This window comes from Variovorax sp. WS11, assembly GCF_010499245.1.
Lineage (GTDB): Bacteria > Pseudomonadota > Gammaproteobacteria > Burkholderiales > Burkholderiaceae_C > Variovorax.
In genome coordinates this window covers 619,715-731,749 of the sequence record NZ_JAAGOW010000005.1, presented here as the reverse complement: position 1 = coordinate 731,749, position 112,035 = coordinate 619,715, and the positions used below count along the sequence as shown (strand labels likewise).

Annotated in this window: 108 protein-coding genes and 2 pseudogenes (2 of these 110 only partly in view); 51 read left to right on the top strand and 59 right to left on the bottom strand. The window is 67.4% G+C overall.

Going from position 1 to position 112,035, the window contains the following annotated elements:
* The 4 genes from GXN78_RS38040 to GXN78_RS38025 form a co-directional block, all read right to left on the bottom strand.
* On the bottom strand, positions 1-116 hold the 5' portion of the coding sequence (locus GXN78_RS38040) for a transporter substrate-binding domain-containing protein (RefSeq protein WP_164256293.1). The gene continues 718 nt to the left of window position 1, outside the view; the window shows 116 of its 834 coding nt (coding positions 1-116); its start codon is at positions 114-116; its stop codon lies beyond the left edge, outside the window.
* 53 nt (positions 117-169) lie between these two features.
* Positions 170-820 (bottom strand): amino acid ABC transporter permease, encoded by a 651-nt coding sequence (locus GXN78_RS38035; RefSeq protein WP_106555429.1) that lies wholly within the window; start codon positions 818-820, stop codon positions 170-172.
* 9 nt (positions 821-829) lie between these two features.
* Positions 830-1,498, bottom strand: coding sequence for an amino acid ABC transporter permease (locus GXN78_RS38030; protein WP_106555428.1), 669 nt, complete (start codon positions 1,496-1,498; stop codon positions 830-832).
* A 97-nt stretch (positions 1,499-1,595) separates the two neighbouring features.
* Positions 1,596-2,645: a Gfo/Idh/MocA family oxidoreductase gene (locus GXN78_RS38025; protein ID WP_106555427.1), complete on the bottom strand. Its 1,050-nt coding sequence runs from the start codon at positions 2,643-2,645 to the stop codon at positions 1,596-1,598.
* A 121-nt stretch (positions 2,646-2,766) separates the two neighbouring features.
* On the opposite strand from GXN78_RS38025, the gene GXN78_RS38020 reads away from it, so the two are divergent.
* Positions 2,767-3,681, top strand: a complete 915-nt coding sequence (locus GXN78_RS38020) for a LysR substrate-binding domain-containing protein (RefSeq protein ID WP_106555426.1) — start codon at positions 2,767-2,769, stop codon at positions 3,679-3,681.
* A gap of 51 nt (positions 3,682-3,732) precedes the next feature.
* Here the strand turns inward: GXN78_RS38020 and GXN78_RS38015 are convergent, their stop codons facing one another.
* From GXN78_RS38015 to GXN78_RS38005, 3 genes are all read right to left on the bottom strand, one after another.
* Entirely contained in the window at positions 3,733-4,437 is a 705-nt protein-coding gene (locus GXN78_RS38015; protein WP_106555425.1) for an SDR family oxidoreductase, read from the bottom strand.
* 77 nt (positions 4,438-4,514) lie between these two features.
* Complete coding sequence (locus GXN78_RS38010) at positions 4,515-5,516, bottom strand: NADP-dependent oxidoreductase (protein WP_106555424.1); 1,002 nt, start codon at positions 5,514-5,516, stop codon at positions 4,515-4,517.
* 130 nt (positions 5,517-5,646) lie between these two features.
* Entirely contained in the window at positions 5,647-6,246 is a 600-nt protein-coding gene (locus GXN78_RS38005; protein WP_106555423.1) for a TetR/AcrR family transcriptional regulator, read from the bottom strand.
* A 160-nt stretch (positions 6,247-6,406) separates the two neighbouring features.
* Between GXN78_RS38005 and GXN78_RS38000 the strand changes: the two genes are divergently transcribed.
* The 7 genes from GXN78_RS38000 to GXN78_RS37970 are packed head-to-tail and all read left to right on the top strand — an operon-like array spanning position 6,407 to position 13,365.
* The gene (locus GXN78_RS38000; RefSeq protein ID WP_106555422.1) at positions 6,407-7,726 is read left to right on the top strand and encodes a Rieske 2Fe-2S domain-containing protein; all 1,320 of its coding nucleotides are present in this window, start codon (positions 6,407-6,409) and stop codon (positions 7,724-7,726) included.
* A 10-nt stretch (positions 7,727-7,736) separates the two neighbouring features.
* The gene (locus tag GXN78_RS37995; protein WP_106555421.1) at positions 7,737-8,696 is read left to right on the top strand and encodes a PDR/VanB family oxidoreductase; all 960 of its coding nucleotides are present in this window, start codon (positions 7,737-7,739) and stop codon (positions 8,694-8,696) included.
* Positions 8,697-8,713: 17 nt separating this feature from the next.
* Positions 8,714-9,427, top strand: a complete 714-nt coding sequence (locus tag GXN78_RS37990; RefSeq protein ID WP_106555420.1) for a FadR/GntR family transcriptional regulator — start codon at positions 8,714-8,716, stop codon at positions 9,425-9,427.
* A 33-nt stretch (positions 9,428-9,460) separates the two neighbouring features.
* Positions 9,461-10,435: a tripartite tricarboxylate transporter substrate binding protein gene (locus tag GXN78_RS37985; protein WP_106555419.1), complete on the top strand. Its 975-nt coding sequence runs from the start codon at positions 9,461-9,463 to the stop codon at positions 10,433-10,435.
* A 7-nt stretch (positions 10,436-10,442) separates the two neighbouring features.
* Complete coding sequence (locus GXN78_RS37980) at positions 10,443-11,732, top strand: CoA transferase (RefSeq protein ID WP_106555418.1); 1,290 nt, start codon at positions 10,443-10,445, stop codon at positions 11,730-11,732.
* Positions 11,732-12,910: an acetyl-CoA acetyltransferase gene (locus GXN78_RS37975; RefSeq protein WP_106555417.1), complete on the top strand. Its 1,179-nt coding sequence runs from the start codon at positions 11,732-11,734 to the stop codon at positions 12,908-12,910. Before GXN78_RS37980 ends, GXN78_RS37975 begins: the two co-directional genes overlap by 1 nt.
* On the top strand, positions 12,907-13,365 hold the full coding sequence (locus tag GXN78_RS37970) for an OB-fold domain-containing protein (RefSeq protein WP_106555416.1): 459 nt from the start codon (positions 12,907-12,909) through the stop codon (positions 13,363-13,365). Before GXN78_RS37975 ends, GXN78_RS37970 begins: the two co-directional genes overlap by 4 nt.
* Here the strand turns inward: GXN78_RS37970 and GXN78_RS37965 are convergent.
* A complete protein-coding gene (locus GXN78_RS37965) occupies positions 13,362-14,471 on the bottom strand; it encodes a CaiB/BaiF CoA-transferase family protein (RefSeq protein ID WP_106555485.1) in 1,110 nt (369 codons plus the stop codon). The genes GXN78_RS37970 and GXN78_RS37965 overlap by 4 nt on opposite strands.
* A gap of 29 nt (positions 14,472-14,500) precedes the next feature.
* On the bottom strand, positions 14,501-15,835 hold the full coding sequence (locus GXN78_RS37960) for a PLP-dependent aminotransferase family protein (protein WP_106555415.1): 1,335 nt from the start codon (positions 15,833-15,835) through the stop codon (positions 14,501-14,503).
* Between the two features lie 92 nt (positions 15,836-15,927).
* Between GXN78_RS37960 and GXN78_RS37955 the strand changes: the two genes are divergently transcribed.
* The gene (locus tag GXN78_RS37955; protein WP_106555414.1) at positions 15,928-16,545 is read left to right on the top strand and encodes a DJ-1/PfpI family protein; all 618 of its coding nucleotides are present in this window, start codon (positions 15,928-15,930) and stop codon (positions 16,543-16,545) included.
* 42 nt (positions 16,546-16,587) lie between these two features.
* Positions 16,588-17,376, top strand: coding sequence for a class I SAM-dependent methyltransferase (locus GXN78_RS37950; protein WP_106555413.1), 789 nt, complete (start codon positions 16,588-16,590; stop codon positions 17,374-17,376).
* 17 nt (positions 17,377-17,393) lie between these two features.
* Here GXN78_RS37950 and GXN78_RS37945 read toward each other — a convergent pair whose 3' ends face one another.
* Both GXN78_RS37945 and GXN78_RS37940 read right to left on the bottom strand, forming a co-directional pair.
* Entirely contained in the window at positions 17,394-18,719 is a 1,326-nt protein-coding gene (locus tag GXN78_RS37945) for an NAD(P)/FAD-dependent oxidoreductase (protein ID WP_239143073.1), read from the bottom strand.
* Between the two features lie 62 nt (positions 18,720-18,781).
* On the bottom strand, positions 18,782-19,735 hold the full coding sequence (locus GXN78_RS37940) for a GlxA family transcriptional regulator (RefSeq protein ID WP_106555411.1): 954 nt from the start codon (positions 19,733-19,735) through the stop codon (positions 18,782-18,784).
* 107 nt (positions 19,736-19,842) lie between these two features.
* Here GXN78_RS37940 and GXN78_RS37935 point away from each other — a divergent pair, with 107 nt between their 5' ends.
* Positions 19,843-20,838 carry an SLAC1 anion channel family protein gene (locus tag GXN78_RS37935; RefSeq protein ID WP_106555410.1) on the top strand — a complete coding sequence of 332 codons (996 nt, stop codon included), beginning with the start codon at positions 19,843-19,845 and terminating at the stop codon, positions 20,836-20,838.
* Here the strand turns inward: GXN78_RS37935 and norR are convergent.
* On the bottom strand, positions 20,831-22,417 hold the full coding sequence (norR, locus tag GXN78_RS37930; protein ID WP_106555409.1) for a nitric oxide reductase transcriptional regulator NorR: 1,587 nt from the start codon (positions 22,415-22,417) through the stop codon (positions 20,831-20,833). The genes GXN78_RS37935 and norR overlap by 8 nt on opposite strands.
* Positions 22,418-22,567: 150 nt before the next feature.
* Between norR and hmpA the strand changes: the two genes are divergently transcribed.
* The 3 genes from hmpA (at position 22,568) to GXN78_RS37915 (ending at position 27,533) form a co-directional block, all read left to right on the top strand.
* Positions 22,568-23,755, top strand: a complete 1,188-nt coding sequence (hmpA, locus tag GXN78_RS37925) for an NO-inducible flavohemoprotein (RefSeq protein ID WP_106555408.1) — start codon at positions 22,568-22,570, stop codon at positions 23,753-23,755.
* A gap of 317 nt (positions 23,756-24,072) precedes the next feature.
* Positions 24,073-26,793 (top strand): PAS domain-containing protein, encoded by a 2,721-nt coding sequence (locus tag GXN78_RS37920; protein WP_239143072.1) that lies wholly within the window; start codon positions 24,073-24,075, stop codon positions 26,791-26,793.
* On the top strand, positions 26,790-27,533 hold the full coding sequence (locus tag GXN78_RS37915) for an EAL domain-containing protein (protein ID WP_106555407.1): 744 nt from the start codon (positions 26,790-26,792) through the stop codon (positions 27,531-27,533). Before GXN78_RS37920 ends, GXN78_RS37915 begins: the two co-directional genes overlap by 4 nt.
* Positions 27,534-27,587: 54 nt before the next feature.
* Here GXN78_RS37915 and GXN78_RS37910 read toward each other — a convergent pair whose 3' ends face one another.
* Together GXN78_RS37910 and GXN78_RS37905 are read right to left on the bottom strand one after the other, a co-directional pair.
* Positions 27,588-28,388, bottom strand: a complete 801-nt coding sequence (locus GXN78_RS37910; RefSeq protein ID WP_164256291.1) for a thioredoxin family protein — start codon at positions 28,386-28,388, stop codon at positions 27,588-27,590.
* Between the two features lie 210 nt (positions 28,389-28,598).
* Positions 28,599-29,963 carry a replication initiation protein gene (locus GXN78_RS37905; protein WP_164256289.1) on the bottom strand — a complete coding sequence of 455 codons (1,365 nt, stop codon included), beginning with the start codon at positions 29,961-29,963 and terminating at the stop codon, positions 28,599-28,601.
* 624 nt (positions 29,964-30,587) lie between these two features.
* Between GXN78_RS37905 and GXN78_RS37900 the strand changes: the two genes are divergently transcribed.
* On the top strand, positions 30,588-31,784 hold the full coding sequence (locus tag GXN78_RS37900) for an AAA family ATPase (RefSeq protein WP_239143071.1): 1,197 nt from the start codon (positions 30,588-30,590) through the stop codon (positions 31,782-31,784).
* Between the two features lie 46 nt (positions 31,785-31,830).
* Positions 31,831-32,841, top strand: a complete 1,011-nt coding sequence (locus tag GXN78_RS37895; RefSeq protein WP_164256287.1) for a ParB/RepB/Spo0J family partition protein — start codon at positions 31,831-31,833, stop codon at positions 32,839-32,841.
* 192 nt (positions 32,842-33,033) lie between these two features.
* On the opposite strand, the gene GXN78_RS37890 is transcribed toward GXN78_RS37895, so the two are convergent.
* Both GXN78_RS37890 and GXN78_RS41745 read right to left on the bottom strand, forming a co-directional pair.
* Positions 33,034-33,840 (bottom strand): hypothetical protein, encoded by an 807-nt coding sequence (locus GXN78_RS37890; RefSeq protein ID WP_106555403.1) that lies wholly within the window; start codon positions 33,838-33,840, stop codon positions 33,034-33,036.
* A gap of 391 nt (positions 33,841-34,231) precedes the next feature.
* Positions 34,232-34,381: pseudogene (locus GXN78_RS41745) on the bottom strand (DUF1275 domain-containing protein); the annotation flags it as partial.
* A gap of 47 nt (positions 34,382-34,428) precedes the next feature.
* On the opposite strand from GXN78_RS41745, the gene GXN78_RS42100 reads away from it, so the two are divergent.
* Positions 34,429-34,557, top strand: a complete 129-nt coding sequence (locus GXN78_RS42100) for a hypothetical protein (RefSeq protein ID WP_275407628.1) — start codon at positions 34,429-34,431, stop codon at positions 34,555-34,557.
* Positions 34,558-34,690: 133 nt separating this feature from the next.
* On the opposite strand, the gene GXN78_RS37880 is transcribed toward GXN78_RS42100, so the two are convergent.
* The 10 genes from GXN78_RS37880 to GXN78_RS37835 form a co-directional block, all read right to left on the bottom strand.
* The gene (locus GXN78_RS37880) at positions 34,691-34,900 is read right to left on the bottom strand and encodes a hypothetical protein (protein WP_106555402.1); all 210 of its coding nucleotides are present in this window, start codon (positions 34,898-34,900) and stop codon (positions 34,691-34,693) included.
* Between the two features lie 351 nt (positions 34,901-35,251).
* Positions 35,252-37,942 (bottom strand): bifunctional acetate--CoA ligase family protein/GNAT family N-acetyltransferase, encoded by a 2,691-nt coding sequence (locus GXN78_RS37875; RefSeq protein ID WP_106555401.1) that lies wholly within the window; start codon positions 37,940-37,942, stop codon positions 35,252-35,254.
* Between the two features lie 4 nt (positions 37,943-37,946).
* Complete coding sequence (locus tag GXN78_RS37870) at positions 37,947-38,873, bottom strand: histone deacetylase family protein (RefSeq protein ID WP_106555400.1); 927 nt, start codon at positions 38,871-38,873, stop codon at positions 37,947-37,949.
* Between the two features lie 209 nt (positions 38,874-39,082).
* Positions 39,083-41,254, bottom strand: a complete 2,172-nt coding sequence (locus tag GXN78_RS37865; RefSeq protein WP_106555399.1) for an exonuclease domain-containing protein — start codon at positions 41,252-41,254, stop codon at positions 39,083-39,085.
* Positions 41,251-41,619, bottom strand: coding sequence for a response regulator (locus GXN78_RS37860; protein ID WP_106555398.1), 369 nt, complete (start codon positions 41,617-41,619; stop codon positions 41,251-41,253). The genes GXN78_RS37865 and GXN78_RS37860 overlap by 4 nt, the downstream gene beginning before the upstream one ends.
* Complete coding sequence (locus GXN78_RS37855; protein ID WP_106555397.1) at positions 41,616-44,372, bottom strand: sensor histidine kinase; 2,757 nt, start codon at positions 44,370-44,372, stop codon at positions 41,616-41,618. The genes GXN78_RS37860 and GXN78_RS37855 overlap by 4 nt, the downstream gene beginning before the upstream one ends.
* A gap of 1 nt (position 44,373) precedes the next feature.
* A complete protein-coding gene (locus GXN78_RS37850; protein WP_106555396.1) occupies positions 44,374-44,574 on the bottom strand; it encodes a hypothetical protein in 201 nt (66 codons plus the stop codon).
* 15 nt (positions 44,575-44,589) lie between these two features.
* On the bottom strand, positions 44,590-45,672 hold the full coding sequence (locus tag GXN78_RS37845) for a DUF294 nucleotidyltransferase-like domain-containing protein (protein ID WP_106555395.1): 1,083 nt from the start codon (positions 45,670-45,672) through the stop codon (positions 44,590-44,592).
* A 12-nt stretch (positions 45,673-45,684) separates the two neighbouring features.
* On the bottom strand, positions 45,685-47,403 hold the full coding sequence (locus GXN78_RS37840) for a cation acetate symporter (protein WP_106555482.1): 1,719 nt from the start codon (positions 47,401-47,403) through the stop codon (positions 45,685-45,687).
* A 5-nt stretch (positions 47,404-47,408) separates the two neighbouring features.
* Entirely contained in the window at positions 47,409-47,717 is a 309-nt protein-coding gene (locus GXN78_RS37835; RefSeq protein ID WP_106555394.1) for a DUF485 domain-containing protein, read from the bottom strand.
* Positions 47,718-47,944: 227 nt separating this feature from the next.
* Between GXN78_RS37835 and GXN78_RS37830 the strand changes: the two genes are divergently transcribed.
* Entirely contained in the window at positions 47,945-48,421 is a 477-nt protein-coding gene (locus GXN78_RS37830; RefSeq protein WP_106555393.1) for a hemerythrin, read from the top strand.
* 61 nt (positions 48,422-48,482) lie between these two features.
* Here the strand turns inward: GXN78_RS37830 and GXN78_RS37825 are convergent, their stop codons facing one another.
* The 11 genes and pseudogenes from GXN78_RS37825 to GXN78_RS37775 form a co-directional block, all read right to left on the bottom strand.
* Positions 48,483-48,623, bottom strand: coding sequence for a hypothetical protein (locus GXN78_RS37825; protein ID WP_164256285.1), 141 nt, complete (start codon positions 48,621-48,623; stop codon positions 48,483-48,485).
* Between the two features lie 73 nt (positions 48,624-48,696).
* Positions 48,697-49,893, bottom strand: a complete 1,197-nt coding sequence (locus GXN78_RS37820) for an NnrS family protein (RefSeq protein WP_106555392.1) — start codon at positions 49,891-49,893, stop codon at positions 48,697-48,699.
* Entirely contained in the window at positions 49,893-51,050 is a 1,158-nt protein-coding gene (locus tag GXN78_RS37815) for a hypothetical protein (protein WP_106555391.1), read from the bottom strand. The genes GXN78_RS37820 and GXN78_RS37815 overlap by 1 nt, the downstream gene beginning before the upstream one ends.
* A complete protein-coding gene (locus GXN78_RS37810) occupies positions 51,044-51,367 on the bottom strand; it encodes a metal-sulfur cluster assembly factor (RefSeq protein WP_106555390.1) in 324 nt (107 codons plus the stop codon). The genes GXN78_RS37815 and GXN78_RS37810 overlap by 7 nt, the downstream gene beginning before the upstream one ends.
* Positions 51,364-51,834: an Rrf2 family transcriptional regulator gene (locus GXN78_RS37805; RefSeq protein ID WP_106555389.1), complete on the bottom strand. Its 471-nt coding sequence runs from the start codon at positions 51,832-51,834 to the stop codon at positions 51,364-51,366. Before GXN78_RS37805 ends, GXN78_RS37810 begins: the two co-directional genes overlap by 4 nt.
* 22 nt (positions 51,835-51,856) lie before the next feature.
* A pseudogene (locus GXN78_RS37800) lies at positions 51,857-52,150 on the bottom strand (nitric-oxide reductase large subunit); the annotation flags it as partial.
* A 32-nt stretch (positions 52,151-52,182) separates the two neighbouring features.
* Positions 52,183-52,494 carry a DUF2249 domain-containing protein gene (locus GXN78_RS37795; protein ID WP_106555388.1) on the bottom strand — a complete coding sequence of 104 codons (312 nt, stop codon included), beginning with the start codon at positions 52,492-52,494 and terminating at the stop codon, positions 52,183-52,185.
* Positions 52,495-52,617: 123 nt separating this feature from the next.
* Positions 52,618-53,169, bottom strand: a complete 552-nt coding sequence (locus GXN78_RS37790) for a hemerythrin domain-containing protein (protein ID WP_239143070.1) — start codon at positions 53,167-53,169, stop codon at positions 52,618-52,620.
* A gap of 55 nt (positions 53,170-53,224) precedes the next feature.
* Positions 53,225-53,863, bottom strand: a complete 639-nt coding sequence (locus tag GXN78_RS37785) for a nitroreductase (RefSeq protein WP_106555387.1) — start codon at positions 53,861-53,863, stop codon at positions 53,225-53,227.
* A gap of 65 nt (positions 53,864-53,928) precedes the next feature.
* Positions 53,929-55,347, bottom strand: a complete 1,419-nt coding sequence (hemN, locus tag GXN78_RS37780) for an oxygen-independent coproporphyrinogen III oxidase (RefSeq protein ID WP_106555480.1) — start codon at positions 55,345-55,347, stop codon at positions 53,929-53,931.
* Positions 55,348-55,442: 95 nt separating this feature from the next.
* Entirely contained in the window at positions 55,443-55,886 is a 444-nt protein-coding gene (locus GXN78_RS37775) for a universal stress protein (protein ID WP_106555386.1), read from the bottom strand.
* A 127-nt stretch (positions 55,887-56,013) separates the two neighbouring features.
* Here GXN78_RS37775 and GXN78_RS37770 point away from each other — a divergent pair, with 127 nt between their 5' ends.
* The 13 genes from GXN78_RS37770 (at position 56,014) to GXN78_RS37710 (ending at position 73,389) form a co-directional block, all read left to right on the top strand.
* Complete coding sequence (locus GXN78_RS37770; protein ID WP_106555385.1) at positions 56,014-57,936, top strand: type IV pili methyl-accepting chemotaxis transducer N-terminal domain-containing protein; 1,923 nt, start codon at positions 56,014-56,016, stop codon at positions 57,934-57,936.
* A 17-nt stretch (positions 57,937-57,953) separates the two neighbouring features.
* On the top strand, positions 57,954-58,637 hold the full coding sequence (locus tag GXN78_RS37765; protein WP_106555479.1) for a response regulator transcription factor: 684 nt from the start codon (positions 57,954-57,956) through the stop codon (positions 58,635-58,637).
* 163 nt (positions 58,638-58,800) lie between these two features.
* A complete protein-coding gene (locus GXN78_RS37760) occupies positions 58,801-60,090 on the top strand; it encodes a nitrate/nitrite transporter (protein WP_106555384.1) in 1,290 nt (429 codons plus the stop codon).
* Complete coding sequence (locus GXN78_RS37755; RefSeq protein ID WP_106555383.1) at positions 60,087-61,739, top strand: MFS transporter; 1,653 nt, start codon at positions 60,087-60,089, stop codon at positions 61,737-61,739. Before GXN78_RS37760 ends, GXN78_RS37755 begins: the two co-directional genes overlap by 4 nt.
* A 26-nt stretch (positions 61,740-61,765) precedes the next feature.
* On the top strand, positions 61,766-65,584 hold the full coding sequence (locus tag GXN78_RS37750) for a nitrate reductase subunit alpha (protein ID WP_106555382.1): 3,819 nt from the start codon (positions 61,766-61,768) through the stop codon (positions 65,582-65,584).
* A complete protein-coding gene (gene narH / locus GXN78_RS37745; protein WP_106555381.1) occupies positions 65,581-67,113 on the top strand; it encodes a nitrate reductase subunit beta in 1,533 nt (510 codons plus the stop codon). The genes GXN78_RS37750 and narH overlap by 4 nt, the downstream gene beginning before the upstream one ends.
* A gap of 2 nt (positions 67,114-67,115) precedes the next feature.
* Complete coding sequence (gene narJ / locus GXN78_RS37740; protein WP_219910058.1) at positions 67,116-67,811, top strand: nitrate reductase molybdenum cofactor assembly chaperone; 696 nt, start codon at positions 67,116-67,118, stop codon at positions 67,809-67,811.
* Entirely contained in the window at positions 67,808-68,539 is a 732-nt protein-coding gene (gene narI, locus GXN78_RS37735) for a respiratory nitrate reductase subunit gamma (RefSeq protein ID WP_106555380.1), read from the top strand. Before narJ ends, narI begins: the two co-directional genes overlap by 4 nt.
* Positions 68,540-68,557: 18 nt before the next feature.
* On the top strand, positions 68,558-69,385 hold the full coding sequence (locus GXN78_RS37730) for a peptidylprolyl isomerase (RefSeq protein WP_106555379.1): 828 nt from the start codon (positions 68,558-68,560) through the stop codon (positions 69,383-69,385).
* A 19-nt stretch (positions 69,386-69,404) separates the two neighbouring features.
* On the top strand, positions 69,405-70,127 hold the full coding sequence (locus tag GXN78_RS37725; protein ID WP_106555378.1) for a carbonic anhydrase: 723 nt from the start codon (positions 69,405-69,407) through the stop codon (positions 70,125-70,127).
* 132 nt (positions 70,128-70,259) lie between these two features.
* A complete protein-coding gene (locus tag GXN78_RS37720) occupies positions 70,260-71,654 on the top strand; it encodes a HipA domain-containing protein (protein WP_146162989.1) in 1,395 nt (464 codons plus the stop codon).
* Entirely contained in the window at positions 71,647-71,994 is a 348-nt protein-coding gene (locus GXN78_RS37715) for a helix-turn-helix transcriptional regulator (protein WP_239143069.1), read from the top strand. Before GXN78_RS37720 ends, GXN78_RS37715 begins: the two co-directional genes overlap by 8 nt.
* 186 nt (positions 71,995-72,180) lie before the next feature.
* Positions 72,181-73,389 carry a nitronate monooxygenase family protein gene (locus tag GXN78_RS37710; RefSeq protein ID WP_106555477.1) on the top strand — a complete coding sequence of 403 codons (1,209 nt, stop codon included), beginning with the start codon at positions 72,181-72,183 and terminating at the stop codon, positions 73,387-73,389.
* A 26-nt stretch (positions 73,390-73,415) separates the two neighbouring features.
* On the opposite strand, the gene GXN78_RS37705 is transcribed toward GXN78_RS37710, so the two are convergent.
* From GXN78_RS37705 to GXN78_RS37695, 3 genes are read right to left on the bottom strand one after another with little or no spacing between them, the layout of a single operon-like run.
* Positions 73,416-73,820 carry a ribonucleotide reductase subunit alpha gene (locus tag GXN78_RS37705; protein ID WP_106555375.1) on the bottom strand — a complete coding sequence of 135 codons (405 nt, stop codon included), beginning with the start codon at positions 73,818-73,820 and terminating at the stop codon, positions 73,416-73,418.
* Positions 73,817-74,209, bottom strand: a complete 393-nt coding sequence (locus tag GXN78_RS37700; protein WP_146162988.1) for a hypothetical protein — start codon at positions 74,207-74,209, stop codon at positions 73,817-73,819. The genes GXN78_RS37705 and GXN78_RS37700 overlap by 4 nt, the downstream gene beginning before the upstream one ends.
* Positions 74,210-74,224: 15 nt before the next feature.
* On the bottom strand, positions 74,225-74,599 hold the full coding sequence (locus GXN78_RS37695; RefSeq protein WP_106555476.1) for a group III truncated hemoglobin: 375 nt from the start codon (positions 74,597-74,599) through the stop codon (positions 74,225-74,227).
* 383 nt (positions 74,600-74,982) lie between these two features.
* On the opposite strand from GXN78_RS37695, the gene GXN78_RS37690 reads away from it, so the two are divergent.
* Together GXN78_RS37690 and GXN78_RS37685 are read left to right on the top strand one after the other, a co-directional pair.
* Entirely contained in the window at positions 74,983-76,764 is a 1,782-nt protein-coding gene (locus GXN78_RS37690) for a PQQ-dependent methanol/ethanol family dehydrogenase (RefSeq protein WP_106555373.1), read from the top strand.
* Between the two features lie 36 nt (positions 76,765-76,800).
* Positions 76,801-77,121 carry a high-potential iron-sulfur protein gene (locus GXN78_RS37685; protein ID WP_106555372.1) on the top strand — a complete coding sequence of 107 codons (321 nt, stop codon included), beginning with the start codon at positions 76,801-76,803 and terminating at the stop codon, positions 77,119-77,121.
* 188 nt (positions 77,122-77,309) lie between these two features.
* Here the strand turns inward: GXN78_RS37685 and pqqE are convergent, their stop codons facing one another.
* The 5 genes from pqqE to GXN78_RS37655 all read right to left on the bottom strand — a co-directional run bounded on the left by pqqE (position 77,310) and on the right by GXN78_RS37655 (position 83,087).
* The gene (gene pqqE / locus GXN78_RS37680) at positions 77,310-78,500 is read right to left on the bottom strand and encodes a pyrroloquinoline quinone biosynthesis protein PqqE (RefSeq protein WP_106555371.1); all 1,191 of its coding nucleotides are present in this window, start codon (positions 78,498-78,500) and stop codon (positions 77,310-77,312) included.
* A gap of 8 nt (positions 78,501-78,508) precedes the next feature.
* A complete protein-coding gene (pqqD, locus tag GXN78_RS37675) occupies positions 78,509-78,772 on the bottom strand; it encodes a pyrroloquinoline quinone biosynthesis peptide chaperone PqqD (RefSeq protein WP_106555370.1) in 264 nt (87 codons plus the stop codon).
* A complete protein-coding gene (gene pqqC, locus GXN78_RS37670) occupies positions 78,769-79,491 on the bottom strand; it encodes a pyrroloquinoline-quinone synthase PqqC (RefSeq protein ID WP_106555475.1) in 723 nt (240 codons plus the stop codon). The genes pqqD and pqqC overlap by 4 nt, the downstream gene beginning before the upstream one ends.
* 62 nt (positions 79,492-79,553) lie before the next feature.
* Positions 79,554-80,486, bottom strand: coding sequence for a pyrroloquinoline quinone biosynthesis protein PqqB (gene pqqB, locus GXN78_RS37665; RefSeq protein ID WP_106555369.1), 933 nt, complete (start codon positions 80,484-80,486; stop codon positions 79,554-79,556).
* Positions 80,487-80,972: 486 nt separating this feature from the next.
* Positions 80,973-83,087, bottom strand: a complete 2,115-nt coding sequence (locus tag GXN78_RS37655; protein WP_106555368.1) for a sigma-54-dependent Fis family transcriptional regulator — start codon at positions 83,085-83,087, stop codon at positions 80,973-80,975.
* A 393-nt stretch (positions 83,088-83,480) separates the two neighbouring features.
* On the opposite strand from GXN78_RS37655, the gene pedF reads away from it, so the two are divergent.
* Both pedF and GXN78_RS37645 read left to right on the top strand, forming a co-directional pair.
* Positions 83,481-83,891 (top strand): cytochrome c-550 PedF, encoded by a 411-nt coding sequence (pedF, locus tag GXN78_RS37650; protein WP_239143149.1) that lies wholly within the window; start codon positions 83,481-83,483, stop codon positions 83,889-83,891.
* Between the two features lie 12 nt (positions 83,892-83,903).
* Positions 83,904-84,758 carry a transporter substrate-binding domain-containing protein gene (locus GXN78_RS37645; protein ID WP_106555366.1) on the top strand — a complete coding sequence of 285 codons (855 nt, stop codon included), beginning with the start codon at positions 83,904-83,906 and terminating at the stop codon, positions 84,756-84,758.
* A 30-nt stretch (positions 84,759-84,788) separates the two neighbouring features.
* On the opposite strand, the gene GXN78_RS37640 is transcribed toward GXN78_RS37645, so the two are convergent.
* Complete coding sequence (locus GXN78_RS37640; RefSeq protein ID WP_106555365.1) at positions 84,789-85,691, bottom strand: LysR family transcriptional regulator; 903 nt, start codon at positions 85,689-85,691, stop codon at positions 84,789-84,791.
* 72 nt (positions 85,692-85,763) lie between these two features.
* Between GXN78_RS37640 and GXN78_RS37635 the strand changes: the two genes are divergently transcribed.
* Positions 85,764-86,306 carry a hypothetical protein gene (locus tag GXN78_RS37635; RefSeq protein ID WP_106555364.1) on the top strand — a complete coding sequence of 181 codons (543 nt, stop codon included), beginning with the start codon at positions 85,764-85,766 and terminating at the stop codon, positions 86,304-86,306.
* Here GXN78_RS37635 and GXN78_RS37630 read toward each other — a convergent pair.
* Both GXN78_RS37630 and adh read right to left on the bottom strand, forming a co-directional pair.
* On the bottom strand, positions 86,303-86,710 hold the full coding sequence (locus tag GXN78_RS37630; RefSeq protein WP_106555363.1) for a DUF779 domain-containing protein: 408 nt from the start codon (positions 86,708-86,710) through the stop codon (positions 86,303-86,305). The two genes, GXN78_RS37635 and GXN78_RS37630, sit on opposite strands and share 4 nt — an antisense overlap.
* Before the next feature lie 11 nt (positions 86,711-86,721).
* Complete coding sequence (gene adh, locus GXN78_RS37625; RefSeq protein WP_106555362.1) at positions 86,722-88,242, bottom strand: aldehyde dehydrogenase; 1,521 nt, start codon at positions 88,240-88,242, stop codon at positions 86,722-86,724.
* 387 nt (positions 88,243-88,629) lie between these two features.
* Here adh and acs point away from each other — a divergent pair, with 387 nt between their 5' ends.
* The gene (gene acs / locus GXN78_RS37620) at positions 88,630-90,606 is read left to right on the top strand and encodes an acetate--CoA ligase (protein ID WP_106555361.1); all 1,977 of its coding nucleotides are present in this window, start codon (positions 88,630-88,632) and stop codon (positions 90,604-90,606) included.
* A gap of 62 nt (positions 90,607-90,668) precedes the next feature.
* Here the strand turns inward: acs and GXN78_RS37615 are convergent, their stop codons facing one another.
* A complete protein-coding gene (locus GXN78_RS37615; RefSeq protein WP_106555360.1) occupies positions 90,669-90,848 on the bottom strand; it encodes a hypothetical protein in 180 nt (59 codons plus the stop codon).
* A 43-nt stretch (positions 90,849-90,891) separates the two neighbouring features.
* A complete protein-coding gene (locus tag GXN78_RS37610; RefSeq protein WP_106555359.1) occupies positions 90,892-91,335 on the bottom strand; it encodes a universal stress protein in 444 nt (147 codons plus the stop codon).
* A gap of 103 nt (positions 91,336-91,438) precedes the next feature.
* On the opposite strand from GXN78_RS37610, the gene GXN78_RS37605 reads away from it, so the two are divergent.
* From GXN78_RS37605 to GXN78_RS37565, 9 genes are all read left to right on the top strand, one after another.
* Positions 91,439-93,769, top strand: a complete 2,331-nt coding sequence (locus GXN78_RS37605; RefSeq protein ID WP_106555358.1) for a cation-translocating P-type ATPase — start codon at positions 91,439-91,441, stop codon at positions 93,767-93,769.
* Complete coding sequence (ccoS, locus tag GXN78_RS37600; RefSeq protein ID WP_106555357.1) at positions 93,769-93,906, top strand: cbb3-type cytochrome oxidase assembly protein CcoS; 138 nt, start codon at positions 93,769-93,771, stop codon at positions 93,904-93,906. Before GXN78_RS37605 ends, ccoS begins: the two co-directional genes overlap by 1 nt.
* A gap of 65 nt (positions 93,907-93,971) precedes the next feature.
* Positions 93,972-95,411, top strand: a complete 1,440-nt coding sequence (gene ccoN, locus GXN78_RS37595; protein ID WP_106555356.1) for a cytochrome-c oxidase, cbb3-type subunit I — start codon at positions 93,972-93,974, stop codon at positions 95,409-95,411.
* Between the two features lie 10 nt (positions 95,412-95,421).
* Positions 95,422-96,048 carry a cytochrome-c oxidase, cbb3-type subunit II gene (gene ccoO, locus GXN78_RS37590; RefSeq protein WP_106555355.1) on the top strand — a complete coding sequence of 209 codons (627 nt, stop codon included), beginning with the start codon at positions 95,422-95,424 and terminating at the stop codon, positions 96,046-96,048.
* An 11-nt stretch (positions 96,049-96,059) separates the two neighbouring features.
* Entirely contained in the window at positions 96,060-96,197 is a 138-nt protein-coding gene (locus GXN78_RS37585) for a cbb3-type cytochrome c oxidase subunit 3 (RefSeq protein WP_106555474.1), read from the top strand.
* A gap of 9 nt (positions 96,198-96,206) precedes the next feature.
* Positions 96,207-97,121: a cytochrome-c oxidase, cbb3-type subunit III gene (gene ccoP / locus GXN78_RS37580; protein WP_106555354.1), complete on the top strand. Its 915-nt coding sequence runs from the start codon at positions 96,207-96,209 to the stop codon at positions 97,119-97,121.
* A 49-nt stretch (positions 97,122-97,170) separates the two neighbouring features.
* Positions 97,171-98,568, top strand: a complete 1,398-nt coding sequence (ccoG, locus tag GXN78_RS37575; protein WP_239143148.1) for a cytochrome c oxidase accessory protein CcoG — start codon at positions 97,171-97,173, stop codon at positions 98,566-98,568.
* A gap of 17 nt (positions 98,569-98,585) precedes the next feature.
* A complete protein-coding gene (locus tag GXN78_RS37570) occupies positions 98,586-98,861 on the top strand; it encodes a FixH family protein (RefSeq protein WP_181360498.1) in 276 nt (91 codons plus the stop codon).
* Between the two features lie 5 nt (positions 98,862-98,866).
* Complete coding sequence (locus GXN78_RS37565) at positions 98,867-99,112, top strand: hypothetical protein (RefSeq protein WP_106555352.1); 246 nt, start codon at positions 98,867-98,869, stop codon at positions 99,110-99,112.
* On the opposite strand, the gene fnr is transcribed toward GXN78_RS37565, so the two are convergent.
* A complete protein-coding gene (gene fnr / locus GXN78_RS37560) occupies positions 99,093-99,809 on the bottom strand; it encodes a fumarate/nitrate reduction transcriptional regulator Fnr (protein ID WP_106555351.1) in 717 nt (238 codons plus the stop codon). The genes GXN78_RS37565 and fnr overlap by 20 nt on opposite strands.
* A 123-nt stretch (positions 99,810-99,932) precedes the next feature.
* Between fnr and hemN (GXN78_RS37555) the strand changes: the two genes are divergently transcribed.
* Together hemN (GXN78_RS37555) and GXN78_RS37550 are read left to right on the top strand one after the other, a co-directional pair.
* Entirely contained in the window at positions 99,933-101,351 is a 1,419-nt protein-coding gene (hemN, locus tag GXN78_RS37555) for an oxygen-independent coproporphyrinogen III oxidase (RefSeq protein ID WP_106555350.1), read from the top strand.
* A 2-nt stretch (positions 101,352-101,353) separates the two neighbouring features.
* Positions 101,354-102,067, top strand: coding sequence for a sulfite exporter TauE/SafE family protein (locus tag GXN78_RS37550; RefSeq protein ID WP_106555349.1), 714 nt, complete (start codon positions 101,354-101,356; stop codon positions 102,065-102,067).
* Between the two features lie 80 nt (positions 102,068-102,147).
* On the opposite strand, the gene GXN78_RS37545 is transcribed toward GXN78_RS37550, so the two are convergent.
* The 4 genes from GXN78_RS37545 to GXN78_RS37530 all read right to left on the bottom strand — a co-directional run bounded on the left by GXN78_RS37545 (position 102,148) and on the right by GXN78_RS37530 (position 105,745).
* The gene (locus GXN78_RS37545) at positions 102,148-103,587 is read right to left on the bottom strand and encodes a trypsin-like peptidase domain-containing protein (protein ID WP_239143140.1); all 1,440 of its coding nucleotides are present in this window, start codon (positions 103,585-103,587) and stop codon (positions 102,148-102,150) included.
* Between the two features lie 13 nt (positions 103,588-103,600).
* Complete coding sequence (locus GXN78_RS37540) at positions 103,601-103,876, bottom strand: universal stress protein (protein WP_239143139.1); 276 nt, start codon at positions 103,874-103,876, stop codon at positions 103,601-103,603.
* Positions 103,877-103,962: 86 nt separating this feature from the next.
* Positions 103,963-105,444 (bottom strand): phenylacetate--CoA ligase family protein, encoded by a 1,482-nt coding sequence (locus tag GXN78_RS37535; protein ID WP_106555347.1) that lies wholly within the window; start codon positions 105,442-105,444, stop codon positions 103,963-103,965.
* 28 nt (positions 105,445-105,472) lie between these two features.
* Positions 105,473-105,745, bottom strand: coding sequence for a DUF883 family protein (locus GXN78_RS37530; RefSeq protein ID WP_106555346.1), 273 nt, complete (start codon positions 105,743-105,745; stop codon positions 105,473-105,475).
* Between the two features lie 319 nt (positions 105,746-106,064).
* Between GXN78_RS37530 and GXN78_RS37525 the strand changes: the two genes are divergently transcribed.
* Positions 106,065-106,313, top strand: coding sequence for a BON domain-containing protein (locus GXN78_RS37525; protein WP_106555345.1), 249 nt, complete (start codon positions 106,065-106,067; stop codon positions 106,311-106,313).
* A 37-nt stretch (positions 106,314-106,350) separates the two neighbouring features.
* Here GXN78_RS37525 and GXN78_RS37520 read toward each other — a convergent pair whose 3' ends face one another.
* From GXN78_RS37520 to GXN78_RS37510, 3 genes are all read right to left on the bottom strand, one after another.
* A complete protein-coding gene (locus GXN78_RS37520) occupies positions 106,351-106,737 on the bottom strand; it encodes a carboxymuconolactone decarboxylase family protein (protein ID WP_106555344.1) in 387 nt (128 codons plus the stop codon).
* Between the two features lie 395 nt (positions 106,738-107,132).
* Entirely contained in the window at positions 107,133-107,786 is a 654-nt protein-coding gene (locus tag GXN78_RS37515; RefSeq protein ID WP_106555343.1) for a BON domain-containing protein, read from the bottom strand.
* Positions 107,787-108,083: 297 nt separating this feature from the next.
* Positions 108,084-108,512 (bottom strand): Hsp20/alpha crystallin family protein, encoded by a 429-nt coding sequence (locus tag GXN78_RS37510; protein ID WP_106555342.1) that lies wholly within the window; start codon positions 108,510-108,512, stop codon positions 108,084-108,086.
* Positions 108,513-108,703: 191 nt separating this feature from the next.
* Here GXN78_RS37510 and GXN78_RS37505 point away from each other — a divergent pair, with 191 nt between their 5' ends.
* Together GXN78_RS37505 and GXN78_RS37500 are read left to right on the top strand one after the other, a co-directional pair.
* Complete coding sequence (locus tag GXN78_RS37505; protein ID WP_106555341.1) at positions 108,704-110,056, top strand: MBL fold metallo-hydrolase; 1,353 nt, start codon at positions 108,704-108,706, stop codon at positions 110,054-110,056.
* 14 nt (positions 110,057-110,070) lie between these two features.
* Positions 110,071-111,576, top strand: a complete 1,506-nt coding sequence (locus GXN78_RS37500; protein WP_106555471.1) for a thymidine phosphorylase family protein — start codon at positions 110,071-110,073, stop codon at positions 111,574-111,576.
* Positions 111,577-111,640: 64 nt separating this feature from the next.
* On the opposite strand, the gene GXN78_RS37495 is transcribed toward GXN78_RS37500, so the two are convergent.
* Positions 111,641-112,035: the 3' portion of a flavodoxin gene (locus GXN78_RS37495; protein WP_239143138.1), read on the bottom strand. 46 nt of this gene lie beyond the right edge of the window; 395 of the gene's 441 nt are visible here — the last part of the coding sequence; the start codon falls outside the window, past its right edge; the stop codon is at positions 111,641-111,643.

Sequence of the window (112,035 nt, the reverse complement as noted above, 5' to 3'; positions counted from 1 at the left end):
ACCTTCAGCACGCCGGACTTCTTGATCTCGGCCACTTTCTGCGCCTGCGCAAGGCCGGTCATCGCGAGCGCCAGCGACAGCGCGATCGCGGCGCGGCGGGTGAATTGTCGAATCATAGTGTGAGCTCCTCGGGTGGATGCGGAAGTCCGCGGGTCTTTGTGGGAATGGGTCAGTTGCCGATGGCGAAGCGCTTCTCCAGCCGGGCGCTGTAGCGCGACAGGGGGAAGCAGATCGCGAAGTAGCACAGCGCGACCAGGCCGAAGGCCAGCAGCGGCTTGTAGGTGATGCTGGAGACGAGCTGGCCCGAGCGGGAGAGCTCGACGAAACCGATGACGGCCGCGAGCGAGGTGCCCTTGATCAGCTGCACCAGGAAGCCCACCGTCGGCGCGAAGGACATCCGCAGCGCCTGCGGCAGCACGACGTGGCGCATGCGGCTCCAGTAGGTCAGCCCGAGCGCGTCGGCCGCTTCCGACTGCCCGCGCGGAACGGCCTGGATGCCGCCGCGCCAGATCTCGCCGAGGAAGGCGCCGGCATGCAGCGTCAGCCCCACGGCCGCCGCGATCCAGACATTGACCTTCAGCCCGAACACCGGCAGGCCGTAGAACACCAGGAACAGCTGCAGCAGCATCGGCGTGCCCTGGAAGAAGTCGATGAACACGCCGGCCGCCAGGCGCAGCGCCTTCACCGGCGCGGTGCGCGCGAGCGCCACGCCGAGCCCGGCCAGCCCGCCGCCGAGGAAGGCGATGCCGGAGAGCAGCAGCGTGGCCCAGAGGCCGCTCGCAATGACCCAGAATTCCGTCAGCGTGAAGTCGCGAATCATGGCCGTCGCTCACTTGGTGGGATAGGAGAAGTACAGGCGATCGATCGCCTTGAAGACCGTCGAGAAGATCGTGGACATCGCCAGGTAGAGCAGCGCCGCGACGATGTAGACCTCGAAGCTGCGGAAGGTGGCCGAGTCGACGTTCTGCGCGATCGAGGTCAGCTCCTCGGCGGAGATCGACGAGACGATGCTGGTGGTGAGCAGCAGCATCACGAACTGCCCGGCCAGCGCAGGGTAGACCGTGCGCAGCGCGGGCTTGAAGACGACGTGGCGAAAGGTCTGGAAAGGGCTCAGGCCGAGCGCGGCACCGGCCTCGAACTGGCCGCGCGGGACCGACTCGATGCCGGTGCGGATGATCTCCGCCGAGAAGGCCCCCAGGTTCAGGCTCAGCGCCAGCACCGCCGCCGTGTTCGGCGTGAGGCTGACGCCGAGCGACGGCAACCCGAAGAAGATGAACAGCACCTGGACCAGGAAGGGCGTGTTCCGGATGAGCTCGATGTAGCTCTCGGCCGACCAGCGCAGCGGCGCGATCGAGGCGCGCTTGGCGAGCACCGTCACCAGGCCGATGGCCAGGCCGATCGCGACCGCGATGGCCGAGAGCCGCAGCGTCAGCCAGCAGCCCTGCGCGAACTGTTCCCAGTGCGGCAGCAGCACGGCGAAGTCGAATCTGTAGTTCATGGTGTGCTCTTGTCTCGTTGAGCGGTTCTTCTTCGATCGCGACGGGCCCCGTGTTCGAGCGCCGCGCGCCGGGCCCGGCGCGCGCGGCGGTGCGCCCCTAGCGGGGCAGCAGCACCTGGCTTCCCGTGGCCGCCGCCTGCGTCACCGCCAGGGTCGCTTCCAGCGTGCGCAAGCCGTCCAACGCCGAGCAGACCGGTTCTTCCCGGCCTTCGACGAGGGCGGCGAAGTGGCGCATCTGCTCGCTGTACGGGCTGGCGGTGTGCACGGCGGTGCGCTCCATCGTCAGCGGGTCGTGCCAGCCCTCGGCGGCGCCCTGATCCTGCCGATAGCGCCAGACCTCGAGGCGCGGCAGCGTCAGCGAGCCTTCCGTGCCCGAATAGAAGTGCGCGTTGATATCCTGGCGCGGAAAGCGCTCCGCCTCGCCGGCGCTCAGGTCCCAGTTCCACGGCGCGGCCGTCGTGTCCGAGACCGTGACGGTGCCGAGCGCGCCGTTGCAAAAGCGCAGCAGCACCGCGGCGGTGTCCTCGACGTCGAAGCCGCGCACTGCATTCGAGGCCAGCGCCTGCACGCCCTCGATCTCGCCATACAGGTGGCGCATCAGGTCGATGTCGTGGATCAGGTTGATCAGGATCGGGCCGCCGCCCTGCTGGCGGCGCCAGGCCACGTCGAAGTAGTCGCGCGGCTTGAGCCAGGTGCACAGCACCGTCGCGCTGACCGGCCGGCCGAGCGTGCCGGCGCCGACGATCGCCTTGGCCTTGCGCATGATCGGGTTGTGGCGGCGCTGATGCCCCACCAGCACCGGCAGGCCCGTGGCACGCGAGGCCTCGCAGATGCGCCGCCCATCCTCCAGCGTGTCGGCGATCGGCTTCTCGACCAGCACCGCGGCGCCCTGCTCGAGGCAGTCGATCGTGATCTGCGCGTGCGTCACGTTGGGCGTCGCGACCACGACGGCCCTGGGTTTCACCTGCGCGAGCAGGCTCTGGTAGTCGGGGAAGCAGGGAACGCCGGCCGCAGCTGCGAGCTCGGCGGCCGCCGGCGTCGGATCGGCGATTCCGACCAGCTCGACGTCGGGGCTCTGCAACGCGCAGTCGATGTGGGTCCTGCCGATCAGACCGGCGCCGATGACGGCAATGCGGAGTTTGCTCATGGGTCCTTTGCGGGTGTTGGGTGCAACTGAGGCGGAGTCTAGTAACAACAGCTGGATATACAATCCGCATCCAGTTGACTCGGAATCAACGAATCGTTGATAAACGAAGGGTGGACAGCCCGTGGACCTGAAAGACCTGGCGGTGTTCTGCGAGGTGGCGCGCCGCTCCGGCTTCGCCGCGGCCTCGCTCGAGATCGGCACCACGCCGGCGCACATCAGCAAGCGCATCGCGATCCTCGAGTCGCAGCTGGGCGTGCGCCTCTTCCATCGCACCACCCGCCGGGTGGTGATCACCGAGGACGGTGAACGTGCCTACCAGTGGGCGCAGCGAATCCTCGACGACGCGAACGCGATGTCAGAGGCGTTCAGCAGTGCCAAGAAGGAGCCTGCCGGACCGCTGCGGATCGCGACCAGCCAGCGGCTGGGCCGCGAGCACGTAGCGCCGATCCTCTCCGAGCTGGGCAAGCGCCATCCGCGCATCGAGGTCTGGCTCGAACTGCTGGACCGGCGCGTGGACCTGATCGCCGAGAACTTCGACCTCGACATCCGCATCGGCGATCCGACCCAGCCGCAGCTCATCGCCCAGCGCATGGTCGAGAGCCGGCGCATCCTCTGCGCCTCGCCCGACTACCTGGCGCAGCGCGGCCACCCCCGCTCGGTGGCCGAGCTGGCGGAACACGAGTGCCTGCTGTACCGCGAGCGCGACCAGCCGTTCGGGATCTGGCGGCTGACGGGACCGAAGGGCATCGAGTCCGTCAAGGTGACCAGCAGGTTCAGTTCGAACCACAGCGACGTGGTGCGGGGATGGAGCCTCGACGGCAAGGGCATCTGCCTGCTGTCGGTCTGGGACATCGCGCAGCCGCTGCTCGAGGGCCGGGCGGTGCGGGTGCTGCCCTCCCACCACGAGCCGGCGGACATCTGGGCCATGACCAGCAGCCGGTCCGCGGGTTCGGCGAAGGTCCGGGTCTGCGTGGAGTTCCTGAAGAAGCAGCTCGTGCACGGGCCGCATGCGCTGAACACGCGCGCGTCGAGGTAGTCGCCACTGCCGGTTGGTCGCATCCGCTGGCAATCCGGTCCGGTTTGGATATCAGGACGCCTGCGGCAGGTAGCTGGGCCTCGGCGCCGTCATTCCGCGCTTGACCTGCAGGGTGATTTCATCGGCCAGCACCTCGTCGAGGCCCGACTCGAGTCCGTCGAGCGCACGCTTGACGATCTCCTCAGGGCTCGACTTCGGGACATCGAACCCGCGCGTGAGATCGGTATCGACATAGGCCATGTGCAGCGCCAGTACCTGCGTCTTCTGCGCCGCCAGTTCGTTGCGCAAGGCATTGGTGAGCGACCAGGCGGCGGACTTGCTCGCCGAGTAGGCTGCCAACTCGCCGCCGTTCATCCACGAGGCGACCGACAGGACGTTGAGCAATGCGCCGCCGCCGTTGGCCTTGAGAATCGGCGCGAACGCCTTGCTCATGCGCAACACGGCGAAGAAGTTGGTCTCGAAGATGCGCCGTGCGACGTCTTCGCTATCGGCTGCGAGAAAGCCCCCTGGCTGGGCGATGCCGGCGTTGTTGATCAGCAGCGACACGTCCGACGCCAGCGCCGCGGCGGTGGCCACGTCTTCCGGTTGGGTGACGTCGAGTCGCAGCGCCTGAACGCCGGATTGGGTGACGGTCGCCGGGTCGCGGGCACCCACATAGACCTTGCGGGCACCGCGGTCGAGCAGCTCGCGTGCGAACGCCAGGCCGATGCCGCGATTGGCACCCGTCACGAGGGCAACAGCATTTTCAATCTTCATGGGAATCTCCAAAAGAGAGGAACAAACAGATTCAGCTGCCGGCTTTCGGGTCTTTCAGCAGCACCGAGCGAGCAAGCTCACTTGAGCTTGATGACGACCTTGCCCTTTGCGCGGCCTGCTTCGACATAGGCCAGGGCTTCATTGGTGGAGTCGAACGGGAACACCCGGTCCATCACCGGGCGGATGACGCCGGCATCGAAGAGCCGGGTGATCTCGCGCAGTTGGCTGCCGTCCGCCCTCATGAAGAGAAACGAGAAGCCGACGCCGCGGCTCTTTGCCTTGCGCCTGATTCCAGAGCTCAGCAGCCGCATGACCAGTTTCACGAACCCGGGCGCCCGGATTTCCTTGCCGAACTCGGGATCGGGCGGTCCGGAGATGGTGATGAGCTTCCCGCCGCGCTTGAGCACGCGGAGGGATTTTTCGAGCGTCTTGCCGTCCTGGCTGTTCAGGACCACGTCGTAGTCGCGCAGGACATCCTCGAAGTCCTGCGTTTGGTAGTCGATGACGACGTCTGCGCCGAGACTCTTCACGAGCGCGACATTGGTCGTGCTCGTCGTCGTGGCAACGGTTGCGCCCAGATGCTTGGCCAACTGGATGGCAAAGGCGCCTACACCGCCGGAGCCCGCCTGAATGAAGACCTTCTGCCCCTTCTTCAGATCGGCCTTCGCGATCAGTGCCTGCCAGGCCGTCAAGGCCACAAGGGGAATGGACGCAGCTTCTTCCATCGTGAGGCCCTGGGGCTTGAGCGCCACGGACGCTTCCTTGACGGGGACGAATTCAGCGAAGGTGCCGATTCGATGGTCATCCGCCCGCGCATAGACCTGATCGCCCAGCTTGAACTGCTGCACGCGTGGTCCAACCTTGACCACGACGCCTGCCACATCGTGGCCCAGGACGAGAGGCAGGCGATAGGGCAGGATGAGCTTGAACTCTCCGTCTCGAATCTTGGCGTCCAGCAGGTTCACGCCAGCCGCATGGACCTGGACCAGGACTTCGTCATCGCGCAGTTCCGGGGTCGGCATATCTGCCGGCCGCAGCGCACCCTTCTTGCCGTATCGCTCGAGAACAAATGCCTTCACGGTTCTTCCTTATTCCTGGCGCAGCCAGGTTTGCGAACGACCGCTGACGTCGTCAGAGGATCCATATTCATCTCGCATGATGTTCATCATATTTTTGGTCGAACGAGAAGCGTCGTTTTTGGGTGTGGATTCAGGCTGGAGGCAGGTGCTTCAGTGCGGCCTGGCACAGGCTGTCCGACAGTGCGGGCTCGTCGACCGCACGAGCCAACAGCAATGTGCCCACCATCGTGGCAACGGTCACAAGGGCTCGTTCGTGGGCACCGGGCTGCCCCCAGTCAGGCGACTGGCGGGCGACAAGATCGACCATTTCCTTGATGTGCCGGGTGGTCACCCGGCGCACCTCGGGTGCCTGGCGCGGCGTCTCCGAGCCCAGGGCGGCCAGTGGGCATCCCATTTCGACCTGCTCCAGGTGCTCCCGCGAGAGATAGGTGCGAAGCATGGATGCCAAGGCCTGCCCGGAGGGGACGCTGGCAACAACGTCTGCCGCTGCAGCGGCAGACTCGGCGCACGCCCGATTCGCTGCTTCCGCCAACATGGCCTCGCGCGACTCGAAGTGGGCGTAGAAGGCGCCATGGGTCAGGCCGGCCTCCTTCATGATGTCGGCGACGCCGGTGCCGCCGTAGCCGCTGCGACGGATCGCCCGAGCGGCTGCGGACACGATGCGCTCGTGCGAGGCTTCCTTGGCTGCCGTTCTGATTTTGTGCTTTTCCATTCGCATGATGTGCATCATACAACGTTTGGCAAAGCACGTACAGCGACGCCTTGGGAGATGCCGTCAGGCGGCACGCTGGCGTTGACAAGCGGCCGGCTTTGCCTACAATTGGTCCAACCATTGATGTCCAACCAATCTGGTAGGACCAATCAACCAAAGCACAGGACCGACGAAACCCATGCTCTCCCACGAAGACAACGAAACCCTGGTCCGCATCGGCCCCGGCACCCCCATGGGCCAGCTGATGCGTCTCTACTGGATTCCTTTCCTCCCCTCGAAGGACCTCGAGGCCGACGGCCAGCCGCAGCGCGTGCGCCTGCTGGGCGAAGACCTCATCGCCTTCCGCGACAGCGAGGGCCGCATCGGCCTGGTGGACCATGCCTGCCCGCACCGCGGCGCGCCGCTGGTCTTCGGCCGCAACGAGGACTGCGGCCTGCGCTGCATCTACCACGGCTGGAAGTTCGGCACCGACGGTCGCGTGGTCGACATGCCGGCAGAGCCCGCCGACAGCCGGCTCAAGGACAAGGTGCGCATCAAGCACTACCGCTGCGAGGAGCGCAACGGCATCGTCTGGGCCTGGATGGGCGCCGATGCCGACAGCGCCCCGCCGCTGCCCCACATGGAATGGAACCTCGTGCCCGAGGACAACGTGCACGTCAGCTTCCGCGTGCAGGAGTGCAACTGGCTGCAGGCCATCGAAGGCGAGATCGACTCCGCCCACGCACCGATCCTGCACGGCCGCATCGACAAGCAGGGCGCCATCAGCGACTGGACCGCCAAGAAAGACCTGCGCCCCACCTTCGAATGCAAGCGCCAGGACTTCGGCATGAGCATCGCCTCGCGCCGCGTGCTAGATGCAGAGAACTGCTACTGGCGCGTCAACCAGTTCCTGCTGCCCTTCTACACCCTGGTACCGCCGCAGTCGCAGTACCCCGAACTGAGCGGCCATGCCTGGGTGCCGATGGACGACGAGCACACGCTGTGCATCATGTTCTCGTACACGCCGGCGTCGAAGCTCTACGACAAGAGCCGCCAGCTCTTCGAGCAGGGGCATGCCGGGCGCGAGACCGGGCACCCGAGCGTGAGCGCCTACGCGCCGCGCCCCGCAAGCGAGCCCTTCGCGAAGTACTGGACCCGTTTCAACCTGCAGAGCGCCTTTCTCTTCAACTACGACGCGCAGACCAAGACCTGGTTCTCCGGCCTGCCGGGCCTGTGGGTGCAGGACGCCGCCTGCCAGTCCGGCGTGGCGCCGATCTACGATCGCTCGAAGGAGCACCTGGGCATCAGCGACACCGGCATCGCGATGACACGGCGCCTGCTGCTCGAATCGGTGCGCAACCTCGACCAGCGCCAGCAAAAGCCGGTGCGCCATGACGACCCCGAGCTCTTCATGGTGCGCGCCGTCTCGCTCACGCTGCCGACCGGCGCGGCATGGAACGAAGCCGGCCGCGGGCCCATGACGGCGCGGCTCGGCGCCGACTTCGGCTACACGCCCTGAGCAGGTCTCCATGAGCCACGCGCCCCTGATCGAGGTCCGCCTGCGCAACATCCGCCTGGAAGCGGAAGGCATCGCCTCCTACGAGTTCGTGCCGGTCAACGGCACGCCGCTGCCAGCCTTTACCGCCGGCGCGCACATCGACCTGCACCTGCCGCGCGAGATGGTGCGCAGCTACTCGCTGGTCAATGCGCCGTCGGATGCCGGCCGCTACGTGATCGCCGTGCAGCGCGATGCGCAAGGCCGCGGCGGCTCGGCCTGGATGCACGAGGCGCCGCGCGTGGGCGACCGCTTCCGCATCAGCGCGCCCAGCAACGACTTCGCGCTGGCCGAGGATGCGCGCCGCTCCGTCTTCATCGCCGGAGGTATCGGCATCACGCCGGTGATGTCGATGATGCGCAGGCTCGATGCGCTGGGCCGCGACTGGAAGCTCCACTACGCCAGCCGCACGCCGGAACAGACCGCCTTCATCGACGAGCTGCGCTCCCTGCAGCGCCATGACGACCAGGTCGCGTTCTGCGTCGGCGCCACGCGCGAGGCGCGCCTTTCCATCCGCGCCATCGTCGAGGCTGCGCCGCGCGATGCGCATCTCTACTGCTGCGGCCCGGCCCGCATGATCGAGGACTTCCTCGACGCCTGCGCCGCGCGGCCGGCGGCCCAGGTCCACTTCGAGCGCTTCTCCGCCAGCAGCGAAGCGGCGACCGAAGGCGGCTTCGAGGTGGTGCTCAAGAAGAGCGGCCAGCGCTTCGAGATCGCGCCCGGCAAGACCATCCTCGACACCCTGCTCGACCATCAGGTCGACGTCCAGTACTCCTGCTCGGCCGGCGTCTGCGGCACCTGCCGCACCGGCGTGATCGACGGGCAGCCCGACCATCGCGACGACTACCTCACCGACGAGGAGAAGCGCGAGAACCGCTCCATCATGGTCTGCTGCTCGGGCGCGCGCTCGAAGACCCTGGTGCTGGACCTCTGAGCCCGAGGACGCCCGCGATGACCGAGGCCCTGGCCCCCACCCGCGAGACCGCCGGCAGCACCGTCGTCGCCGGCATCCTCGCCTACCTGCAGGACCGCCGCCTGCAGCCCGGCGATCGCCTGCCCTCCGAGCGCGACCTGGCCGAGCGCCTGGGCGTGGGCCGCAACGCCGTGCGCGAAGCGCTGGCCACGCTGGTCACGCTGCGGGTGGTCGAGTCGCGTCCCAACTCCGGCATCTACCTGCGCCACGTCGCACGCGAGAGCAGCTTCGAGGCGCTGGTGATGCTCACCGACCTGGGCGGCACGCCCACGCCGACCGAGGTGGCCGAGACCATGGAGGTGCGCGGCCACCTGGAGCAGCTCGCCGCCGGGCTGGCCTGCCAGCGCCGCACCGACGCCGACCTGGCCCGCATCGAGGACGTTTTGCGCCATACCGACGCGCTGCTCGTGCGCGGCGCCAACATCGCCCAGGCCGACACCGACTTCCACATCGCGCTGGTCGACGCCACCCACAACTCGGTGCTGGTGCGCGTGCTCAACGCCTTCTACCGCTTCACTGCACGCCGGCGCGAGCGCATGTTCGAGGACGCCGCCCAGGCCCACGCCTCGGTGCGCGAGCACCACCGCCTGCTCGAACACTTGCGCGCTCGCGATGCCGCCAAGGCGCAGCTGCTGATCCTGCGCCACATGGATCGCGCGCGCAGCTACTGGTCGAGCGTGCTCGGCGACTGACGACCCCATTCCAACGACATCCAGGAGACCCCGATGAAAACCTCCACCCTCACCCGCCGCAGCGTGATGGCCGCGGCCGCCGCGCTGGCGCTGGGCGCGCCGGCCTGGGCGCAGCAGCCCTATCCCAGCAAGCCCATCCGCATCATCGTGCCCTACGCGGCCGGCGGCAGCACCGACCAGCTCGCGCGCGCCATCCAGCAGCCCATGAGCGAGGCGCTGGGCCAGCCCGTGATCGTCGAGAACAAGGCCGGCGCCGGCGGCACCATCGGCACCGACTACGTCGCCAAGTCCGCGCCCGACGGCTACACGCTGGTGTTCGGCAACACCGGACCGAATGCGGTGGTGCAGCTGATGCGCAAGGTGCCCTACGACGGGCTCAAGGACCTGCGGCCGATCTCCACCGTGGCCTTCACGCCCATGATCCTTGCGGTGCCCACCGACAGCCCGGCGAACAACCTCAAGGAATTCCTGGCCTATGCGAAGAAGCAAGGCAGTGCGCTCAACTTCGGCTCGGTCGGCAACGGGTCGCTGTCGCACCTGACCGGCGAATACTTCAACGAGCTCGCGGGCATCCGCATGCAGCATGTGCCCTACAACGGCGGCGCGCCGATGATGACGGCCTTCGTCGGCGGCCAGATCCAGTCCTCCTTCGTCACCGGGCTGGACGGCGCCACGCTGCTGGCCTCGGGCAAGGTGCGCTACCTCGCGGTGGGCACGCCCAAGCGCACCGATGCGGTTCCGGGCCTGCCGGCCATCGCCGAGGACGTGCCCGGCTTCAGGAGCGTGGCCTGGTTCGGCGTGCTCGCGCCGAAGGGCATTCCCGATGACGTGGCGGCCCGGCTGCATGCGGCCGTGGTCGCCGCGGTCGAGCGGCCCGAAGTGCGCAAGATGTTCGCCGATCGCAAGATCGAGGCGAAGAGCAGCACGCCCGCGGAGCTGGAGAAGATCATCCAGGACGAGATCGCGCAGTGGGGACCCGTCGTGCGCAAATACAAGATCGAGATGTAGGACACCCATGCTTGAGAACCTCGAAAACGACTTCCCCGAACACCAGCCGCGCCCCGCGGGCGCACCGCAGGCGCTGGCCGGGATCCGCGTGGTCGACTTCACGCATTTCATCGCGGGGCCCTTCGCGACCATGATCCTGGCCGACATGGGCGCCGACGTGATCAAGGTCGAGACCCCGGGCCGCGGCGACGACTTTCGCCAATACCCGCCGGTGCATCCCGATCTCGCGCAGGGTGCGCCCTTCCTCTGGGCCAACCGCAACAAACGCAGCATCGCGCTGGATCTGAAGTCGCCCGAAGGCCTGGCGGTGGCGCGCGAGCTGGTCGCCACGGCCGACGTGGTGACCGAGAACTTCTCCACCGGCGTGATGGAACGCTTCGGCCTGGACTACGACAGCTGCCGCAAGTTGAATCCGAAGCTGATCTACTGCTCGGTCTCGGCCTACGGGCGCGAGGGCGCCTTCGCCGATCGCCTGGGCTTCGATCCGATCGCGCAGGCCGAGAGCGGCTTCGTCTCGATGAACGGCTATGCCGACCGCGAGGGCGTGCGGGCGCTGTCGCCGGTGATGGACATCAGCACCGCGATGATGGCCTGCAACGCCATCCTCGGCGCGCTGGTGGCGCGCGAGCGCAGCGGCCAGGGGCAGGCGATCGAGGTGGCGCTGTTCGACAACGCGCTGCTGATGACCGGCTACGCCACGCTGCAGCATGTGTTCTCCGGCCAGGAGCCGCAGCGCCACGGCAACACCAGTCCGGACACCTGCCCTTCCGGCGTCTTCCAGGCGAGCGACTGCGCCTTCTACATCAACAGCGGCAACAACAAGATCTTCCAGCGCCTGATGGCGCAGGTGATCGAGCGGCCCGACCTGGCCGAGGCGCCGCAGTACGCGACCGGCGCCGCCCGTTCGCAGCGCCGCGAGGAGCTCTTCGCGATCCTCGGCGAGGCCTTCGCGCAGCAGCCCTGGTCGCACTGGCAGGCCCGCATGCGCGCGGCCGGCGTGCCCTCCGGGCAGCTGCGCAGCGTGGGCGAGGCCATGCGCTCGCCCGAGGCGCGCGAGCGCCGGCTGGTCACGCGCATCCCGCATCCGACGGTGGGCTGGGTGCCCAACATGGCCCTGCCGATCCGCTATTCGCGCACGCCGGTGGCCGATCCGGTCGCAGCGCCCACGGTCGGACAGCACACGGCCGAGGTGCTGCGCGAGACGCTCGGCTACGACGCGGCGCGCATCGCGCGGCTGGCCGAGGCCGGGGCCTTCGGCGGCGTCCCGCATGCGGCGCACGAGACCGCGATCTCCTGATGGCACGCACGCTGCGCGCCCGGGTGGCGGTGGTGGGCATCGGCGAGACCGCCTACCACCGCCACGGGCGCTCGCCCGATGCCGAGTTCAAGCTGGCGCTGAAGGCCGTGCTCGCGGCCTGCGCCGATGCCGGGCTGGACCCGCGCGCGATCGACGGCTTCGCCTCGTACAGCAACGACCGCAACGAGGCCTCGCGCCTGGCCGCGGCGCTGGGCATTCGCGAGCTGCGCTCGGCCACCATGCAATGGGGCGGCGGTGGCGGCGGCTGCTGCGCGGCCGTGGCCAACGGCGCCGCCGCGATCACGGCCGGCCTGGCGGACTGCGTGGTGGTGTTCCGCGCGCTGGCCCAGGGCGAGCACGGGCGCTTCGGCCAGGCCGCCGACAGCGGCACCGTCTCCGGCGAGATGGCCTATCAGATGCCCTACGGCGTGCTCGCGCCGCCGCAGAAGTTCGCGCTGCGCGTCACGCGCTACCTGCACGAGCACGGCATCGGACGCAAGGCCCTGCGCGCCATCGCCATGGCCTCCTACCACCACGCGCAGGCCAATCCGCGCGCCGTGATGCACGGCAAGCCGCTGGATGCCGCCACCTACGACGCCTCGCGCTGGATCGTCGAGCCCTTCCGGCTCTACGACTGCTGCATGGAGAACGACGGCGCGGCGGCCCTCGTGCTGGTCGATGCGGAGCGCGCGAAGGACTTCCCGCACAAGCCCGTGTACCTGCTCGGCGCCGCAGCCGGCTCGGGCTTTCGCACCGGCGCCCAGCCGCAAAACGCGCCGGACTACGCGAGCGCGAGCTACAAGACGCTCGCGCCGCATCTCTACCGCATGGCCGGTGTCGGCCCGCAGGACGTGGGCAGCGTGCAGAGCTACGAGAACTTCACCGGCGGCGTACTGATGGCGCTGGCCGAGCATGGCTTCTTCGCACCCGGGGAGGCCGATGATTTTCTTCGGCTCGAGAACCTGCTCGCGCCCTCGGGGCGGCTGCCGCTCAACACCAGCGGCGGCAACCTCGCCGAGTGCTACATGCACGGCTTCGAGCTGGTGCTGGAGGCGGTGCGCCAGGTGCGCGGCAGCTCGACCAGCCAGGCGGCGCGCAACGACGTCGCGCTGGTGATCGGCGGGCCGATGGTCACGCCCGCCAGCGACCTGCTGCTCGGTTCGGAGGCGGTGCTGTGAGCGAATCCTCGTCCACCTGTCTGCCGCCCGGTCTGCCGGCGCCGGTGCCCGAGCCCGATGGGCTGTCCGCACCCTACTGGCAAGGCCTGCGCGAAGGCCGGTTGCTCGTCCAGCGCTGCGCGCAATGCGGCACCTGGCAGTTCGGTCCCGAATGGATCTGCCACCGCTGCCACGCCTTCGATCCGCCCTGGCAGCCGGTTGCGCCGCGCGGGCGCATCTACAGCTGGGAACGGGTGTGGCACCCCTCGCATCGCGCCTTGCAAAACCACGGCCCCTACCTGGTGGTGCTGGTCGAACTGCCCGAGGCCGGTGGCGTGCGCATGCTCGGCAATCTTCTGGGCGATCCGATGCAGGGCGTGGCGATCGGCGCGCAAGTCGAGGGGGTGTTCGAGCCGCATGAGGACGCCGCGCCGCCCTATGCACTGCTGCAGTGGCGGCGCATCCAGCCGGGCTAGGACGCCCAGCCCGCGATCACGTCCGCGATCCCCATCGCCGACGCCGGCGCCGGTCCTTGCACTGCCGACGGCGTGCGCGAGAAGCGCGGTGCGGGGGCCGGCTGCCTGACGCCCCCCACATCGACGAAGGCATCGCGCGCCGCGTTGTGCGGATGCGCAGCAGCCTCGCCGAGCGCGAGCACGGGGGCGAGGCAGGCATCGCTGCCTTCGAGCGCCGCGGCCCATGCGTCGCGCTCGCGCATGCGAAAGATGCGCGCGAACTCGGCACGCAGCGCGGGCCAGCGCGCGCGGTCATTCTGCGCATCGCGCAGCGCCGGCGCGACGCCGATGCGCTCGCAGAGCTCGGCGAAGAACGCGGGCTCGATGGCGCCGATGCAGACATGCTTGGCATCCGCCGTCTCGTAGACGGCATACCACGGCGCGCCGCCGTCGAGCATGTTGCTGCCGCGCGCCTCCACGAACTGGCCGCGCCGCGCACTGGCGACGAAATGGCTCATCAGCGAGATCGCACCGTCGCCGATGGCGGCATCCACCACCTGCCCGCGGCCCGACCGCTCGGCCTCGCGCAGCGCCGCGAGAAGGCCCACGACGAGATACAGGCTGCCGCCGCCGTAGTCGCCCACCAGGTTGAGCGGCGGCACCGGCGGCCCGCCCGCCGGGCCGATGGCATGCAGCGCGCCGGACAGCGCGATGTAGTTGATGTCGTGCCCCGCCGCTTGCGCCAGCGGCCCTTGTTGCCCCCAGCCGGTCATGCGGCCATAGACCAGCTTCGGATTGCGCGCCGCGACCTCTTCCGGCCCCAGGCCGAGCCGCTCCATCACGCCCGGGCGGAAGCCTTCGACCAGCGCATCGGCCTTCTCCAGCAGCTGCATCACCTGCTCGCGCGCCGCGGCCTGCTTGAGGTCGGCCAGCACCACCGTGCGGCCGCGGCCCGTGACGTTCGCCGGATCGCCGAGCGGCTTGCCGGGCCGGTCGACGGCGACCACGTCGGCCCCCATGTCCGACAGCAGCATGCAGGCGAAGGGGCCGGGCCCGAGCCCGGCGAATTCGACGACGCGCAGGCCGCTCAGCGGGCCAGTTGGTTTAATGGTTGATCCAATGGACATGATGCCGCGATCATAGCGCCTGGACGAGCTCAACACGCCTGGTCATCGATCACGCGCTTGACCTTCTCCAACGCGTCGCGGAGCGCGTCCAACTCGACGGACCCGAGCGCCAGGCGCAGCGCGTGCGGCACCTGGGCGCCCGTTGCGAAGGGCTCGGCGGTCGACACCGAAATGCGCTCGGTCTTGAGTGCCATCGCGACCTTGTCGGCACGAAGCTCTTCCGCCAAGGGAAGCCACATGAAATAGGAGGCCGGATGGCGGACCGTTCGAAGTCCGGCGAGCACTTCAGCCGCGATCGATTGCCGAGTCATCGCGTCCTGACGCTTTTGCGCTTCGAGGCGTCCGACGATGCCTTCGTCCAGCCAGGCACAGGCGATCGCCGTCATCACGGCAGGCGTGTTCCAGGTCGTCGCCCGGATGGCGCGTTCGATCTTCGGCATCCAGGCCGCCGGCGCCGCGACGAAGCCGACGCGCAGGCCGGTCGCCACGCTCTTGGAGAGCCCCGAGACGTAGACGGTCGCTTCCGGTGCCAGCGCTGCCAGGGGATCGGGAGGATCCGGCGCGAGGAAGGCGTAGGCCGCATCCTCGATGATGAGCAAGCCGTGCCGGCGCGCGATCGCCACCAGCTGCCGCCGCCGGCTCGCACCCATCACCCATCCCAGCGGGTTGTGCAGCGTCGGCATGGTGTACACGGCGCGCACGCGTCGACGCTTGCACAGGGCCTCCAGCGCATCCAGGTCCGGACCCTGGCCAGCCGCCGGGATGGCTGCCAGTTCCAGGCGATTCGCCTCGGCGACGACCTTGAATCCGGGGTAGGTCAAGGCGTCGACGGCAACCACATCGCCCGGATTCAGAAGCGCCATTGCCGTTGTCGCCAGCCCATGCTGCGCGCCGCTCACGATGGCCACCTGGTCCGGACTCAGCTTCAGGCCCCGGCTCGCGAGGTGTCGTGCCACGGTCGCCCGCTCATGCGGTCGTCCGCCGTGCGGCTGATAGCGCAGAAGAGCGTCCAGGTCGCCGGAGGCGGCCAGCTGGCGCAGCGCCGATCGCAGCAAAGCCGCCTGGCCGGGAAGCGAGGGGTAGTTGAAGTTCAGATCCACCATGCCGGCGGCAGCCAGCTGCTGGTCGATGCCCAGACTGCGCGGCAGCAAGGCTTCCCGCACGAAGGTGCCACGGCCGGTCTCGCCGCTGACAAGGCCCATGGCCTCGAGCTCTGAATAGACGCGGGTCGCGGTGACCAGCGCCAGGCCTTCCTTGGCGGCAAGCTTGCGATGCGTGGGCAGGCGGGTGCCCGGCGCCAGGCGGCCCTCGCGAATCTGGGCAGCCAGCGCGTCGACCAGTGTCTTGTATCGGGCTTCGGCCATCGGGCAATGTATCCATGACAATTATTTGATTGTATGGAGTGCATTGCCTACGATGCCTCATCGCCACGGGTTTTTCGCCGAGAGACATCACCATGCACATCGCCATCCTCACCTTCGAAGGCTTCAACGATCTCGACTCGCTGGTCGCGCTCGGCATCCTCAACCGCGTCAAGAGGCCGGACTGGCGGGTGTCGATCGCCAGCCCCACGGCGCGTGTCCGGTCGATGAACGGCGTGGTGCTCGAAGCCCAGGCAAGCCTGCGCGAGGCCAGTGCGGCCGATGCGGTCATCGTCGGCAGCGGCAGGCAGACGCGGGAGGTGGTTGCCGACGCCGGCTTGATGGCGCAGCTGCAGCTCGACCCCGCCCGGCAATTGCTGGGCGCGCAGTGCTCCGGCACGCTCGTGCTTGCCAAGCTGGGCCTGCTGGGCGATGTGCCCGCCTGCACGGATCTGACCACGAAGCCTTGGGTCGAGGAGGCCGGCGTCGATGTGCTGAACCAGCCCTTCGTCGCCCACGGCAATGTGGCCACCGCGGGCGGCTGCCTCGCGTCACAGTACCTGGCCGCGTGGGTGATTGCCCGCCTGGAGGGCATCGAGGCGGCAAAGAGCGCGATGCACTACGTCGCGCCAGTGGGAGAGAAGGACGACTACGTCGCACGGGCGATGCGAAACATCACGCCGTTCCTCGAAGGGGTCCTTGCGAAGGCATGACGCCTGCGTGACCGCTGTCCAGGGGCGTGCCTATGATGGCGGATGAACACCGCCCCAGAATCCGATCTTGCCGCCGGTCCCGTGCAGTCGCCCCACGCACCGTTGCCGGCGTACTACCGGGACGAAGCCGAGCATCAGCGCTTCCTGCGGCGCATCTTCGACGAGACGGCCAGCGACTATGACCGCATCGAGCGCGTCCTGGCCCTGGGCACCGGGTCCAGGTACCGGCGCATGGCGCTGCAGCGCGCGGGGCTGCGACCGGGCGACAAGGTCGTCGACGTCGGCATCGGGACCGGCCTGGTGGCACGCGAGGCATGCGCCCTGATCGGCGCGGCAGGAAGCCTCGTCGGCGTCGACCCGAGTCCCGGCATGCTCGACCAGGTCGCCCTGCGCGGGGTGCAGCTGAAGGTCGGGCGGGCGGAGCAACTGCCCTGCGAGGACGGCGAGGCCGACTTCCTCAGCATGGGTTACGCGCTCAGGCACGTGTCCGATCTCGGCCGGTCCTTCGCCGAATTCCACCGGGCGCTGCGCCCGGGCGGACGTGTGCTCATCCTGGAGATCAGCCGTCCCGAGGGCCGCATCGGCAACGCGCTGCTCAAGGCGTACATGCGCACGCTCGTTCCCGTCATCGCACGCGTCGTCGCGCGCCGGCGCAGCACGTCCGAACTGTGGCGCTACTACTGGGACACCATCGAAGCCTGCGTCGCGCCGGCCCAGATCATCGCGGCCCTGCAGGCGGCCGGCTTCGAGGCAGTGGAGCGGCACACGGAACTGGGGATCTTCTCCGAGTACAGCGCCGTCAAGCCTGGGACTTCAAAACCGCAAAGCTAGCGGGCCGGGTGCGGGCCTCAATCCGCCTTCAGGATCGTCTCTCCGCGCAGTGCGCCGATGTCGCGAATGTTGAAGCGATGGCGCTTCCACCCGGCATAGGTGCGGCGCCAGTTGAGCATGGAGACGAAGTAGTAGACCACCTTGAACATCAGCAACGAGCGGCGGTAGGCGCGCCCGTGGTGGATGTCGGCGGCCAGCAGGGACATCAGGCCCTGCTTCACCTTGAAGATGTTCTGCGGGTGCATGAACATGTCCCGGATCGTCGGATTGGTGACTCGGTAGATGAACCACGAATAGTCGCGCGGCCCTACGCGCATGCGCTTCTCCAGCGCCGCGCGCGCCACCGGCAGCTGCTCCGGACGGTCGAGCGCGGTTCGCACCAGCTCTGCGCCGTCGAAGGCGCTCTGCATCGCCAGGTAGACGCCGGAAGAGAACATCGGATCGATGAAGGTGAAGGCATCGCCCACCATCAGGTAGCGCTCGCCGGTCGCGTGCGTGCTGGAGTATGAGAAGTTGCCGGTCGCGTGCACCTTGTCGTCGACCAGCGTCGCGTCCTTCAGGCGGTCGCGCAGCTCCGGGCACAGGGCGATGGTGTCGAAGAAATAGTCCTTGAGCGGCTTGTCGCGCGCCTTCAGGTAGTAGGCCCAGCAGACGGCGCCGACGCTGGTGGTGCCGTCGGCCAGCGGGATGAACCAGAACCAGCCGTGCTCGAACCAGCAGATGCTGATGTTGCCCTCGCGCTTGCCCTGCAGCCGCCGGGTATTGCGGAAGTGCCCGAAGAGTGCGGTGCTGTTGTGGTCCGGGTTCTTCTTCTTGCACTTCAGCTTGTTGGCCAGGACCGTGTCGCGGCCGCTGGCATCGACGACGAAGCGCGCGCGCCACGTGCGGCTGGCGCCGTCGTCGAGCAGCGCCTGGACCGTGGCGCCCGATTCGTCGAAATCGACCTCGCGCACCTTCGCGCCTTCGATGGCCAGCGCGCCCGCCTTGGCGGCATTGCGGAACAGCAACTCGTCGAGCTCGGAACGGCGCACCTGCCAGGCCGAGTCCTTGGAGGGGTCCCAGCCTTCGGCGAAGTCGACGTAGCTGCAGTAGTCGAGGTCCGGCGGCACGAACTCGATGCCGAACTTCGGCATGCCGATCTTCTGGACCTGCTCCCGCACGCCGAGCTTGTCGAACAGCTCGACGTTGCCGGGCAGCAGCGATTCGCCGATGTGGAAGCGCGGGTGATGTTCCTTCTCGAGCAGAACCACGTGTCGCCCTTCGCGCGCCAGGAGGGCGGCGATGGTCGAGCCGGCCGGTCCTCCGCCGACGACGAGCACATCGCAATTCTGGATTTCCTGCATGGGGTGACTTCTCCTTGGGAATGGCGCACTGTCGAGGTCCGCATTGTGCTGCCGCGGCATCGTCATCTCGCGAAGCGGCTTCGGTATTCCACGAGGCTCACACCCAGACGCCGGCCGAACGCTCGCCGAAAGCCGTCCACGTTCGCATAGCCCACCGCATCGGCCAGCCGCTTGGCCGGGAGGTCCGACTCCTCGGCCAGGCGGCGGGCGGCGTCGATCCTGGCGTTCTCGACAAACTCCGCGGGCGTCGTGCCGGTCTCGCTGCGGAAGATCCGCGCGAAGGTCCTCTCGCTCATGCCTGCGCGCGAAGCCAGCGCGGGCACGGACAGATCGTCCTTCAGGTTCGCAAGCACATGGTCCTGGACCGCGCGCACGCTGGAACGCTCTGAGGTCTGCGCTGCCAGGTGGGCGCTGAACTGGCTCTGGCCGCCGGGGCGCTTGAGGAACATCACCAGCTCGCGCGCCACGCGCAGTGCGAGTTCGCGGCCGTGATCTTCTTCCACCATCGCGAGGGCAAGGTCCATGCCGGCCGTCACGCCGGCGGAGGTGAAGAGCTTGCCGTCCTTCACATAGATGGCGTCCGCCTCGACGCAGGCCTGGGGGTAGGCCGCCGCAAGGCGGGCCGTGGAGTTCCAGTGGGTCGCCACCCGCTTGCCGTCGAGCAGCCCGCTGGCCGCCAGCACGAAGGCGCCGGTGCAGACCGAGCCATAGCGTCGCACGGCGCGAGACTGGCGCCGCAGCCATTCCTGCAACGGCGCATCGGTCGTCATGTCGTCGAGGTTGGGACTGCCCGCGACGAGCAAGGTGTCGATGCGCCCGCGCTGCGTGGCGATGGTCGCGTCGACGGCAAGACGCAGCCCGCTGCTGCTCTTGAGCATACCTTCTTCGGTGCCGATCACCTGCACCTGGTAGGCCCGCGGCTTCCCGAGTTGGCGCGACGCCTCGTTGAAGACATCGGCAGGTCCGGCGACATCGAGCAGCTGGACGCGCGGAAAAGCGAGGATGGCGATGCGCATGGCGGACAAGGCCCGATGATTGGCAGGAAACGCCGTGCGGTGGCGCGGACGACAGCGGAAGTTTGGCAGAAACTAACCGTACATTCAAATTCTGCCAAGGACCCGCCATGCAAGGCCCGTCGACGACTCCGCCCTTCCCGGCTTTCTACCCGTCCAGTGAAGCTTCCATACGCCACCTGCCCGTCAACCTGTTTGCCTCGGTCATGGGCCTCTCGGGGCTGGCCCTGGCCTGGCGGCTGGCCCACGACAGCCTCGGCGCGCCCGCCTTTGTCGGCGAGGCCATCGGTGCCTTCGCGTGGGGCGTCTTCATGCTCGTCTCGCTGGGCTATCTGGCGAAGCTCGCGAAGCATCCGCAGGCCGTTCATGCGGAGTTCCATCACCCGGTGGCGGGCAACTTCTTCGGCACCATCGTGATCTCGATTCTCCTGCTGTCCGCCGTCGCCGAGCCGTACAGCGCGCCCGCCGCCCGCGCAGTCTGGACGGTGGGGGTGCTGGCGACCTTCGCGCTCAGCTTCGTCGTCGTCTCTCGCCTGCTCAAGGGCCAGGTGGACGCGTCCCACGCCGTGCCGGCCTGGCTGATTCCGGGCGTGGCCACGCTCGACATCGCCGTGACCGGCGGGCACATGCCCATGGCCTGGGCCGCGGAACTCAACCTGCTTGCCGGTGCCGTCGGCGCGGTGCTTGCGCTGGTGCTCTTTGCGATGATCGTCAGCCGGCTGGTGCACCAGGACCCGCTGGCGCCCGGCATGACGCCGTCGCTGATGATCCTGGTAGCGCCCTTCGCCGTGGGCTTCCTCGCGTACAGCAATATCGTGGGCGGCATCGACCGCTTCGGCGCGCTGCTCTTCTACTTTGCGCTCTTCATGTTCGCGGTGGTCGCGCCCAAGGTGTTCCGTCCGAGCGTCAAGTTCTCTCCGGCCTGGTGGGCGATCGGCTTCCCGATGGCTGCCCTGGTCAACGCGGCGCTGAAGTACGCGGCGTTCCGCGCGAGCGGGCCGCTCTGGGCGCTCGCCACGGTTCTGCTGGGCACGCTGAGCCTGGCGATGGCGGTTCTCACGGTGCGCACCGTGCGGATCGCGCTCAACGGGAAGCTCTTCACCTGAGCTCGGGACTTGCCTGGGTATCGGACTCCAGCCCGAGGCGCTTCGCCAGACGCGCCAGGTTGGCGCGATCCATGCCCAGGGCGCGGGCCGCCGCAGAGCGGTTGAAGCCGTGCCGGGCGAGCGCATCCGAGACGAGCTGGCGCTCGAGCCGGGCCACGGCATCGCGAAGGCTCAGGCCTTCGCTCGGGAGAGGCGTCGCGCCCTCCCCTTCCTGTACCGACGGCTCGGCGCGGCGGCCCGGCAGGTCCAGATCTTCCGCCATCAGGCTGAGGATGCGCGGCCGCTGCGGCTGGCGGCCGAGCGCCTTCAGCACGCTGCGGCCGATCAGGTGCTCCAGCTCGCGCACATTGCCGGGCCAGTCGTACGCCAGCAACGCAGCCTGCGCGCCGGCGTCGAGTCGCAATCCGCCAAGCCCGAGCCGCGACCGGTTCTCCTCGAGGAAGAAGCCCGCGAGCAACAGCACGTCGCGGCCGCGTTCGCGCAGCGGTGGCACCTGGAGCGGATAGACGCTCAGGCGGTGGTAGAAGTCCGCGCGCAGCCGCCCTGCCCGCACCTCGTCGGCCAGATTGCGGTTGCTGGCCGCGATCAGGCGCACGTCGACGCGGTGCTCGCGGTCGGAGCCGAGGCGCTGCAGTTGCCCGCTCTGCAGCACGCGCAGCAGCTTGGCCTGCACCGGCAGCGCGAGCTCACCGACCTCGTCGAGGAAGAGCGTGCCGCCGTCGGCCAGCTCGAATTTCCCCGGCCGCTCGCTGAGCGCGCCGGTGAAGGCGCCTTTGACATGGCCGAAGAGCTCGCTCTCCACCAGGGTCTCGGGCAGCGCCGCGCAGTTGAGGCTGATCATCGGGCGCGCCGAACGCGGCGACCCGGCATGCAGCGCCTCGGCCACCAACTCCTTGCCCACGCCGGTTTCGCCCTGGATCAGCACCGGCAGCTCGCTGTGGGCGACGAGCTCGATCTCCTTCTGCAACTTCCGCATGGCGGTGCTGCGGCCCGACAGCTTGCGTGCGTGCGGCGCAGCGGCGAGACGGTATCCCTCGGCGCGCAGGCTCTCGCGCTCCACGCGCGAGTGCAGCTGCTCGATGCGCGCCGCCACGCTGACCGTGGCGGCGGCCAGGCTGCCGAAGGACTGCAGCATCGCGAGGTCCAGGCTCGAGAAGCGGTCGGACGCGAGATCGTCCAGGGTCAGGAGGCCCCAGGGTTTGTCGTCCAGACGGATCGCGCAGCCGACGCAGTCGTGTACCGGCAGGTGACCCCGGTGCCCTTCGACCAGGCCGTCGTAGGGGTCGGGCAAGGGGCTGTCGGCCGGAAAGCGCAGCGGCCCTTCCGACTCCAGCAGCGCGGCGAAGCGCGGATGCTCCCCGACACGGAAGCGCCGCCCCAGCGTATCGGCGCTCAGCCCATCCACCGCCAGCGGCAACAGCCAGCCGTCCTCCAGGCGCAGCAGCGCCACGGCGTCGCAGGGCAGCAGCACGCGCAGCGCCTGGAGCAGGCGGCGGTAGCGCTCGGCGCTGGGCAGCTCGCGGGCGATGTCGGCGACCAGCGGAATGATCGCCTGGAGCAGCGGATGGGTCGTTGTCATTCTGACTTCATGCATGTCAAATCGACTCGACTCTAACCGTGTCGAAAAGACACGGTCGGCCGCTAAGTCTTTGATTTGCACCAGGTGCCCTGCTGGAACGCAGATTGCAAAGAGAGAGGCAACCTCTTCGTCATTCCCCCAGGAGTTCCCATGCTGACCGCACATCAAAAGTCGATCGTCTCCGCCACCGTGCCGCTGCTCGAGAGCGGCGGCGAGGCGCTCACCACGCACTTCTACGGCATCCTGCTCGGCGAGCATCCCGAAGTCCGGCCGCTCTTCAATCAGGCCCATCAGGCCAGCGGCGATCAGCCGCGCGCGCTGGCCAACGGCGTGCTGATGTACGCGAAGCACATCGACCGGCTCGAGGCGCTGGGCCCGCTGGCGCAGCAGATCGTCAACAAGCACGTCGCGCTGCAGGTGCAGCCGGAGCACTACCCGATCGTGGGCGCGTGCCTGCTGCGCGCGATCCGCGAGGTACTCGGCGCGGAGATCGCGACCGACGAAGTGATCGAGGCCTGGGCCGCCGCCTACGGCCAGCTCGCCGACATGCTGATCGGTGCCGAGCGGCAGGTCTACGACAGCCATGCCGCTGCCCCCGGCGGCTGGCGCGGCGGGCGTGCCTTCAAGGTGGTGCGCAAGGAGGCCGAAAGCGAGGAGATCAGCTCCTTCTACTTCGCACCCGTCGATGGCCAGCCCGTGATCGACTTCCAAGCCGGCCAGTACATCGGCATCCGGCTGGTCTTCGACGGCCAGGACATCCGGCGCAACTACTCGCTCTCGGCAGCGCCGAACGGCAAGACCTACCGCATCAGCGTCAAGCGCGAACAGGGCGGCGTCGCCTCGAACCATCTGCACGACCGGGTGCATGAAGACGGCGTGGTCGAGCTCTTCCCGCCCTCCGGCGCGTTCACGCTGGAACACAGCGAACGGCCACTGGTGCTGATCAGCGGCGGCGTCGGCATCACGCCGACCCTGGCGATGCTCGATGCAGCGCTGAACAGCTCGCGCGTGGTGCACTTCATCCACTGCGCGCGCAACCGCGGTGTCCATGCCTTCCGCCACACCATCGAGGCGCTGGCGCGCAAGCATCCGCAGTTCAAGCGCTTCTACTGCTACGAGGAGGCCCCCGATGGCACCGGGGAGGCGCCGCATGCGGTCGGCCGCCTGGATGTGCAGACGCTCGCGCGCTGGCTGCCCGCCGGCACCACCGACATCGACGCCTACTTCCTGGGCCCCAAGCCCTTCATGCAGCATGTGAAGTCGGCGCTGCGCACCCTCGGCGTGCCGGAGCCGCAGCTGCGCTACGAGTTCTTCGGTCCGGCGTCCGCGCTGGAGTGAAGCGGCCGCAAGCACGGCCGCTCGTGACGAGCAAGTGCATGTTCCGGGCTTGCCCGAGTGCAGCCGGGACTTCCTTGCCGAGCTGAGCAGCGAGCCATAGCGCCCGGATCACCGAAGGCGCGAGTACTTTGGTAATCGTTCGAGCATGGGCACTTCGCGATTGCGTCGCCGTCGTCGCAATTTCGTCACGCAGGGGCCGTTTCCGGCCACGCGCCCCGTAGGCCCGAAGACCTGCGTTCAGTATGCTCGCAGGCTCGATGCGTGTTCCAGCTCTTCGCCTCCCTCGCCTGGGCCTTCGCGCCCGGTTGTCGATAGGCATGGTCGCGGTCGTCCTCGCGATCACGCTGGGCGTCACCACCACTGCGCTCTACTTCGTGAAGCGCAACATGCAGGCGGCCATCGCCAACGAGGAGTTCGAGCGGATCTCCGCCATCGCCGAGGCGGTGGACCAGAAGTTCCTGAGCCGACGCACCTTGCTCCAGACCTTCGGCGACAGCGTGGAGGCGCATCACCTGGCGAACACCGCGCTGCTGCAGGACTTCATCGTCCAGCACAAGTCCCTGAAGGATGCTTTCGCCAACGTCGCCTTCGTCGACCTGAACGGCAATATCGTGGCCGGCCTGGGTGGCGCGCTGCAGCGCGGCAAGATCAACATCAAGGACCGCGAGTACTTCCAGCAGACGATCGCCCGCAAGGCGGGCGTCATTTCCCAGCCCTACCGCAATCGCCTCAACGGCATGGCGCAGGTGGCCATGACCGAGCCGGTGCTCGACACGCATGGCGACGTTCTCTACGTCATCTCCGGCGCCATCAACCTCAGCGAGCACAACTTTCTTGGCGAACTCGCCAACGTCAAGTTCGGCAAGAGCGGCTACATGTTCATCACGAACACGGAGGGCGTCGTCATCGACGATCCGGACAAATCCCGGATCCTCCAGCGTGCGGACGCCAAGGGAGGGCGCAACCCCGCGGCCGAGCTCGCCGTGACCGGATTCGAGGGCGCGATCGAAGCGAAGGATCGCACCGGCGTGCCGGGTCTCTACGCTTTCAAGCGCATCAGCCAGACCAACTGGGTGCTGGGCTGCATCTACCCGCGCGGCGAGGCCTTTGCCCAGATCGAGCAGATCGAACGCTACACATGGGCCGGCGCCCTGCTCCTCACGGTGCTGGTGGGCGGCCTCGCCTTCCTGGTCATGCGCACTCAGCTCGCGCCGTTGACACGGCTGCACGAGCACATGCAGGTCTCGCGCACCGTCTCGAGCTACCTTCCCATGACGGAGCTGCCGCCCGCGGACGAGATCGGCGATCTCTCGCGCACCTTCGATTCGCTGATGCTGGAGCGGCAGACGGCTCAGGAGCGGCTGAAAGCGAGCGAAAAGTTCCTGCGCGACGTGACGGACAACCTGCCAGCCGTGGTCGCCTACTTCGACCGCGATCAGCGCTGCCTCTTCGGCAACAAGGCGGGCCTCGCCATGCGAGGACGGACGCAGGCCGACATCGGCACCATGACGATGAAGGAGTCGCTGCCGGATGCGGTCTACGAGCAGCTCGTGCCCCAGGTTGCCAAGGTGCTGGCGGGCACGCCGACGCGCTGCGAAGGCACCTACGACCGCAACGGCAAGGAAGGCTTCTTCGAGTGCCATCTGGTCCCCGACATCCGCGACGGCGGGCAGACGGTCGGCTACTACGTGATGACCTTCGACATCACGCGCCAGAAGGTGGCCGAGCGCGAGCGGGCCGCCGGCGAGGCCCGCATCCGCACCATCACCGACAACCTTCCGGCTTTGGTGTCGCATGTGGACGCCTCCTTGCGCTACACCTTCGTCAACGCCCACGTGCGTGCGCTGCACGAGAACGCCGAACTGGTAGGCCGGCTCATGGCCGATGTGCGCGGCATCGAGGATTTCCGGATGGTCGAGCCCTATGTGCAGCGCGTGCTCGCCGGAGAATCGGTGACCTTCGAGAAGACCGGCTACAGCACGCGCGGGACCAGCGAGAACTGGTATCAGTCCCACTACATCCCCGACACCGATGCGGATGGTGTGGTGCGGGGCTTCTATGCGATGACTTTCGATGTGACCGAACGCAAGCGCGCCGAGATCCGCAGCGCCGAGAGCGAGCAGCGCCTGCGCGGGCTGACGGACAACGTGCCGGCGCTGCTGACCGAGCTCGATCGCGACGAACGGGTGGTCTTCTGCAACGGCCGCTATGAGAGCTGGCTCGGCATCCCGCCGGCTTCGATCATCAATCGGCCCATCCGCGAGGCCGTCGGCGAGGCGCACTACGAGATGCGCAAGCCGCTGCTGGCGCGCGCATTCGCCGGCGAGGTGGTGTCCTTCGAACAGACCGCCAAGCTGCTGGTCGGCGAGCGAACCCTGCAGACCACCTACCTGCCACAGCGGAACGCGGCGGGCGAGGTCGTCGGGCTGTACGTCCTGGCCAACGACGTCAGCGACCTCAAGCAGAAGCAGATGCAGCTGGACACGCTTGCGCGCGAAGATGCGCTCACCGGCTTGCCGAACCGCCGGTCGTTCGAGGAGCGCGTGCGCGAAGCCTTGGCCAGGACCCGGCGATCCGGCGTCCCGATCTGCCTCATGTTCCTGGACATCGACTACTTCAAGTCGATCAACGATTCGCTGGGCCATGCGGCGGGCGATGCGGTGCTCAAGGAGTTCGGCCGCCGCCTCAAGGAAAGCGTGCGCGAGACGGACATGGCGGCGCGCTACGCCGGCGACGAGTTCGTGATCCTTCTCGAAGGCATTGCCGGCGCCCACGAAGCGCAGCGGGTGGCCGACAAGGTGCTGACGGCGATGCGCCCCGCCTTCGTCCTCTCGACCCGCAGCTTGCAGGTGACGACTAGCATCGGCATCGCGCTCTCGGAAGAAGACGACGAGGATTTCGCATCCTTGATGGCAACCGCCGACTCGGCGCTGTACGCCGCCAAGAAGGACGGAAGGAACCGCTTCATGATGGCGGCCTCGAGGTCCGTCATCCAGCACGGCTCGGCGTGGCCGCGCAAGGAATCCCTGGCCCGATGAAACCCCAAAACGCCATCGACGCTCCCATGCCTGCCATCGGCCCGGCGTTCACGATCGCGTTCCAGCCGATCGTGGACCTCGAGTCGCGTGAGGTGTTCGCGCACGAGGCGCTCGTTCGTGGCGCCCGCGGGGAAGGCGCACTCGCGGTGCTCGGCAAGGTGCAGGCGCCCCATCGCTTCGCCTTCCACGAGGCATGCCGCGTGAAGGCGATCGAGATGGCCTCGATGCTCGGCATGCAATCCCGGCTCAGCCTCAATGTCGACCCGAACGACGTTGCAGGCCCGGCGCAGTGCTTCCACACTGCCATCCGCGCGGCCGAGCAGGCGCACTTTCCGGTCGATCGCCTGATGTTCGAACTCACCGAAGGCGAACCCGTCGCCGACCTGCCCGCGCTGGCCACGAGCTTCCATGCTTTCGAAGACTTCGGCTTCACCTCCGCCATCGACGACTTCGGCGCCGCCTATGCAGGTTTCGAGCTGCTGGCCGCTTTCCAGCCCGACATCGTCAAGCTCGACATGAGCTTCGTTCGGGACGTCCATCGCAGCGCCGTGCGCTTCGCGATCGTGAAGGGCATCGTGGCGATCTGCGACGAGCTGCGGATCCGGGTAGTCGCAGAAGGCGTTGAACGCCCGGAAGAGGTCGACACGCTTCGCGGGGTCGGCGTGCGCCTGTTCCAGGGCTTTTTGTTCGCGGCGCCCGGCATCGCCATGCTGCCGGCGGTGGCTTGGGACGCAGCCTGACCCTCTCCAGTGGCCGGGCAGCGCGCCCGAAGAATCCGCGCGAGCAGGCCCGGCTTACGGCTTCGTGCCCGGGTCCTGGTTCCGGAACGCCGCCTCACCGGCGTCCGATACCTCGACCCACTTCTTGTCGGGCGCTGCGTCTGCGCCGTAGTTGTCGTGCCAGTTCCACCACTTGTAGGTCGGCGTCTGAGGATAGCCCTCGGGCGAGTCTTCCCAGACCTCTTGCCGGCCGAGCGGCGTGATGTCGAGGTAGTTCCAGGTGCCCCCCATCTGCTCGTCGCCGCGGTTGTTGGTGAAGTAGGTGCGGAACACGCGGTCCCCGTCGCGGTAGAACACGTTCGTGCCGTGCCACTCGTCCACGCCGAAGTCGGCGTCAAAGCGATCGGTGAGGCTGAACCACGGGATCTCCCAGCCCATTCGCGCCTTCAGCCGCGTGATGTCCGGCTGAGGCGCACGCGAGACGAAGACGAGGGTGGTGTCGCGGGCGTTCAGGTGGGCGACGTGGGCGACCTGGTCGGCGACCATGGAGCAGCCGCGGCAGGCATGATCGGGCCAGCCGAACACGCCCGGCTCGAAGAAGGCGCGATAGACGATCAACTGACGCCGACCGTCGAACAGGTCCAGCAGGCTGGCCTTTCCCGCGGGCCCCTCGAAGGCATAGGCCCTCTCCACGGCCATCCATGGCATGCGCCGACGCTCGGCGGCCAAGGCGTCGCGGGCGCGGGTCTGGGCCTTTTCCTTCACGAGCAGTTGCTCGTGGGCCGCTTTCCACTCCTGCGGCGACACGACCGATGGTGTGTGCATGGCGGTCTGCCCGCCTTTTTTGCGTCCGCTTTCTGTTGACTTGGTAGTCATGACTGAATCTCCTGGTTGGGCGAATTCGCGGCTCTTCCGCTGCTCATCGCTGGTTGGCCTAGAGACAGTCTGGCACCGCAGATCGAACGCTGGGAGTAACAAGTTTGGCGCTATTCCGCTAAGCAGGGTCATACCCGCGCCACGGCTCAGTGCCAACCAAGTGAGCAGTAACTCTCACGCGCAGCGTTAGCTCGCGCGACAGTGAGATCCTCAGGGGGCGTCGAACAGCTGGCGATCCACTTTCCAGTCCGGACCGTAGGTGGCATCGGCATAGGCGTAAACGACGGCGGAGCCCAGCAGCCCGTGGAGCACATCGCCCTGGGCGGCGCGCCGGCTGATGACGGCGTTCAACGCCCCTTTCCGGGCCAGGTCCTGCAGCGCCTGGTCGACCCAGCGCTTCAGCTGTACAGGACTCAGGGCTGCGACCTCCTGCTTCATTGCCTGGATCTGCTCCCGCAAATAGCTGGAGCCCTCCATGCTCGCCGCAGGACCGGCGGTCCGGGGGGCTGGCGGGGCGGGCGTTGCATCGGGCGCGCTGGTCGGCTCCGGGGGACTCTCCTGCACCGGCGTCTCGTTGCGCAGCAGCGAGCGCAGATAGGAAAAGGCGTTGTCGATCGTGCGCAGCGTCTTGTTGGCCGCTCTGCGCTCGAGCACGTCGATCTGGCTGCGCACGCGCTCGTCGCCAAACTCCTTGAGAAGGCCTTCCAGCTTGATCTCGCGGATGCCGAGCGTTTCGGCGCGCAGCACCAGCGTGGCGTCCACGGGCTCGCCCGAAGCCGGCCGCGCCGGGGCGGCCTGCCGCTTCTTGCGCACCGCAAACTGCACTTCGGTGATCACCCTGCCCTGCTTGTGCTCGATAAGATCGATGTCGAGGTCGGTTTCGGCGTTGATCTCGGCGACCGCGTCCTTCACGCGCTCGTTCTTGAACTTTCGCCACTCGCGCCGCTCGGCGCCCGGCCCGTTGCTCAAGGCATCGACCCACCAGGCCACGGGCTTGCGGCTGGTGACGCCGCTGGGATTCTCCCGGTAGCGCGCACAGATCTCGTAGAGCGCGACCGCCGTATAGGAGCCCAGCTTCGCCAGTACGTCGAGGTCGATGCGCGCCCACCGCTGCGGCTCGCGCAAGGCGGCCATGATCGTCGGCGGATAGGACCAGCTCACCCAGTTCTCGCCGCGACGCAGCTCGAGCGCCACTTCCGAGAGCATCGAGAAGCCGCGCCACTTGACGCCATCGCCTGGCGCGGTCGATTCCCAGTCGACCTCCAGGCTGCGCATCTCGATTAGGTATTTCTTCGCCGCGGTGCGCTCGCTGCCGCTCGAGCCGGTGGTCCGGAGGATGGCGGCGAGCGGAGCCTCGAACATGAAGTCGGCCGCGGGCATGCCAGGCAGGGCGACGAGCCGCGTTTGCGCGATCTGCAGCAGAGCGCTGTAGATACGCCGGCCGGTCAGGGTGACGCGTGCCGAACGAGGCATCATGACGATCATCTCGTGCGGCTTCCTGAGCTCCAGCACGTCGTCGACGGGGTGGCTCGCGCTCGGCTTTTCGAGGGTGACTTCGGTGCTCCGTTGGCTCATCTTGGGCACTGATGTTATGTCCAACATGCTTTGGACACAAGCACCCCCTGGCGCGCTCGGACCGTGCCGATCAAAACCTGGACACTTTGCCCGCCGGTAATGCCATCGCGCCCGATTAAAAGCTGGACATCTGGGCGCAGCGCGGGTTCCTGCCGAACGGCTTGGGCGATTAAAAGCCGGACATTCGGTCCTCCCGACCCTCCGCCTGCGGTCCGGGCGATGCGTCGGAACCCGATTAAACCCTGGACAAAGGCCGGCAGACCGCACGAAAGCGCTGATCCGGCGCTGTGGATAAGCGCTCGGGGCGCTCCGAGCGAAGGCTGGACAGGATCCGATGAAAGCATGGACGGATCCGATTCAGGGCTGGACGCAAGCGATTAAAAGCTGGACGCCAGTGATCGGTATTGACATCTAACCTATTGATTTTATTGAAGAAATCAGGATTTCATGCGGGCTTAATCTCTTGAAGGTATTGAAGTTCTTCCTTAATCTCGGAAGATTCTTGAGAAAAAGACCCAAAACCCACCCCACTAGGCTGTCTGCGCACGATGGATCGATGATTCTTCGTTTTTCTGAGGGTGCTAGGCATAATCGCACGACTCACCAACTTTCAAGGCAGATTTCGTGGACATCAAGCAGACCATACGTCGACAGAACCTGGAAGACATCGAGCAGCAAGCGCACAAGATCGCCGGCATGATGGACCGGATCCGCTCGGCCATGCTGGCACCCACCGCCGTGAAGACGGCGCCGACCTTGAAGGCGGTGCAGCTGGCGGACCTGTGCGGCGTGGACAAGTCGAAGATCGCCTATCGCGTGACCCGGGGCGACCTTCCGGCCGGCGAGATCCACGGCAACAGCCGGGAGTGGACGATGGCCGAGGCCCAGCAGTGGGCCAGGGAGTTGCGTGCCGAGCATCTGCGCCCTGCCGGCGCGGCGGGCATCACGATCACCGTGGCCAACTTCAAGGGAGGCGTCGCCAAGACGACGTCGGCAGTCACGCTGGCACAGGGATTGTCCATGCGTGGCCATCGGGTCCTGTTGGTGGACCTGGATCCCCAGGGCTCGGCGACGACGCTGTTCGGCGTGTTGCCGGATGCCGAGGTGGAGACCGAGCACACGGCGATGTCGCTCTTCACCGGTGAGCAGGAAAATCTGAAATACGCGATCCGCCCCACTTACTGGCCGTCCATCGACCTGGTGTGTGCGGCCCCCCTGCTCTACGGCGCCGAGTTTCACTTGCCGGCGCGCCAGGCCCGCGATCCTGGCTTTGAATTCTGGCGCGTGCTCGATCGGGGCCTCGATCTCTCGCGGGAGGACTACGACGTCATCGTGGTCGACACCCCGCCGTCCTTGAGCTACGTGACGATCAATGCGCTGATGGCGGCCGACGGGGTCATCATGCCCCTGCCCCCATCGGCACTGGACTTCGCGAGCTCGGCGCAGTTCTGGGACCTGTTCTCCGACCTGTGCAACCAGCTGGTCCGCAGCCGCGGCAAGGACAAGAGCTTCGAGTTCATCGACGTGCTGCTGTCACGCGTCGAGGCGTCGGACACGGCGAGCTCGGTGGTCCGGCAGTGGGTCCTGGAAGGTTATGGCGACAAGGTGCTGCCGATCGAGATCCCCAAGACGGCGGTGGCGGCGACTGCCAGTGCGGAGTTCGGTACGGTTTACGACCTGCCGCGGGGCTCGGTGAACTCCAAGACCTTCTCCCGCGCACGTGTCGCCTACGACCGGATGTGCGAGCTGATCGAACAGCAGATCGAAGCCGTGTGGGCGCGGCAGGTGGCGGAACGACAAATCCTGGAAACGGCGGTCTGACATGGGTTTGAAAGACAAAGCCTCCAAGATCGACTTCGCATCCATCATGCCGGCGGCGCAGCCGGTGCCCGATGCGGCAAAGCCGAAGACAGCGCCGGGCGCGATGATGGCGTTTGCCAACGACCAGCGTTCCGAGCTGCTGCGCGAGAACGAAGAGTTGCGCATCCGGGCCGCGCAGGTCGGCGAGCTGGAAGGGCGCTTGAGCGAAGTCAGCGCCGAGCTCCGCAGCTGGGATGGGGCCCTGCCGGCGCGATCGATCGACACCGCGGAGATCGCTCGCAGCGAGTTCGCGAACCGGCACGAGTCGGCATTCGTGGGCAAGGCCTTCGAGGACTTCAAGCGCGAGATCCAGGAGGCGGGCCGCAATTCGCAGCCGATCAAGGTGCGCGCGATCGCCAAACCGGGGGAGGGCCCGAAGTACGAGCTGGTCTTCGGTCACCGGCGCTACGAAGCCTGCCGCCAGCTGGGCATCCCGGTCTGGGCGGTCGTCGAGAACCTGGACGACCGCGCGCTCGTGGAGGAGATGGATAGAGAGAACCGGGGCCGCGCTGACCCGTCGCCGTGGGAGCAAGGCATGACGTATTTGCGCGCGCTCGAGAAGGGCGTCTATCCGTCGAACCGCCAAATGGCGGCCGCCCTGGGAGTGGATATCAGCAATCTCGGCAAGGCATTGACGCTGGCGCGCCTGCCCGATGCGGTGATCGCAGCGTTCCCCGCGCCCCAGACGATCCAGCTGGCCTGGGCCACGGAGCTGGGAAAGGCCTTTCAGGACGATGAGGCCGGACTGGTCGGGCGTGCGCAGGCGCTGGCGTCGGAAAAGGGCGTTCATTCTGCCAAGAGCGTATTTGCCCGCCTCGTATCCGCGCCAGGCACAGCCGCGGAGGCGGTGGCACCTGTCCCACAGGCCAGCCATGTCTTGAAGCTTGCCAATCAAAAAGTGGGCGCGCTGAAGTTCGATGTGCTGGGACGCCCGACCCTGAAGCTGTCCATCAAGCTGTCCGACGACCAGCAGCTGACGTTGCTCAAGGCCGTTCAAGGATTCGTCGACGGACTTTAGCCCGCAGCCGTCGCAACAGGAGATGAAGGGGGTAGTTTCAAACTACCCCCTTTTCTTTTGGGGTCAACGCGATCGCGCACACGTCGGGCGGCTTGCAGCTCACCTCGCGAATTCAGGGGTAGTTTGAAACTACCCCCGCCAGGGGCAGCAGACTGGACGGCCTGGCTCGCCAAGCGCAATCCTGGACGCGGATCATGACGTCCCTGGCATTGATCCTCTGGTGCCGTTTCCCGCTTCGATGCGCTGCAGCGCCGTGAGGATCTCGCTCAGCGTGGACTTCATGATGCCCATGTCCCGGTCACGCCGTGCCTCTACCAGCGGATCCAGGCTACCGCCGCCAGGCACCCCGCCGGTCAACGCCTCCTTGGCGCGCGCGACGGCATCGTCGAGACGCGTGATGAGGTTGTTGCGCAGCGCGGAGAAGTGGGCGACTTCTTTTTTCATGGCCGCCATCTCCTGGGTCAGCAAGCCGAGCTGGCGCTCGATTTCGTGCAACGCAAGGGCACTCGGGGTCGGCCGCTCGGCGGCTTCCTCCGACGGCTCCGGGGAAGCCTGAGCCATCGGCGGCGTGGCCTGAGCGAGCGCAACGCGGAGGTGGTCTGCGGTCCGTGCCACCACCAGCTCCACGACGGCGTGAGGATCGGATTCACCGAGAAAAGGCCACAGCTCGTAGACGCGGCCAATGGCCATGGCCGTGCGAAGCGTCAGCCCTGGTCGGCCCGCCCGCCGCGGGCGCTGTAGCAGGGTATGCGCGGCGGAAGGGGAGGGCGCTTCGGCGGCCAATACTTCCTCCTCGGAAGCCACGCAGGATCTGAAGGCACCCGCGGCGCTCCATTTCTTGAGGGAGGACTCCGTCGGCGCCTTGACGCCATGAATCAGGGTCAGGATGCGCGCCAGCTCGGCGAGCGTGCAAATGGGTGGCCACCCGTGGCTGCCCGAAAGAGGTGGGGGCGGGATCGAGAGAGGCTCCCTCGGGCTGTCGCTTGAATACTCATCCATGAACCTGCCTGGCCTTTTGAGAATTTAGTTACTAAATAACTCAATTATCCGCGCAACCTCGACGCGACCGCAACAGTGAGCCGTAAATCGTTGATTTACGTGAAACACTGGCCGCCGTGCTGATAAGGAAAGCGTGCTAAGTGATTGTCGCGAAAAGAGAAAATCTGATGCAGCAAAAGACCGTGAAACACCTCGAGTCGGTCGCCCGTGGTGACCTTCCATGAAAACCCCGCAGGACGCGCCGATCGCCGCCACCCAGTCGCCCGGGGACAGCTCCGAGGAATCGCCGGATGACCGCCGCCTGACTCGGTGCGTCGATTGAGGTGAAAGGCTCACTGAAGAAAACGCCGGGGCACTTGCGCCGGATCGAGCAAAGGCCGACAGGACGGCCTTACTCGTTCCTTCGCGATTGCCTGCCCGAGCGCCCCCGGCGGCGTGCGAGAGTTGCCAGGTTGTCGAATGCCGGGACGATCGCAAACGCCAGCAGTACCAGCGCCAGAGGCACGTAGCCGACCTCCTTGAAGCCGATAGCGCCGAGCAGGCATGTGACAGGTCTACTGCCGGACAGCCAGGAACCCGCCCGCGTTGATGGGCCGTGGGAGCGAATCCGATGTGCCGGCACGCGGACTCCTGGCCCAGGTGATGCTCGACGCCGGCCGACCGGTGCTCGTGGTGCCTTACGACGAGGAGTTCAAGGATGTGGCGGAGAACGCGTGATGGGAGGATACGGGCACTCGCGCCTGCGCGAGATGGTGCTGGGCGGTGTCGCGCGGGAGGTTCTCGCCCACATGACGGTGCTGGTGCTGATCGCCATTGATGTCTGGTTCAGGCGCGTGCGGCGGGCGGACACTCAGTGCAGCCGGCTCGGGTGCACGCTGGGCCACGCGACCTCCCGCCCCATCATCGCGCGGGCATACAGGTAGTTGTTGAGTGCCCGCTCGCTCAAGGCGTCCATGTTCACATGACCCTCCGCGCTGCAAGGGAAGACGAATCCGGGGCGACCGGCGAACAGAGCATCGAAGCGGAGTTCCCAACCAGCGGATGCGTGCGATGCGTTCATGACAGTCTCCTCGTTCGCCCCTGCGCCTGGTGGAATCGGGGCACTGCTAAGGCGCCACCTCAATCTAGGCGCTGCGCCTTGCAGCTCGGTCAACGCCGGGCACCGAAAGGGAACAGTCTGTGAACGCTCCGTGTCATCCTGCGAACGTCCGGATGGTGACGCGTCCTGCACCGCCGGCGGGCCTTCTGCATGGTCCACGCGCCGGCCTGGACGACCCTCGGCACTACGACCTCGGTTCATTGCGTGCGTCGGCGAGTGTCGCGTCCGGGGTGATCTCTCGATCCTGGAGGACCCTGCGGCGCTGGTGCAGATCCAGCATCTGCTTGCACCCGGCGCAGCAGTTGCCGCCGGTCAGAGCGTGTAGGTCACCAACTGGAAGTCGGGGTCTTCGGGGAACGGCTTGACGGCAAAGCCCAGCTTGCGCATGAGCTTGAGCATCCCGGCATTGCCGGCCAGCACGAGGCCTTCGATCGTTTCGAGCTCCTTGTCGCGTGCCACGTCGATGATGCTCTCCATGAGGCGCGTTCCCAGTCCCTTGCCGCTGAAATCGTCGGCGATCACGAGCGAGAACTCGCAGCTGGACTGATCGGGATTGGTGATGTAGCGCGAGACGCCGACGATCCGTTCGGTCTCGGTCACGCCGCCGTCGTCGCCGGCGTGGCGTTCCTTTACCACCGCGACCAATGCCATCTCGCGGTCGTAGTCGATCAGCGTGAAGCGCGACAGCATGGCCGGCGGAAGCTCGTGAAAGTGGGACACGAAGCGGAAATAGCGGCTTTCGGGCGAGAGGTGCTGCACCAGGCCCTGCAGCATTTGCGCGTCGTCGGGATGGACCGGGCGCACGGTATAGGTCCCCCCGCCGCGCAGCGGCCAGTCATGCTGGTAGCGAGCGGGGTAGGGCAGGATCGCAAGATGGTGGTAGCTGGCGGCATAGCCGTTTCCGCCCGCGGCTTGACCACCCACGACGACGCGCGCGTCCACCGCGACCGCACCCGATTCGTCGACGATGATGGGGTTGATGTCCATTTCTCGCAGGCCGGGCAGCTCGCACGCCATCTCGGAGACTCGCAGCAGCACCCGTTCCAGCGCGTCCATGTCCACGGCACCGGCGCCGCGCCAGGCGGCGAGGGTTTCGGCCACGCGGGAGCGCTCGATCAGTTGGCGTGCCAGGAACTGGTTGAGCGGCGGCAGCTCCATCGCCCGATCGTTCATCAGCTCGATCATGGTGCCTCCCGCGCCGAACACGATGATCGGCCCGAACGGATCGTCCGTCACGAGGCCCACGTAGATCTCCCGCCCGCGTCGCGCCTTGGCCATCTTCTGCACGGTGACGCCGTTGATGCGGGCATTCGGGGCCAGGCGGGACACGCGTTCCATCATGTCGTCATAGGTATCGCGCGCGCCGGTGCCGTTCATGATGTTGAGCGCCACACCCTCGACGTCCGATTTGTGGCTGATGTCCGGCGAGTCGATCTTCAGGGCCACCGGAAAGCCCAGTTGCGTCGCGATCATCATGGCCTCATGGGCGCTGCGCGCCAGCATGGTCTTGGTGATCGGGATGTGAAAGCACGACAGCAGCGTCTTCGATTCCATCTCGGTGAGCACGGTGCGCCGCTCTGCCAGCACGCTCTCGATCATGAGCCGGGCGGCCTCCACGTCGGGCTTGGCCAGCGCCGACAGCGGTGGCGGTGTCTGTTGCAACAGCTGCTGATTCTGGTAGAAGGCCGCGATGTTGCCGAAGGCGCCGACGGCGGCCTCCGGCGTTCGAAAACTAGGGATGCCTGCTTCGGCCAGGAGCGCACGTGAGTCACCGACGGTCGCATCGCCCATCCAGCACGTCAGCAGCGGCTTGCTCATGGGTCGAGGCAACGTGGACAGCATGCGCGCGATGTCCGATCCGTCGGCGCCTGCCTTGGGAGAGAAGATCGCAAGCATCCCGTCGACCTGGGGGTCCGATCTGGCCCCCTCGATGGCTGCCTTGTAATGCGATGGCGCTGCCTCTTCGGAGAGATCGACCAGATCCGTCAGCGAGGCGAGCGCGGGCAGCTGCGCTTGCAGTTGCTCGCGCGTCGCGGCCGACAGCTTGCCCAGCTGCAAGCCGATCTCGTTGACCCAGTCCGCGGCCAGCACACCGGGCCCTCCGCCGTTGGTCACGATCGCCAGGCGCTTGCCCACCGGCCGGTAGCGCGACGCCAGGCACTTGGCGGCCGAAAACAGTTCCACGAAGGAGCGGACCCGCACCGCGCCGGCGCGGCGCAGCGCGGCGTCGAAGACATCGTCGCTGCCCACGATCGACGCGCTGTGGGTCTGGGCGGCCTCGTTGCCGGCCGGCCGCCGCCCGGCCTTGAGCACCACGACCGGTTTGGCATTGGATGCGGTCCGCAGCGCGCTCATGAATCGCCGCGCGTTGGTGATGCCCTCGAGGTAGACGATGATGCTGTGCGTGGCTGCATCGTGCGCCAGAAAGTCCAGCACCTGGGCGATGTCCACTGCCGTGTGCGGACCCAGCGACACCACGCTGGAAAAGCCGACGGCATTCTTCTGCGCCCAATCCAGCATCGATGCCGTCAGCGCGCCTGATTGCGAGATCAGCGCCAGCGGACCGGCCTTGGCAAGCGGCCCGGCAATGCTTGCATTCAGCGCGTGCCCGGGTCGCTGAAACCCCAGCGAGTTGGGGCCCAGCAAGTGGATGTTCTCCCGGCGTGCCGTTCTCTTCAGGAGCGATGCAGTCTCGGCATTCAGGCCGTGCGAGATCACCAAGGCGGCGCGACACCCGATTCGGCCCGTGACTTCCAGCGCGGCTGCAATCTCGGGCGCCGGCAGCGCGATGATCGCCAGGTCCACGCGCGTCTGTGCCAACTGGGCCAGTGTGCCGGTGCTGCGCACGTCCAGGAACTGTAGCGATCCGTTGAAGCGCTGCCTCTGCAGCGCGTTGCGCAATGCCTGGGCTTGGGCAGTCGGCCCGTCCGGCGCGTCGGCGGCGCCCGCCAGCACGACGATGGAGCTGGGTGAGAGCAGCGGCGTGAGGTAGTGCTTGTCCATGGGTTCAGTCTGCGCCGATGAGAACCTTGACGTGCGCGGCCACGCTTCGGCCCAGGGCGCCGAGCGCGTAGCCGCCTTCCAGACAGGAGATGACGCGGCCGGCGCAGTGGCCTTGCGCCACGCGCATGATCTCCCGCGTCACCCAGGTGTAGTCGCTCTCTACGAGGCCCAGATTGCCCATGTCGTCCTCTCGATGACCATCGAAGCCTGCCGAAATGTAGATCAGCTGTGGCGCAAATCGATCGAGCGCGGGCAGCCAGTGGCGGGTCACTGCCGCACGGAAGACGTCGCCGCCGGAGCGCGGCGGGAGGGCGACATTGATCATGTTCGCGCGACCGCCGTGTTCGCCGCAGAAGGGGTAGATGCCCGTCTCGAACGTCGAGCACATGAGCACGCGGGGCTCGTCCTGGAAGATGTCCTCGCTGCCGTTGCCGTGGTGCACGTCGAAATCGATCAACGCCACACGTTCCAGTCCATGGGTGTCCAGGGCGTGGCGGATGCCGACGGCAACGTTGTTGAAGAAGCAAAAGCCCATCGCCGTGGCGCGCTCCGCATGATGGCCTGGAGGGCGTACGCTGCAGAACGAATTGCTGGCTTGCCCGGCCAGCACCAGGTCGGTCGCCAGCAGCACGGCCCCTGCGGAGCGCCGCGCCGCCTGCAGCGTGAAGGGATTCATGCAAGTGTCTGGGTCCACGCGCAGCAGGCCGTCCGTGGGGGCGCAATCGATCAGATCCTGGACATAGGAGGGCGCATGTGCCCTGCCGAGCTCGGCAAGGCCCGCCAAGGGCGCATCGTAGGGCGCCATGTAGTCCAGCAAGCCAGTGGTCAGCAACCGATCGTGAATCGCGGCCAGCCGCTCGGGGCACTCGGGGTGGTCGGCTCCCATTTCGTGGCGCGCGCAGTCCGGGTGCGTAATGAACGCGGTCAGCATGGGGTCCTTTCGGTGTGCCGGGTCTTTCCCCGGCGTCCGGTCAAGTCTGACAGAGCCTGATCGCGCGGCCATGACCTGCGTCAATGGAATCCCCGGGATTGTGGGCGGCGCCATGCGTCGATCGTTGCGGATGCTCAGGTGTTCCTTGCGTTGAATCAAGGTGGGCTTTTCTGCGTCCACGCAGGCGAGCGCCTCCTTCGGTTTCCCACTCAGTAGCTCAGGCGCGCATACCAGGTGCGCTGGGCCGCCTCCCGCGCCTGGTCCAGCGTGTGGATGCCCAACGCCGCCAGCAGCGGGATGAGCCGCAGGAACACCTCCGCGGTCAGGAGCGCATCCCCCAGCGCCGTGTGGCGGCCGAGCACCGGAATCCCGAATCGTCCGGCGATGGCCTCCAGCTCGTGCGAAGCCTGCTGCGGGCTGGCCACCGCCGACAGCAGCAGCGTGTCCAGCACCGGCTGCTCGAAGCGCACGCCCGTGGCGGCTTCCTTCATCTGCAGGAAGCGCATGTCGAAGGCGGCGTTGTGGGCCACCAGCACGGTGTCGCTGGCGAAGGCGTGGAAAGCGGGCAGGACCTGCCCGATGCCGGGCTGGCCGGCGACCATCGCGGGCGTGATGCCGTGGATCGGGATGCCCGCCGCGGGGATGCCCCGGCCGGGATCGACCAGTTGCTCGAAGCACTCCTGCCGCAGCACCTTGCCGTTGACGATGCGCGCCGCGCCGATCTGCAGGATCTCGTCGCCCTGCGCGGGGTCGAGACCGGTGGTTTCGGTGTCGAATACGGTGTAGGCCAGGTCGACCAGCCGCCGGTCGCCGAGCTCGCGTGCCTGCACGCCGGTGCGGAACAGGTCAAAGTCGTAGTACTCGGGCCGGCTGTCGCTGCGCAGCATGGTGGAGGCCTCCAACCGCTCCTGCGGCTGGGCCGGCGGCAGCAGGAAGCGGAAGAAGGCCTCCTGCCGCGCGCGCTCGCGCTGGAACCAAAATGCGCCGCCGTGGCGATCGACCACGTCGCGCACCGACAGTGGGCTGGCTTCGTCACCCGCTGACATCGGGCTTGACTCCCAGCCCATCGCCGTCTCGGTGCTGATCGGCGTGCCATACCAGACCAGGTCGAGGTGGGCGCGCTCGCCCTCGCGCCGCAGGCGCAGCTGCACGCGTGCGACGGAGAGTTCCTCCGCCAGGCGCGCCGCCAGCGAGGCCAGTGCCTGCAGCAGCGCATAGCTGTCGACCCGCAGCCACAGGTCGGGGTCGACGTCGGAGGCGCTGGCGCGCACCTGCGAGCGCGACTCGATGTGGCGCAGCGCTGCCTGCACCAAGTCGGCGCCGAGCATCTCCTCGAGCGGCCAGCGCGTCTTCAGGCTTTCGTTGGCGCTCGGCGCGAGCGACTCGATGTGCGCGGTCATCGAGCGCACCTCGTCGCGCACCACGCGCAGGAAACGCTCGCGCACGGGGGCATCCAGGTCGGGCAGTTCCAGCATGTCCACGGCCGCCTGCAGGCTGCCCAGTGACGAGCGGCTGCCTTCGGTGAGCGCGTGCAGGACGTGGTCGCGCTCGGAGTCCCGCTCGAACTCGCGCGTGACGTTGTGCAGCATCAGCACGAAGCCTGACAACTGTGCGGCACTCCCCGGTGCGGCGGACGGGTCGTGCACCGGGGCCATCTGCACGCGCAGCAGCTGGCCGGCGCGGGAGCTGGTGACGAACTGGGCCGCCGGCTGGGCCGCGCCGCGCTGCAGGCGCAGCTGAACGCTCTCCAGCGCGTGGGCGATGAGCTGGCGGTCGAACACGGCGTAGATCGAGCGGCCGAGCCCGACCAGCTCGGCGCCGCCGGTCGGCGAGAGTGCCCGGAACTGCAGCCGCGCGCGCGGGTTGTAGAGCAGGATGCGACCGTCGAGGTTGCACACGATGACGCTCTGCGTCAGCTCGGACATCAGCGCCGCGAGCCGGCTGCGCTCGTGCTCGATGCCGCGTGCGCCCTCCTGGACCTTCGCGTCGATGTCGGCGCGCAGGGCGTCACGCTGCCGTGCGAGCCGTTCGGCCACATCGGCCAGCGCCCGGGCGCCTGCGCCGCATGGCGTCGCAGCGGGCAGGGGCTGCTCCCGCGCGGTGTCGCCGGCAACCAGCAGGGCCTGGGCGGACTCGGCCAGCCGGCGCGGTTGCCTGGCCCAGATGGCATGGGCGCGACGGGCCAGCGCACCGAGCGCGATGGCCAGCACCGCCCAGGCCAGAAGCAGCAGAGCGGCGCGCGGCGCCAGCATCGCGCCCAGTACCTCCCGCTCGACCGGCTCCAGCGTGGCGGCCAGCAGGGCGCCGAGTCCAAGGCCAGCCAGCCCCAGCACCGCACCGGGTGCCAGCGCGGCGGCGACTTCGTCCGCATCGGCCTTCATGGGGACAGCATCCGGCGCACGCGCTCGGCCAGCTCACGGGTCGAGAAGGGCTTCGTCACGTAGGCATCGGCCCCCAGGGCCAGGCCCTTCGCGATATCGGTCTCGCGGCCCTTGGCCGTGAGCATGAGGATTCGCGTGCCGGCGATCGCCTCGTCGGCGCGCACCGCCTGCAGCACCTCGATGCCGGACTTGAGCGGCATCATCACGTCCAGCAGCACCAGGTCGGGCCGCAGGCTGCGGATGGCGTCGAGCGCCTCCTGGCCGTCGCGCGCGATGCTCACATCGTAGCCCTCGCGCTTCATCAGGAACTCGAGCGAGATGACGATGTTGGGTTCGTCGTCCGCGATCAGTACCTTGGCGTTCATGGACTTGTCTCCGGTTGCGCGGTCTCCTGCCGCAGAGGAAGCTCGAAGCCGAAGCATGCGCCGTGGCCCGATGACGGCTCGAGCCACATCCTCCCTCCGAAATGCTCGACGATGCGGCGGCTGATGGGCAGGCCCAGGCCGGTCCCTTGCGGCCGATGCGCGGCATCGCCGCCCTGGCGGAATTTCTCGAAAACCAGGGCCTGCTGTTCGGGCGGCACGCCGGGGCCGTTGTCGCGCACGGTGCAGACGACATGGTCGCCGTCGGCATGCAGGCGCAGCGCCACATGTCCGCTGCCGGGCGGCACGAACTTGACAGCGTTCGACAGCAGGTTGACCAGCACCTGCATCACGCGATCGGGATCGGCCTGCAGCGGCGGCAACGCGTCGGGCAGGTGCAGCGCCACAGTCGCCCCGCGCTCGCGGAACAGCTCCTGCGTGGTTTGCACGGCCTGCCGCGCCAGTGCGCACAGGTCGACCTCCGTGCTGCGCCATTCGGCAGCGCCCGATTCGATCTTCGCCATGTCCAGCACCTGGTTGACCAGCCGCGTCAGGCGTTCGGTCTCGGCAACGACCAAGCCCAGGAAGTGCTGGCGCTGTGCGGGGTTCATGCCCGGGTCGTCGAGCATCAGTTCGGCCAGCGCGCGGATCGAGGTCAGCGGCGTGCGCAGCTCGTGCGTCACCGAGGACATGAAGTCGTCCTTCAACCGGTCGAGGCTCTTGAGCTGCTCGTTGAGCTCGCTCAGCTCGGCGGTCGCTTGCTCCAGTGAAAGAGATTTCTCTTCCAGCGCCTGCGAGTGCGCGCGCAGTGCGGCCGTTTCGCGCGAGGCCTCGTCCAGGATCCGCATCACGTCGTCCAGCCCCAGGGCCTCTTCCTCGACTACCGAGGCGACCATGGCCCGCGCCGAGGCGCTTCCGATCGCGCCGGCAAGCTGGCGTTCGACGAACTGCACCAGCCTCGCATCGGCGGCGATCTGCTGCGACCCGGCCAAGCCGTTGCGCCGCGCGTACTCGTGCAGCAGCTTCTCTGTGGCGTCCACGCCCAGGAAGCGGGCGGCCAGCCGGCGCAGGTCGGTCAGCCTCGCGGTCCCGCGCCAGAACACCGGACCGGTGTCGGCGGCAGGGTCGGCGCTGCGTTCGAAGACGTCGACAAAGATCAGCGCCTGGCTCGCTTCGCGCGCGGACGGGCGGCCCAGGAGCGAGACGCCGAAGTAGAGCATGCTGTTGACCAGCAGGCTCCAGAACAGCGCGTGCGTCAGGTTGTCCAGGCCCGCGAGGCCCAGCAACTGCTCCGGCCGCAGCCAGGCGATGCCGAACGGCCCCTCGGCAATGAAGCGGGCGGGGATCCAGCCCGACTTGGCGATCGACGGCAGCATCAGCGTCCAGGCCCACAGCAAGAAGCCAGCGCCCAGGCCGGCCAGCGCGCCGTGGCGCGTGCCGCCTTTCCAGTACATGCCGGCCAGCATCGGCGGCGCGAACTGCGCGACGGCGGCAAAGCTGATCAGGCCGATGCTCACCAGCGCATAGTCTTCGCCGGCGATGCGGTAGTAGAGGTAGCCCAGCAGCAGGAGCGCCATGATCACCGTCCGGCGCACGCCCAGCAGCACGCCGCTCACGTCGCGCGCGCCGAGCAGGCCGGCCCGCAGCAGCAGCGGCATCACGAGATCGTTGCAGACCATGGTGGAGACCGCGATGGCCTCGACGATCACCATCCCGGTGGCCGCGGAGAGCCCGCCGATGAATGCGGCGAGCGCCAGCCCCGGCTGGCCGGCTGCCAGCGGCAGCGAGAGCACGAAGGTCTCGGCGTTCTCGCGCCCGCCCTGGAAGTGCAGAAGGCCGCCCAGCGCGATCGGCAGCACGAACAGGTTGATCAGCAGCAGGTACAGGGGGAACGCCCAGGTGGCGCGCCGCAGGTGGCGCTCGTCGACGTTCTCCACCACCATCATCTGGAACTGCCGCGGCAGGAAGAGCACTGAGAGCATCGCGAGCAGCGTCAGCGCGAACCATTGGCCGCCCGCGAAGCCGCCGCTGGCGCCGCTTCCGAGACCCAGCAGCGGCGCGAGCTCGGGCCGGGCCGCGGCGCGGCCGAACAGGTCGGCGGGCCCGTCGAACAGGCCCCAGGTGACGAAGGCACCGACCGCCAAGAAGGCCAGCAGCTTGACCAGCGATTCGAACGCGATCGCCGCGACCATGCCCTCGTGGCGCTCGGTGGTGTCGAGATGGCGTGCTCCGAAGGCCACCGTGAAGCCGGCCAGCACCAGTGCGATGTACAGCGTGCTGTCGCGCCACCAGGCTAGCGGTTGCGCGGGTGCATCGGCGAGCAGCGCATAGGCGCTCGCGATCGCCTTGAGCTGCAAGGCCACGTAGGGCAGGATGCCCACCACCGCGATCAGCGTGACCAGCATGGCCAGCAGCGGGCTCTTGCCATGCCGGCTGGCGATGAAGTCGGCGATGGAAGTGATGCGCTGGCTGCGCGCAATACGGACCATCTTGCGCAGCACCGTCCAGGCCATCAGCATCGCGAGCGTCGGGCCGAGGTAGATCGGCAGGAACCACAGCCCGGCCGAGGCGGCCCGGCCGATGCTGCCGAAATAGGTCCAGGCCGTACAGTAGACGCCCATCGACAGGGTGTAGACCCAGGGGCTGCCGATCAGCGAGCGCCCCTCGCGCGCCCTGCGGTCGCCGACATGCGCGATCGCGAACAGCAGCGCGAGGTAGCCGAAGGCTGCGACGATGACGACGGGTGCGGCAGGCATGTCACATGTCGCCGGAGCACTCGGCGACCCATGCGGCGAGCGCGATCAGCACGGCCCAGCCGCCGAAGAGCGCCAGTGGCATCAGCGGAAGCCCCCAGACCATGACCGGGTGGTCCCAGAGCGTAAGCAGCGGCACGTTGAGCAGCAGCCAGCCGAGCGCGAAGAGGCCGAGCAGGCGTTGGGGCTTGGAGCCTTCGGACATGCGTGCTCCCGCGAACTACAAGGCGTCCAGCCGGAAGCGCTGGTGGATCTCGGCGCGAAAGCGCCGCACGATGCCCAGCGCGCTGCGCAGCGTGTCGCGCTCCAGGGTGCCGAGCTCGGACGGTCGCACGAGATTGCCCGGCACATGCCCGGCCTGCTTCCGGCGCAGCTGGCAGCTCAGCTTGAGCGACATCAGGTAGTGCAGCGCGTCGAGGACGTCGCGAGCGAGGCCGGGGTCGATCTGCTGCCGCGTGGCCAGGAGGCGCAGCCGCTCCTGCGTGCCGGTGACGTGCAGACGCTGCTGCAGCGCCAGGGTCCTGACGCCGTGCACGATCGGGAACGTGCCGAGCTTCTTCAGGTCCATCGCCTCGTCGTCATCGCGCGCGATGAGCCGGTGCCACCAGTTCGGATGCGGGTCGAACAGCTCGATCGCGCTGGCGAAGCGCGCGAAGAAGACATCGGTGCGATCGACAACCCGGTCGAGGTGCTCGCGCGCCTGCGCGAGCAGTGCGGCGTTGCCGGCGACCGCCAGGCTGTCGAGGAAGATGGCCAGGTGCATCGGCCCCTCGGGATGCGCGCCGTAGACCCAGTCGCGCAGCATCTCCTTGAAGGCGGCGAGCGGCTGCCGCCAGAGCGGGTTGCTGAGCATGATGCGGCCGGGGCAGGGCGGATAGCCGAGCTCGGCGAGTGCGGCACTGAACTGCGCGGCGACGGTCTCGACGCCGTCGCATGCGAAGCCGTCGCGCAGCAGGAGGGCGTTGTCCTGGTCGGTCTTGAGGATCTGCTCGCCGCGGCCCTCGCTGCCCATGACGACCAGGCAGCTGTTGGCCACCAGCTCCTGCGGTGCCACCATCGACCACAGCCGCGCGAAGAGACGCGCATTGAGATGGCCGACGAGTTTTGCGATGCGCTCGATCTTCAAGCCGTCATCGTGCAGCAGCGCCACCATCGCATCGATGCGCAGGGCCGAGGCCGCCAGGTCGGCGACACTGGCGGCCTCGTCGATCTGCCGCGCGATGGCCTGCGGGTCGTCGCCGGCGAAGCCTGCGAGGCCGAGGGGAGACAGCCCCGGCATGGTCCCGACCTCGCCGCGCCGCATGGTGCGATGGCCTCAGTGGCCGCTGGCGCCGGAAGCTCCGATGCCGGTCTCCGAGCGCACCTGTTGCGCCAGGAATCCTTGCTTGTCGACGTCGGCGCGCTTGCTGCTGTCCAGCAGCGAGAAAATCCAGATGCCGAGGAAGCCGATGGTCATCGAGAACAGGCAGGGTGAGGCATAGGGGAAGAGCGCCGAGCCCTTGGGGTAGCCCAGCGTCGCCTCCCACACGGACGGCGAGACCACCGTCAGCGCCACCGACGAGATCAGCCCCAGGAAGCCGCCGATCACCGCGCCGCGCGTCGTGCAGCCCTTCCACAGCACCGACATGAACAACACCGGGAAGTTCGCCGACGCCGCGATGGCGAAGGCCAGCGACACCATGAACGCGATGTTCTGCTTCTCGAACACGATGCCGAGCAGCACTGCCAGCGCGCCGAGCGCGACCGTGGTGATGCGCGTGACGCGCAACTCCGAGGCACTGTCGGCCTTGCCCTTCTTGACGACGGTCGCATACAGGTCGTGCGAAACCGCCGAGGCACCCGACAGAGTCAGGCCGGCCACGACCGCGAGAATGGTCGCGAAGGCCACCGCCGAGATGAAGCCGAGGAACACGTTGCCGCCCACCGCGTTGGCCAGATGGATCGCCGCCATGTTGCCGCCGCCGATCAGCCCCCCCTTGGCATCGACGAATTGCGCGTTCGTGAGCACGAAGGTGATGGCGCCGAAGCCGATGATGAAGGTCAGCAGGTAGAAGTAGCCGATCCAGCCGGTGGCCCACATCACCGACTTGCGCGCCTCCTTGGCGCTCGGCACGGTGAAGAAGCGCATCAGGATGTGCGGCAGCCCGGCGGTGCCGAACATCAGCGCCATGCCGAAGGAGATGGCCGAGATCGGGTCCTTGACGAAGTTGCCGGGGCCCATGATCGACTGGCCGATGGCCGCCGCCGCCTCCGCGGTCTTGCCGTCCTTCAGCGCCAGGTCGGTCTTGATCTTCACGGCGCCGGCGAACATCGCCTCGGGACTGAAGCCGAAGTGCCACAGCACCGACAGCGCCATGAAGCTGGCGCCGCCCAGCAGCAGGCAGGCCTTGATGATCTGGACCCAGGTGGTGGCGGTCATGCCGCCGAAGAGCACGTAGACCATCATCAGCGAGCCGACGATGACGACCGCGATCCAGTACTCGAGGCCGAACAGCAGCTTGATCAACTGGCCCGCGCCCACCATCTGGGCGATCAGGTAGAACGCCACCACGACCAACGTGCCCGAAGCCGCGAAGATGCGCACCGGCGACTGCTTGAAGCGGAACGCCGCCACGTCGGCGAAGGTGAACTTGCCCAGGTTGCGCAGCCGCTCGGCCATCAGGAAGGTGATGACCGGCCAGCCGACCAGGAAGCCGATGGAGTAGATCAGGCCGTCGTAGCCCGCGGCCATCACGGCCGCCGAGATGCCGAGGAAGGACGCCGCCGACATGTAGTCGCCCGCGATCGCCAGGCCGTTCTGAAAGCCGGTGATGCCGCCGCCGGCGGTGTAGAAGTCGGCCGCCGACTTGGTCTTCGCCGCCGCCCACTTGGTGATGAACAGCGTGCCGACGACGAACATCCCGAACATGCCGATGGCCGTCCAGTTGGTCGCCTGCTTCTGGACCTGGCCGAGATCGGCGCCCGCGGCCCAGGCGGCCGCGGACGCGGCCAGCAGGCTGGCGAGCAGCAACGCCCGGCGTGCGGTGAGGGACAGGTTGTTCACTTGAGTGCCCCTTTCGCCACCGCATCGGACAGCGTGTCGAACTCCGCGTTGGCACGCTTCACGTAGTAGGTCGTGATCGCGATGGTGAAGAGGATCACGCCGAAGCCGATCGGGATGCCCAGCGTCATCACGCCTTCGCCCAGCCGTTGCGCGAGGAAGGGCTTGTTGAAGGCCACCAGCATGATGAAGCCGTAGTACACGATCAGCATCAGCAGGGTGAGGATCCAGCCGAAACGCGTGCGCCTCGCCTTGAGCGCCTGGTATTGGGGATGGTTGGCGATGCGCCGAACCAGATCTTCGTCCATGGGGTCTCCTTCAAGGATGGGGGAATTGCGTCGCCATTGGAAGCTGCAGCGCGGCACGGGCCTTTGCGCTAGCGCAAGGTCTTTGAATGTCGCGTCGCGTGTCGGCCGTGATGGTGAACCTGGTCCTGGTCTTGAACCATCGACCGGATGCCCAATCGTTGAGCCATGTCAAAACAGCGCTCGTCGCGCGTCGATAGCCTTGAGTCACATCATCAAAAGGAGATCACATGGCCGCCTTGAATCGTTCGGAAGCACTGTCGCTCGGCCTGCCGTTCATGGACCAGGCTCGCGAGAAGTTCATCGGCCTCCTCACAAGTGTCGACAACGCCGACAACGCCCGATTGCCCTCGGCCTGGCAGGACCTGGTCCTCTGCGCCGCCGAGAACTTCGCGCGCGAGGATGTCTGGATGCGGGCGACCGGCCATGCGTCGCAAAAGGACCACGAGATTCAGCATCGCGTGGTGCTGGGGGTGATGCGCGAAGGTGCGTTGCAGGCCGGCGAAGGAAAGCTCTTGCAGGTGCGAGAGATGGCGCGTCAGCTCAGGGGCTGGTATGAAAAGCATGTCCAGACCATGGATGCAGCGCTCGCCCTCCATCTGCGCGGCGCTCGCTTCGAACCCGCGAACGTCGCGGCGGGGGTGAAGCCTGCGCCCCCGGTATGGTCCGCGCTGCGTGAAGCGGTGCAGTACGTTTCCTCGGATTGAGCCTCAGATCGGCGCGCCCGGCGGTTGCAATCCACGCGTTGTTCGCGGCGAAATGTCGGCGTCAGTTTGGACGAAGGGATGCCGCCCCGCCGCACCAGGGCAGCCAGCCCTCGTCGGAGCAGAAGACCGAGGCGTGCCAGGAAGCCGCGCGGTTCCGGGCGCCCTCGCTGTCCTCGGCCATGAAGATGCGCAGTCTGGGCATGATGAGGGTGCTCGATGTTCGATGTTCGATGTTCGATGTCGATGGATGGATGGATGGATGGATGTCGGCAGGTTCAGCCGGGCTTGCCGTCCAGGCGGGGTCGCGTCAGCACCGGCCAATAGCGCACCGCATACAGCGCGAAGCCCCATGTCCAGAAGGCGGCGGAAGCAAGCACCGCAACGATCGTTTGCGACGGTGCGAGCAGCGGAACCACAACCCGCACCAGTGCCGCGAGCAGGACCAGCAGGAAGCAGGCGGTGTCGACCTGGTCGGCGCGCAGGACCCGGGCCGTGTGCCCTCGCGCGGTCCGCACCATCATCCCGATGATGAGTCCGCCCGCCGCTCCCACGGTCAGCGCGTGGGTTGCGAGAGAGGGCGACACCCAGCCTTGCGACGCCAGCGCCCGCAACGCAAGATGGACGGGGATCCACGCGTAGGCCAGATGCAGTACCAGGACGAGCGTGTTGTCCAGCGACTTCCACGGCCGCCACAGCAGCCATCGCACCAGCTGCGCCAGCGTCGCGGCGAGGGCGGCAGCGGCCACGGCGACCGAGGGCAGGCCCGACGCGTCGGTCAGCAGCAGCACGATCACGCCGCCGAGCGCCGCCCGCTCGACCATGGGCAGGCGCGTCGCGTTGGCGCCTGGGACGGCATTGTTGGTGAACATCGGAATGACCCGGCCGCCCATGACTGCCATGATGAACAGCAGGATGTCCAAGGCCAGCTGGATGCCGATCCATGCCGGCGTCGCGATCGCGCCGAGCGCTGAAAGGTGGAACGCCAGCGCCGCGCCCGACAGCAGGAGCAGCAAGCCGATGAAGAAGTAGTTGCGGCGGTTGCGGGCGTTCACGAGGGGAATGGCCAGGGCGAGCGCGCTCGCCAGCGGAAAGGCGGCGTTGACCAGCGCGGCTGTCCAGGCGAAAGGCGTGAGCACGAGGATGCGCCCTGCCACCCAGAGTGCCGCCAGCGCTGCCAGCGGGAGGCCAGTGGGCGTCGGCCGGCCGGACCAGTTGCGCCCCGCGGTGAACAGGAAGCCGACGATCACCGCGAGCATGAAGCCGAACACCATCTCGTGCGCGTGCCACAGCGGACCCGGGAGATAGGCCAGCGGCAGCCACCCGGCGAACTGCACCGCCCACAGTCCGACGGACAGGGCGGCGAAGGCGCTGGCCAGCAGGTAGAACGGCCGGAAGCCGAGCTGCCACAGGGCAAAGCGGGGCTGCCGGTCTGCAGGTGCCTGCGATGGCTTGACGGCGATGAAGGGGGCCATTACCTGGACTTTCCGGCGCCGGCGGCGCCATGTTGCAGACGCCACGCCACGGCCGCGCCGGCCACGGTGGCGGCGAAGAAGCCGATCGTTGCCGCATTGAAGAAGGCGCCGGTGGCCCGCAGCGCTTCGCTGAAGCTTCCCAGCACGAGGCGCACGAGGAGCGACAGATGGAGGACGGCCAGCGGCAGATAGAAGAAGGCGCCGAACCGGAGCTTGACCCGTGCGATCGACGGCAGTACCACGGGTGCGTGTCCCATCATCATGCTGAGGATGAAGCCGAGGCCCAGCGCATGCAGCGCTGCATCCCGGGTGTCCCATCCCAGTGCCATCGCGGCCCACGCGGCACCGGCGACTCCGAGCCAGGCGTAGCCGCCCAGCAGGCAGATCGCCATGTAGCGGGCAAGGCCGTGCGCAAACACCGTGCGTCGCGCGACGTCGAAGCTCGCCAGCCACGCGGCCAGCAGCACGAGCGCCGTGCCATAGGCCAGCCCGCCGGCGCGCGGCGCCGCGATCGACCATGCCGCGCCCGCCAGCAGCAGCGTCAGCACGGCATGGAGCATGAGGTCGGCCGCGGGGCGCCGTCGCATGAGTCGCGTCATCTCCAGGCGCTCGGCGGCGATCGTCATGATGAGGAATGCGAACCACCAGGGAAAGACCGCATGGCCGCCTTGGCCCAGCGCGAAGAGGAGGCTGCCGGCGACCCAGGCGCCCGCGCCCGCCAGCAGCAGAAGGGTGTGGGGGGCCGGCTGGCGCCGCACGACCGCCGCGTTGACCGCAAGGAAGAGCAGCGCCGCCGCCACGACGAGCCATGCGCCGAGGGCTTGCTCCCCGAGCATCAGGCACAGCGCGCCGGTGCCCGACGCGAGCGGGGCGAGGAAGGCCGCCCGGTGCCTGACGGCCACGGCACGTTCGATGCCGATGACCGTGCCCAGGAAGCCGCAGATCCTCAGGGCCGCATGCGCGAGGAGCACCTGGCCGGTGCGGGGGAAAGACGCAGGGTCCGGCACCGCCACGCCGAGTCGCCAGAGTCCACCCGCGACACCACTCGCCAGGGACAGACCCACCAGGGCGGCGAACAGCAGGCGCGCGATGTTCCGCGTTCGAGGTGCCGGCGTCCCATGGCGGCCTGCGACAGTTGGGGGTTCGATGTTCACCATCCCATGAACCGCTTGGCGTCCTCGCTCATGCACTTCGGGGTCCAGGGCGGCTCCCACACCAGTTCCGTGCGGATCTTGAGGTGCTCGGGAACCACCTTGTCCAGCTCGAGCTCCGCGTCCTCGATGATGAGATCGATCACGGGGCACGCGGCCGAGGTCATCGTCATGCGCACGTGCACCGTGTCGGCATCCACAGTGACGCCGTAGACAAGGCCGACATCCACGATGTTCAAGGAGACTTCCGGGTCGACCACGCGCGACAGCGCCTCGGTCACAGGTTGCCTCAGGGCTTCGGGGCCCTCGTAGGGGAAGGTCATGCAGCCCCCTTCGCAGGACGGCGGGGCTGCGCCGCTCTATCGACGAAGAAGACGGCCGAAAGCGCTTCCCGGTTGCTGACGAGATCCGCCAGCGTGTAGCGGCGCAAGACCGCATGGAACGCCGCCACGGCCTCGTCCAGCACGCCGCGCAGACGACACAGGCCGGTGATCCGGCATTCGCCGCCGCCTTCGCCGAAACACTCCACGATCGTGCTGGCCTCCGTGTGGCGCACGACATCGCCAATGTTGATTGACTCGGGCGGACTGGCGAGCGACAGGCCACCTCCCTTGCCGCGAACGTTGGCCAGCCACCCGTGTTTGCCCAGGAAATGGACCACCTTGGTCAAATGATGCGCCGACACCGCGAACGAGGACGCGATCTCCGCGATGGTGGCGCGCCGCGCCGGCTGCGCGGCGAGGTAGATCAGCACGCGCAGGCTGTAGTCGGTGAAGGCGGTGAGCTTCATGGCGGGCGGCGGGCGAGTGGCGTCAAGGCTGGGCTGCGCGGCCTGCCTGGACGGCCAGGCCCCTGCGCCCCTTGGACCCCGGTTCGGGCTGCGCTGCGGGTTGCAACGCCGGCCGGCGCAGAAGACGCAGCGCATAGCCGGCCAGGAGCACCGCACCCAGCGCGAAGACGATGTCGCCCGGCACGCGCATCCAGACCAGGACTTTCATCACGCTGGAATGCACGACCTCGGCGGAGCGGGCGAACCACAACCCCTGCGTGACGCTGGCCCAGGCCTGGTAGATGCCGGCCGGCAGCAGCGACAGGAACACCATCATGGCGAGCGGCCTTCGAAGGATGGGCTCGGCGCCTAGGCGCCGCCGCATCCGCCGCTGGCATGCGTGTTGAAGGTCGGGACCTTGGTGATCGCGACGCGCCAGAGCAAGGGGCCTTCCTCGAGGTAGTTCCATGCGAAGCCGTTGGGCCACTGGGCCTCGAACTGTGCGTAAAGCGGCAGAGGATCGTGGTCGTTCACGAGCTCGATTGCCTGGCCGTCGTCGAGAGCGGCGAAGGTCGAGAAGATGTGCGAATGACGAAAGCGTGGTTCAAGCACACGGACGTCGGCGGTGGAGGAGAAGACTGCGGATCTCACGGATGTTTTCCTTGTCGATGCGAACGGCATAGAAGGTGTATTTCGAATGCATCTATGCTAGGAACGGGTGCACGGCGGGATGTTGATCTGCATCAAGGTACGCATCGAAAGCGGCGTCGGCCGCACACCCATCGACCCCGGCGCGCGGGGTCTTCAGCCGGCCGCACCGCGGCGACGGCGCATCTCGGCGCCCATCGCGTCGCGCGCGCCATCCTCGAGCAGCGCAGCCGCAGCCGGATAGGCGAGCTGCTCCTCGGCTTCGATGTGAGCGCCATACAAGCGCGTGAAGGCATCGATCTGCGCCGAGTCGGCCGTCGAGATGGCCTGGATCTCCGCACGCTCGAGTCGTTCGAGGATCGCGCGCACTGCGCGCCAGCGCCCATCCATCTCCAGATGGTCCTGCCGGAGACGGGAGACGAGCGCGAGCATGGAAGGGTCGCCTCGCGCGTGCAGTGCCGGGAACACATGCATCTCCTCGTCGAGATGGTGCTGCGGCGCGGCCATGTCGAAGTAGCGCATGACGTCGCGAGCCGCCTGCCGCGCCTGCTGGTCGGCTCCGTGACGCGCAACGTGGGCGCGCAAGCGCTCGAGCAGCCCGAGCGTGCGCAGCACACGCTCATGGCAGGCGGTCATCATCTCGAAGGGCTGTTCGAACCCGGCGGCCGGCGACGCGATGAGGGAGTCCAGCCGCGAAGACCGGTTCACTGGAGTACCTTCAACTTCGGCTGCGGTGCCATTCGCTTAGGAGCGGCCCGGCGGCTCATCGCCCATGCCCCAGCTCGCAGACGTAGCGCCCGATGTCGGGCCGCGCCGGGCCGGCCTTGTAGGCCAGCATCGTGCCCAGGCTGATGAAGCACAGCGGCTCTTCATGCTCGTCCAGGGCGAACAATGCGCGCAGTCCGGCCGATTCCAGCGACTTGCCCGAGGTCAGCGCCGACTCGAAACCCAGGACCGTCGCAGTCAGGAGCATGTTCTGGATGGCGCATCCGGCCGACAGGATCCTCTCGGTGGCCGGAACCTCTCCATCGTCGGGGCCCAGCCGGACGATCGCCAGCATCAGGACCGGCGCCTGGAATGCCTCCTCGCGCGCTCTTCCGCGCTCGTCCGGCGTGGCTGCGGCGTCGCGCTCCTGCAACGACTGCGCGAAGACCGCGGCCAGTCGCTCTCTCTCACGCGGCGGAACGATGACGAAGCGCCATGGCACCAGTGCGCCATGGTCGGGCGCGGCGGCCGCAGCGCCGAGGATCTGATCGAGTTCGGGCCGCTCAGGCCCCGGCGAGCCGAGCCGCTTGGGCAGCACGGTACGGCGCGCATGCAGCAGCCGGGCCAGTTGCCGTCCGGTGATGGGCGAGTCGGCCGGGTCGGCGGTCGACGCGCAGGTGTTCGTGTCAAGAGACATATCGAGTTCCCCCAGTCCGAGATTCACCATAGCTTCCGAGGTGGAGCCCCGCGCGGTAGTCGCTGCTAGATGACCCGGGAAAAGCGAGCGCGCTTGCGGTCCGTTTGCAGATAGCGGTCGAAGACCATGGCCACGGCCCGCACGAAGAACCACCCGGTGTCCGTCACGGTGAGATCGCGGTCGGTGACGCGAACCAGTCCGTCCGTCTCCATCTGGCGGAGGGCGCCCAGTTCGGAGGCGAAGTAATCGCTGAAGTTGATCAGGTGCGCGATGCCGACCGATTCGAAATCCACGTAACCCTGGCACATGATGGCCATGATCACCGCGCGGCGCAGCACGTCGTCGCGCGACAACGCGAGCCCGCGCGCCACCGGCAGGCGTCCCTGGTCGAGATGGTCGTAGTAGTCCTCCAGGGATTTCGCGTTCTGGCTGTACGTGCCGCCCACCCTTCCGATCGCCGACACGCCGAGAGCGACCAGGTCGCAGTCCGGCTGCGTGCTGTAGCCCTGGAAGTTGCGGTGGAGCCGGCCCTGGCGCTTGGCGACGGCCAAGCCGTCGTCCGGCAACGCGAAGTGGTCCATGCCGATGTAGACGTAGCCGGTGGCCGTGAGCGCGCGGATGGAGCGCGACAGCATCTCGACCTTCGTGGCCGCGTAGGGTAACTCGCCGGTGGCGATTCGTCGCTGCGGCTTGAACCTTTCGGGCAGATGCGCGTAGGCATAGAGGGCGATGCGGTCCGGTCGCAGCTCACAGATCTGCGCCAGCGTCCGGTCGAACGACGCGGCAGTCTGTCGCGGCAGCCCGTAGATCAGGTCGACGTTGACCGACTGGAACTGCAGTGCGCGTGCCGATGCGACGAGATCGAAGACCTGTTGCGCGGGCTGGATCCGATGCACTGCCTGTTGGACGGCCGGATCGAAGTCCTGGACGCCGAAGCTCAGGCGATTGAAGCCGAGTCGAGCCAGGTGCGCGAGGCGGCCGGCATCGACTGTGCGCGGATCGATCTCGATGGAGTATTCGCCGTCGGGTGCGAACGAAAAGGCATGACGCAGCATGCGCATCAGTTCGGTCAGCTCGTCGTCGCTCAGGAAGGTTGGCGTCCCGCCGCCGAGGTGCAGTTGGCTGACCGGCATCCTCGAGCCCAGCTGCGCTGCCTGCAATGCGATCTCCTTCTCGAGGTACCGCAGGTACTCGCGCGCACGCGAGGCATGCCGGGTGATGATCTTGTTGCAGGCGCAGTAGTAGCACAGCGACGCGCAGAACGGAATGTGGACGTAGAGCGAGATCGGGGCCTTGCTTGCGCTGATGCCCAGCCGTCGCTGGCGCGCAGCGTCACCGTAGTCCGCGGGACCGAAGGCTTCTACAAAGCGATCCGCCGTCGGATAGGAGGTGTAGCGAGGCCCGGATACGTCGAAGCGGGCCAGCACGTCGGCCGAGATCGGCGACTGCGTGCTTGCGGGTGCGGGGGCCAGTGCGGCAGGCATCATTTCTTTCAGGTACGCGGTCTGCAGGGCCTCGCGCCCGTGCATGGGGCCGACCGCACGGGCGCCCGAGACAAGGCTTGTGGCCATGCCGGGCATCAGCGCAGCACGAGCACAGGCACGTCGGAATGCGCAAGCACCTGCGCGGTTTCGCTGCCCAGGAAGGCGCTCGTCAGCCCGGTGCGTCCGTGCGTGGCCATCACGATGAGGTCGCTGCCGTACTTGCCGGCAGCGTCGACGATGGAATGAGCCACGCGGCTGGATCTCACGATGGCGGAGCTGACCCGGACACCACATGCCTCGGCGCGCTTCTCGATCGCCTCGAGCATGGTCTTGGCCTGCTCCGCGCGCCGGCCCTCGATGCGGTCCATCTCTTCGGACTCGAACTTGAGAACCCCATCCATGTGACTCTTGGCTTGCCGCGGCACCACCGTGAAGGCCGTGAGCTCGGCTTTGTGTTCGGTGGCCAGGTCGATGGCCTTGGCGACGGCTTTTTCTGCCAGTTGGGAGCCATCGGTGGCGACAAGAATGCGCTTGAACATGATCGATCTCCTGCTACGTTGAGTGTTCACAGCGTAGTCCGGCGGGCCTTTGGGTACTTGATCTGGATCAATCAAGCACGCCGATCAGGATCGAGAATCCGGCAGGCCAACGAATGACCCGCGCTCGATGACGAAACCAAGGCAATGGACTCTTGGCGCCAAGCTGGCGCTGGTGGCTCTGCCATTCCTGCTGGCCGCCCTGGGTGCGATTGCCACGCTCGTCTACATGTCGTGGCAGATCGAGGGGGGCGCCGCCGCGGTGAACGAAGCAGGGCGCATGCGCATGCGCACTTACCGGATCGTGCTGTCGGCCGGCGACACGGACGTGCAGGCGCTGCCGCAACAGGTCGCGGAGTTCGAGCGCAGCCTGCAACTGCTGCGCAACGGCGACGCCGAACGACCCCTGTTCGTGCCCTGGGACAAAGCGGTGCGCGAGCGTTTCGCCGTGGTCGAACGCGACTGGGTCGCCTTCCGTGCCCGTCTTGCCGACTCGCGGACGGCCGGCGTCCCGGCCATGCGCGACCTGGGCGCGGACGCGGTCGCATTCACCCTGGACATCGATGCGTTCGTCGCCGGCATCGAAGACCATCTGTCGCGCTGGACTGCGCTGATGCATCTGCTGCAGGTCGCGATGATGGGCATCGCGCTCATTGCGGCGGCGGTGCTGGTCCATACGGGCTATCGCTTCGTCCTGGAGCCGCTGGGACTGCTGAAGGACGCGTTTCATCGCCTCCAGGCTGGCGACCTGGGCGGCCGCGTCGCGCGCACCAGCACGGACGAGTTTGGAACCCTGGCAGAGGGATTCAATGACATGGCGGACCAACTGCAGTCCATGTACCGGGACCTGGAGAGCCGGGTGCGGGAGAAGACGGCGTTGCTGGAGAAAGAGCGCGCCCGCCTGGAGTGCCTCTACGAAGTCACGACGCTGGCCGCCAAGGCCACGACGCTCGACGAGCTGGCGCAGGGATTCACCGAGAGCATCGCCCGGATCGCGCATGCGGACGGCGTGGCCCTGCGCTGGTCGGACGAGGCGAACCGCCGCTACCTGATGCTGGCCTCGCAGGGCCTGCCCCAGGCCATGACAGATGCCGAACACTGCTTGAAGGCCGGCGACTGCCATTGCGGCTCGGCGCTCGCAGCATCGGGCGCGCGCGTGATAGCGATTCGTGCCATGCAGCCCGTGCGGATGCAGCATTGCGTTCAGGCGGGTTTCGAAACCGTGGTCTCCATACCGATCCGCTTGCACGAGCGCTTGATGGGCGAGGCGGACCTGTTCTTCCACGCCCGCATCACGATCTCCGAGGCGGAGCGCTCGCTGCTGGAATCGCTCACCGTTCATCTTGCGGGTGCCATGGAGAACCTTCGACTGAATTCGCTGGAGCTCGAGGCCGCGATCTCGCAGGAGCGAGGCCTGCTCGCGCGCGAATTGCACGACTCGATCGCCCAGTCGCTCGCGTTCCTGAAGATCCAGGTCCAGCTCATGCGGGATGCGCTCGCTGCCGGCGATGGCACGCAGGTCCAGCACGTCCTGGGGGAGATCGACGTCGGCGTGCGCGAGAGCTACGGCGATGTGCGCGAGCTGCTGATGCATTTCCGCACCCGGACCAACGGCGAGGACATCGAGCCGGCGCTTCTCACCACGCTTCGAAAGTTCGAGCACCAGAGCGGATTGAAGGCCAGCCTCCAGATGCAGGGCCAGGGCATGCCCTTGCTCCCGGACACGCAGATCCAGGTGCTTCACATCGTGCAGGAGGCGCTGTCAAACGTTCGCAAGCACGCCCATGCCAGCCGCGTGTGGCTGGACGTGCAGCAGGCGCCGCAATGGCGGCTCGAGGTGCGCGACGATGGCCTCGGGTTTGCCGAGCGTGACGGCGGGCCCGACGAGACTCACGTGGGCATGCGCATCATGGCCGAGCGTGCCGAGCGCCTGGGTGCGCAGCTCGACGTGATGTCCTTGCCCGGCCGAGGCACCTCGGTCGTGCTGACCCTGCCGATGACCTCCGGCACCGCCTCCCAGCCCGCAGCGGCGCCGCAACTTCGCGTGGCCTGAGCATGGCCTGCACCCCGATGAACCCTGTCCCGGCGAAGATCCGCATCCTGGTGGTGGACGACCATACGCTGTTCCGGCGCGGACTCACGGCACTGCTGCATCGCGATCCGGGCTTCGAGGTCGTCGGCGACGCCGGCGACGCGGGGGAAGCCCAGCGCCGTGCGCAGGAACTCAAGCCCGACCTGATCCTGCTGGACAACCACTTGCCGGGCGTTACCGGCGTCGACGCTTTGCCGGCGCTGCGCGAGGCCGTGCCCGCGGCACGGGTGCTGATGCTCACGGTCAGCGAGGACGAATGCGACCTCGCGGGTGCGCTGCGTGCAGGCGCGAGCGGCTACCTGCTCAAGACTATCGAGGGCGACGCACTGGCCGCAGCCATTCGGCGCGTGATGCACGGCGAGAGCATCGTGGCCGAAGAGATGACCGGCAAGCTCGTCGCGGCCTACCGCAATGCCGCCACACCGCAGCCCGCGAAGGCTGCGGAACCCGCGGCATTGGTGTCGCCGCTGGACGCACTGTCGCCGCGCGAGCATGACATCCTGCGCGGCATCGCCGGCGGCCAGGGCAACAAGGAAATCGCACGCTCGCTGGGCATCGCCGAGACCACCGTGAAGATCCATGTCCAGCACATCCTGCGCAAGCTCGACGTGAGCTCGCGCGTGCAGGCTGCCGTCATCGCCGTCGAGCGCGGCCTGGATTGATCCGGCGCAAACGCGCAGCGCTTTCCCCCGTCGATAGTTCTTCCGAAGGATGCCGCATCCGGCGACATCCTCCCGATGCCGCATTGCGGCCCCTCCACCGAAGGATGGTGTGAGGCGCCGGCGCTTCCTACAGTCGACCCATGATCAACGAGCGGTCTTCGTCATGAGCAGGAACAGCCAGGCACTGTCGGTGCTGATGGTCAGCACGCTGGCATTCACCGTGTGCTTCATGGTGTGGATGATGTTCGGCGTGATCGGCATCCCGATCAAGAAGTCGCTGGGCCTCAACGCCACCGAGTTCGGCCTGCTGACCGCCACCCCGGTGCTCACCGGGTCGCTGATCCGCGTGCCCCTGGGCATCTGGACCGACAAGTACGGCGGCCGCATCGTGATGGCGCTGCTGATGGCGCTCACCGTGCCTGCCATCTGGCTGATGAGCTACGCGACGGCGTACTGGCACTTCCTGGTCATCGGCCTGTTCGTCGGCTTGGCCGGCGGCTCGTTCTCGGTGGGCACGCCCTACGTGGCGCGCTGGTTCCCGAAGAATCGCCAGGGCTTCGCAATGGGGGTCTACGGCGCCGGCAACTCGGGCGCGGCGGTCAACAAGTTCATCGCGCCGGCGCTCGTCGTCGCCTTCGGGTGGGCCTTCGTGCCGCAGGTGTATGCCGCCGTCATGCTCGGCACCCTGGTGCTGTTCTGGGTGTTCAGCGCGAGCGATCCCGCGCACCTGGTGCCGAGCCACACGCGCTTTTCGGACCAGCTGCGCGCGCTGAAGGACCCGAAGGTCGTCAAGTACTGCCAGTACTACAGCATCGTGTTCGGCGGCTACGTGGCGCTGAGCCTCTGGATGGTGCAGTACTACATCGGCGAGTTCGGCCTCGAGATCCGCGCCGCGGCGCTCCTGGCCGCCTGCTTCTCGCTGCCGGGCGGCGTGCTGCGGGCCGTCGGCGGCTGGCTGAGCGACAAGTACGGCGCGCATTCGGTGACCTGGTGGGTGATGTGGGTGAGCTGGATCTGCCTGTTCCTGCTGAGCTATCCGCAGACCGAGTTCACCATCGTCACCCTCGCCGGACCGAAGACCTTTCACATCGGCCTGAACGTCTACGCCTTCACCGGCCTGATGTTCCTGCTCGGCATTGCCTTCGCATTCGGCAAGGCCTCGGTGTTCAAGTACATCGCGGACGACTACCCCGAGAACATAGGGACCATCAGCGGCATCGTCGGCCTGGCCGGTGGGCTGGGCGGCTTCGTGCTGCCGATCATGTTCGGCGCGCTGGTGGATCTCACCGGCATCCGTTCCAGCGCCTTCATGCTGATGTACGGCGTGGTCTGGGTATCGCTGATCTGGATGTACTGGACCGAGGTGCGCGCCACCGAGGTCATGGGCCGGCGCGCCCACGCCTTCAGCCTCGACGGCCGAACCACACCCCCCTCATTGCAGGAGCCCGCATGAACACCACCATCGACATCAAGGGGCCCTTGCCGCCCGCGAACGGCGCCGACATCGCCGACTGGCGACCCGAGGACGAGGCCTTCTGGGCGTCCACCGGCCGCCGCATCGCCTATCGCAATCTCTGGATCTCGGTGCCCAGCCTGTTGTGCGGTTTCGCGATCTGGGGCATGTGGGGAATCATCACGGTCCAGATGCTCAACCTGGGCTTTCCATTCAGCCAGGCCGAGCTGTTCTCGCTGACCGCGATCTCCGGGCTCGCCGGCGCCACGATGCGCATCCCCGCCTCCTTCCTGATCCGCCTGGCCGGCGGGCGCAACACCATCTTCCTGACCACCGCCATGCTGCTGGCACCGGCCATCGGCACCGGCATCGTGCTGCAGCACAAGGACTGGCCGCTGTGGTCGTTCCAGCTGATGGCGCTGTGGTCGGGCGTGGGCGGGGGCAACTTCGCAAGCTCGATGTCCAACATCAGCACCTTCTTTCCCAAGCGTCTGCAGGGAACCGCGCTGGGGCTGAATGCCGGGCTGGGCAACTTCGGCGTGACGAGCATGCAGATCGTCATTCCGCTCGTGATGACGGCAGGCGTGTTCGGCGCCTTCGGCGGGGAGCCGATGACGCTGGTCAAGGACAGCGGCTGGATCTTCGGGAAGATCGCGGCCGGCACGCCGACCTGGATCCAGAACGCGGGCTTCGCCTGGCTGCTGTCGCTGGTGCCGTTGGCGGGCTTCTGCTGGTTCGGCATGAACAACCTGAAGACGGTCTCGCCGGACACGGGTGGCCCGATCGTCGCCTTTCTGAAGATCGTCTGGCTCTACACGCTGTCCTTCGTCCCGGCCGGCCTCGGCCTGTACCTGTACCTGCCGGCGCCGACGGGCCTGGGGGTGCTGAACATGTGGATCGCCATGCCGCTGATCATCGTCAGCACGCTGCTGGTGCTCAAGCTCACGGCCTTCGGCCCCATGAAGGAGAGCATCGCCAAGCAGTTCGGCATCTTCCGCAACCGGCACACCTGGTCGCTGACGCTGCTGTACATCGTGACCTTCGGTTCGTTCATCGGGTTCTCGATGGCGCTGCCGCTGGCCATCACGGTCATCTTCGGCGTCAGCCACGTGGCGGACGCGTCGGGCGTGATGCAGCACGTGCTGAAGAACCCCAATGCGCCTTCGGCCCTGACGTACGCCTGGATCGGCCCCTTCATCGGCGCGGCCGTGCGGCCGGTGGGCGGCTGGATCTCCGACAGGATAGGTGGCTCGATCGTCACCCAGATCGTCTCGGCGGTGATGGTCGTGGCCTCCACCGCGGTGGGCTACGTGATGCTGCTGGCCTACCGCTCGGCCGCGCCCGAGCAGTACTTCCTCATCTTCATGGTGCTGTTCGTGGTGCTGTTCACCGCCAGCGGCATCGGCAACGGCTCGACCTTCCGCACGATCGGGGTGATCTTCGACCGGCAGCAGGCCGGCCCCGTGCTCGGCTGGACCTCCGCCGTGGCGGCCTACGGGGCCTTCATTGCGCCGGTGGTGATCGGCGCCCAGATCAAGGCCGCCACGCCCGAGCTTGCCATGTACGGCTTTGCGGTGTTCTACGCCCTGTGCCTCGTTCTCAACTGGTGGTTCTACCTGCGCCCCAACGCGTATGTGAAGAACCCCTGAGCCACGACTTTTCCGGAGCCCATTCAATGAGCCATTTCCTCGACCGCCTCAGCTATTTCAGCCAGCCACGGGAATCCTTCTCCGGCGACCACGGCGTCACCACGGGCGAAGACCGCACGTGGGAAGATGCCTACCGCAATCGTTGGGCGCACGACAAGATCGTGCGCTCGACCCATGGCGTGAACTGCACCGGCTCGTGTTCGTGGAAGATCTACGTCAAGGGCGGCATCGTCACGTGGGAAACCCAGCAGACCGACTACCCGCGCACCCGCTGGGACATGCCCAACCACGAGCCGCGCGGCTGCGCGCGCGGCGCCAGCTACAGCTGGTATCTGTACAGCGCGAACCGCGTCAAGTACCCGATGGTGCGCGGCAGGCTCCTCAAGAGCTGGCGCGAAGCGCGCATCGCGCACGATCCCGTCGGCGCGTGGGCGTCGATTGTCGAGAACGATGCCAGGCGCCGCGACTACCAGCAGGTGCGCGGCCTCGGCGGCTTCGTGCGCTCCTCGTGGGACGAAGTCAACGAGATCGTCGCCGCGGCCAACGTCTACACGATCAAGAAGCACGGGCCGGACCGCATCATCGGCTTCTCGCCGATCCCGGCGATGTCGATGATCAGCTACGCCGCGGGCAGCCGCTACCTCAGCCTGATCGGCGGCGTGTGCATGAGCTTCTACGACTGGTACTGCGATCTGCCGCCGTCCAGCCCGCAGGTCTGGGGCGAGCAGACCGACGTGCCCGAGTCGGCCGACTGGTACAACTCCAGCTACATCATCGCCTGGGGCTCCAACGTGCCGCAGACCCGCACCCCGGACGCGCACTTCTTCACCGAAGTGCGCTACAAGGGCGCGAAGACGGTGGCCGTGACGCCGGACTATTCCGAGGTTGCCAAGCTGGCGGACATCTGGATGCATCCGAAGCAGGGCACCGATGCGGCGGTGGCCATGGCGATGGGCCACGTGATCCTGAAGGAGTTCTACTTTCCCGACGGCGGCCGCGAGCGCAGCGCCTATTTCGACGACTACGTGCGCCGCTACACCGACATGCCGATGCTGGTGATGCTCAAGGAGCACCAGCTCCCCGGCGGCGAAGTCGTCATGGTGCCCGACCGCTATGTGCGCGCATCGGACTTCAACGGCAAGCTGGGCCAGGCCAACAATCCGGAATGGAAGACCGTCGCCTTCGACGAAGAGGGCAAGGTGGTGCTGCCGAACGGCGCGATCGGCTTCCGCTGGGGGCCTGACGGACGTGCGGACCAAGGCCAGTGGAACCTCGAGGCCAAGGAGGCGCGCCACGGCAACGAAGTCAAGCTCAGGCTCTCGGTGCTCGAAGGGGACTCGCCGAGCGCCGAGACGGCCCGGGTCGGCTTCCCGTACTTCGGCGGGATCGCCAGCGAGCACTTCCCCCACAACGAGCAGACCGACGTGCTGGTGCGGACCGTGCCGGTCCGGCGCATCGCGCTCGGCAAGGCCGGCGAGCAGCGCGACGCGCTGGTGGCGACGGTCTTCGACCTGCAGGTGGCGAACTACGGCGTGGCGCGCGGGCTCAGCGGCGAGCTGGCGGCCAGCAGCTTCGACGACGACACGCCCTACACGCCGGCCTGGCAGGAGCGCATCACCGGCACGCCGCGCGCACAGCTGATCACGGTGGCGCGCCAGTTCGCCGAGAACGCGCACAAGACGCACGGCAAGTCGATGGTGATCATCGGCGCGGCGATGAACCACTGGTACCACAGCGACATGAACTACCGCGGTGTCATCAACATGCTGATGATGTGCGGCTGCATCGGCAAGAGCGGCGGCGGCTGGTCGCACTACGTGGGACAGGAGAAGCTGCGCCCGCAGACCGGCTGGACCGCGCTGGCCTTCGCGCTCGACTGGATTCGCCCGCCGCGCCAGATGAACAGCACCAGCTTCTTCTACGCGCACACCGACCAGTGGCGCTACGAGAAGCTGGGCGTGGAGGAAGTGCTCTCGCCGCTGGCCGACAAGAAGGCCTATGCGGGCAGCATGATCGACTACAACGTGCGGGCCGAGCGCATGGGCTGGCTGCCGAGCGCGCCGCAGCTGCAGACCAATCCGCTGCAGGTGGTGCGCGACGCGCAGGCCGCGGGAGTCGATCCGAAGGACTACGCCGTCCAGGCGCTGAAGGACGGCTCGCTCAAGATGAGCTGCACCGACCCCGACCACCCGGACAACTGGCCGCGCAACATGTTCGTGTGGCGCTCCAACATCCTGGGCTCCAGCGGCAAGGGGCACGAGTACTTCCTCAAGCACCTGCTCGGCACCAGCAACGGCGTGCAGGGCAAGGACCTCGGCGCCGAGGAGGCCAAGCCGGAAGAGGTCGTGTGGCACGACAAGGCGCCCGAAGGCAAGCTCGATCTGCTGGTGACGCTCGACTTCCGCATGAGCACCACCTGCCTCTACAGCGACATCGTGCTGCCGACAGCCACCTGGTATGAGAAGAACGACCTCAACACCAGCGACATGCACCCCTTCATCCATCCCCTTTCCACGGCGGTGGACCCGGCCTGGCAGGCGCGCAGCGACTGGGACATCTACAAGGGCTTCGCCAGGAAGTTCAGCGAGGTCTGCGTCGGCCATCTCGGTGTCGAGCGCGAGCTGGTGCTGACGCCCCTGATGCACGACAGCCCGTCGGAACTGGCCCAGCCCTTCGAGGCCCGCGACTGGAAGCGCGGGGAGTGCGAGCTGGTGCCGGGCAAGACCGCGCCCAGCCTGCAGGTGGTGGAGCGCGACTACCCCAACGTCTACAAGCGCTTCACGGCACTGGGACCGCTGATGGGCAAGGCCGGCAACGGCGGCAAGGGCATCGGCTGGAACACGCAGGCCGAAGTGAAGCAGCTCGGCGAACTCTCCGGCTTCGTCACCGAGCCCGGCGTCACCTGCGGGATGCCGAAGATCGAGAGCGACATCGACGCCGCGGAGGTGGTGCTGATGCTGGCGCCCGAGACCAACGGCCACGTGGCGGTGAAGGCCTGGGAGGCATTGGGCAAACAGACCGGACGCGACCACCGGCACCTGGCGATCCACCGAGAGGACGAGAAGATCCGCTTCCGCGACGTCCAGGCGCAGCCGCGCAAGATCATCAGCTCGCCGACCTGGAGCGGCATCGAGAGCGAGACCGTCTCGTACAACGCCGGCTACACCAACGTCCACGAGCTGATCCCATGGCGCACGCTGACCGGGCGGCAGCAGTTCTACCTGGACCACCCGTGGATGATCGCGTTCGGCGAGGGCTTTGCCAGCTACCGCCCGCCGGTGGACCTGAAGACCACCGCGGGGATCCAGGGCGTCAAGCCGAACGGCAATCCCGAGATCGCGCTCAACTTCATCACGCCGCACCAGAAGTGGGGCATTCACTCGACCTACACCGACAACCTGCTGATGCTCACCCTCAGCCGCGGGGGGCCCTGCGTATGGCTGAGCGAGGACGACGCGAAGCGCGCCGGCATCGTCGACAACGACTGGATCGAGCTGTTCAACGTGAACGGCGCCATCGCGGCGCGTGCGGTGGTGAGCCAGCGCGTCAACCCGGGCATGGTGATGATGTATCACGCGCAGGAGAAGATCGTGAACACGCCCGGCTCCGAGATCACCGGCGCGCGCGGCGGCATCCACAACTCGGTGACCCGGATCGTGCTCAAGCCCACCCACATGATCGGCGGCTACGCGCAGTTGAGCTACGGCTTCAACTACTACGGGACCATCGGCACCAACCGCGACGAGTTCGTGGTGGTGCGCAAGATGAACCGGGTCGACTGGCTCGACACGCCGGTCGCCGACGAACTGATTCGCCCCGTGCAGGCGCAAGGAGAAGTCGCATGAAGATTCGCGCGCAGATCGCGATGGTGCTCAACCTGGACAAGTGCATCGGCTGCCACACCTGTTCGGTCACCTGCAAGAACGTCTGGACCAGCCGCCCCGGCATGGAGTACGCCTGGTTCAACAACGTCGAGACCAAGCCCGGCATCGGCTACCCCAAGGAGTGGGAGAACCAGGACAAGTGGAACGGCGGCTGGGTGCGCAAGGCCAACGGAACCATCGAGCCGCGGCAAGGCGCGAAGTGGAAGCTGCTGATGCGCATCTTCGCGAACCCGAACCTGCCCGAGATCGACGACTACTACGAGCCCTTCACCTTCGACTACGGCCACCTGCAGTCGGCACCGGAGATGAAGGCGACCCCCACGGCCCGTCCGCGCAGCCTGATCACCGGCAAGCAGATGGACAAGATCGTCTGGGGGCCGAACTGGGAGGAGATCCTCGGCGGCGAATTTGCCGGGCGCAGCAAGGACAAGAACCTCGACGGATTCGACCGGATGCAGAAGGACATGCTCGGCCAGTTCGAGAACACCTTCATGATGTACCTGCCGCGGCTGTGCGAGCACTGCCTGAACCCGGCGTGCGTGGCGTCCTGCCCCTCCGGCTCGATCTACAAGCGCGAGGAAGACGGCATCGTGCTCATCGACCAGGACAAGTGCCGCGGCTGGCGCATGTGCGTGAGCGGCTGCCCGTACAAGAAGATCTACTACAACTGGAAGAGCGGCAAGGCGGAGAAGTGCATCTTCTGCTACCCGCGCATCGAGGCCGGCCAGCCCACCGTGTGCAGCGAGACCTGCGTCGGCCGCATCCGCTACCTGGGCGTGCTGCTGTACGACGCGGACCGCATCCAGGAGGCTGCCAGCGTCGAGCACGACCGCGACCTGTACCAGGCGCAGCTCGACATCTTCCTCGACCCGAACGACCCCAAGGTCATCGCGCAGGCGCGCCTGGACGGCATCCCCGACAAATGGATGGAGGCGGCGCGCCACAGTCCGGTCTACAAGATGGCGGTGCAATGGAAGGTGGCCCTGCCGCTGCATCCCGAGTACCGCACGCTGCCGATGGTCTGGTACGTGCCGCCGCTGTCGCCGATCAGCGCTGCCGCCAATGCGGGGCATGTGGGCCGCAACGGCGAGATCCCCGACGTCAACCAGCTTCGCATTCCGGTCAACTACCTGGCCAACCTGCTGACCGCCGGCGACACCCTGCCGGTCGTGAACGCGCTCGAGCGCATGCTGGCCATGCGTGCCTACCAGCGCGAGAAGCACGTCGACGGGCGCATCAACCAGGCGGTGCTGGAACAGGTGGGCATCAGCCAGTTGGAAGTGGAGGAGATGTACCAGGTGATGGCGATCGCCAATTACGAGGATCGCTTCGTGATCCCCTCCACCCATCGCGAGTACGCGGAGAACACGTTCAACGTGCGCGGCGGCTGCGGCTTCACCTTCGGCAACGGATGCTCGGAAGGCACCAGCGAGGTGAGCCTGTTCGGCGGCGAGAAAAAGCGCACGATCCCCATCCGGGCGGAGGTTTGAGCATGCTTGCACTGAACTCCCCGCGGCCCATGACCAAGAGCCTGCGCGTCCTCTCGGCCGTGGTCGGCTATCCCGATGCGCATCTGCGCGGCAATCTGCCGGAGATGCGCGATCTGCTGGAGGACGAGCATGCCCTGTCGCCCTCCCGACTTTCCGAACTCGATGCGCTGATGGACACGCTGTGGCGCGCCGACGACCTGGAGGCCGAAGGCGACTACGTCGAACTCTTCGACCGGGGCCGCGGCACCTCCCTGCATCTGTTCGAGCATGTGCACGGCGACTCGCGCGAGCGGGGACCGGCCATGATCGACCTGGCGCAGACCTACGAGAAGGCCGGCTTGCTGCTGGCCGAGGGCGAACTGCCCGACTATCTGCCGGCCGTGCTGGAGTTCGCCTCCACGCAGCCGGCGCGCGAGGCCCGCGCCTTCCTCGGCGAGATGGCACACATCCTGAATGCCATCTTCGGCGCATTGCTGGATCGCGGCAGTCCCTACGCCAGCGTCTTCGGCGCCCTGCTCGAACTGGCCGGGGAGAAGGCGCAGCCGCTCAAGCCGCCGGCCGAAGAGACGCTCGACGAAAGCTGGGCCGAGCCGGTCGCGTTCGACGGCTGCTCGTCGAAAGGCCAAGCGAGGCCAGGCCAGCCGCAACCCATCCACATCGTGCGCAGGAACAACGCGGCACAAGGAGCATCGTCATGAATGGCGTGTATGGCTTTCTTTTCCAGGTCTATCCCTATGTCTGCTTCATGGTGTTCGTGCTGGGCAGCCTGATCCGCTTCGACCAGAGCCAGTACAGCTGGAAGAGCGACTCTTCCCAGATGCTGCGCACCGGAACCCTGCGCTGGGGCAGCAACCTGTTCCACGCCGGCGTCCTGTTCCTGTTCTTCGGCCACATGGTCGGGCTGTTCACGCCGCACAGCGTCTACGGCATCTTCATGAGCGCGGCAACCAAGCAGATGATGGCCGTCGTGGCGGGCGGTGTCGCGGGCAGCCTGTGCTTCGTCGGCCTGTCGCTGCTGCTGTACCGGCGCGTGTTCGATCCGCGCATCCGTCTCACCAGCCACCCCACGGACATCGCGATTCTGCTGGTGCTGTGGGTCCAGCTCGTGGTGGGGCTGATCACGCTGCCGTTCTCGCTGCAGCATGCCGACGGGAGCGTGATGCTGATCCTGGCGGACTGGGCGCAGCGCATCGTCACGCTGCGGCCGGTGGATGCCACGGCACTGGCGGCCCTGGCCTGGCCCTACCAGTTCCACATCGTGTTCGGCATGACGATCTTCCTGCTGTTCCCGTTCAGCCGGCTGGTGCATGTGTGGAGCGGCTTCGGGACGGTCCGATTCCTGTTCCGCTCGCACCAGGTCGTGCGCAGCCGCCGGCTGAACGTGCCTGCCGGTCACAACCAGCCGCGCGAGCCCGGGGCCCTCTGAACGCGAGGAGAGAACTTCATGAATGCCGAAACCCTCAACCCGGGCGCCGCGGCGCCCCACGGCATCGCACCGCGGTTGGCGCGGATCAATGGCGTGGCCCTGCACGCCGAAGCCGAGACGCTGTCGATGGAAGCGTTGCGTCAGCGCGCGTGCTCCGAGCTTCTGCGACAGGCGGCCATCGAGAGCGGCGTGCTGGAGTCCACGGACCGGGCGCCCGGCGATGGAGTGCTCAGCGAAGCGGCCTCGCGGGCCATCGTTGCCTGGCTGGAGCGCGAACTGCAGGTGCCCGAGCCCTCCGAGGAAGCCTGCCGGCGCCATCATGCGGCGCACCCGGCGCGCTACCGGACGGGACAGCGTGTGCGAATCCGGCATGTCCTGTTCGCAGTGACGCCGGGCATGGACGTGGTGGCACTGCGCAATCGCGCAGAGGCCTGCCTGCTCGATGTCCGCTGCCACGGTGGCAAGACAAAGGGTGGCGCAAGCACCGGTTTCGAGCGGGCTGCCCGCGAACTGTCCAACTGTCCCAGCGGGGCAGAAGGCGGCGCGCTCGGATGGCTGACCCCCGCCGATTGCGCACCCGAGTTCGCGCGCGAGATCTTCGGTCACGTCGAGGTCGGCGTCCTGCCGCGCCTGGTGCACAGCCGCTTCGGCCTGCACGTTGTGGAAGTGCTCGAACGCGAGGGTGGCGAGCCGCAGTCTTTCGAGTCGGTGCGCGGCGCGGTCGCGACGGCCCTGCGCCAGCAGGCCTACGTCACGGCGCTTCGGCAGTGCCTTCAGCTGCTGGCCGGCCAGGCCACGGTCGAAGGTGTGGACCTCGACGCGGCGCAGACGCCGCTGGTCCAATAAACGCAGCCGGCGGTGCGCGATGCCTGACGAACTGCTGCAGCGGCTGAGGCGCTTTCACGACGACTACTTTCCCGGCGTGCAGGACCGGTTCCAGAGCCTGGTGCGCGACGGGCAGCATCCGAACATCCTGTTCATCGGGTGCTCCGATTCGCGCCTGGTCCCGTACCTGCTCACCGGCACCGGGCCCGGCGAACTGTTCATCGTCCGCAACGTCGGCGCGCTCGTGCCGCCGCACGACGGCTCCGCCGGCTATCACGGAACGGCTGCCGCGATCGAATTTGCCGTGCTCAGGCTCGGCGTCGAGCGCATCGTCGTCTGTGGCCATAGCCATTGCGGCGGCATCCGCGCGCTGTACGAAGAGGACGTGCCGGAGGCGACCAACCTCTCGGCCTGGCTCGACCTCGCACGTGAGGCCGCGCTGCCGGTGCAGGTGACGGCCGAAGCGCTGCGCCGTACGGAGCAGCGCTGCGTCGTGCTGCAGCTGGAGCGACTGATGGCCTACCCGATGGTTCGCGAGCGCGTCGAGTCGGGCCGTCTCGCGCTCCATGGCTGGCACTACGTGATCGAGGACGGCGAGGTGCATGTCTTCGACCTTCGCACCGGAAGCTTCGTGCCGGCATCGCATGCCGACCACAGCGGTACCGGGCCGTTCGACCACTCGCCGGTGGACGATGGAAGCGGCACCAGCATCTTCAACGAGATCGACGAGGCATTGGCGCCCGCTGGCGCAAGGGCTGCCTGAAGGCCCGGGCGAAACGCTGGGCTGCGTGAAGGAAATCCACGAGTTCCTCGCCGCGCCCGCGCCGGCCGCAGCCATGACGCCGCGGGCAATCGCATCGGCCGTCAATTTACGCAGTGAGATGGATAAAGTGCGTTGCATCAGCGTCGCAATTTGCCTATTATGATGGGCAATATGCCAGCCGGAAGCCCTGCCACCACCATCCACATCCATCGGGGCGGGGAGTGGGTGCCCGCGGCGAGCATCCAGGCCCTCGCGGCTGACAAGTGCCGATTTGAGTACCTGCCCGAGTACGTCTTCAGCGAAGCAGATCCGTGGCCGGTGGCGCTTGGGCTGCCCATCGGCATCGAGCCCGACCGGTGGATTGACGGGCCCGCGGGTCGTGAGGCAGATCGACGGCCGCCAGCGTTCCTTTATGACCTGGTACCGCAAGGCAAGGGCCGCAAGTATCTGCTCGAGCAGCTCGAGCTCGCAGACAGCGACAACTTGATCATGCCGCTGGTGCTGAATGGCGCCTTCAACCCGATCGGCTGCCTACGTTTCGAGAGCGCGCTCGAGTTCTTCAATGACCAGGCGCAAAAGAATCCGGACCCGGCGACGGCTCAGGGATTCGAGCTCGACGAGGTCCTGAAGCGCAGCCAGGGGTTCCTCGACCACCTTTCCCTGCACGCGATGCTCGCTTCAGGCACGACCGGCGTCCAAGGTGTCGCACCGAAGTTTTTGTTGAGCACCGATCAGGACGCTCGTTGGTTCGCAGATCTGGCCCTGCCGGATGAGCGAGTGCGGGAGCACTGGCTGATCAAGCTTCCGCGCGGCAAGAGCAACGAGGATCGAGCTGTGCTGCGAAACGAGGCCGGCTTCCTGCGGCTTGCCGCCTCATGCGGCATGAGGACCCTGGCAGAGCCGAAGCTTCACGGCGAGATCTTGTTCGTCCGGCGCTTCGACCGCCAGGTGATCGATGGGCAGGTCCACCGGCTTCACCAGGAGAGCCTGGCAAGCATTTGTGACCTGCGAGGCTTCGGTATCCCCAAGAGCCAGCAAACGCTGCTCAAGGGGCTCCGCGGTGCCGTGTCGGATCCCGTGTGCGAGACGATCGAGTTCATGCAACGCGATGTGCTGAACCTGGCGATGCGCAACACGGACAACCACGCGCGAAACACGGCGGTGCAGCGGCTTCTCGACGGCACCGTTCAGCTCACCCCCGTATTCGACTTCGCGCCGATGTTCCTCGACAGCGAGGTCATCGTTCGCGGCTGCCATTGGCGTGACGGCGCGGGGAAAATCCAGGACAACTGGACGGAGATCCTCGAAACCCTCGAAGTCGACGACGAAGAACGCGGGATCATTGCCGCGGCCCTGGCCGACTTCGCCCTCACGGTCGCAGCAATCCCTTCGATTGCCGCGGATTGCGGCATCGAGGCGAGTGTGATCGAGGCGTGCAGAAGAACCATCGACAAGCAGGCTGAGCAACTACAGGCGCTCTCCGCTTTCGTTCCAGACGATGTCGATCGGGAGCGCTGCCGTGGATAAGAGGCGCAAGCGCTCGAACGCTGACGGTGAGCGCAGGCTCCGCGCTGAGTTCTACGCTGCCATCGCCTCGGGGAGCATGTCGGTCGGCCAGGCCGTTGCCGCCATGCGTCGCATCAGCAAGCTGACTCAGCCCGAGTTTGCAGAGCACCGCGGCCTCAGCGTTCAAAGCTTGCGGTTGATCGAAGCGGACAAGGCCAACCCGACGATCGAGACCTTGGAAAAAATCGCGGGCATCTTCGGGCTCCAGGTCGGCTTTGTGCCGAAGAACAGCCAGAGAGTTTCCGCCCGCGACCTGGAGCGAGCATCGTCGGAGATCGCCGGCTCCGATTCTGATCGGTGAAATCGACTGGGCGTGATTCCCGGTATCGCGTGATCCTTGACCTTCATCAATACCCCGTTCGCAGCGAAGCCCTACCGTTCGTAGGTTCCAACAGAAGCGGCGCGCATGCGCCCTGCCGCGGCCGCCATGACCAGTGCCGACACCCCCGACCCAAGCTCCCACACGACAGACGGCGCCGACCACCTGATGGCCCTGCTGCGAGAAGGCACCCTGAACCCGCTGCGCCTCGGCGAGCGAACGCTCCTGCCCATCATCCAGGGCGGCATGGGCGTCGGCGTGTCGGCGCACCGGCTGGCCGGCAGCGTCGCGGCGCTCGGCGCGATGGGCACGATCTCGTCCGTTGACCTTCGCCGCCACCATCCGGACCTGATGGAGAAAACGCGCGACCTGCCGCCGGGCGCGGTAGCCACGCGCCAGGCCAAGGAGGACATCAACGCTGCCAATCTCGAGGCGCTGGCGCGCGAGATCCGCGCCGCGCGCGCTCTCTCCGGCGGACGGGGCCTGATCGGCATCAACGTGATGCGCGCGGTCGGCGAGTACGCCCCCTCGGTGACCCGCGCGCTCGAATGCGGGATCGATGCGGTGGTGGTCGGTGCCGGCCTCCCGCTCGACCTGCCGGAGCTCGCCCAGGATCACCCCGACACGCTGCTGATACCCATACTTTCCGATGCGCGCGGCGTGCAGTTGCTGGTGCGCAAATGGGAACGCAGGAAGCGGGTCCCCGACGCGATCGTGATCGAGCATCCGCGCCTGGCCGGCGGCCACCTCGGGGCGGCGAAGATCGCCGACCTGGCCGATCCGCGCTTTGACTTCGAGAACGTCATCCCGCAATCACTGGCGTTCCTGCGTGCGGCGGGCGTCGAGAAGGACATCCCGCTGATCGCGGCCGGCGGCATTCGCCGCTTCGAGGACATCGCACGGGTGCAGGCGCTCGGCGCCGCGGCGGTGCAGCTCGGCACGCCCTTTGCCGTCACGCAGGAATGCGACGCGCATCCCGAGTTCAAGCGCGTGCTGGCACAAGCGCGCGACGAGGATCTGGTCGAGTTCACCAGCGTCGCCGGCTTGCCGGCACGTGCCGTGGCAACCCGCTGGCTCAAGGGCTACTTGAAGGCCGAAGCCAAGCTGCAGAGCGTGGCACACGTCAAGCCGCGCTGCACGCTCGCGTTCGACTGTCTGGCGCAATGCGGATTGCGCGACGGACTGCCGGGCTGGGGCCAGTTCTGCATCGACACCCAGTTGGCAGCGGCCCTGCGCGGCGACGTGAAGAAGGGCCTGTTCTTCCGCGGTGTCGGCAAGCTGCCGTTCGGCGACCAGATTCGCAGCGTGCGCGAGCTGCTCGCGCGCCTTCTGACGCTGGCCGAAGCCACGCCTTCAACGGGCGTCAACCCAGGTTGAGCGCGGAGCGCGTTGCAGCGGCGATGTCATCCGATGTGCACCGGCTGGCCTGCGTTGTCGAATGGAACGAAGCCGGCAATGTCGCCTGACTTGACCGATTCGACCATTCGCTGCAGCGGCGCTTCGGCCTGTTCGCTGGTCAGGCCGCGGGCGCCGCTACCCGAGATGGCGGCAACGAACACGATGTCCCAGGCCTGACCGAACTGTCGCGATTCATCGCGCAATGCGTCGAATGAAATCAGTTCGTCGGGCGTCTTGTCGACGCACATCAGCGGCGTCAACGTGCCGCCCTGGCCGGACAGGAAGCGCTGGCGCTGCGCCGGCGTGGCGTCCTCCGGCATGCCGGCGGCCGTGAAGACGAAAAGCAGGCGCTGCGGCTGCGCTTGTTCGTGCGCGGTGCGCAGCAGATCGTCGAAGCTTGAAATGGTCATGGTGGGCTCTGGTGGCAGGCGTGGCAGCGCATGGCGGCGGGTGCGATCAGCATGCGTTCGCGCGCGATGACGCGCTCGCAATCGCTGCAGAGCCCGTAGAAGCCCTGCGCGATGCGCTGAAGCGCCCGCTCGATTTCCTGCATGGTCGGACGGCGTACCTTGACCGCTGCGAAGCTGGCGACGCATTCGGATGGCAGCACGTCGGTCGCCTGCCCGGAGTGCACGTGGGTTGCTCGCGCACTTTCTCCGACCGCCCACCGATTCATGATGTCCAGACGCTCGATGAACGACTGCAAATCGTCCTCTGTCATGTGGTTCATGCCGACGCCTCCGAATGAATTTGACTTGCCGGCAGTATCCAGACGTCTGTCGATCGAGCCTTGATCCACGTCAAGCCCAGGCCCTCATGTCGAATGCCGCGCCTGATAGCCATACCAGAAGCTTCCCGCAATGCGATGTGCGAGATCGTCGGCGCGTTGTTGCAGCTCCACGTTTTCCAATGCCTGGGTGGTCTCGCGGAAGAGGGCGAGCCAGCGGTGGAAGAGCTCGGGCGTGAGCCCCGGCAATGCCGCATGCTTGGGCATCGGCGTTCCCTTGTATCGGGCCGTGCCCCTGAGGGCAGACGACCAGAAGTCGACGATCCTTGCCAGGTGTCGGTCCCAGTCGGTGATGTGCGATTCGAAGATCGGGGCCAGCACCGGATCCTTGCGTACCTTCGAATAGAAGGCATGGACCAGGTGCACGACCTCCTCTTCGGTACAAAGGTCAGGACTTGGTATGAGAGAACCTGCGGGCCGCGCGCCCGTGGCTTTTTGCTCCGCGAACATCCCACATCTCCTTTTGTCTCCTGGCGTTGCATTCCATTTGGAACCGCAAGCGAAGCCTAGCGCGGATGGGTCGCCGTTTTCTTTGATCTGAAGCAAGCTCCTTGCGCTTTGGCGCGACGGGTGTGCCTTCGTGCCACGCCCGCGGCGGCCCGGCTGCTCAAACGTGGAGCAGTGCAGCGGGAAAACCCGCGACTTGTCGACCCATTTGAACCCCTCGGCAGCCCTCCGGCACCCCGGGCCGCGTGGCACGGACATTGCCCCTCATGGGACGTGGAAGACACGGCCATCAGGACGTGTCCGATGCGCTTTTCAACCCCCCGCGAGGAGACGACCCCATGCAACTCAAGCTCTTGACCGTTCTCATATCCGCCGGCCTGGCCGCCTCGGCGGCCCACGCCGTTGTGACCGACAAGATGATCGAGAACGAAGCCACCGCCACCGGCAACATCCTCACCTGGGGATTGAATACCCAGGGACAGCGCTACTCGCCGCTCAAGCAGGTCAACACGGCGACCGTCGGCAAGCTGGCGCCGGTGTGGGCCTTCTCCTTCGGCGGCGAGAAGCAGCGCGGACAGGAAGCCCAGCCGGTCATCCACAACGGCAAGATGTTCGTCACGGCCTCCTACTCCCGCCTGTTCGCGCTCGATGCCACGACCGGCCGGAAGCTGTGGAAGTACGAGCACCGCCTGCCCGAAGGCATCATGCCCTGCTGCGACGTGGTCAACCGCGGGGCCGCGCTGTACGACAACCTGGTGATCTTCGCCACGCTGGACGCGCAGCTCGTGGCGCTCGACCAGAACACCGGCGATGTGGTGTGGAAGGAGAAGATCGACGACTACAAGGCCGGCTACTCGGCCACCGCGGCGCCCATCATCGCCAACGGGCTGATCCTCACCGGCGTGTCCGGCGGCGAGTTCGGCGTGGTGGGCCGCGTGGAGGCGCGCGATGCCAAGACCGGGCGGCTGGTCTGGATGCGGCCCACCGTCGAAGGCCACATGGGCTTCACCTACGACGCCGATGGCGCGGCCAAGGAGAACGGCGTCTCGGGCACCACCAACCAGAGCTGGCCGGGCGACCTGTGGAAGACCGGCGGCGCCGCCACCTGGCTCGGCGGCACCTACGACGGCAAGACGGGGCTCGCCTACTTCGGCACCGGCAACCCCGCTCCCTGGAACAGCCACCTGCGCCAAGGCGACAACCTGTTCTCCTGCTCGACCGTGGCGATCGACGTGAAGACCGGCCAGATCAAGTGGCACTACCAAAGCACGCCCAACGACAGCTGGGACTTCGACGGCGTGAACGAGTTCGTGACCTTCGACATGGACGGCAAGCGCGTCGGCGGCAAGGCGGACCGCAATGGCTTCTTCTACGTGAACGACGCGGCCACGGGCAAGCTCATCAACGCCTTCCCCTTCGTCAAGAAGATCACCTGGGCCAGCAGCATCGACCTGAAAACCGGCCGCCCCAACTTCATCGCCGACAACCGGCCCGGCGATCCGACTGCGGGCGCCGACGGCAAGAAGGGCAGTGCGGTCTTCGCCGCGCCGGGCTTCCTCGGCGGCAAGAACCAGATGCCGATGGCCTACAGCCCCGACACGAAGATGTTCTACGTGCCCGCCAACGAATGGGGCATGGAGATCTGGAACGAACCGGTGGCCTACAAGAAGGGCGCGGCGTACCTCGGTGCCGGCTTCACCATCAAGCCGCTCAACGAGGACTACATCGGCGCGCTGCGCGCGATCGATCCGAAGACCGGGAAGATCGCCTGGGAGGTCAAGAACAACGCGCCCCTGTGGGGTGGCGTGCTGACCACCGGCGGCAACCTGGTGTTCTGGGGTACGCCCGAGGGCTACCTCAAGGCGGCCGATGCCAAGACCGGCAAGGTGGTCTGGGAGTTCCAGACCGGCTCCGGCGTGGTGGCGCCACCGGTGACCTGGCAGCAAGGCGGCGAGCAGTACGTGAGTGTGGTCTCCGGCTGGGGCGGTGCGGTGCCGCTGTGGGGCGGCGAGGTGGCCAAGAAGGTCAACTTCCTGGAGCAAGGCGGCATGGTGTGGGTGTTCAAGATCCCCAAGGCCGGCGAGAGCAAGAGCAGCACCCGCACCGCGAAGGCGAACTGACAGAGACAGGCATCCACACAAGACCGGAGATCCCACATGAAAGACACCACGCGCCGCATCTTCATCATCCGCACCGTGGCTGGCGGCAGCGCCGTCCTCGCGCTTCCCGAACTCGCGCGGGCCGCACCCCCGCGGGTGGAGGAGAGCGACGAGACGGCAAAGGCCCTGGGCTACTTGCACGACACCAGCAAGGTCGACAAGAAGCGCTTTCCCAAGCACAGCCCCACGCAGCGCTGCACCAACTGCTCGTTCTTCCAGGGCAGCAGCACCGACGAATGGGGCGGCTGCGCGATGTTCGGGCGCAAGCAGATCGCGGGCCCCGGCTGGTGCAACGCGTGGGCCGCCAAGCCCGCCTGAGGGCGGCTGCGCGGCATTGCCGCGCAGCCGTCGCCCTGGTGGTGCCCTGCATCGGCGTTCCGGCCATGGCGCAGGACGTCGTGGCGCAGTTGCCGACCGGGCGGCCTTCCTCAACCTCGCCGCAACGCGCCAGCTGAGCGGCACGCTCAGCCTTTCATGGAACGCCTACCGGGTGAGGCTGCGCACCATCAGCATGGCGTGTCCTTCACAGGGGATAGCAGGCGAGAGTTCTCGTCGCCGCGATAGATCAGCCCGGCCTGCCTGGAGGCGCCAGGCACGAAGCGAAGCGGCTGCACCGGCGCGCCGCATGCGGCGTGCTGCGTGCGCTCGGCCTGCGCCTCGGCCAGCATGGCGTCGATGCGCCCACGGTGCTCGCTCTTCGGGCACACCGGGTCGGTGGCGGCCGCATCGCCCGTGACCAGAAAGGCCTGGCAGCGGCAGCCGCCGAAGTCTTTCTCGCGCTCGTCGCAGTCGCTGCAGCCGTCCTTCATCCAGGCCTGTCCGCGGTAGCGGTTGAAGGCGGCGCTGTCATACCAGGCGTCGCGCACCGGCGTGTCCCGCAGGTCCGGGAAGTCGATGCCGGGGAGCATGCGCGCGCTGTGGCACGGCAAGGCCTTGCCGTCGGGCGCCACCACCATGAACAGGGACCCCCAGCCCGCCATGCAGGGCTTGGGCTTGGCGTCTGCATAGTCGGGCGAGACCCACAGGACCTTCATGCGGCTGCCCTGACGCTCGCGATGGGCCATCATGATGGCCTCGGCGTCGCGCAGCTCATCGACCGTGGGCATCAGGGCCGCTCGATTGAGCCAGGCCCATCCGTAGTACTGCGTGTTGGCAAGCTCGAGGTAGTCGGCGCCCATGCGCTCTGCCATGTCAATGATGCGACCCACATGCGGCAGGTTGAAGCGGTGCATGACGCAGTTCAGCACCATCGGGTAGCCCTGCGCCTTGATGATCGCGGCGACCTTCGACTTGAGCTCGAAGGTGCGCGTCGAGCTGATGAAGTCGTTGAGCTCGCGCGTCGAATCCTGGAAGGACAGCTGGATGTGGTCCAGACCGGCCGCTTTCAGCGCCTTGGCGCGGCCCTCGGTGAGCCCGACGCCGGAGGTGATGAGGTTGGTGTAGAAGCCGAGCCCGCGCGCGTGAGCGACCAGATCCTCGAGGTCCTCGCGCAGCAGCGGCTCGCCGCCCGAAAAGCCGAGCTGCACCGCGCCGAGGGCGCGCGCTTCGCCGAGGATGCGCTTCCAGGTCGGCGTGTCCAGCTCGTCCTGGTGCCGGGCGTAGTCGACCGGGTTCGAGCAGAAGAGGCAATGCAGCGGGCAGCGGTAGGTGAGCTCCGCCAGCAGCCACATCGGCGGCTTGATCGTCGGGCCGTGCATGGCATGTCCTACTGCAGCCAGCCGCGCTGCCGGGCCTGCGCGAGGAAGGTGCAGACATCGTCGTGCAGCGCCGGCTGCGCGAAGGCGAGCTCCAGCTCCGCCACGATCTCGTCCACCGAGCGGCAGCCGTCGCAGCGCCGCAGGATCTCGGCCGCCGGCGTGTTGAGGCGCACCATGCCCTCGGGATAGAGCAACACCCAGCTGTTCTGCGCCGGCTCGAACTGCAGCCGGAACATCGTGGCCACGGCCGGCTTGGCTTCTGGGGTCGTCATGGGCGCAGCTCCATCGGCAGATCGTCGGGGTAGGCGCGCTCGATGGCATCGAGCATCGACCACAGGATGTCCAGCTTGAAATGCAGGATCTGGAGCGCACGGTCCTGGCGCTCGCGCGTGCAGGACCAGCGGCGCGCAACCTCGAGGCCATGCTCGACGTCGCGCGTGGCCAGCGGGATGCGCTGGCGAAAGTAGGCCAGGCCCTCGGCCTGGATCCACGGGTACAGCGACGGCCAGCCGGCCAGGCGGTCGGCGTGGATCTTCGGGGCGAACATCTCGGTCAGCGAGGAGATCGCCGCTTCCTCCCACGGCCTGCTGCGCGCGAAGTTGAGGTATGCGTCGACGGCAAAGCGCACGCCGGGCTGCACATGGCGCTGCGACCAGAGCGCGTCGTGCCCGAGGCCCGTCGCCTGGCCGAGCCGGCTCCAGGCCTCGATGCCACCGGCATTGGCGCCGGCGAAGTCGTCGCGCCCGTCGTGGTCGAGGATGCGCTCGAGCCAGCGCCGCCGTTCCGCGCGCTCGGTGCAGTTGGCCAGCACCGCCGCGTCCTTCTGCGGGATGCACAGCTGGTAGTAGAAGCGGTTCGCCACCCAGCCGCGGACCTGGAAGGGTTGCAGCTCGCCGCGGTTCAAGCGCAGGTTGAAGGGATGGTGAATGTGGTAGCGCGATTCGCAGGCACGCAGCCGGGCCTCGAATTCCTCGGGGCGCCACGTGCGCAGGGGTGGCGTGCTGCAGGCGGCGGCCGGCGCCGGGGCGTCCTGCCATTCGGTGGTGGTGGTGTTCACAGCGTGATCTCCATGCCGTCGTACGCCACCTCGATGCCGTGCGCGTCCAGCAGCCGGCGCTGCGCGCTGTCTTCGTCGAGGATGGGGTTGCTGTTGTTGATGTGGATGAGCACCTTGCGGCGCGCGCTGCTGGCCTGCATGGCGTCGACCATGCCCGCGCGTGCGGCGCTGGCCGTCTGCGGCAGGTGGCCCATCTCGGTGGCGGTCTTGCCGCTCAGCCCGGCGAGCCGCATCTCGTCTTCCTCCCAGAAGGTGCCGTCGACGAGCAGGCAGTCGGCCTCGCTCATCCAGCACAGCTCCTGCTGACCCACCTCGGCCAGGCCGGGCGAGTAGAACAGGCGCGTGCCGTCGTTCGGGTCCTCGATGAGCAGGGCGATGTTGTCGCCCACCAGCTGCTCGCGTCGGTGCGGCGAGTAGGGCGGCGCCATGCCGGGAATGGCCAGTGCGGTGAAGCGCAGCGAAGAGACACCCTCGATGCGGAACTCGGCACGGGTCTGCTCGCCCGCCACGGGCAGCATGTGCCAGCGCGTGCCGCAGTAGTGCTGCAGCACGTTGAGCAGCGGCAGGCCCGTGGTCAGGTCCTCGAACACGCAGGGCGTGGCGTAGACGTCGATGCAGGGGCCTTCACGCAGGCCCAGCAGGCCGGTGACGTGATCGATCTGTGCGTCCATCAGCACCACCGCCTTGATCGGCGTGTCGCGCAGGCCGCCGCGCGGATGCAGCTGTGCATGGCTGCGGATCTGCTGGCCGATGTCGGGGGATGCGTTCAGCAGCACCCAGGACTCGCCGTCGGCGGACACGGCGATGGAGCTTTGCGTGCGCGCATGCGCGCTCACTGCGCCCTGGCGCTGTCCCGCGCACAGCCGGCAATTGCAGTTCCATTGCGGGAAGCCGCCGCCGGCGCCGGAGCCGAGCACGAGAATCTTCATGGGAGTGTGTGAGCTGGGGGCGGCGCATCGCCCTCGATGCGCCGCCGATGGGCCGAAGGGGTCAGCGATTCGAGATGTACATCGTGATCTCGAAACCGAAGCGCAGATCTTCGAACGCGGGTTGCGACCATTGCATGAGAGTCTCCTTGAGCGTTGGGGTGAGGTCCGGGCGGGATTGCCTTCAGGACGCTCACCTTTCTGCAAGAGGTGTGCCGGTGGCACGTTGTCGGCGCTGGTGGCGTCCGGACAAGGGATTGCACTGAGTTGTCCCGGGCATTTGCGCGCCGGCGCGGCGAACGCTTGCTGCGGCCCGCGTGACAGTGTTCCACCGTGGAGCAGTGCTGCGCAGCCATGGCACAGGGATTTCCCGGGAAACTGGCACGACCCAGGCGGGAAACTCCGCGGAGCCGGCTTTGCCGGGCCGCTGGTGTTGCCCCCTTGAGGGAGTACTCGGCTACACGAAGTGAGCCGATACGGGGGTGGGGTTCACTTCCAGCGCAGCTTGCGGTAGATCGTGTTGCGGCTGATGCCCAGGCGCTTGGAGGCGACGGAGATGTTGCCCTGGGCGGCTTCGACGGCGGCGCGGATCATCTCGATCTCGGCTTCTTCGAGCGTGCGGACCGCCGCGCCTTCGGGCGTGGAAGAGGGCGCGGGCGCGGGCAGCGCAATGGCGGCCGGTGGCGCACCGAAGGCCGGCGCGGCCTCCGGCGTCAAGGCGCCGGGTGCGCCGTCCTGCCCTGCGACCGCATGGGCGGCCGGCGGCGCCGCCAGGGGCGCTCGAAGCCGCCGCGTGTCTTCGAGGAAGTCATCCGACAGATGGTGCTCGGTGATCTGCGCCTCGCCCGCCGCCATCACGACGGCGGTCCGCAGCACGTTCGCGAGCTGCCGGATGTTGCCGGGCCACGCGTAGCCGCCGAAGAGCGCGGCGACGGCGGGCGCGATCATGGGCGTGCCCTGCGGGCACTCGGCCAGCAGGATGCGCTGCGCCACGATGTCGAGGTCGCGGCGCTCGCGCAGCGCCGGCAGGCGCACCACCAGCCCGTTGAGGCGGTAGTACAGGTCCTCGCGGAAGGTGCCGGCCTCGATCATCTCGCGCAGGTTGCGGTGGGTGGCGCCGATCACGGCGATGTCCACCGAGATGGATTTCTGGCTGCCCAGCGGCGTCACGCAGCGCTCCTGCAGCACGCGCAGCAGCCGCGCCTGCAGCGACAGCGGCATGTCGCCGATCTCGTCCAGGAAGAGGGTGCCCCCATTGGCCTGCACGATGCGTCCGCAGGCCCCCTTGCGGCGCGCGCCGGTGAAGGCGCCGTCCTCGTAGCCGAACAGCTCGGCCTCGATCAGCGACTCGGGAATGGAGGCGCAGTTGACGGCGACGAAGGGCTGCTTGGCGCGGTTGGAGTCCTGGTGCACCGCACGCGCCAGGAGCTCCTTGCCGGTGCCGGTTTCACCGAGGATCAGCAGCGGGATGTCGCGGTTGAGGACACGCTGCACCTTCTGGACCACCGCCTCGATCTGCGGGTCGCCGGTGCGCAGGTAGTGCAGGCCCGACAAGCTGCTGCCCGGGGCGGGCGTGGCAGCGCCCGGAAGGGCCGCAACGGCGCCGGCGCGAACGCTTGCGTTGGGTGGCCCGCCCGGTGCGCTCGCCGCCTCGACCTCCATGCCGGCCATCATCGCGCGCGGGCCGTTGAAGCGGGCGTTGACGAAGAACTGCCGGCCGCTCGCCAGGCTCAGGCAGGCGGGCGTGGGCAGCGGCGCGCGGAAGTGATCGAAGATGGCCGCGACGCTGGTGCCGAACAGGCTTGTGAGGCTGTGCATGCGCAGCGCCGCGCTGCTCATGTCGAGCTGGTCGATCGCGCTGCGATTGGCGCCCAGGATCTTGCCGTCGGCGCCCACCACGATGATGCCCTCGAGCTGGGTGCCGATGAACTCGGCGCGGCTGTGGAAGTGCAGCCTCAGGCGGTTGCCGAAGTCGTCGGACAACCACTGGTTCTCGATCATGCGCGCGGACATGCGCACCAGGCCCATGGTGTGCTGGTGGTAGGCGCGATGGTCGCCGGTGACGTCGAGCACGCCGAGCATGTTGCCGCGCGGGTCGAAGATGGGGGCGGCCGAGCAGGTCAGAAAGCTGTTGGCGTGGATGAAGTGCTCGCCGCCGTGCACGACGGTGGGCGACTCCTGGAAAAGCGCGGTGCCGATGGCGTTCGTGCCCTTGGAATGCTCGGCCCAGTTGACCCCCGGCGACAGCGCGACCTTGCCGGCTCGCTCCAGAAACCTGTCGTCGCCGACCGAGTGCAGGATCGTGCCCTGGGCATCGGCCAGCACGATCATGCTTTCGGTGTCGACGATCTGCTCGAACAGCATCTCCATCACCGGCGCCGCATGCGTGAACAGGCGATGGTTGCGCTCCCGCGCCAGGCTCAGGTCGCTGCGCATCAGCGGCTCGAAGTCAGGGCGCTCGATGCGCGTGAGCCCGAGCGCGGCGCAGCGCTGGTGCGATTGCTCGATCTGCTCCATGCGCGCGGGTTGCTGCATGCAGGGCAGGGCGGTGGGCGTCGACCAGCTCCCGGCCGTCGCGGCCGGAACGTGATGGGATACGGACATCTTCGTGTCTCCTGCTCGTTTCGCTGCCGGGCGGGCAGCTCGTCTCCGGCGAATCCCGCGCGCCCTGGGGCGGCGCGGCACCGTGCTATCCGGGTACAGCCTTTCGGGTCCGGTTTCACCGAATCCGCCCGAAGCGTGCCACCGAACCGGCCGGCTGCCTTGATCTGGAGCAATCGGCAGGCACGGGAAGGCAATTTGTGTTCCAGCCTGCAACAGGTCGGCGTGGCACGGGGTTTGCGGACCGCTGCGCATCCTTCAACACAACCATGACGGAGACCTGACATGGACCGCAATCCTCACCGCACCCCCGTTTCCATTCGCCCGCCGTCCGGGCGCGGCGCCGCGAAGGCCAGCGCACTGCTGCTGGCCCTCTGCGCCTGCGTCGCCGCCCCCATGGCCTGGGCGCATGGCGATGTGACACCCCAGGCCGTCGACACCTCGGCGCTGCCCAAGCTCGGCGAGCAGTGGCGCGTCGAGAATCCCTACCGCGGCAGCGAGGCGGCGGTCAAGATCGGCACCTCTGCCTACAACCAGAACTGCGCGCGCTGCCATGGCCTGGACGCGATCTCCGGCGGCATCGCGCCCGATCTGCGCAAGCTCGACGGCGAGTGCGCGACGATGAAGGACGCCGGACGCCGGGCTGCCTGCGTGAAGGAGATCGACGAGTTCTATTCCTCGACCGTGCGCGCCGGCCGCACCCGCAACGGCGCTGTGTACATGCCGCCCTTCGAAGGCGTGATGAACCAGGAAGCCGTCTGGTCGATCAAGGCGTACCTCGAGACGCGCCGCGAGAAGCCCTTCTGAGCGGAGGCGGCCATGAAAAGCATTGGAGCGAGCCGCCGCGACTGTCTGCGCTGGCTGGGCGCCGCCGGCGCTGCCTCGGGCCTGGCGGGCCTGCCGCTGCACGCGGGGGCCACCCCGCTGGAGCGCGTGCGCGAGCGGGGCACGCTGACCGTCGGCATCTACCAGGACATGCCGCCCTTCCATGCGGGTGGCAAGGGCATCGACGTCGAGCTGGCCCAGGCGCTGGCCGAGTCGCTGGGCGTGCGGCTCTCGCTGCTGCCCTTCCATGCGGACGAGAACATGGCCGACGACTTGCGCCACATGGTGTGGCGCGGGCATTACCTCGGCTACGGGCCGGCCGACGTGCTGCTGCACGTGCCGGTCGACCGGCCGCTGATGGATGCCAATCCGCAGGTCGCCATTCTGGCGCCCTATTGCCGCGACAGCGTGGCGATCGCCAGGCGGCTCGACCGCGTGCCCCGGCTCGACACGCTGTCGCAGCTGGCCGACGGTCGGGTCGCGGTGCCGGGGCAGTCGCTGGCGGGCTGGCTGATGATCGGCGCGGACAGCGGCGCCTACAGGAACCAGCTGAACACCCAATGGAAGGACGGCACCGAGGCCGCGCGCGCACTGTTGCGCGAGGAAGTCGTTGCGGCGGCTGCCCTGGCCTCGGAACTGCAGGCCGTGCTGCGCGGCGACGCACGCTTCGAGATTACGCCGCTGCCTTCGCCGCGCGCGCCGCGCGACGGCTGGGCGGTGGGAATGGCTGTCAAGCGCGCTTCGACCGAACTGGCGCAAGCGCTGCAGCGCGCGGTGAACGAGCTGGCGGCGAGCGGCCGGCTGGCGCAGATCTTCGAGCGCGGCAACGTCGCGTGGCGGGCGGCCTGAGACCGCCGCCAAGGTCGGAGCCGGGCAGCGTCATCGACGTATGTGATCGATGAAGGCGCGCAGCTTGGGAAGCACTTGGCGGCGGCCTGAGTGATAGAGGAAGACGCCGGGTGTCGTGGACGCGCACGTGCTCAGCACTTCCTGGAGTCGCCCCGCGATTACGTGCTCGACGGCGATCGGCTCGGGCACTTGGGCCAGGCCGACTCCGCTGAGCGCAGCTCCGAGCATCGTCGGAAAATCATTGACGACCAAGGGTCCGTTGACCACCAGTTCGAGCGACCGCCCACCGTCTTCCACCCGCCATGGTGCGAGCGCGCCACTCGATCGACGCATCCGCACACAAGAATGAGCGTGAAGGTCTTCGGGGACTTTAGGTATGCCGCGGCGGCTCAGGTAATCTGGGCTGGCGACGATCGCGTAGCGCAATGCCGGCGTCAGGCGCACCACCGTCATGTCGGCCGCAATGAATTCACCCAAGCGGATTCCGGCGTCGAAGCCATCCTTCGCCAGGTCGACAAGCTCTTCACTGGCGGCAATTTCCACCACGACCTCGGGATAGGCTTGCGTAAAGGAAGCGAGCACAGGCTGCAGGAGCAGCGGCACCACGGCCCGAGGGGCCGCGAGGCGCAGGAGCCCGGACGGCCTCTGCGCCAAACCGCGAGCTGCATCGGCGGCTGCAACCATTTCCTCGAACGCCGGTCGCGCGTGTTCCAGAAACCGCTCGCCCGCTTCTGTCAGGCCGACGTTGCGCGTCGTGCGTGTGAACAGCGCGACCCCGACCCGCGCCTCGAGGCCTCGGATGGTTTGGCTGATGGCGGACGGCGTGATCCCGAGATCATCGGCTGCCTGCCGGAAGCTGCGGCGCTCCGCGACGCGCAGGAACGCCTCGACACCCTCCAGGGCACCGGGCGCCACTGTGTAGTTCGGCTTCATGGTTCATGAAGATTGTGCCCGCTTATCACGAGCAGGAAGCCCGCATAACCTGATCGCGAAAGGATTGCGATCATGTCTCAAGAGATCTTGTTCCAGAGCCATCTCGTGCTGGGCTATGTCGCCTGGCTTCTTTGCTTCGGCGTCTATCTGTGGCCAAGGCTCAAGGTGATGAATCACTTTGAAGCGCAACGCGCCATCGCCACGATCCACAGCTTCCGCTTTTTTGGGCTCGTCTTCATTCTGCCCGGCGTGGTCGGCCCCCATCTGCCGGGCGGCTTCGCCACTTTCGCCGCCTATGGCGACTTTGCGACCGGCGTGCTGGCCTTGCTCGCGCTTCTCACCGTCAGGATGCGGCCGCTGTTCTGGCTGTTCGTCGTCATGTTCAACTTGATCGGCGCGGTCGAGCTCGTCTTCGACTACTACCACGCCATCCAAGTTGGCCTTCCCGCCGTGGCGGGGGAATTGCGCGCCGCGTATGCGATACCGATCCTGTACGTGCCGCTGCTGATGATCACGCACGGCGTCGCGTTCTATCTGCTTCTGCGTCCACTCGGCAAGGAGCTCAAACGATCCGCGCCGCCGATCGACGAGGTGCGATGTGAAGGGGTGCCCTAGCAATTGCCTTGCGCTTCGAGCCGCTTCCACTCCGCATCGTCATACAGCCGCGAGCGGGTGATGAAGCGCAGTCCAGTCGGCCGCTCGAGCGAGAACATCCCTCCATTGCCCGGCACCGCATCGATGATCAGGTGCGTGTGCTCCCAATACGCGAATTGGGCGCGGCTCATGTAGAAGGGCGCGCCGGCGATCTCCCCCAGGCACACGTCCGCGTCCCCGGTCTGGAATTCCCCGAGCGCGAAGCACATCGGCGCGCTGCCGTCGCAGCAGCCGCCGGACTGGTGGAACATCAGCGGTCCGTGCACGGCGCGCAGGCGCTCGATGAGCGCCTGCGCGGCCGGCGTGGCGGACACGCGGCGGACGATGCCGCAGGGCGCCTCGGGCGCCCCCGGGTCGGACGACATGAGGCTTCGCTTCAGAAGAAGCCCAGCTTGTTCTGGCTGTAGCTCACCAGCAGGTTCTTGGTCTGCTGGTAGTGGTCGAGCATCATCTTGTGCGTCTCGCGGCCGATGCCCGACTGCTTGTAGCCACCGAAGGCCGCATGGGCCGGATAGGCGTGGTAGCAGTTGGTCCACACGCGTCCCGCCTGGATGCCGCGGCCCATGCGGAAAGCGCGTGCGCCGTCGCGCGTCCACACGCCGGCGCCCAGGCCGTAGAGCGTGTCGTTGGCGATCTCGAGGGCCTCCTCTTCGGTCTTGAAGGTCGTCACCGATACCACCGGCCCGAAGATCTCCTCCTGGAAGATGCGCATCTTGTTGTGGCCCTTGAAGACCGTGGGCTTGACGTAGTAGCCGGCTGCGAGCTCGCCGCTTTGCAGGTTGCGTTCGCCGCCGGTCAGGCACTGGGCGCCCTCCTGCTTGCCGAGATCGATGTACGAGAGGATCTTCTCCATCTGCTCCTGCGAGGCCTGCGCGCCGATCATGGTGGACGGGTCCAGCGGATGGCCTTGCTTGATGGCCTCGACCCGCTCGATCGCGCGCTCCATGAAGCGCTCGTAGATCGACTCCTGGATCAGCGCGCGGCTCGGGCAGGTGCAGACCTCGCCCTGGTTGAGCGCGAACATCGCGAAGCCCTCGAGCGCCTTGTCGAAGAAGGCGTCGTCGGCCGACATCACGTCCTCGAAGAAGATGTTGGGCGACTTGCCGCCCAGCTCCAGCGTCACCGGGATGATGTTCTGGGCGGCGTACTGCATGATCAGCCGGCCGGTGGTGGTCTCGCCCGTGAAGGCGATCTTGGCGATGCGGCTGCTCGAAGCCAGCGGCTTGCCCGCTTCCAGGCCGAAGCCGTTGACCACGTTGAGCACGCCCGGCGGCAGCAGGTCGCCCACCACCTCCATCAGCACCAGGATCGAGGCCGGCGTCTGCTCGGCGGGCTTGAGCACCACGCAGTTGCCGGCCGCGAGCGCCGGCGCCAGCTTCCACACCGCCATCAGGATCGGGAAGTTCCACGGAATGATCTGGCCGACGACGCCCAGGGGCTCATGAAAGTGGTAGGCGTAGGTGTCGTGATCGATCTCGCTGATGCCGCCTTCCTGCGCCCGGATGCAGGCGGCGAAGTAGCGGAAGTGGTCGATGGCCAGGGGCAGGTCGGCCGCCATCGTTTCGCGCAGCGGCTTGCCGTTGTCGAGGGTCTCGGCCACCGCGAGCTTCTGCAGGTTCTGCTCCATGCGATCGGCGATCTTCAGCAGGACGTTGGCGCGCTCGGTGGGCGAGGTCGCACCCCAGGCGGCCTTGGCCTTGTGCGCGGCATCGAGTGCCACCTCGATGTCCTTCGCGTTCGAACGCGGGATGCTGGTGAAGGCCTGGCCCGTGACCGGGGTGAGGTTGTCGAAGTATTGGCCGTCGATCGGCGCGACCCACTCTCCGCCGATGTAGTTGCCATACTGCTTCTTGTACGGGTTCTCGATGCCGAGGTGGGTCATTTCTGCCATGTCCATGAATCGTCTCCAGTCAGGTGGTTGAAAAAGGGGTGCTGCCGGGACGACGCGTCCCGCGCAGCCACTTCTGCAAAGCGCGGGCCATGCCGCGTGCCCACTGCCGCGAACGGCGCAAGCCCTTGTCGGGCCTCAGCTTTTTGGGCGCGCACCGCACAGGCGCGGCATGGCCGCTCCAGGGGGCTCTGTGCCACCGTTGAGCAACTGCTGCAGAACGGGACAGGGCCGCTCACCGGATCGAAGCTGTGCGGGCGCAGCAAGGCTCGCGTGCGCCCCTGCTGCGTTGTGCGCCCTCGCACCTCTTCCACCTGCCGGCACAACATTTGCGCTAGCGCAAGGTCCATCGATGTCGAGTCCCCGACGATCGGAAGGACCTACAGGAGCCAAGGCATGACATCACCGGACAACGCACAGACCCCGAAGCAATACCTTCCCCCGCAAGCGCTGATGCGCTCGGCCCACGTCGCAGGACGTGCCGCCTACGACGCGCTGGCGGCAGAGGCCGAGGCCGACTACGAAGGCTATTGGGCGCGGCTGGCGCGTGAATTCGTGGAGTGGAAGACGCCGTTCGAGACCGTGCTCAACACCGAGCACGCACCCATGTACAAGTGGTTCGAGGACGGCACCCTGAACGTCTCCTACAACTGCCTGGACCGGCAGGTCGCCGCCGGCCGGGGCGACAAGGTCGCGATCATCTTCGAGGCCGACGACGGCAAGGTGACGCACACCACCTATGCGCAGCTGCTCGCACAGACCTGCCGCATGGCCAACGCGCTGAAGGCGCTCGGCATCGGCAAGGGCGATCGCGTGGCGATCTACATGTCGATGTCGGTCGAAGCCGTGGCGGCGATGCAGGCCTGTGCGCGCCTGGGCGCGGTGCACTCGGTGGTGTTCGGCGGCTTCTCGGCGCATTCGCTGCGCGATCGGATCGCCGACACCGGCGCCGTCGCCGTCATCACGGCCGACGAGCAAGTGCGCGGCGGCAAGACCCTGCCCTTGAAGGCGCTGGTGGACGAGGCGCTGGCGTTGGGTGGCTGCGAGGCCGTGCACAACGTCGTCGTCTACCGCCGCACCGGCGGGGCCATCGCCTGGCAGTCGCATGACCGCTGGATGCACGAGCTCACGCAGGTGCAGCCCGAGGTCTGCGAGCCCGAATGGGTGGGTGCCGAGCACCCGCTCTTCCTGCTCTACACCTCCGGTTCCACCGGCAAGCCCAAGGGCGTGCAGCACAGCAGCGGGGGCTACCTGGTGCAGGCCGCCGTGACCGCCAAGTGGACCTTCGACCTCCATGACGACGACGTCTTCTGGTGCACGGCCGATATCGGCTGGGTCACCGGCCACAGCTACATCGCCTACGGCCCGCTGGCCCTGGGCGCGACCGAGGTGGTGTTCGAAGGCGTCCCGACCTACCCGGATGCGGCACGCTTCTGGAAGATGATCGAGAAGCACAAGGTGACGGTGTTCTACACCGCGCCCACCGCCATCCGTTCGTTGATCAAGGCGGCCGAGGGCCATGCGGAAGTGCATCCCCGCAACTTCGACCTGACGAGCCTGCGCATCCTCGGTTCGGTGGGCGAGCCCATCAACCCCGCTGCCTGGGAGTGGTACCACGAACATGTCGGCGGTGGCCGCTGCCCGATCGTCGACACCTGGTGGCAGACGGAGACCGGCGGCCACATGATCACGCCGCTGCCGGGCGCGACCGACCTGGTGCCGGGCTCCTGCACTCTGCCGTTCCCGGGCATCATGGCCGCGATCGTCGACGAGACCGGCGGCGACCTGCCGAACGGGCAAAGCGGCATCCTGGTGGTCAAGAAGCCCTGGCCCGGCATGATCCGGACCATCTGGGGCGACGATGCCCGCTACCAGTCGAGTTACTACCCGAGCGAACTGCGCGGCTACTACCTGGCCGGCGATGGCGCGGCGCGCGACGCCGAAACGGGTTACTTCACCATCGGCGGGCGCATCGACGATGTCCTGAACGTCAGCGGCCACCGCATGGGAACGATGGAGATCGAGTCCGCGCTGGTGGCGTGCACCGATCTCGTCGCCGAGGCGGCAGTGGTAGGCCGCCCGGACGACACCAGCGGCGAGGCGATCTGCGCCTTCGTCGTGCTCAAGCGGTCCCGCCCGACGGGCGAGGAGGCCGGCAAGCTGGCCGCCGAGTTGCGCAACTGGATCGGCAAGGAGATCGGACCGATCGCCAAGCCGAAGGACATCCGCTTTGCCGACAACCTGCCGAAGACGCGCAGCGGCAAGATCATGCGCCGCCTGCTGCGCTCGGTCGCGAAGGGCGAGGCGATCACGCAGGACACGTCGACGCTGGAGAATCCGGCCATCCTGGATCAGCTGACGGAGGCGCACTGAGTCCAGTCGAAGCCTCGATCCTCGCGCCGGCCAGGCCGGCATGAGGACAGGGCGGTTGCCGTTCAGTCGCCGTGTTTCGCAGCGCGCGCTTCGACGACGACGATCGTGAGCTTCGAGGAAGCGTCGGCGATTGTTTCAGGCTCCTCCGACAGACCGGCAGCCACCAGCAGGGCGGTCGCTGCCATGGTGGCCAGGATGAATGCCAGTGAATTCAGTAGTGCGGCGGTGCGCTTCGTGATCATGGGATGAACTCCAGCGGATGGACTAGGGCCGGTGCCCGACGATCTATCGCAGCACCAGAACCGGAAGTGCCGAGTGGGTCAGCACGTGCTGTGTCTCGCTGCCCAGCAAGAGCCGCTTGATCCCCTTGCGGCCGTGCGAGGCCATCACGATCAGGTCGCACTTGTGCTTCTTGGCCGCCGCGATGACAGCGTCGGCCACCCGGTCCGAGGGGATCGCTGCCGTCTTGATCCGGACGCCGGCAGCCGTGGCCCGGGTGCTGATCGCGTCGAGCATTCCTTGTGCCTTCTCGGCCCACTGCTTTTCGATGCGCGCGACATCCTCGTGCGCAAGCGTCAGCGCCCCGTCGAAGTAGGTCGTGGGATAGCGCGGCACGACGGTGAGCGCCACGAGGTCGGCATCATGCTGCGCCGCCAGCGAGATGGCGCTGGCGACGGCCTTCTTCGAAAGCGTCGAGCCGTCCGTGGCGACGAGGATGCGTTTGAACATGGTGTCTCCGGCTGAGGTGGATGGCGCAAGCGTAGGCGTGTGGCGCGCTCGCGGCTTGATTCAGATCAAGGCCATGGCGCTTGCCTGCCCATAGCCTCGTCATATGCAAGCTGCACTTCCGGCGGGTTCGTCGACCCGCGCCGATCCTCTGCGCCCCGATGCCGAAACACAGGCCGGCTGGGCGCTGCTGGACGATCCGGCCGAATGGCCGGCCTTCGGCCGCCCGATCGACGGCGATGCCGCAGGTGGCCGCTGGGAATCGCAGGTTGCGGTGGAAGGCATGCACTGCGCGGCCTGTGCCTTCACGGTCGAGGCGGCGCTGGCCCAGGTGCCGGGCGTGCACAAGGTCGAGGTCAACGCGGCAACCCGGCGCGCGCGCGTGGTCTGGTCGGCCGCGGCCGTGAAGCCATCGCGCTGGTTCGGCGCCTGCGCCGCCGCCGGCTACCGGCTGGTGCCTGCCGCAGACATGGCCGTGCGCGCGCGGCGCTCGCACGAGGCGCGGCTGGCGCTCTGGCGCTGGCTGGTCGCCGGTTTCTGCATGATGCAGGTGATGATGTACGCCTATCCCGCGTACATTGCCCAGCCGGGCGACATGACGGCCGATGCCGCGCAGCTGCTGCGCTGGGCCTCCTGGGTGCTCACGCTGCCCGTGATGCTGTTCTCGTGCGGGCCCTTCTTCCGCAGCGCGCTGCGCGATCTGCGCCTGCGCCGTGTCGGCATGGACCTGCCGGTCGCGCTCGGCATCGCGGTGACCTTCGCGGTCAGCACCGCAGCCACCTTCGACCCCACCGGTGCGCTGGGCCACGAGGTCTACTTCGATTCGCTCACGATGTTCGTGTTCTTTCTGCTCACGGGGCGGTGGCTCGAAACCCGATTGCGGGACCGCACCGCCGGGGCCCTCGAAGCCCTGATGAACCGCCTGCCGGACAGCGTCGAGCGCCTCGGTGCCGATGGCGCTTTCGCGCGTGTCGCGGTCCGGCGGCTCGCGCTCGGCGACGTGGTGCGCATCCTGCCGGGCGAGGCCTTTCCCGCGGACGGCGTCGTCATCGCCGGCGACACCACGGCGGACGAGGCCCTGTTGACCGGCGAATCGCGCCCGGTTCCGCGCCCCCGCGGCGCGCGCGTGCTGGCCGGCAGCCACAACCTTTCGTCGGCGGTGCAGGTGCAGGTCGAATCGCTCGGGCAGGACACGCGCTTCGCACAGATCGTCGCCTTGATGGAAAGCGCCTCGCTGCAGAAGCCACGGCTCGCGCAACTGGCGGATCGCGCGGCGCGGCCCTTCCTGGTGGCGGTGCTGGCCGCCGCCGCGCTGGCCGCGGCGTTCTGGTGGCCGGTCGACCCCGGCCGCGCGCTGATGGTGGCGGTGGCGGTGTTGATCGTGACCTGCCCCTGCGCGCTGTCGCTGGCCACGCCGGCGGCCATGCTCGCAAGTGCCGGCTTCCTGGCCCGACGGGGCGTGATGGTGAGAAATCTCCAGGCGCTGGAGGCGCTGGCCAGCGTTGATACGGTGGTGTTCGACAAGACCGGCACGCTCACGCGCGACACGCCCCGCGTGGACCGCGTCTACTGCCGCCAGGGCCTGCGGCCCGGGGACGCCGTCGAGCTCGCCGCCGCGCTCGGCGCCCAGTCGCTGCATCCGGCCGCACGTGCGCTCGTCGGCGCATGGCGCGCACAGTTCCGTTCTTCCCCGGCGTGGGAGCTTCTTCAGCTGACGGAGCACGGCGGCCTGGGCCTCGAGGGCCGCCTGCGCCGTCCAGGCGACACGAACGGCGTCGCGCGCCGCCTTCGCCTGGGTTCGGCGGACTTTTGCGGCGTCGAGCCGCTGCCGGTCGATGCGGCGCAGGTGCATCTGAGCGACCCCCAGGGCTGGATCGCGAGCTTCGTGCTGGCCGAGGAACTGCGCGCCGATGCCGTCGGCACGGTAGGAGCGCTGGGCGCGCAGGGGCTGGCCCTGCATCTGCTGTCCGGCGACCGCACGGCCGCCGCGTGCGAGCTCGCCCGGCGCGCCGGAATCCCCGACGCCCGCGGCGACTGCGCCCCGGAGGAGAAGCTGAGCGTCCTGCAGCAACTCCAGGCCCAGGGCCGGCGCGTCGCGATGGTGGGCGACGGGCTCAACGACGGCCCGGTGCTCGCGCATGCCCATGCCTCGTTCGCCTTCGGCAACGCGGTCCCGCTGGCGCAGGCGCGTGCCGATTTCGTCGTGCTCGGCGATTCGCTGGCGGTCATTCCGCAGGCGATTGCGCAGGCGCGTCGCACGCTGCGCATCGTGCGCCAGAACCTCTGGTGGGCGGCCGGCTACAACGCCCTGTGCGTGCCGCTGGCGCTCGCGGGTTGGCTGCCGGCCTGGCTGGCGGGGCTGGGCATGGCGGCGAGTTCCCTGGTCGTGGTGCTCAATGCGGCGCGCCTGGCCGGATCCCCCGTCGAGGAGCGCTGATGGACATCCTCTTCCTGCTGATCCCGTTCTCGGTCGTGCTCGTCCTGGTGATCCTGGGCGGCCTCTGGTGGGCGATCGAGCGTGGCCAGTTCGACGATGTCGAGGGCGAAGGGGAGCGGATTCTGCGCGGCGATTGATCTGCATCAAACCGCCGCCCCGGCGGCGCCGGGACACTTGCCGTCATCCACGAGAAGGCCCGAAGATGCAACCATCGAATCCCCCCACAGCCGTCTACAGCGACACCGTCGTGCGGCAATTCGCGCTCATGTCGGTGGTCTGGGGCGTGGTCGGCATGCTCGTCGGCGTGATCATCGCCTCGCAGCTGGCCTGGCCCCAGCTCAACCTCGGCATTCCCTGGCTCAGCTATGGACGGCTGCGCCCGCTGCACACCAACGCGGTGATCTTCGCCTTCGGCGGCTGCGCGCTGATGGCCACCAGCTTCCACGTGGTGCAGCGCACCTGCCAGGTCCGCCTGTTCGCGCCGGCACTCGCCTCCTTCGTCTTCTGGGGCTGGCAGGCCGTGATCGTGGCCGCCGCCATCAGCCTGCCGATGGGCTACACCAGCGGCAAGGAGTACGCCGAACTCGAATGGCCGATCGACGTCCTGATCGCGCTGGTCTGGGTGGCCTATGCCGTCGTGTTCTTCGGCACCATCGGCACGCGCAAGGTCCGGCACATCTACGTGGCCAACTGGTTCTACGGCGCCTTCATCCTCGCAGTGGCGCTGCTGCACATCGTCAACAGCGCGGCGATCCCCGCAGGCTGGATGAAGAGCTACTCGGCCTATGCCGGCGTGCAGGATGCGATGGTGCAGTGGTGGTACGGTCACAACGCCGTCGGCTTCTTCCTGACGGCGGGCTTCCTCGGGATGATGTACTACTACATCCCCAAGCAGGCCGGCCGGCCGGTGTACTCGTATCGGCTCTCGATCGTGCACTTTTGGGCACTCATCTTCACGTACATGTGGGCGGGCCCGCACCACCTGCACTACACCGCGCTGCCGGACTGGACCCAGTCGATCGGCATGGTGTTCTCGCTGATCCTGCTGGCGCCCAGCTGGGGCGGGATGATCAATGGCGTCATGACGCTGTCGGGCGCCTGGCACAAGCTGCGTACCGATCCGATCCTGCGCTTCCTGATCGTCTCGCTCTCCTTCTACGGCATGTCGACCTTCGAGGGGCCGATGATGTCGATCAAGACGGTGAACGCGCTGTCCCACTACACCGACTGGACGGTGGGCCACGTGCACAGCGGCGCGCTCGGCTGGGTCGGACTGATCTCGATGGGCTCGCTCTACTACCTGATCCCGAGGATGTACGGCCGCAACGAGATGTACAGCGTCAAGGCGATCGAGCTGCACTTCTGGATGTCCACCATCGGCATCGTGCTGTACATCGCCGCGATGTGGATCGCCGGGGTGATGCAGGGCCTGATGTGGCGGTCGATCAACCCCGACGGCACGCTCACCTACACCTTCGTCGAGAGCGTCAAGGCCACCTATCCGTACTACGTGGTGCGGGTGCTCGGCGGCGTGCTCTACCTGGGCGGCATGCTGGTGATGGCCTGGAACTGCTGCATGACCGTGGTCACCGGGCGCTCGGAGCGCGCCGTCATTCCGCTGCCCGCAGCCGCGCATGCCTGAGGAAGAAATCATGAGTTCAAGCGCTCCCCAATCCGGCTTCTCGCACGAGAAGATCGAGACCAACAACTTCCTGATGGTGGTGCTGATCCTGCTGGTCGTCGCCATCGGCGGCCTGGTCGAGATCGTGCCGCTGTTCTTCCAGAAGTCCACCACCGAGGCCGTCGCCGGCATGCAGCCGCCGGGTTCGCTGCAGGTGCTGGGCCGCGATGTCTACGTACGCGAGGGCTGCTACAACTGCCATTCGCAGATGATCCGGCCCTTCCGGGCGGAGACCCTGCGCTATGGCCACTACTCCGTGGCGGGCGAGTTCGTCTACGACCACCCCTTCCAGTGGGGCAGCAAGCGCACCGGCCCCGACCTGCAGCGTGTCGGCGGCAAGTACAGCGACGAGTGGCACCGCATCCACCTCGTCAACCCGCGCGACGTGGTGCCCGAGTCGAACATGCCGGCCTACGCCTGGCTCGAGAACGCGCCGCTGGACGGCGCGCAGGCAGCGAGCCACATGCGTGCGCTGCGGCGGGTCGGCGTGCCCTTCACCGACGCACAGATCGCCGCGGCGCCGGCCGAGATCAAGGGCAAGACCGAGATGGATGCGCTGGTGGCTTATCTCCAGTCGCTCGGCCTCGCGCTGAAGTAGGGAGCATGCAGATGGACATCACCACTTTGCGCATCCTGGCCACGCTGGCCTCTTTCGCGACCTTCATCGGCATTCTCGCGTGGGCTTTCTCGCGCCGCCGTGCGAAGGCCTTCGAGGACGCGGGCCGCTTGCCCTTCGAACAGGACTGAGAGATCCCCATGAGCGACTTTTTCAGCGACTTCTGGTCGAACTACGTAGCCCTCGCCACGCTGGGCAGCATCCTGCTGTGCGCCTTGCTGCTGTGGGTGGTGGCCCGCTCGTCGGCGCCGTCCGGTTCGGACAACACGACCGGCCATGTCTGGGACGAGGACCTGCGCGAGGCCAACAACCCGATGCCGCGCTGGTGGATCGGTCTCTTCGTGATCACCATCGTCTTCGGCCTGGCCTACCTGGTCGCCTACCCTGGGCTCGGCAGCTACAAGGGCGAGCTCGCCTGGAGCACCGCCGACGAGTACGCCAAGGACCAGGCCCGGGCCAAGCGCGAGCTGGAGCCGGTGTACGCCGCCTATGCGGCCATGCCGGCCGAGCGCGTGGCCGGCGAACCGGCGGCCATGGCGATCGGCGAGCGCCTGTTCCTCAACAACTGCGCGCAATGTCACGGCTCGGATGCGCGCGGCAGCAAGGGCTTCCCGAACCTGGCCGACAGCGACTGGCTGCACGGCGGCATGCCCGACAAGATCAAGGAATCGATCACGGGTGGACGCACGGGCGTGATGCCGCCGATGGCCGCCGCGGTGGGCACCCCCGAAGATGTGAAGAACGTCGCCAACTACGTGCTGAGCCTGTCGGGCAGCCCCCACGATTCGGTGCGTGCCGGCCTGGGCAAGAGCAAATTCAGCGCCTGCGCGGCCTGCCACGGCATCGGCGGCGTCGGCAACCCCGCGATGGGCGCGCCCAATCTGGCCGACAAGGTCTGGCTGCATGGCTACGGGCAGGAAGCGATCATCTCGATCATCAACACCGGCAGGACCAACCAGATGCCGGCGCAGCAGGGCCGCCTGACCGAGGCGCAGATCCATGTGCTGGCCTCCTACGTCTGGGGCTTGTCGAACAAAGCTGTCGTGACCCCGTAGGCGCACCGTGGAAGACACTGCCTCGGCACCGACCCGCCCGGCGCGCCGGGTGATCCCGATCGCCGCCGCGCCCGAGAGCGGGGGACTCTTCGTCGCGCACAAGAAGGTCTATCCCCGCACGGTGCGTGGCGTCTTCACGCGCTGGCGCTGGACCTTGGTGTTCCTGACGCAGCTGGTGTTCTACGGACTGCCCTGGCTCGAATGGGGACAGCGTCAGGCCGTCCTGTTCGACCTGGGCGCGCGGCGCTTCTACATCCTCGGCCTGGTGCTGTACCCGCAGGACCTGATCTACCTGACCGGGCTGCTGGTGATCTCGGCGCTCTCCCTGTTCCTCTTCACCGCGGTGGCAGGGCGGCTGTGGTGCGGCTATGCCTGTCCCCAGACCGTCTACAGCGAGATCTTCATGTGGGTCGAGCACAAGATCGAAGGCAATCGCATCGCGCGCATGCGCCTGGACGAGGGCGAGTTCTCGCTCGAGAAGCTGGTCAAGAAATGGTTCAAGCACATCGTCTGGCTCGGCATCGCGCTGTGGACCGGCTTTACCTTCGTCGGCTATTTCACGCCGATCCACGAGCTGGGGCTGGCCTTCCTGCAGACGCGCATGGGCTCGTGGGAGGTCTTCTGGGCCTTGTTCTACGGCTTCGCGACCTACGGCAATGCGGGCTTCATGCGCGAGCAGGTCTGCATGTACATGTGCCCCTACGCACGCTTCCAGAGCGCGATGTTCGATCGCGACACCCTGATCGTGAGCTACGACGGCGAGCGCGGCGAGCCGCGCGGCGTGCGTTCCAAGGGCAGCGATGCCCGTGCGCTGGGCATCGGCGACTGCATCGACTGCACCTTGTGCGTGCAGGTCTGCCCGACCGGCATCGATATCCGCAAGGGGCTGCAGTACGAGTGCATCGGCTGCGGGCTCTGCGTCGACGCCTGCGATACGGTGATGGACAGGATGGCGGCTCCGCGCGGCCTCATCCGCTACGCCACGCAGAACGGCATGGCTGGCCACTGGACGCGCAGCCAGGTGCTGCGCCGGGTGCTGCGCCCGCGGGTGCTGATCTACGCCGGGGTGCTGGCGGCATTGACCATCGGCTTGCTCGCAAGCCTGGTCGTCCGGATGCCGCTCAAGGTCGACGTGGTGCGCGACCGGGGCTCGCTGGCGCGCATCGTCGAGGGCGGCCAGCTCGAGAACGTCTACCGGCTGCAAATCATGAACGCGACCGAGCGGCAGCAGCGCTACCGCATCGAGGCGCACGGCCTCGAGGGCCTGGGCGCCTCGCCGGCCGAGCCGGTCGAAGTCGGCCCGGCGCAGTCGCGCTGGGTTGCGGTTCGGCTGCAGCTTCCCTACGGCAGCGCGACTGCCGGCTCCCACGCCGTGCACTTCGACGTGCGCTCGCTGGACGGCAGCGCGCAGGTGTCGGAGAAAGCCACTTTCATGGTGCCCCGTTGAAATCCGAAGGAGACCCGATGGACGATCGCCCGATGACCTTGCCGAAGCGCGAGCCCTGGTGGCGCTTTCCCTTTGTCTGGATGGTCATGGCGGGGCCCGCCGTGGTCGTCGTCGCCAGCTTCGTGACGCTCTGGCTGGCCCTGCGGACGCCGGATCCGGTGGTGGAGGCGGACTACTACCGCCGGGGCATCGAGATCAACAAGGCTCTCGCCGACAAGAAGCTGATGCCGGCCCTGGCCGGCCGCAACCACGCAGCGACACCGGCCGACGACGTGCCGGCCCCCCGGCGCTGACGATCATGAAGATGCAGACCTGGATGTCGATCCTCTGGCCGGCCTTCCTCTTGGCCAGTGCGACCGAGCTGCTGGTGTTCGCGCTGGTCGATCCTGCCGATCTGCATTGGCGCGGAGAGGTGCTCGCCCTGTCGCGCCAGACGGTCTACACGGCCGCCTTCTTCGTCTTCTGGCTGCTGGCGACGGGCGCGAGCGCGCTGACGCTGCTGTTGACGATTCCGGCGAGGGAGATCAACAACCGGGAGGATTGACGATGCGGCGCAGCCCCTCGGGATCGACGATGCGCACCTTGCGCTGATCGATCTCCACGATGCCGTCGCTCATGAACTTCGAGAGCGTGCGGCTCACCGTTTCGAGTGTGAGGCCGAGGTAGCTGCCGATCTCCTCGCGCGTCATCCGAAGGATGAACTCGGATTGCGAGAAGCCTCGCGCATGCAGGCGTTGCACCAGGTTCAGCAGGAAGGCGGCGAGCCGCTCCTCGGCCCGCATGCTGCCCAGCAGCAGCATCACGCCGTGCTCGCGCACGATCTCGCGGCTCATGATCTGGTGGACGTGGCGCTGCAGTGCCGTGACCTCGCGCGACAGCGCCTCCAGGCGCTGGAAGGGCATCACGCAGACCTCGGAATCCTCGATCGCGACCGCATCGCAGGTGTGCTGTTCGTTGACGATGCCGTCCAGGCCGATGATCTCGCCCGCCATCTGGAAGCCCGTGACCTGGTCGCGGCCGTCCTCGCTGGCCACGCGGGTCTTGAAGAAGCCCGAGCGGATCGCGTAGAGCGAGGTGAAGTGCTCGCCGTTGCGAAAGAGGGTTTCGCGGCGCCGCACCTTGCGCCGCGTGGAGACGAGCTCGTCGATGCGCTTGAGCTCATGCGGCTCCAGCCCGGCGGGCATGCAGAGCTCGCGCAGGGTGCAGCTCGAGCAGGCGACCTTGATGTTCTGGATCTTCATGGGAGGCATCGGTGTGTGCGGCCATTCTGAGCCGCAACATGCAAAGGAGGCTTGATGCACATCAAGGGCGGTGGGGCCGCCCGGCGGCATAGTGGCCCACTCTGCTTTCACCCTGCCGCTGCGATGAACTCATCCCTGGCCCTTGCTCCCGACGCGTCGTCCTCGGTCAGGCCGGCGCCGGCCTTGCTGCGGCGCTTCGACCTCTGCGGACCGCGCTACACCTCCTACCCCACGGCGGACCGCTTCGTCGAGGCCTTCACGGCCGACGACTACGTCCGGGCGCTGCGGCAGCGCAGCGAGCTTGGCGCGCACGGGCGGCCGCTGTCGCTCTACGTGCACATCCCGTTCTGCGAGTCGCTGTGTTACTACTGTGCCTGCAACAAGATCGTCACGCGGCACCAGAGCCGCGGGCGGCAGTACCTCGAGTACCTGTCGAAGGAAGTGGCCCTTCAGGTTGCGCACCTCGGCCGAGGCGCCGTGGTCAGCCAGCTGCACCTGGGCGGGGGCACGCCCACCTTCCTGCACGATGCGGGCTTGCGCGAACTGATCTCCGTTCTTGAGGAGGCATTCACCCTGCCGCCGGAGCGCGAGCAGTCGATCGAGATCGATCCGCGCACCGTCGACGGCCATCGCCTTGCGCGGCTGGCGGAGATGGGCTTCGATCGCCTGAGCTTCGGTGTCCAGGACTTCGACCCCGAGGTGCAGAAGGCCGTCCACCGCATCCAGCCGGCAAAGCAGGTGTTCGAGCTCATGGCGAGCGCGCGCGGGCTCGGCTTCGGCTCGATCAACATCGACCTCATCCACGGACTGCCGCGCCAGACCGTCGCGTCCTTCGATCGCACGCTGGCGCAGGTCTGCGAGCTGCGGCCCGACCGCATCGCGCTCTATGCCTACGCGCACCTGCCGGCGCGTTTCAAGGCGCAGCGGCGCATCGCGGCCGAGGAACTGCCCGATGCCGGCTTGCGGATCGAGATGCTGTCGCGCTCGATCGCGGCGCTCTGCGCAGCCGGCTACGTCTATATCGGCATGGACCATTTCGCGTTGCCCGGGGATGCCCTGGCCATCGCCAAGCGGCAGGGCCGCCTGCACCGAAACTTTCAGGGCTACAGCACCCAGCCGGACTGCGACCTGGTGGCGCTGGGGGTGTCGGCCATCGGCGCCGTCGGCGCCACCTACTGCCAGAACGCCAAGACGCTGGAGGAGTACTACGACCACCTGGACCAGGAGCGCCTCCCGGTCGTGCGCGGCCTGGCGCTCACGCGCGACGACGTGCTGCGCCGCGCGGTGATCATGGCGCTGATGTGCCAGGGGCGCGTGGACTTCGAAGCCATGGCGCAAGCGCACCTGGTCGACTTCCGCCGCTACTTCGCGAACGAGCTCGTGGCCCTGGCGCCCTTCGCCGCGCAGGATCTCCTGAAGCTGCGGGATCACGAGATCGAGGTCACCCCGATGGGCTGGTTCTTCGTGCGCGCCATTGCGATGGTCTTCGACCGTTATCTGCAGGCCGACCAGAACCGCGCGCGCTTCTCGCGCATCGTCTGATCATGCAGACGGCGCTCGCGGGTACCGCGCTCCTGATGGGATTGGCCGGGGGACCTCATTGCGTCGCCATGTGCGGCGCCGCCTGCGCCGGCGTGATCCGCATCGTGCGGGCGCCGGAAGGCGGCGGCGTTGCGACGTTGTCGGCTGGCCTGCGGCGCGGCTCCGCATCGTGGATTCTTCACGCGGGTCGCGTCGCCGGGTATGCAGCGGCCGGCGCCGTGGCGGCGGCCGCGGTGGAAAGCCTCGCCTTCGCGAGCCAGCACGTCGCGGCATTGCGCCCGCTGTGGGTCCTGCTGCACGTGTTCGTGCTGGCATGGGCCCTGCTGCTCGCCGCACTGGGACGCCAGCCGCTCTGGGCCCGCCGCATCGGCCGGTCGCTCGCTGCGCGCCTGCGGCCTGCGACGGGCTCGCTGCCCGGCTTGTTCGGCCTCGGCGCGCTGTGGGTGGCCATGCCCTGTGGGCTGCTCTATTCGGCGCTGATGCTGGCCGGCCTGGCGAACGGGCCGGTCCAGGGCGCGCTGGCGATGGCGCTCTTCGCTGCCGGCAGCGGCGTGTCGCTGGTGCTGGCCCCATGGCTGTGGCAGCGCGTGGGCCGGGGCGCGGATGCCGTTCGCCGGGAATGGGGCACCCGGCTCGCCGGCGGGCTGCTCGCGGCGGTGGCGCTGCAAGCGCTATGGACCGACCTGAGCCGCCAGATCCTGATCTGGTGCAGCTAGGACTGCTTCCACTGAACGCAGAATGGGCGAGCGAATTCTGATCATCCAGGGACATCCCGACCGCAACGTTCGCCACGCCGTCAAGGCAAGCCGGGCCGAGCCGAGATCCGGATCGGCACGTAGGCCAACCGACGATCGCGCATCACCAGCAAAGCGACGGTCTGGCCTGCCGGCGCGCGCGAAAGGGCGTGCCGGAACTCGTCCACGTGCTCCAGGCGCTGCTCGTTGATGGCGAAGATCAGATCGCCGGCCCGGATGCCCTCGCTGCGCGCCAGCCCGCCGGATTCGCGCACCAGCAGGCCGCCGTCGACGCCGAGCTGCCGGCGCGATGCAGGCGACAGCTCTCCGAGACTCAGACCGAGACCATCGTTCCATTCGGGTACCGCCGCGGCGGGCGAGGAGGATCGTGCAGCTGGCTGCTCGGACAAGGTGACCCAGATCATGTGCGTCCCGCCGCGGCGCCAGACTGCCAGACGGGTGCGTGTACCGGGCGTCCGCCCCGCAATCCGCTGCAGCAGCTCGGAAAAGTGCGAGAAGGGAACGCCGTCGATGGCCGTCACGATGTCGCCGGCTGCAAGCCCGGCGTGCCGGGCCGGACTGTCCGGCTCCACCTTGACGATCAGCGCGCCGGCGGGCTGCACGAGACCGAACGTTTCCGCCAGCAGGGGCGTCATCTCCTGGAACTCGGCACCCAGGCGCGCTCGGCGCACGGCACCGGTGGCGCGCAACTGCTGCGCGATCTGCATGGCCAGGTTGATCGGCACCGCGAACGACAGCCCCATGTAGCCACCGCTGCCGCTGTAGATCATCGAATTGATCGCGACCACCTCGCCACGGCTGTTGAAGAGCGGGCTGCCCGAGCTGCCAGGATTGATGGCGACGTCCGTCTGGATGAACGGAATCTCGCCGGCGCCGGCGATGAGCCGATCCTTCGCGCTCACCACGCCTGTGGTGACGCTTCCGTGAAAGCCGAAGGGCGCGCCGATCGCCGCCACCCAGTCGCCCGGCGCCAGCTGCGACGAATCGCCGATGACCGCCACCGGCAGGCCTTCGGCGTCAATCTTCAGCAACGCAACGTCGGTCTGGCGGTCACTGCCGACCAGCCGCGCCGTGAATCGGCGTCCGTCATCCAGGCGAACCTGTGCTTCGTCCACATGCGCGACGACGTGCGCGCTGGTGAGGATGAGCCCGTCGCTCGACAGGATGACCCCGGATGCGAGATCCCGGATCTGGCTGATCCGTGCGCTGGCCGGGAGCGGCCAGGCAAGCCGGTCCGCGAAATCGTTCTCCGGCGAGAACTCCAGGTCCATGTCGCCCTCGCTCTCGTCGCGCCCGATACGCAGCGTGCTGATGTCCACCACCGTTGCGCTGCGGCTCGCGACCAGCGTCGAGAAGGCTGCCGCCTGCCGCGTGGAGGATGATTCGCTGCCGGCCGGAGGGACCTGGGCAGGACTGATGCCGCAGCCGTAGAGCAGCCAGGCGCAGGCGAGTGTCGAGAGGAGTTGGCGTGGCTGTCGCACGATTCGGGGCGCGTCAGGCCTGTTCCGGATCGTCACGCACCAGCAAGACAGGTACAGGGCTCTGGCGTACCACCAGATCGGCGTCGCTGCCGAGCGCCAAACGGCTGAAGCCGCGCCGCCCATGCGTGCCCATGACGATCAGGTCGCAGCCCGAGCTGCGCGCCTCGTCGACCACCACGTTTGCGATGCGGCCCTGCGTCACCTCGCGCAGACCGCGTTCGGCTGTCGCACTGCCATCCAGGGGAACCAGAATGTGTTGGTACATGGCTTTTCCTCGTTCGTCGGCCATCTTGAACTTGCCCGCCGTAGGCCTGGATGACGAGCCGACTCATTGTTCGTTGCAGGCGCATCGTGGCGCTTGCGCTGTATCAACATTCACGCACGCACAGTCTCCGGCTTGGCTCGGCCGGTAGTACGGCGCGCCGCTGTTGGCGCGGCGATGACTCGCTGGACCTTGCCGCTGCGGCCGCACAGCGCGGACTCCGCGCTTGCGCAGCGGATGTGAATCCCTCGCGCGCCCTGGCCGCGGAGGAAGACCTCGAGCGCACCTCGGCCGCGCTCCAGCGCGGCAGCGGCGTCCGCACCGCGCATACCGGTGCGCAGCAGGAGCTTGGACGGCCCCTCCTGCACCAGTTGGAAGTCGAACAGGTCCGCTTCGCTCTCGAGGACCGTGCTCAGGGCCAGCGGGAGGAGGGAGATGAGGTGGTTGGGGTCGCGGCCGAACTGGAGGGTCTCGTCGCAGCGGCCCTCGACGTCGATGACAGAAAGATGCGATCCACAGGGACAGGGCTCGGCATGCAGCGTCACCCGGTCCCCCAGGTCATAGCGGATCAGCGGCTGCAGGTGGTTGGCGAGATTGGTGAGCAGCACCGTGGCACCCGCGGTGCCGCACGGGACGGCGCGTCCCTCGTCGTCCACCGATTCCAGGATCGCCCAGTCGCTGTTCAGGTGCAGGTGGCCCAACGGGCACTCGAAGGCCAGCGACAGGAATTCGGAAGCGCCGTAGCTGTTCGCGATCGGGCAGTGGAAGGCTGCCTGCACGAGTCGTCGCATGGCGCCCGAGAGGCCCTCCCCGCCAGTCCAGATTTCCTGCGCCGCGATGTTCAAGCGACCGGCGAGCTGCTCCTGCGCCAGCAAGACCGCTGCGCTCGGGTACGTGGCGATGATGGTGGGGGCGATGCTGTTCAACTCCTCGACCAGTTGCGGCATGGGCTGGAGAAAGGACACATTGTGGAGACGCGGCGCGAGAACGGGATTCAGGCGCTTCAGACGCGCCATCGAAACCGTGCTCGCAAAATGCCCGTTGGTCGCGCCGACGAAGGCGATGCGTTCGCCCAGGCACCACGGGTCCATCCAGCGACGCTGGGGTTGCAGCGGTGGCCTGCGTAGCGCTTCCAGCGCGTCGTAGACGGCCATGGCCTTGCTGTCCTGCACGAAGATGCAAGGTTCGCCGCTGCTGCCGGAGCTCTCCCACACGGTGTATCCGTGCTTGTAGGGACGCCCGATGGATGCCGGATCCGAGATGAAGAGGCGCAGGTCTTCGAGTCGCAGGCCCGGATCGGTGACCCATTCGTCGAAATGCGGCATCAATTCGCTCTTGCGCACGATGGGCAGATCGGCCAGGCAAACGGCACCGGGGCGGCGGCCGGCCAGAAGACGCTCATAGAAGGGCGAGTGGCTTGCGGCGGTCTTGACGAGTTCGGTAAGGCGCCGCGCGCGAAGTGCGGCTACGGCACCGGCATCGGCACGTCCACCAGCGGCGACTTGCGTCGCGACCGCGCCGGCGAGCCAAGGGTCGAAGGACAGCATGGCGGTTGAGCCGGTCGGTGTGGCTTGCCCTTCGAGGCCGGGCCGCATGGCCGCTCCCCGAGAGGCAGCGAACAGCTCAGCGCCGGGTGGCCAGGAAGCCGACGAGCAGGCCCGTGACCGCCACGGCTGCCAGCGCCCCGTATGGATGATGGTGCACGGACTCGTCGGCGGAGCGGATGGCCTCGCGCGCCTTTCGGATCGTCGTGCCCTGCAGCTCGCCGAGCTGTGCACGAACGCGATCGAGGGCGTCGTCCAGCTTGGCGAGCGCTTCGCCGGAGCGCAGGCCTCGCCCGCAATGCGACAGGCTCTGGATCGAGCCAGCGGAGTCTTCCTGGGAGGTGTGGTTCATGGCTTGGCTTTCGTGAGGGATGGGGTGCAGGTCATCGTAGGCGCGCCGTGCATGCAACCGTTGATGCAGATCATGAATGCGCAAAGCCGCCAGCTGCTCTTGGCGGTGTCGATCTCCAACTGACCTCTCACTTGAGTTTGCGCAATGAAGTGCGCGAGCCTTGGCCGCACTATGGCAAGCCGGGTGGAGGCCGGTTCCTGCAGGCACTTGTCAGACAGCCTTGAAAGGCAAATCATGAAGACGGATGCACAACTGAAGAAGGCTGGACGTCAAGCTTGCACCGGGACACAAGCGCAGCGACTCGGAGATCGCAGCAGCCGTGGAGTCGGCGCTCAAGGGTGAGGTCGAGTGGGCGTACCAGCGCAACGCGGCCATGCAGGCCGTTCGTTCGCTGACCAGTGTCCTGGGGCTGTCCAATGACATCACCCTCAAGCCGAACGTGATGTCGGCCAACGTGCTCACCCGCATCCGCGAGGCGCTCGCCTGGCATGCCGAGCAAGAGGCCCAGCGCATCGGGGTCCTCATCACCGGCGCCACGGCCACCTTGCGAGGCACGGTGCAACCCTGACGGAGCGGTAGCGCGTCATTGGCCTCCTGCGTCAACCTCACTGGCGCCGGGCGAGCTCGGAGAACTCGCTGAATGCATCCAATGCCCTTGCGCTGTACATGAGGGAGGGGCCGCCGCCCATGTAGACCGCCACGGCCAGCGCTTCTTCCACCTCGAGTTCCGTGGCGTCCAGACCCACCAGCGCCTTCGCGTGAAAGCCGATGCAGCCGTCGCAATGAGCCGCGACCCCCAGGGCAAGAGCGATGAGCTCCTTCGTCTTTGCCGACAGCGCGCCGCTCGGCATCGTGGCGCGCGCCAGATCGCCGAAGCTCTTCATGACAGCGGGCGTATCCTGGCGCAGTTGGGCCAATCGCGCGGAGATGCCTCGCGTCAGCTGCGTGTAGGACGTCTCGCTCGGGGCGCGAGTGGTGGCTTCTGAATTCATGTGACTCTCCGAATGCTCGTGGAACGATAGAAGGCAAGAGGTACTGGCTGGCTGAGGCAGATCAAGTGCCGGCCACGCTTGTCGTGGTTGCGCGAACTATTCGAAAGGCGAGGCCTTCTTCTCTTCCGCGAGAGGGCCTGGCGCTTCGACGCCCCCTGCCTCCGCATTGGGTGATGCGGTCTCGATCGAGAGGCGCTGCCCCTCGTTCGGCCGCTCGATATCGGTTCGATCCGAACTCCATGCTCCCCGCCGCACGCTGCCGATCGCATCGCTTGCAGCCTCGTCTTGAGGCATCGGCGATCGGCCCCGGCGCTTTTGTGCGCGTGCCGAGGAAGGCCGGGGGGTCGAGCGCTTCTTCATGGCCTCAAGCCTCAAGCCGTCATCCGGACGCGGCTTCAGTCCAGGACCACCAGATCATTCTCGACCGAGGTCACGCCCGGTACCGACCACGCGGCATTCTGGACGGCGTAGGACTCGGCGAACGAATGAACGCTCCCGCGCAACGCGACCTTGGAACCATCGACCGAGATCTGGATGCGGTCGCTCTCGCGCTGCGCCTGTCGGGCCAAAGCCTCCCGAAGCTTCTTCTCGACCTCCGCGGCATGCACCCTTGGGGAGATCTTGACCAGGTTCGACACGCCCGTGACACCCATCAACCGGCGCACCGCGTTCTCCGCGGCGCTGCCCTGGTACTCCCACTCGACCTCGCCGTTCAGCGTCACCCAGCCGGCCTCGACCATCGGCTTGATCTTCCCGTTCGGCACGAGGACGTTCCATTCGAGCGCGTGCTCGACCGCCCGCGCGATGTCAGCATCCGTGCGTTCATCGCCAGCGGGCAGCTTGACAGTGATCTCGACCGCGAGCGCTTTCACGCCCTGGACGCGCTGCGCTGCGCGCTCGGCGGCCAACTTCTCGGCGTGACTGCCGAGGTGGCCTGTCAAGGTGACCACCCCCTCTTTGGCGGTGACGCCGACGGTGCCGGCCTTGATTGCCGGATCCCAGTCCAGTTCGGCCAGGACGTCGGTTCGGAGTTGCGTATCGGATTTCATGACTTTCCTCATTGAGAGATCGGGACTGGCTCACAAAGAGGAGCCGATGCCACTGTAGGAAGAGATCGCCGCAACCGCGTTGCGCTGGATCAAGGGGAAGCACGTGCATGCCATTGGAGGGTCGCCGAAGCCGCGAATTTCTCGATGGCCGCAACCTGTCCATGTTGAGATGCAACACAAGGTTGATCTTGGTCAACCGAGGCGTGCGGGCCGCCTTTCAGTGAAATGAGAGATCGAGTCCTGGCCCAAGCTTGGCCCCAAGGACCGGTCGCCCGGTCTTTGGGGCCGCATGGCAGCTCACTGGATGACGATCTTCGATGAGGCGGCCAGCGCCTTCTTCGGCAGCTCCAGTGTGAGCACGCCGTCAACGTACTTCGCCTCCACCTTCGTGTCGTCCACGTCCTGGCCAAGGCTGAACGTACGCGAAACCGACCCGTAGTAGCGCTCGCTGCGCAGGATCTTGTCGCCGTTGCCCTTGGATTCCTTCTCGCTCTTCGACTCGGCATCGATGCTGACGACATTGCCGTCGATCCTGACGTTGATGTCTTCCTTCTTCACGCCCGGGATGTCGGCCTGCACGGTGAAGGCCTGGTCGTTTTCCTTCACGTCGATGCGCATCTTCAGCGGGGCATGCTCGCCCTCGAAGACGGTGGGGGAGAAGAAGCGGCGCAGCGCGGCTTCAAAGTCGTTGCCGAACACCGGATCCAGCAGTCTCAGGTTGCTCATGATGGTTCCTTGGGTAAGAGTGATTGTGAGAGCGCGGGAATCTGCACCGCGCCCTGTCAATGTAGGTAGCCATGTCGGCAAGCGGCTTGATCTTCCTCAACACCCGTGCGCGCATGCCTTGCGAGCTTTGATGCATATCAAGCCGAAGCGCACTGCAGCTGCCAAGCTCTCGGCGTCAACAAGGAGAAGCCATGCGCATCGAATTCCTCGGCGGTACGGACACGGTCACCGGATCGAAATACCTGCTGGAGCACGACGGGCGCCGGCTGTTGGTCGACTGCGGCTTGTTCCAGGGCCTGAAGCAACTTCGCCTGCGCAACTGGGACGCCTTGCCGGTCGACGCCTCCCAAATCGACGCCGTGCTGCTCACCCACGCGCACATGGATCACAGCGGCTTCGTGCCGCGCCTGGTCAAACTCGGGTTCAAGGGGCCGGTCTACTGCACCCAGGCCATGCGCGAGCTGTGCGAACTCCTGCTGCCGGATTCAGGCCGCCTTCAGGAAGAGGAAGCCGACTTCGCGAACCGGCACGGGCATTCGAAGCACAAGCCCGCGCTGCCGCTGTACACCGAGGATGACGCCCGCGCGGCATTGAAGCGCTTTGAGGCCATCCCTTTCGACCAGGAGCATTTGCCGTGGCCGGGCTGGTCGTGGCGCCAGAAGCGGGCAGGACACATCCTCGGCGCGGCCAGCGTGCGGGTTGCCTGGACGGGCGGCAGCATCCTTTTCTCCGGCGACCTCGGGCGCAGCGACGACTTGATGATGCGGCCACCCGAAGCGTCCGAACCAGCGGACTATGTCGTGGTGGAGTCCACCTACGGCGACCGCCGGCATCGCGACGTCGACACCCTCGTCGCGCTGGCCGAGGTGATCAACCGGACCGCGGCGCGCGGCGGCATCGTCGTCATCCCTTCCTTCGCCGTCGGGCGCGCGCAGACCATCCTGCATTGCATTCAGCTGCTCAAGAACGCGCATCGCATTCCCGACATGCCGGTCTACCTGAACAGCCCGATGGCGGCCGACGTCACGCGCATCTACCGCAGGCACCTCGACGAGCACCAGCTGAGTGCCGAGCAATGCGCCGTCATCGGCAAAGAGGTCACCATTGTCAACACGGTGGCGGATTCGAAGCGGCTCAACGACTTGCGCTTTCCGTCGATCATCGTGTCCGCCAGCGGCATGGCGACCGGCGGCCGCGTGCTGCACCACTTGAAAGCCTATGCGCCGGATGCGAGGAACACGATCCTGTTCGCCGGCTTCCAGGCTGCAGGCACGCGCGGTGCGGCGCTGGTGGGTGGTGCCGAGTCGGTCAAGATCCACGGCGCCTACGTGCCCGTGCGCGCCGAGGTGGCCAACCTCGACACCTTGTCGGCACATGCCGACCGCGAACAGCTGCTGGCCTGGATCGGTGCCTTACGCGCGCCGCGGCGGGTCTTCGTCACGCATGGCGAACCGGTGGCGGCCGATGCGCTGCGACTGGCGATCGAGGAGCGCCATGGCTGGCAGACGACGGTTCCGATCTACCGGGAATCCCTGGAGCTTTGACGGACGGCTCGTCCGTGACGACCCATCGCCTGCTTGCTCGCCGTGCCAGCATCGACACCTATCAGCAAGCCGTGGTCTATCTGCGCAGCGACTGCCACGTCTGCCAGGCCGAGGGATTTCAGTCGCAGGCGCAGGTCGAGGTGATCGCCGGCGGCCGCCACCTGCTGGCGATCCTTCATCACGTGGGCAGCGACTGGCTGCGGCACAACGAGATCGCCCTGTCGGAAGCCGCCTGGGCCCTGTTGGGCGCGGCGAGCGGCGACGAGGTGGAGGTGCGCCATCCGCCGGTACTGGATTCGCTTGCGCACCTGCGGGCCAAGGTTCATGGCGGCAGGCTCGACTATGCGGCGTTGCGAGCACTGACGGAGGACGTGAGCCATGGTCGCCTCTCCGACATCCACCTGGCATCCTTCGTGACCGTCTGTGCCGGCGGCGGCCTCGACTTCAACGAGACGATGGCGCTGACCCGAGCCATGGTCGACGTCGGCGAGCGCATCGATTGGGGCGTATCGCCCGTGATGGACAAGCATTGCATCGGTGGACTGCCCGGGAACCGAACCACGTTGCTGGTGGTGCCCATCGTTGCCGCATGCGGCGTGCTGATGCCCAAGACCTCCTCGCGCGCGATCACATCGGCGGCTGGAACCGCCGACGCGATGGAGACACTCGCACCGGTCGAACTGGACGTGGCCGCCATGCGCCGCGTCGTCGAGCGTGAAGGTGCTTGCATCGCGTGGGGCGGTGCCGCACGCATCAGTCCGGCCGACGACATGCTGATACGCGTGGAACGCCCGCTGAACCTCGACAGCGAAGGCTTGCTGGTGGCATCGATCCTGTCGAAGAAGATCGCGATGGGCTCGCAGCGCGTGTTGATCGACCTTCCGGTTGGCCCCGTGACCAAGGTGCGCAGCTTGGCGGCCGCCGAGCAGCTCTCGCGCAGCCTGGTGTCCGTCGGGGCGGCGCTCGGTCTTCAGGTGCGCACCCAGATGACCGACGGCACTCAGCCGGTCGGCCGCGGCATCGGTCCGGCCCTGGAGGCGATGGACGTGATGGCTGTGCTCGAGCGCCGCGCCGATGCGCCGTCCGACCTGCGCGAGCGTGCGTTGCTGATCGCGGGAGGCATTCTGGAAATGGCAGGCCGCAGTGAGTCGGGCGCCGGGCAGGTGCTGGCTCGCGAGGTGCTGGCCGATGGGCGCGCGCTGGCCAAGTTCATTGCGATCTGCGAAGCGCAGGGCGGCTTGCGCGTGCCGCCCAGAGCTGCCCATACACACACGGTATCCGCGCCGGTGAGCGGCATCGTTTCGACAATCGACACGCGGCTGGTGACGCGCGCTGCGAAGCTCGCCGGTGCACCGCGTGACCCGGCAGCGGGTGCGACGATGCACGCGCGTCTGCACGACCGCGTCGAACTCGGGCAGCCCTTGTTTACACTGCACGCCGAGAGCCTGGGGGCCCTCCGGTACGCCCTGAGCTTCGTGCGTTCACAGTTGCCGGTGGTCCAGGTCGACGCGCAGCCGTGATCCTTGTCTCGACGCCAAGCTGGAGTCGGGCTTTCGAGGGCGCGTTGCTCGTCAAGAGCACGCTCTAAGCCACTTGTGGAGAGAGACAGGATCTTCGTGCGGCAGCATGAGCTTCCTCGGCTCCCAGCAAGGCTACGCCAAAGGTCCTCAGCCGGCCGGAACACGTGCCGTCCTCGACCTCACGTGCAGTGAAGTCTGCACTGATGATGGGCTCCTCGCCGATGAGATCGGCGATTTCGGCAACGACGTCGAATTCGCCGCGGCCGCCGGCGACCGAGATCACCGCAACGGCGGGCAGGTGGTCCTGCCGTCTCGCCACGAAACTGCGCATCGGGCCTGCCAATCGACCGAGCCAGACCGGTGACACTAGGACGACCGCATCGAAGTTTCTGGGAAACGGCCCGTCGTATCGGATCGCGGGGCGCCGTCGCAAGAGCGAATCCAACACGCATCGGCAGG

Coding starts and splice junctions, on each gene's coding strand:
- GXN78_RS38035 (WP_106555429.1), bottom strand. CDS start 820: ATGATTCGCGACTTCACGCTGACGGAATTCTGGGTCATTGCGAGCGGC.
- GXN78_RS38030 (WP_106555428.1), bottom strand. CDS start 1,498: ATGAACTACAGATTCGACTTCGCCGTGCTGCTGCCGCACTGGGAACAG.
- GXN78_RS38025 (WP_106555427.1), bottom strand. CDS start 2,645: ATGAGCAAACTCCGCATTGCCGTCATCGGCGCCGGTCTGATCGGCAGG.
- GXN78_RS38015 (WP_106555425.1), bottom strand. CDS start 4,437: ATGAAGATTGAAAATGCTGTTGCCCTCGTGACGGGTGCCAATCGCGGC.
- GXN78_RS38005 (WP_106555423.1), bottom strand. CDS start 6,246: ATGATGCACATCATGCGAATGGAAAAGCACAAAATCAGAACGGCAGCC.
- GXN78_RS38000 (WP_106555422.1), top strand. CDS start 6,407: ATGCTCTCCCACGAAGACAACGAAACCCTGGTCCGCATCGGCCCCGGC.
- GXN78_RS37995 (WP_106555421.1), top strand. CDS start 7,737: ATGAGCCACGCGCCCCTGATCGAGGTCCGCCTGCGCAACATCCGCCTG.
- GXN78_RS37990 (WP_106555420.1), top strand. CDS start 8,714: ATGACCGAGGCCCTGGCCCCCACCCGCGAGACCGCCGGCAGCACCGTC.
- GXN78_RS37985 (WP_106555419.1), top strand. CDS start 9,461: ATGAAAACCTCCACCCTCACCCGCCGCAGCGTGATGGCCGCGGCCGCC.
- GXN78_RS37980 (WP_106555418.1), top strand. CDS start 10,443: ATGCTTGAGAACCTCGAAAACGACTTCCCCGAACACCAGCCGCGCCCC.
- GXN78_RS37975 (WP_106555417.1), top strand. CDS start 11,732: ATGGCACGCACGCTGCGCGCCCGGGTGGCGGTGGTGGGCATCGGCGAG.
- GXN78_RS37965 (WP_106555485.1), bottom strand. CDS start 14,471: ATGTCCATTGGATCAACCATTAAACCAACTGGCCCGCTGAGCGGCCTG.
- GXN78_RS37960 (WP_106555415.1), bottom strand. CDS start 15,835: ATGGCCGAAGCCCGATACAAGACACTGGTCGACGCGCTGGCTGCCCAG.
- GXN78_RS37955 (WP_106555414.1), top strand. CDS start 15,928: ATGCACATCGCCATCCTCACCTTCGAAGGCTTCAACGATCTCGACTCG.
- GXN78_RS37950 (WP_106555413.1), top strand. CDS start 16,588: ATGAACACCGCCCCAGAATCCGATCTTGCCGCCGGTCCCGTGCAGTCG.
- GXN78_RS37945 (WP_239143073.1), bottom strand. CDS start 18,719: ATGCAGGAAATCCAGAATTGCGATGTGCTCGTCGTCGGCGGAGGACCG.
- GXN78_RS37940 (WP_106555411.1), bottom strand. CDS start 19,735: ATGCGCATCGCCATCCTCGCTTTTCCGCGCGTCCAGCTGCTCGATGTC.
- GXN78_RS37935 (WP_106555410.1), top strand. CDS start 19,843: ATGCAAGGCCCGTCGACGACTCCGCCCTTCCCGGCTTTCTACCCGTCC.
- norR (WP_106555409.1), bottom strand. CDS start 22,417: ATGACAACGACCCATCCGCTGCTCCAGGCGATCATTCCGCTGGTCGCC.
- hmpA (WP_106555408.1), top strand. CDS start 22,568: ATGCTGACCGCACATCAAAAGTCGATCGTCTCCGCCACCGTGCCGCTG.
- GXN78_RS37920 (WP_239143072.1), top strand. CDS start 24,073: ATGGTCGCGGTCGTCCTCGCGATCACGCTGGGCGTCACCACCACTGCG.
- GXN78_RS37915 (WP_106555407.1), top strand. CDS start 26,790: ATGAAACCCCAAAACGCCATCGACGCTCCCATGCCTGCCATCGGCCCG.
- GXN78_RS37910 (WP_164256291.1), bottom strand. CDS start 28,388: ATGACTACCAAGTCAACAGAAAGCGGACGCAAAAAAGGCGGGCAGACC.
- GXN78_RS37905 (WP_164256289.1), bottom strand. CDS start 29,963: ATGAGCCAACGGAGCACCGAAGTCACCCTCGAAAAGCCGAGCGCGAGC.
- GXN78_RS37895 (WP_164256287.1), top strand. CDS start 31,831: ATGCCGGCGGCGCAGCCGGTGCCCGATGCGGCAAAGCCGAAGACAGCG.
- GXN78_RS37890 (WP_106555403.1), bottom strand. CDS start 33,840: ATGGATGAGTATTCAAGCGACAGCCCGAGGGAGCCTCTCTCGATCCCG.
- GXN78_RS42100 (WP_275407628.1), top strand. CDS start 34,429: ATGGGCCGTGGGAGCGAATCCGATGTGCCGGCACGCGGACTCCTGGCC.
- GXN78_RS37880 (WP_106555402.1), bottom strand. CDS start 34,900: ATGAACGCATCGCACGCATCCGCTGGTTGGGAACTCCGCTTCGATGCT.
- GXN78_RS37875 (WP_106555401.1), bottom strand. CDS start 37,942: ATGGACAAGCACTACCTCACGCCGCTGCTCTCACCCAGCTCCATCGTC.
- GXN78_RS37870 (WP_106555400.1), bottom strand. CDS start 38,873: ATGCTGACCGCGTTCATTACGCACCCGGACTGCGCGCGCCACGAAATG.
- GXN78_RS37865 (WP_106555399.1), bottom strand. CDS start 41,254: ATGAAGGCCGATGCGGACGAAGTCGCCGCCGCGCTGGCACCCGGTGCG.
- GXN78_RS37860 (WP_106555398.1), bottom strand. CDS start 41,619: ATGAACGCCAAGGTACTGATCGCGGACGACGAACCCAACATCGTCATC.
- GXN78_RS37855 (WP_106555397.1), bottom strand. CDS start 44,372: ATGCCTGCCGCACCCGTCGTCATCGTCGCAGCCTTCGGCTACCTCGCG.
- GXN78_RS37850 (WP_106555396.1), bottom strand. CDS start 44,574: ATGTCCGAAGGCTCCAAGCCCCAACGCCTGCTCGGCCTCTTCGCGCTC.
- GXN78_RS37845 (WP_106555395.1), bottom strand. CDS start 45,672: ATGCGGCGCGGCGAGGTCGGGACCATGCCGGGGCTGTCTCCCCTCGGC.
- GXN78_RS37835 (WP_106555394.1), bottom strand. CDS start 47,717: ATGGACGAAGATCTGGTTCGGCGCATCGCCAACCATCCCCAATACCAG.
- GXN78_RS37830 (WP_106555393.1), top strand. CDS start 47,945: ATGGCCGCCTTGAATCGTTCGGAAGCACTGTCGCTCGGCCTGCCGTTC.
- GXN78_RS37825 (WP_164256285.1), bottom strand. CDS start 48,623: ATGCCCAGACTGCGCATCTTCATGGCCGAGGACAGCGAGGGCGCCCGG.
- GXN78_RS37820 (WP_106555392.1), bottom strand. CDS start 49,893: ATGGCCCCCTTCATCGCCGTCAAGCCATCGCAGGCACCTGCAGACCGG.
- GXN78_RS37815 (WP_106555391.1), bottom strand. CDS start 51,050: ATGGTGAACATCGAACCCCCAACTGTCGCAGGCCGCCATGGGACGCCG.
- GXN78_RS37810 (WP_106555390.1), bottom strand. CDS start 51,367: ATGACCTTCCCCTACGAGGGCCCCGAAGCCCTGAGGCAACCTGTGACC.
- GXN78_RS37805 (WP_106555389.1), bottom strand. CDS start 51,834: ATGAAGCTCACCGCCTTCACCGACTACAGCCTGCGCGTGCTGATCTAC.
- GXN78_RS37795 (WP_106555388.1), bottom strand. CDS start 52,494: ATGCCGTTCGCATCGACAAGGAAAACATCCGTGAGATCCGCAGTCTTC.
- GXN78_RS37785 (WP_106555387.1), bottom strand. CDS start 53,863: ATGTCTCTTGACACGAACACCTGCGCGTCGACCGCCGACCCGGCCGAC.
- hemN (WP_106555480.1), bottom strand. CDS start 55,347: ATGCCTGCCGCACTGGCCCCCGCACCCGCAAGCACGCAGTCGCCGATC.
- GXN78_RS37775 (WP_106555386.1), bottom strand. CDS start 55,886: ATGTTCAAGCGCATTCTTGTCGCCACCGATGGCTCCCAACTGGCAGAA.
- GXN78_RS37770 (WP_106555385.1), top strand. CDS start 56,014: ATGACGAAACCAAGGCAATGGACTCTTGGCGCCAAGCTGGCGCTGGTG.
- GXN78_RS37765 (WP_106555479.1), top strand. CDS start 57,954: ATGAACCCTGTCCCGGCGAAGATCCGCATCCTGGTGGTGGACGACCAT.
- GXN78_RS37760 (WP_106555384.1), top strand. CDS start 58,801: ATGAGCAGGAACAGCCAGGCACTGTCGGTGCTGATGGTCAGCACGCTG.
- GXN78_RS37755 (WP_106555383.1), top strand. CDS start 60,087: ATGAACACCACCATCGACATCAAGGGGCCCTTGCCGCCCGCGAACGGC.
- GXN78_RS37750 (WP_106555382.1), top strand. CDS start 61,766: ATGAGCCATTTCCTCGACCGCCTCAGCTATTTCAGCCAGCCACGGGAA.
- narH (WP_106555381.1), top strand. CDS start 65,581: ATGAAGATTCGCGCGCAGATCGCGATGGTGCTCAACCTGGACAAGTGC.
- narJ (WP_219910058.1), top strand. CDS start 67,116: ATGCTTGCACTGAACTCCCCGCGGCCCATGACCAAGAGCCTGCGCGTC.
- narI (WP_106555380.1), top strand. CDS start 67,808: ATGAATGGCGTGTATGGCTTTCTTTTCCAGGTCTATCCCTATGTCTGC.
- GXN78_RS37730 (WP_106555379.1), top strand. CDS start 68,558: ATGAATGCCGAAACCCTCAACCCGGGCGCCGCGGCGCCCCACGGCATC.
- GXN78_RS37725 (WP_106555378.1), top strand. CDS start 69,405: ATGCCTGACGAACTGCTGCAGCGGCTGAGGCGCTTTCACGACGACTAC.
- GXN78_RS37710 (WP_106555477.1), top strand. CDS start 72,181: ATGGCCCTGCTGCGAGAAGGCACCCTGAACCCGCTGCGCCTCGGCGAG.
- GXN78_RS37705 (WP_106555375.1), bottom strand. CDS start 73,820: ATGACCATTTCAAGCTTCGACGATCTGCTGCGCACCGCGCACGAACAA.
- GXN78_RS37690 (WP_106555373.1), top strand. CDS start 74,983: ATGCAACTCAAGCTCTTGACCGTTCTCATATCCGCCGGCCTGGCCGCC.
- GXN78_RS37685 (WP_106555372.1), top strand. CDS start 76,801: ATGAAAGACACCACGCGCCGCATCTTCATCATCCGCACCGTGGCTGGC.
- pqqE (WP_106555371.1), bottom strand. CDS start 78,500: ATGCACGGCCCGACGATCAAGCCGCCGATGTGGCTGCTGGCGGAGCTC.
- pqqD (WP_106555370.1), bottom strand. CDS start 78,772: ATGACGACCCCAGAAGCCAAGCCGGCCGTGGCCACGATGTTCCGGCTG.
- pqqB (WP_106555369.1), bottom strand. CDS start 80,486: ATGAAGATTCTCGTGCTCGGCTCCGGCGCCGGCGGCGGCTTCCCGCAA.
- GXN78_RS37655 (WP_106555368.1), bottom strand. CDS start 83,087: ATGTCCGTATCCCATCACGTTCCGGCCGCGACGGCCGGGAGCTGGTCG.
- pedF (WP_239143149.1), top strand. CDS start 83,481: ATGGCCTGGGCGCATGGCGATGTGACACCCCAGGCCGTCGACACCTCG.
- GXN78_RS37645 (WP_106555366.1), top strand. CDS start 83,904: ATGAAAAGCATTGGAGCGAGCCGCCGCGACTGTCTGCGCTGGCTGGGC.
- GXN78_RS37640 (WP_106555365.1), bottom strand. CDS start 85,691: ATGAAGCCGAACTACACAGTGGCGCCCGGTGCCCTGGAGGGTGTCGAG.
- GXN78_RS37635 (WP_106555364.1), top strand. CDS start 85,764: ATGTCTCAAGAGATCTTGTTCCAGAGCCATCTCGTGCTGGGCTATGTC.
- GXN78_RS37630 (WP_106555363.1), bottom strand. CDS start 86,710: ATGTCGTCCGACCCGGGGGCGCCCGAGGCGCCCTGCGGCATCGTCCGC.
- adh (WP_106555362.1), bottom strand. CDS start 88,242: ATGGACATGGCAGAAATGACCCACCTCGGCATCGAGAACCCGTACAAG.
- acs (WP_106555361.1), top strand. CDS start 88,630: ATGACATCACCGGACAACGCACAGACCCCGAAGCAATACCTTCCCCCG.
- GXN78_RS37615 (WP_106555360.1), bottom strand. CDS start 90,848: ATGATCACGAAGCGCACCGCCGCACTACTGAATTCACTGGCATTCATC.
- GXN78_RS37610 (WP_106555359.1), bottom strand. CDS start 91,335: ATGTTCAAACGCATCCTCGTCGCCACGGACGGCTCGACGCTTTCGAAG.
- GXN78_RS37605 (WP_106555358.1), top strand. CDS start 91,439: ATGCAAGCTGCACTTCCGGCGGGTTCGTCGACCCGCGCCGATCCTCTG.
- ccoS (WP_106555357.1), top strand. CDS start 93,769: ATGGACATCCTCTTCCTGCTGATCCCGTTCTCGGTCGTGCTCGTCCTG.
- ccoN (WP_106555356.1), top strand. CDS start 93,972: ATGCAACCATCGAATCCCCCCACAGCCGTCTACAGCGACACCGTCGTG.
- ccoO (WP_106555355.1), top strand. CDS start 95,422: ATGAGTTCAAGCGCTCCCCAATCCGGCTTCTCGCACGAGAAGATCGAG.
- GXN78_RS37585 (WP_106555474.1), top strand. CDS start 96,060: ATGGACATCACCACTTTGCGCATCCTGGCCACGCTGGCCTCTTTCGCG.
- ccoP (WP_106555354.1), top strand. CDS start 96,207: ATGAGCGACTTTTTCAGCGACTTCTGGTCGAACTACGTAGCCCTCGCC.
- GXN78_RS37570 (WP_181360498.1), top strand. CDS start 98,586: ATGGACGATCGCCCGATGACCTTGCCGAAGCGCGAGCCCTGGTGGCGC.
- GXN78_RS37565 (WP_106555352.1), top strand. CDS start 98,867: ATGAAGATGCAGACCTGGATGTCGATCCTCTGGCCGGCCTTCCTCTTG.
- fnr (WP_106555351.1), bottom strand. CDS start 99,809: ATGAAGATCCAGAACATCAAGGTCGCCTGCTCGAGCTGCACCCTGCGC.
- hemN (WP_106555350.1), top strand. CDS start 99,933: ATGAACTCATCCCTGGCCCTTGCTCCCGACGCGTCGTCCTCGGTCAGG.
- GXN78_RS37550 (WP_106555349.1), top strand. CDS start 101,354: ATGCAGACGGCGCTCGCGGGTACCGCGCTCCTGATGGGATTGGCCGGG.
- GXN78_RS37540 (WP_239143139.1), bottom strand. CDS start 103,876: ATGGCCGACGAACGAGGAAAAGCCATGTACCAACACATTCTGGTTCCC.
- GXN78_RS37535 (WP_106555347.1), bottom strand. CDS start 105,444: ATGCGGCCCGGCCTCGAAGGGCAAGCCACACCGACCGGCTCAACCGCC.
- GXN78_RS37530 (WP_106555346.1), bottom strand. CDS start 105,745: ATGAACCACACCTCCCAGGAAGACTCCGCTGGCTCGATCCAGAGCCTG.
- GXN78_RS37520 (WP_106555344.1), bottom strand. CDS start 106,737: ATGAATTCAGAAGCCACCACTCGCGCCCCGAGCGAGACGTCCTACACG.
- GXN78_RS37515 (WP_106555343.1), bottom strand. CDS start 107,786: ATGAAATCCGATACGCAACTCCGAACCGACGTCCTGGCCGAACTGGAC.
- GXN78_RS37510 (WP_106555342.1), bottom strand. CDS start 108,512: ATGAGCAACCTGAGACTGCTGGATCCGGTGTTCGGCAACGACTTTGAA.
- GXN78_RS37505 (WP_106555341.1), top strand. CDS start 108,704: ATGCGCATCGAATTCCTCGGCGGTACGGACACGGTCACCGGATCGAAA.